Origin of the sequence: Agrobacterium tumefaciens str. B6 (assembly GCF_001541315.1) — a bacterium.
In the GTDB taxonomy this organism is placed as follows: Bacteria; Pseudomonadota; Alphaproteobacteria; order Rhizobiales; family Rhizobiaceae; genus Agrobacterium; species Agrobacterium radiobacter.
The window spans coordinates 343,871-456,493 of record NZ_LMVK01000023.1 but is presented as its reverse complement, the minus strand read 5'-3'; the positions used below and the strand labels follow the sequence as shown (position 1 = coordinate 456,493).

At 60.2% G+C, this 112,623-nt stretch carries 102 protein-coding genes, 1 tRNA gene and 1 pseudogene (1 of these 104 running past the window's edge); 54 read left to right on the top strand and 50 right to left on the bottom strand.

Annotated elements, in window-relative coordinates:
- The first annotated feature begins 85 nt into the window (after positions 1–85).
- Genes ASB65_RS18175 through ASB65_RS18165 form a run of 3 tightly spaced genes read left to right on the top strand, consistent with a single transcriptional unit; the run spans position 86 to position 4,118 of the window.
- The gene (locus tag ASB65_RS18175; RefSeq protein ID WP_060724920.1) at positions 86–1,570 is read left to right on the top strand and encodes a lipopolysaccharide biosynthesis protein; all 1,485 of its coding nucleotides are present in this window, start codon (positions 86–88) and stop codon (positions 1,568–1,570) included.
- Positions 1,558–2,895 (top strand): polysaccharide pyruvyl transferase family protein, encoded by a 1,338-nt coding sequence (locus ASB65_RS18170; RefSeq protein ID WP_060724919.1) that lies wholly within the window; start codon positions 1,558–1,560, stop codon positions 2,893–2,895. Before ASB65_RS18175 ends, ASB65_RS18170 begins: the two co-directional genes overlap by 13 nt.
- Positions 2,892–4,118 carry a glycosyltransferase family 4 protein gene (locus tag ASB65_RS18165; RefSeq protein WP_060724918.1) on the top strand — a complete coding sequence of 409 codons (1,227 nt, stop codon included), beginning with the start codon at positions 2,892–2,894 and terminating at the stop codon, positions 4,116–4,118. The genes ASB65_RS18170 and ASB65_RS18165 overlap by 4 nt, the downstream gene beginning before the upstream one ends.
- A gap of 31 nt (positions 4,119–4,149) precedes the next feature.
- Here ASB65_RS18165 and ASB65_RS18160 read toward each other — a convergent pair whose 3' ends face one another.
- The 3 genes from ASB65_RS18160 to ASB65_RS18150 all read right to left on the bottom strand — a co-directional run bounded on the left by ASB65_RS18160 (position 4,150) and on the right by ASB65_RS18150 (position 6,242).
- Entirely contained in the window at positions 4,150–4,941 is a 792-nt protein-coding gene (locus ASB65_RS18160; protein WP_003507081.1) for a metallophosphoesterase family protein, read from the bottom strand.
- A 260-nt stretch (positions 4,942–5,201) separates the two neighbouring features.
- Positions 5,202–5,807: a transglutaminase-like cysteine peptidase gene (locus ASB65_RS18155; protein WP_060724917.1), complete on the bottom strand. Its 606-nt coding sequence runs from the start codon at positions 5,805–5,807 to the stop codon at positions 5,202–5,204.
- 135 nt (positions 5,808–5,942) lie between these two features.
- A complete protein-coding gene (locus tag ASB65_RS18150) occupies positions 5,943–6,242 on the bottom strand; it encodes a hypothetical protein (RefSeq protein ID WP_060724990.1) in 300 nt (99 codons plus the stop codon).
- 346 nt (positions 6,243–6,588) lie between these two features.
- Here ASB65_RS18150 and ASB65_RS18145 point away from each other — a divergent pair, with 346 nt between their 5' ends.
- Positions 6,589–7,146, top strand: a complete 558-nt coding sequence (locus ASB65_RS18145; RefSeq protein ID WP_003507075.1) for an HNH endonuclease — start codon at positions 6,589–6,591, stop codon at positions 7,144–7,146.
- 31 nt (positions 7,147–7,177) lie between these two features.
- On the opposite strand, the gene ASB65_RS18140 is transcribed toward ASB65_RS18145, so the two are convergent.
- Together ASB65_RS18140 and ASB65_RS18135 are read right to left on the bottom strand one after the other, a co-directional pair.
- The gene (locus tag ASB65_RS18140; RefSeq protein WP_060724916.1) at positions 7,178–7,693 is read right to left on the bottom strand and encodes a disulfide bond formation protein B; all 516 of its coding nucleotides are present in this window, start codon (positions 7,691–7,693) and stop codon (positions 7,178–7,180) included.
- A gap of 267 nt (positions 7,694–7,960) precedes the next feature.
- Positions 7,961–8,045 (bottom strand) — tRNA-Leu (locus tag ASB65_RS18135).
- A gap of 296 nt (positions 8,046–8,341) precedes the next feature.
- Here ASB65_RS18135 and uppQ point away from each other — a divergent pair.
- Complete coding sequence (gene uppQ, locus ASB65_RS18130) at positions 8,342–8,983, top strand: polysaccharide biosynthesis GNAT family N-acetyltransferase UppQ (RefSeq protein ID WP_060724915.1); 642 nt, start codon at positions 8,342–8,344, stop codon at positions 8,981–8,983.
- 54 nt (positions 8,984–9,037) lie between these two features.
- On the opposite strand, the gene ASB65_RS18125 is transcribed toward uppQ, so the two are convergent.
- The 5 genes from ASB65_RS18125 to secA form a co-directional block, all read right to left on the bottom strand.
- Positions 9,038–10,309 carry a GNAT family N-acetyltransferase gene (locus ASB65_RS18125; protein WP_060724914.1) on the bottom strand — a complete coding sequence of 424 codons (1,272 nt, stop codon included), beginning with the start codon at positions 10,307–10,309 and terminating at the stop codon, positions 9,038–9,040.
- An 8-nt stretch (positions 10,310–10,317) separates the two neighbouring features.
- Positions 10,318–11,733 (bottom strand): Wzx-type polysaccharide biosynthesis protein UppV, encoded by a 1,416-nt coding sequence (gene uppV / locus ASB65_RS18120; RefSeq protein WP_060724913.1) that lies wholly within the window; start codon positions 11,731–11,733, stop codon positions 10,318–10,320.
- 57 nt (positions 11,734–11,790) lie between these two features.
- A complete protein-coding gene (gene mdoC, locus ASB65_RS18115) occupies positions 11,791–12,993 on the bottom strand; it encodes a glucans biosynthesis protein MdoC (RefSeq protein WP_080868601.1) in 1,203 nt (400 codons plus the stop codon).
- Between the two features lie 71 nt (positions 12,994–13,064).
- Positions 13,065–13,958, bottom strand: a complete 894-nt coding sequence (locus tag ASB65_RS18110) for a DMT family transporter (protein WP_003507064.1) — start codon at positions 13,956–13,958, stop codon at positions 13,065–13,067.
- Positions 13,959–14,105: 147 nt separating this feature from the next.
- The gene (secA, locus tag ASB65_RS18105) at positions 14,106–16,823 is read right to left on the bottom strand and encodes a preprotein translocase subunit SecA (RefSeq protein WP_060724912.1); all 2,718 of its coding nucleotides are present in this window, start codon (positions 16,821–16,823) and stop codon (positions 14,106–14,108) included.
- A gap of 242 nt (positions 16,824–17,065) precedes the next feature.
- Between secA and ASB65_RS18100 the strand changes: the two genes are divergently transcribed.
- The 6 genes from ASB65_RS18100 (at position 17,066) to ASB65_RS18075 (ending at position 21,346) form a co-directional block, all read left to right on the top strand.
- Complete coding sequence (locus ASB65_RS18100) at positions 17,066–17,929, top strand: peptidylprolyl isomerase (RefSeq protein ID WP_026364016.1); 864 nt, start codon at positions 17,066–17,068, stop codon at positions 17,927–17,929.
- An 88-nt stretch (positions 17,930–18,017) separates the two neighbouring features.
- Positions 18,018–19,259 (top strand): bifunctional glutamate N-acetyltransferase/amino-acid acetyltransferase ArgJ, encoded by a 1,242-nt coding sequence (argJ, locus tag ASB65_RS18095; protein WP_060724911.1) that lies wholly within the window; start codon positions 18,018–18,020, stop codon positions 19,257–19,259.
- Between the two features lie 18 nt (positions 19,260–19,277).
- Complete coding sequence (locus ASB65_RS18090) at positions 19,278–20,054, top strand: GNAT family N-acetyltransferase (RefSeq protein WP_020808897.1); 777 nt, start codon at positions 19,278–19,280, stop codon at positions 20,052–20,054.
- The gene (gene mutT, locus ASB65_RS18085) at positions 20,051–20,464 is read left to right on the top strand and encodes an 8-oxo-dGTP diphosphatase MutT (RefSeq protein WP_003507054.1); all 414 of its coding nucleotides are present in this window, start codon (positions 20,051–20,053) and stop codon (positions 20,462–20,464) included. The genes ASB65_RS18090 and mutT overlap by 4 nt, the downstream gene beginning before the upstream one ends.
- 279 nt (positions 20,465–20,743) lie before the next feature.
- Positions 20,744–21,058, top strand: coding sequence for a hypothetical protein (locus tag ASB65_RS18080; protein WP_020808898.1), 315 nt, complete (start codon positions 20,744–20,746; stop codon positions 21,056–21,058).
- A 93-nt stretch (positions 21,059–21,151) separates the two neighbouring features.
- Positions 21,152–21,346, top strand: coding sequence for a Flp family type IVb pilin (locus ASB65_RS18075; protein WP_003507050.1), 195 nt, complete (start codon positions 21,152–21,154; stop codon positions 21,344–21,346).
- Between the two features lie 10 nt (positions 21,347–21,356).
- Here ASB65_RS18075 and ASB65_RS18070 read toward each other — a convergent pair whose 3' ends face one another.
- Positions 21,357–22,238 carry a methyltransferase domain-containing protein gene (locus ASB65_RS18070; RefSeq protein ID WP_003507048.1) on the bottom strand — a complete coding sequence of 294 codons (882 nt, stop codon included), beginning with the start codon at positions 22,236–22,238 and terminating at the stop codon, positions 21,357–21,359.
- A gap of 143 nt (positions 22,239–22,381) precedes the next feature.
- On the opposite strand from ASB65_RS18070, the gene ASB65_RS18065 reads away from it, so the two are divergent.
- From ASB65_RS18065 to ASB65_RS18050, 4 genes are read left to right on the top strand one after another with little or no spacing between them, the layout of a single operon-like run.
- Positions 22,382–23,173, top strand: coding sequence for a ComF family protein (locus ASB65_RS18065; protein WP_060724910.1), 792 nt, complete (start codon positions 22,382–22,384; stop codon positions 23,171–23,173).
- Between the two features lie 60 nt (positions 23,174–23,233).
- Complete coding sequence (gene grxC, locus ASB65_RS18060) at positions 23,234–23,488, top strand: glutaredoxin 3 (protein ID WP_060724909.1); 255 nt, start codon at positions 23,234–23,236, stop codon at positions 23,486–23,488.
- Between the two features lie 30 nt (positions 23,489–23,518).
- Entirely contained in the window at positions 23,519–24,379 is an 861-nt protein-coding gene (locus tag ASB65_RS18055) for a carbon-nitrogen hydrolase family protein (protein ID WP_003507041.1), read from the top strand.
- Entirely contained in the window at positions 24,376–24,804 is a 429-nt protein-coding gene (locus ASB65_RS18050) for a DUF1178 family protein (protein ID WP_003507039.1), read from the top strand. Before ASB65_RS18055 ends, ASB65_RS18050 begins: the two co-directional genes overlap by 4 nt.
- Positions 24,805–24,842: 38 nt before the next feature.
- Here the strand turns inward: ASB65_RS18050 and ubiG are convergent, their stop codons facing one another.
- Positions 24,843–25,595, bottom strand: a complete 753-nt coding sequence (ubiG, locus tag ASB65_RS18045) for a bifunctional 2-polyprenyl-6-hydroxyphenol methylase/3-demethylubiquinol 3-O-methyltransferase UbiG (RefSeq protein ID WP_003507037.1) — start codon at positions 25,593–25,595, stop codon at positions 24,843–24,845.
- 256 nt (positions 25,596–25,851) lie between these two features.
- Here ubiG and ASB65_RS18035 point away from each other — a divergent pair, with 256 nt between their 5' ends.
- Positions 25,852–26,658, top strand: a complete 807-nt coding sequence (locus ASB65_RS18035) for an SH3 domain-containing protein (protein WP_003507035.1) — start codon at positions 25,852–25,854, stop codon at positions 26,656–26,658.
- Between the two features lie 67 nt (positions 26,659–26,725).
- On the opposite strand, the gene ASB65_RS28555 is transcribed toward ASB65_RS18035, so the two are convergent.
- On the bottom strand, positions 26,726–26,983 hold the full coding sequence (locus ASB65_RS28555; RefSeq protein WP_060724908.1) for a DUF2934 domain-containing protein: 258 nt from the start codon (positions 26,981–26,983) through the stop codon (positions 26,726–26,728).
- Between the two features lie 283 nt (positions 26,984–27,266).
- Between ASB65_RS28555 and ASB65_RS18025 the strand changes: the two genes are divergently transcribed.
- From ASB65_RS18025 to ASB65_RS18005, 5 genes are all read left to right on the top strand, one after another.
- Positions 27,267–28,337, top strand: a complete 1,071-nt coding sequence (locus ASB65_RS18025) for an enoyl-CoA hydratase/isomerase family protein (protein WP_060724907.1) — start codon at positions 27,267–27,269, stop codon at positions 28,335–28,337.
- A gap of 315 nt (positions 28,338–28,652) precedes the next feature.
- Positions 28,653–29,639 carry a thiosulfate ABC transporter substrate-binding protein CysP gene (gene cysP, locus ASB65_RS18020; RefSeq protein WP_060724906.1) on the top strand — a complete coding sequence of 329 codons (987 nt, stop codon included), beginning with the start codon at positions 28,653–28,655 and terminating at the stop codon, positions 29,637–29,639.
- A gap of 57 nt (positions 29,640–29,696) precedes the next feature.
- On the top strand, positions 29,697–30,536 hold the full coding sequence (gene cysT / locus ASB65_RS18015) for a sulfate ABC transporter permease subunit CysT (protein WP_080570316.1): 840 nt from the start codon (positions 29,697–29,699) through the stop codon (positions 30,534–30,536).
- Positions 30,537–30,539: 3 nt separating this feature from the next.
- Positions 30,540–31,427 (top strand): sulfate ABC transporter permease subunit CysW, encoded by an 888-nt coding sequence (cysW, locus tag ASB65_RS18010; RefSeq protein ID WP_060724905.1) that lies wholly within the window; start codon positions 30,540–30,542, stop codon positions 31,425–31,427.
- Positions 31,428–31,432: 5 nt separating this feature from the next.
- A complete protein-coding gene (locus ASB65_RS18005) occupies positions 31,433–32,458 on the top strand; it encodes a sulfate/molybdate ABC transporter ATP-binding protein (protein WP_060724904.1) in 1,026 nt (341 codons plus the stop codon).
- 7 nt (positions 32,459–32,465) lie between these two features.
- On the opposite strand, the gene ASB65_RS18000 is transcribed toward ASB65_RS18005, so the two are convergent.
- Positions 32,466–33,563: a DNA alkylation repair protein gene (locus ASB65_RS18000; protein ID WP_060724903.1), complete on the bottom strand. Its 1,098-nt coding sequence runs from the start codon at positions 33,561–33,563 to the stop codon at positions 32,466–32,468.
- Positions 33,564–33,713: 150 nt separating this feature from the next.
- Positions 33,714–35,150 (bottom strand): NAD-dependent succinate-semialdehyde dehydrogenase, encoded by a 1,437-nt coding sequence (locus tag ASB65_RS17995; protein WP_031233430.1) that lies wholly within the window; start codon positions 35,148–35,150, stop codon positions 33,714–33,716.
- Between the two features lie 615 nt (positions 35,151–35,765).
- On the opposite strand from ASB65_RS17995, the gene ASB65_RS17985 reads away from it, so the two are divergent.
- The 4 genes from ASB65_RS17985 (at position 35,766) to ASB65_RS17970 (ending at position 40,163) form a co-directional block, all read left to right on the top strand.
- The gene (locus ASB65_RS17985; RefSeq protein WP_060724901.1) at positions 35,766–36,272 is read left to right on the top strand and encodes a molybdopterin-dependent oxidoreductase; all 507 of its coding nucleotides are present in this window, start codon (positions 35,766–35,768) and stop codon (positions 36,270–36,272) included.
- A 21-nt stretch (positions 36,273–36,293) separates the two neighbouring features.
- Positions 36,294–38,216, top strand: coding sequence for a putative bifunctional diguanylate cyclase/phosphodiesterase (locus tag ASB65_RS17980; protein ID WP_223564893.1), 1,923 nt, complete (start codon positions 36,294–36,296; stop codon positions 38,214–38,216).
- A 161-nt stretch (positions 38,217–38,377) separates the two neighbouring features.
- Positions 38,378–39,073 carry an FkbM family methyltransferase gene (locus tag ASB65_RS17975; RefSeq protein ID WP_060724900.1) on the top strand — a complete coding sequence of 232 codons (696 nt, stop codon included), beginning with the start codon at positions 38,378–38,380 and terminating at the stop codon, positions 39,071–39,073.
- A gap of 253 nt (positions 39,074–39,326) precedes the next feature.
- On the top strand, positions 39,327–40,163 hold the full coding sequence (locus ASB65_RS17970) for an alpha/beta fold hydrolase (RefSeq protein ID WP_060724899.1): 837 nt from the start codon (positions 39,327–39,329) through the stop codon (positions 40,161–40,163).
- Between the two features lie 55 nt (positions 40,164–40,218).
- Here ASB65_RS17970 and ASB65_RS17965 read toward each other — a convergent pair whose 3' ends face one another.
- The 7 genes from ASB65_RS17965 to ASB65_RS17935 form a co-directional block, all read right to left on the bottom strand.
- Positions 40,219–41,601 carry an FGGY-family carbohydrate kinase gene (locus ASB65_RS17965; protein WP_060724898.1) on the bottom strand — a complete coding sequence of 461 codons (1,383 nt, stop codon included), beginning with the start codon at positions 41,599–41,601 and terminating at the stop codon, positions 40,219–40,221.
- The gene (gene rhaM / locus ASB65_RS17960; protein ID WP_060724897.1) at positions 41,598–41,921 is read right to left on the bottom strand and encodes an L-rhamnose mutarotase; all 324 of its coding nucleotides are present in this window, start codon (positions 41,919–41,921) and stop codon (positions 41,598–41,600) included. The genes ASB65_RS17965 and rhaM overlap by 4 nt, the downstream gene beginning before the upstream one ends.
- A gap of 3 nt (positions 41,922–41,924) precedes the next feature.
- Positions 41,925–42,935 (bottom strand): ABC transporter permease, encoded by a 1,011-nt coding sequence (locus ASB65_RS17955; protein ID WP_060724896.1) that lies wholly within the window; start codon positions 42,933–42,935, stop codon positions 41,925–41,927.
- The gene (locus ASB65_RS17950; RefSeq protein ID WP_060724988.1) at positions 42,932–43,933 is read right to left on the bottom strand and encodes an ABC transporter permease; all 1,002 of its coding nucleotides are present in this window, start codon (positions 43,931–43,933) and stop codon (positions 42,932–42,934) included. The genes ASB65_RS17955 and ASB65_RS17950 overlap by 4 nt, the downstream gene beginning before the upstream one ends.
- Before the next feature lie 13 nt (positions 43,934–43,946).
- Positions 43,947–45,482 carry a sugar ABC transporter ATP-binding protein gene (locus ASB65_RS17945; RefSeq protein WP_060724895.1) on the bottom strand — a complete coding sequence of 512 codons (1,536 nt, stop codon included), beginning with the start codon at positions 45,480–45,482 and terminating at the stop codon, positions 43,947–43,949.
- A gap of 102 nt (positions 45,483–45,584) precedes the next feature.
- Positions 45,585–46,595 carry a rhamnose ABC transporter substrate-binding protein gene (rhaS, locus tag ASB65_RS17940; protein ID WP_003507005.1) on the bottom strand — a complete coding sequence of 337 codons (1,011 nt, stop codon included), beginning with the start codon at positions 46,593–46,595 and terminating at the stop codon, positions 45,585–45,587.
- Positions 46,596–46,642: 47 nt separating this feature from the next.
- A complete protein-coding gene (locus tag ASB65_RS17935) occupies positions 46,643–47,473 on the bottom strand; it encodes a DeoR/GlpR family DNA-binding transcription regulator (RefSeq protein WP_003507004.1) in 831 nt (276 codons plus the stop codon).
- Positions 47,474–47,673: 200 nt separating this feature from the next.
- Here ASB65_RS17935 and ASB65_RS17930 point away from each other — a divergent pair, with 200 nt between their 5' ends.
- Together ASB65_RS17930 and rhaI are read left to right on the top strand one after the other, a co-directional pair.
- A complete protein-coding gene (locus ASB65_RS17930) occupies positions 47,674–49,770 on the top strand; it encodes a bifunctional rhamnulose-1-phosphate aldolase/short-chain dehydrogenase (RefSeq protein WP_060724894.1) in 2,097 nt (698 codons plus the stop codon).
- 188 nt (positions 49,771–49,958) lie between these two features.
- A complete protein-coding gene (rhaI, locus tag ASB65_RS17925) occupies positions 49,959–51,251 on the top strand; it encodes an L-rhamnose catabolism isomerase (RefSeq protein WP_060724893.1) in 1,293 nt (430 codons plus the stop codon).
- Positions 51,252–51,409: 158 nt separating this feature from the next.
- On the opposite strand, the gene panB is transcribed toward rhaI, so the two are convergent.
- The 8 genes from panB to ASB65_RS17885 form a co-directional block, all read right to left on the bottom strand.
- Positions 51,410–52,249 (bottom strand): 3-methyl-2-oxobutanoate hydroxymethyltransferase, encoded by an 840-nt coding sequence (gene panB / locus ASB65_RS17920; protein ID WP_003506997.1) that lies wholly within the window; start codon positions 52,247–52,249, stop codon positions 51,410–51,412.
- Positions 52,246–53,124, bottom strand: coding sequence for a pantoate--beta-alanine ligase (panC, locus tag ASB65_RS17915; protein ID WP_060724892.1), 879 nt, complete (start codon positions 53,122–53,124; stop codon positions 52,246–52,248). Before panC ends, panB begins: the two co-directional genes overlap by 4 nt.
- Positions 53,125–53,275: 151 nt before the next feature.
- Positions 53,276–54,046, bottom strand: coding sequence for an enoyl-CoA hydratase-related protein (locus tag ASB65_RS17910; RefSeq protein ID WP_060724891.1), 771 nt, complete (start codon positions 54,044–54,046; stop codon positions 53,276–53,278).
- A gap of 5 nt (positions 54,047–54,051) precedes the next feature.
- On the bottom strand, positions 54,052–54,963 hold the full coding sequence (locus ASB65_RS17905; RefSeq protein WP_060724890.1) for a hydroxymethylglutaryl-CoA lyase: 912 nt from the start codon (positions 54,961–54,963) through the stop codon (positions 54,052–54,054).
- Between the two features lies 1 nt (position 54,964).
- Complete coding sequence (locus ASB65_RS17900) at positions 54,965–56,956, bottom strand: acetyl/propionyl/methylcrotonyl-CoA carboxylase subunit alpha (protein WP_060724889.1); 1,992 nt, start codon at positions 56,954–56,956, stop codon at positions 54,965–54,967.
- A 7-nt stretch (positions 56,957–56,963) separates the two neighbouring features.
- Positions 56,964–58,565 carry a carboxyl transferase domain-containing protein gene (locus ASB65_RS17895; protein ID WP_060724888.1) on the bottom strand — a complete coding sequence of 534 codons (1,602 nt, stop codon included), beginning with the start codon at positions 58,563–58,565 and terminating at the stop codon, positions 56,964–56,966.
- An 8-nt stretch (positions 58,566–58,573) separates the two neighbouring features.
- The gene (locus ASB65_RS17890; RefSeq protein ID WP_031234246.1) at positions 58,574–59,746 is read right to left on the bottom strand and encodes an isovaleryl-CoA dehydrogenase; all 1,173 of its coding nucleotides are present in this window, start codon (positions 59,744–59,746) and stop codon (positions 58,574–58,576) included.
- A gap of 81 nt (positions 59,747–59,827) precedes the next feature.
- Entirely contained in the window at positions 59,828–60,301 is a 474-nt protein-coding gene (locus ASB65_RS17885) for an Lrp/AsnC family transcriptional regulator (protein WP_060724887.1), read from the bottom strand.
- A gap of 230 nt (positions 60,302–60,531) precedes the next feature.
- On the opposite strand from ASB65_RS17885, the pseudogene ASB65_RS17880 reads away from it, so the two are divergent.
- The 6 genes and pseudogenes from ASB65_RS17880 to gpmI all read left to right on the top strand — a co-directional run.
- Positions 60,532–61,644, top strand: a pseudogene (locus ASB65_RS17880) (acetyl-CoA C-acyltransferase); the annotation flags it as partial.
- Between the two features lie 15 nt (positions 61,645–61,659).
- Positions 61,660–62,787, top strand: a complete 1,128-nt coding sequence (locus ASB65_RS17875) for an acyl-CoA dehydrogenase family protein (RefSeq protein ID WP_060724987.1) — start codon at positions 61,660–61,662, stop codon at positions 62,785–62,787.
- A gap of 44 nt (positions 62,788–62,831) precedes the next feature.
- Positions 62,832–64,070, top strand: coding sequence for a 3-methyl-2-oxobutanoate dehydrogenase (2-methylpropanoyl-transferring) subunit alpha (locus ASB65_RS17870; RefSeq protein ID WP_060724886.1), 1,239 nt, complete (start codon positions 62,832–62,834; stop codon positions 64,068–64,070).
- 3 nt (positions 64,071–64,073) lie between these two features.
- Positions 64,074–65,087 carry an alpha-ketoacid dehydrogenase subunit beta gene (locus tag ASB65_RS17865; protein ID WP_060724885.1) on the top strand — a complete coding sequence of 338 codons (1,014 nt, stop codon included), beginning with the start codon at positions 64,074–64,076 and terminating at the stop codon, positions 65,085–65,087.
- Positions 65,088–65,089: 2 nt separating this feature from the next.
- Complete coding sequence (locus tag ASB65_RS17860) at positions 65,090–66,361, top strand: dihydrolipoamide acetyltransferase family protein (RefSeq protein WP_060724884.1); 1,272 nt, start codon at positions 65,090–65,092, stop codon at positions 66,359–66,361.
- A 344-nt stretch (positions 66,362–66,705) separates the two neighbouring features.
- The gene (gene gpmI / locus ASB65_RS17855; RefSeq protein ID WP_060724883.1) at positions 66,706–68,223 is read left to right on the top strand and encodes a 2,3-bisphosphoglycerate-independent phosphoglycerate mutase; all 1,518 of its coding nucleotides are present in this window, start codon (positions 66,706–66,708) and stop codon (positions 68,221–68,223) included.
- A gap of 73 nt (positions 68,224–68,296) precedes the next feature.
- Here gpmI and ASB65_RS17850 read toward each other — a convergent pair whose 3' ends face one another.
- The 7 genes from ASB65_RS17850 to ASB65_RS17820 all read right to left on the bottom strand — a co-directional run bounded on the left by ASB65_RS17850 (position 68,297) and on the right by ASB65_RS17820 (position 73,191).
- Positions 68,297–68,734 (bottom strand): YeeE/YedE family protein, encoded by a 438-nt coding sequence (locus ASB65_RS17850; RefSeq protein WP_060724882.1) that lies wholly within the window; start codon positions 68,732–68,734, stop codon positions 68,297–68,299.
- Positions 68,731–69,138, bottom strand: coding sequence for a YeeE/YedE family protein (locus ASB65_RS17845; protein ID WP_060724881.1), 408 nt, complete (start codon positions 69,136–69,138; stop codon positions 68,731–68,733). The genes ASB65_RS17850 and ASB65_RS17845 overlap by 4 nt, the downstream gene beginning before the upstream one ends.
- Entirely contained in the window at positions 69,135–69,491 is a 357-nt protein-coding gene (gene bigR / locus ASB65_RS17840) for a sulfite-sensing transcriptional repressor BigR (RefSeq protein ID WP_003506973.1), read from the bottom strand. The genes ASB65_RS17845 and bigR overlap by 4 nt, the downstream gene beginning before the upstream one ends.
- On the bottom strand, positions 69,485–70,780 hold the full coding sequence (blh, locus tag ASB65_RS17835) for a bifunctional sulfur transferase/dioxygenase Blh (protein ID WP_060724880.1): 1,296 nt from the start codon (positions 70,778–70,780) through the stop codon (positions 69,485–69,487). Before blh ends, bigR begins: the two co-directional genes overlap by 7 nt.
- 265 nt (positions 70,781–71,045) lie before the next feature.
- On the bottom strand, positions 71,046–71,531 hold the full coding sequence (locus ASB65_RS17830) for a hypothetical protein (protein ID WP_003506968.1): 486 nt from the start codon (positions 71,529–71,531) through the stop codon (positions 71,046–71,048).
- Between the two features lie 13 nt (positions 71,532–71,544).
- Complete coding sequence (locus tag ASB65_RS17825; protein WP_060724879.1) at positions 71,545–72,336, bottom strand: SDR family NAD(P)-dependent oxidoreductase; 792 nt, start codon at positions 72,334–72,336, stop codon at positions 71,545–71,547.
- A 27-nt stretch (positions 72,337–72,363) separates the two neighbouring features.
- Positions 72,364–73,191, bottom strand: coding sequence for an alpha/beta fold hydrolase (locus ASB65_RS17820; RefSeq protein ID WP_060724878.1), 828 nt, complete (start codon positions 73,189–73,191; stop codon positions 72,364–72,366).
- Between the two features lie 129 nt (positions 73,192–73,320).
- Here ASB65_RS17820 and ASB65_RS17815 point away from each other — a divergent pair, with 129 nt between their 5' ends.
- Both ASB65_RS17815 and ASB65_RS17810 read left to right on the top strand, forming a co-directional pair.
- Positions 73,321–74,307, top strand: coding sequence for a GlxA family transcriptional regulator (locus tag ASB65_RS17815; RefSeq protein ID WP_060724877.1), 987 nt, complete (start codon positions 73,321–73,323; stop codon positions 74,305–74,307).
- A 95-nt stretch (positions 74,308–74,402) separates the two neighbouring features.
- Positions 74,403–75,134, top strand: a complete 732-nt coding sequence (locus tag ASB65_RS17810) for a FadR/GntR family transcriptional regulator (protein WP_060724876.1) — start codon at positions 74,403–74,405, stop codon at positions 75,132–75,134.
- A 27-nt stretch (positions 75,135–75,161) separates the two neighbouring features.
- Here the strand turns inward: ASB65_RS17810 and ASB65_RS17805 are convergent, their stop codons facing one another.
- Complete coding sequence (locus ASB65_RS17805; protein WP_003506960.1) at positions 75,162–75,797, bottom strand: LysE family translocator; 636 nt, start codon at positions 75,795–75,797, stop codon at positions 75,162–75,164.
- A 316-nt stretch (positions 75,798–76,113) separates the two neighbouring features.
- Between ASB65_RS17805 and ASB65_RS17800 the strand changes: the two genes are divergently transcribed.
- From ASB65_RS17800 to ASB65_RS17785, 4 genes are read left to right on the top strand one after another with little or no spacing between them, the layout of a single operon-like run.
- Positions 76,114–77,136: an ABC transporter permease gene (locus tag ASB65_RS17800; protein ID WP_020813144.1), complete on the top strand. Its 1,023-nt coding sequence runs from the start codon at positions 76,114–76,116 to the stop codon at positions 77,134–77,136.
- Positions 77,136–78,023 carry an ABC transporter permease gene (locus tag ASB65_RS17795; protein WP_003506957.1) on the top strand — a complete coding sequence of 296 codons (888 nt, stop codon included), beginning with the start codon at positions 77,136–77,138 and terminating at the stop codon, positions 78,021–78,023. The genes ASB65_RS17800 and ASB65_RS17795 overlap by 1 nt, the downstream gene beginning before the upstream one ends.
- A 3-nt stretch (positions 78,024–78,026) precedes the next feature.
- Positions 78,027–78,863 carry an ABC transporter ATP-binding protein gene (locus ASB65_RS17790; protein ID WP_060724875.1) on the top strand — a complete coding sequence of 279 codons (837 nt, stop codon included), beginning with the start codon at positions 78,027–78,029 and terminating at the stop codon, positions 78,861–78,863.
- A complete protein-coding gene (locus ASB65_RS17785) occupies positions 78,863–79,621 on the top strand; it encodes an ABC transporter ATP-binding protein (protein ID WP_003506952.1) in 759 nt (252 codons plus the stop codon). Before ASB65_RS17790 ends, ASB65_RS17785 begins: the two co-directional genes overlap by 1 nt.
- Before the next feature lie 383 nt (positions 79,622–80,004).
- On the opposite strand, the gene ASB65_RS17780 is transcribed toward ASB65_RS17785, so the two are convergent.
- The 3 genes from ASB65_RS17780 to ASB65_RS17770 form a co-directional block, all read right to left on the bottom strand.
- A complete protein-coding gene (locus ASB65_RS17780; protein ID WP_020813147.1) occupies positions 80,005–81,603 on the bottom strand; it encodes an ABC transporter substrate-binding protein in 1,599 nt (532 codons plus the stop codon).
- Between the two features lie 81 nt (positions 81,604–81,684).
- On the bottom strand, positions 81,685–82,314 hold the full coding sequence (locus ASB65_RS17775; RefSeq protein WP_060724874.1) for an SGNH/GDSL hydrolase family protein: 630 nt from the start codon (positions 82,312–82,314) through the stop codon (positions 81,685–81,687).
- Between the two features lie 6 nt (positions 82,315–82,320).
- On the bottom strand, positions 82,321–83,469 hold the full coding sequence (locus tag ASB65_RS17770) for a mandelate racemase family protein (protein ID WP_060724873.1): 1,149 nt from the start codon (positions 83,467–83,469) through the stop codon (positions 82,321–82,323).
- A 433-nt stretch (positions 83,470–83,902) separates the two neighbouring features.
- Between ASB65_RS17770 and ASB65_RS17765 the strand changes: the two genes are divergently transcribed.
- Positions 83,903–84,931, top strand: coding sequence for an LLM class flavin-dependent oxidoreductase (locus tag ASB65_RS17765; RefSeq protein ID WP_060724872.1), 1,029 nt, complete (start codon positions 83,903–83,905; stop codon positions 84,929–84,931).
- An 83-nt stretch (positions 84,932–85,014) separates the two neighbouring features.
- Here the strand turns inward: ASB65_RS17765 and ASB65_RS17760 are convergent, their stop codons facing one another.
- A complete protein-coding gene (locus ASB65_RS17760) occupies positions 85,015–86,322 on the bottom strand; it encodes an NtaA/DmoA family FMN-dependent monooxygenase (RefSeq protein WP_020813150.1) in 1,308 nt (435 codons plus the stop codon).
- Positions 86,323–86,679: 357 nt separating this feature from the next.
- Here ASB65_RS17760 and ASB65_RS17755 point away from each other — a divergent pair, with 357 nt between their 5' ends.
- From ASB65_RS17755 to ASB65_RS17720, 8 genes are all read left to right on the top strand, one after another.
- Complete coding sequence (locus tag ASB65_RS17755) at positions 86,680–87,747, top strand: ABC transporter substrate-binding protein (protein ID WP_060724871.1); 1,068 nt, start codon at positions 86,680–86,682, stop codon at positions 87,745–87,747.
- A 7-nt stretch (positions 87,748–87,754) separates the two neighbouring features.
- Positions 87,755–88,651 (top strand): NmrA family NAD(P)-binding protein, encoded by an 897-nt coding sequence (locus ASB65_RS17750; protein WP_060724870.1) that lies wholly within the window; start codon positions 87,755–87,757, stop codon positions 88,649–88,651.
- Entirely contained in the window at positions 88,642–89,826 is a 1,185-nt protein-coding gene (locus ASB65_RS17745; protein ID WP_060724869.1) for an LLM class flavin-dependent oxidoreductase, read from the top strand. Before ASB65_RS17750 ends, ASB65_RS17745 begins: the two co-directional genes overlap by 10 nt.
- A gap of 91 nt (positions 89,827–89,917) precedes the next feature.
- The gene (locus ASB65_RS17740) at positions 89,918–91,126 is read left to right on the top strand and encodes a M20 aminoacylase family protein (RefSeq protein ID WP_060724868.1); all 1,209 of its coding nucleotides are present in this window, start codon (positions 89,918–89,920) and stop codon (positions 91,124–91,126) included.
- A gap of 26 nt (positions 91,127–91,152) precedes the next feature.
- Positions 91,153–92,742, top strand: a complete 1,590-nt coding sequence (locus ASB65_RS17735) for an ABC transporter substrate-binding protein (protein WP_060724867.1) — start codon at positions 91,153–91,155, stop codon at positions 92,740–92,742.
- Between the two features lie 419 nt (positions 92,743–93,161).
- Positions 93,162–93,512: a DUF3088 domain-containing protein gene (locus ASB65_RS17730; RefSeq protein ID WP_060724986.1), complete on the top strand. Its 351-nt coding sequence runs from the start codon at positions 93,162–93,164 to the stop codon at positions 93,510–93,512.
- Between the two features lie 40 nt (positions 93,513–93,552).
- Positions 93,553–95,148 (top strand): ABC transporter substrate-binding protein, encoded by a 1,596-nt coding sequence (locus ASB65_RS17725; RefSeq protein WP_060724866.1) that lies wholly within the window; start codon positions 93,553–93,555, stop codon positions 95,146–95,148.
- A gap of 45 nt (positions 95,149–95,193) precedes the next feature.
- The gene (locus tag ASB65_RS17720; RefSeq protein ID WP_060724865.1) at positions 95,194–96,546 is read left to right on the top strand and encodes an LLM class flavin-dependent oxidoreductase; all 1,353 of its coding nucleotides are present in this window, start codon (positions 95,194–95,196) and stop codon (positions 96,544–96,546) included.
- Positions 96,547–96,562: 16 nt separating this feature from the next.
- Here ASB65_RS17720 and ASB65_RS17715 read toward each other — a convergent pair whose 3' ends face one another.
- The 7 genes from ASB65_RS17715 to ASB65_RS17685 all read right to left on the bottom strand — a co-directional run bounded on the left by ASB65_RS17715 (position 96,563) and on the right by ASB65_RS17685 (position 103,845).
- Positions 96,563–97,534, bottom strand: a complete 972-nt coding sequence (locus ASB65_RS17715; protein ID WP_060724864.1) for a LysR substrate-binding domain-containing protein — start codon at positions 97,532–97,534, stop codon at positions 96,563–96,565.
- Between the two features lie 37 nt (positions 97,535–97,571).
- Positions 97,572–98,810 carry an acyl-CoA dehydrogenase family protein gene (locus tag ASB65_RS17710; RefSeq protein WP_060724863.1) on the bottom strand — a complete coding sequence of 413 codons (1,239 nt, stop codon included), beginning with the start codon at positions 98,808–98,810 and terminating at the stop codon, positions 97,572–97,574.
- 71 nt (positions 98,811–98,881) lie between these two features.
- Positions 98,882–99,937, bottom strand: a complete 1,056-nt coding sequence (locus ASB65_RS17705; protein WP_060724862.1) for an aldo/keto reductase — start codon at positions 99,935–99,937, stop codon at positions 98,882–98,884.
- 18 nt (positions 99,938–99,955) lie between these two features.
- A complete protein-coding gene (locus ASB65_RS17700) occupies positions 99,956–100,891 on the bottom strand; it encodes an ABC transporter ATP-binding protein (protein ID WP_003506918.1) in 936 nt (311 codons plus the stop codon).
- Entirely contained in the window at positions 100,869–101,867 is a 999-nt protein-coding gene (locus ASB65_RS17695) for an ABC transporter ATP-binding protein (protein WP_003506916.1), read from the bottom strand. The genes ASB65_RS17700 and ASB65_RS17695 overlap by 23 nt, the downstream gene beginning before the upstream one ends.
- The gene (locus ASB65_RS17690) at positions 101,864–102,859 is read right to left on the bottom strand and encodes an ABC transporter permease (protein WP_003506910.1); all 996 of its coding nucleotides are present in this window, start codon (positions 102,857–102,859) and stop codon (positions 101,864–101,866) included. Before ASB65_RS17690 ends, ASB65_RS17695 begins: the two co-directional genes overlap by 4 nt.
- Positions 102,856–103,845: an ABC transporter permease gene (locus ASB65_RS17685; RefSeq protein WP_060724861.1), complete on the bottom strand. Its 990-nt coding sequence runs from the start codon at positions 103,843–103,845 to the stop codon at positions 102,856–102,858. Before ASB65_RS17685 ends, ASB65_RS17690 begins: the two co-directional genes overlap by 4 nt.
- Before the next feature lie 271 nt (positions 103,846–104,116).
- Here ASB65_RS17685 and ASB65_RS17680 point away from each other — a divergent pair, with 271 nt between their 5' ends.
- The 3 genes from ASB65_RS17680 to ASB65_RS17670 all read left to right on the top strand — a co-directional run bounded on the left by ASB65_RS17680 (position 104,117) and on the right by ASB65_RS17670 (position 108,041).
- Positions 104,117–105,724 (top strand): ABC transporter substrate-binding protein, encoded by a 1,608-nt coding sequence (locus ASB65_RS17680; protein WP_060724860.1) that lies wholly within the window; start codon positions 104,117–104,119, stop codon positions 105,722–105,724.
- Positions 105,725–105,834: 110 nt separating this feature from the next.
- Entirely contained in the window at positions 105,835–106,866 is a 1,032-nt protein-coding gene (locus ASB65_RS17675) for an ABC transporter substrate-binding protein (protein WP_031233451.1), read from the top strand.
- A complete protein-coding gene (locus tag ASB65_RS17670; protein ID WP_060724859.1) occupies positions 106,863–108,041 on the top strand; it encodes an acyl-CoA dehydrogenase family protein in 1,179 nt (392 codons plus the stop codon). Before ASB65_RS17675 ends, ASB65_RS17670 begins: the two co-directional genes overlap by 4 nt.
- A 60-nt stretch (positions 108,042–108,101) precedes the next feature.
- Here the strand turns inward: ASB65_RS17670 and ASB65_RS17665 are convergent, their stop codons facing one another.
- The gene (locus ASB65_RS17665) at positions 108,102–109,172 is read right to left on the bottom strand and encodes an LLM class flavin-dependent oxidoreductase (RefSeq protein WP_060724858.1); all 1,071 of its coding nucleotides are present in this window, start codon (positions 109,170–109,172) and stop codon (positions 108,102–108,104) included.
- Between the two features lie 399 nt (positions 109,173–109,571).
- Here ASB65_RS17665 and ASB65_RS17660 point away from each other — a divergent pair, with 399 nt between their 5' ends.
- The 3 genes from ASB65_RS17660 to ASB65_RS17650 all read left to right on the top strand — a co-directional run.
- Positions 109,572–110,174, top strand: a complete 603-nt coding sequence (locus ASB65_RS17660) for an alpha/beta hydrolase (protein WP_060724857.1) — start codon at positions 109,572–109,574, stop codon at positions 110,172–110,174.
- 264 nt (positions 110,175–110,438) lie between these two features.
- Positions 110,439–111,368, top strand: a complete 930-nt coding sequence (locus ASB65_RS17655) for a sulfurtransferase (RefSeq protein WP_003506897.1) — start codon at positions 110,439–110,441, stop codon at positions 111,366–111,368.
- A 78-nt stretch (positions 111,369–111,446) separates the two neighbouring features.
- A protein-coding gene (locus ASB65_RS17650; RefSeq protein ID WP_060724856.1) for a YeeE/YedE family protein crosses the window boundary here: on the top strand, positions 111,447–112,623 show its 5' portion. It continues 5 nt past the right edge of the window; only the first 1,177 of its 1,182 coding nucleotides appear in the window; it begins with the start codon at positions 111,447–111,449; the stop codon falls past the right edge of the window.

Genomic DNA, 112,623 nt, shown 5'->3' with positions numbered 1-112,623 from the left:
TCCGCCTTCCTGGCATGGGCGTCGACTGTTTTGCGGTCGCTGCGCCCGGTGCGTTGATGCGGCCGGTTTTGCAGGTGGTGGATTGATGTCCGAGGCAACGTCAATAGGCAATGCGGCCCTGAAAGGCGTGTTCTGGTCCATCGTCCAGAACTGGGGCGGCAAGCTTTTTACCTCCATTCTCTTCATCGTCCTCGCCCGTTTCCTCAGCCCTACCGATTATGGCATGGTCGCCACCGCCGGGCTGGTGCTGATGCTGATCCAGATGCTGTCGGAATTCGGATTCGCGGATGCGATCGTGCAGAAACGCAATCTGGAGCCCAGCGACGTCAATCTGCCGTTTTATGCCTCGGTTGCGGTGGCGACATTGCTGGCCATTGCCGTCTGCGTGTTCTCTCCGGAACTGGAGCGCTGGTTCGAGGTCGAAGGGCTGGCGCCGGTCATCGTGGCGATCTGCATATTGCTGCCGCTGAACACGGCATCGATGTTTCAGGAGGTGAATTATCGCCGCGCGCTGGCTTTCAAGCCGCTGGCGATCAGAACCTTCATATCGAACATCATCGGTGGCGGCGTGGCGATTGTTTTCGCAATCATCGGCCTCGGTGTCTGGAGCCTCGTCGTTCAGACCTATGTCGCCACCATCGTCACGCTGATCTGGCTCTGGCGAAAGCCGCACTGGCTGCCGGGCGCCACCCTCAACCCCGGCACTTTCGTTGAACTGCTTCGCTTCGGTTCGTCGGCGCTCGGCCTTCGTATTGTCGATTTCGCGGCCACGCGCCTGATCGATTTCATAATTCTCGGACATTACGGGGTCGCGCTCTTCGGCCTCTACACCGTCGGCAGCAGGCTCTATCAACTTCTGATGCAATTGCTTCAGGCGGCGCTTTATGACGTTTCACTGTCGGTGCTTTCACGCATATCGCACGAGCGGGAACGAATGGCGGCGCTCTACAAGCAGTCGATCACCATGTCGGCGATCTTCTCGACACCGGTCTTCGTGCTCGCCGCGGCATTGGCGCCGGAAATCTGCAACGTGCTATTTGGTGTGCGATGGCAGGGTGCCGACGGGGTGGCGCAACCGCTGCTTCTGCTTGGCGCGCTGCAATGTGTTCAGTTTCAAAACGCGCCTTTCCTTTCAGCGCGCGGCAAACCGAACAAGGTGCTGATTGCCGGAAGCATCAAGGCGGTTTCGACGATCCTGCTGATCCTGCTGGTTCCGACCGATAGCATCAGGGAAATCGTCATTGTTTATGCCGTCGGGCAGCTGACCTCTACGCCCTTCACATTTTTCTTCATCGCCCGCGAGCTTGGCATCGGGCTGTGGCGAATATTCCTCCTGCTTCTGCCGAGCTTCGCCTCCAGCGGTTTCTGCTTCCTGCTCGTTCAATGGATGCGTCCCGAGGTCAAGCTGCTGGGCGCCGGCGATTTCATATCCGGCATCCTGCTCGGCTCCATTTTCGGCGTGGCCTATCTTCTGCTTCTGGTGCTGACCGCGCGGAACGAGGCCCGGTCCGCCATCGCGCTCGTCATGGGCAAAATCATTTCCCGAAAGGAAAGCAAATGCGCAAGCTGATAAAAAAAATACTGCCAGCACCGCTGCGCCAGAGAGCGGTGAAATATATCGAGCGGCGAAGAAGGGATATCGCGTTTCGGCAACTCTTTGACGATCTGCAGGCGTTGAAGGCGGGCATGAAACCCGCCGCTGCCGGCGACCGGTTAAGCCGGCTTTTGATCGTGGCCGGCGACCCCATCACGCTTTTTGGCTCGTTGGGCGATGATGCGATGATCACCGCGACGCTGCAACACGCGCGTGCGAGTAATCCCGATGTCGAGATAGACATCCTTGTCGATGGGATGGACTACGCCGATTCCGCTTACCAGAGGGGTTTTGTCCCCGTCGATATCTTTGGCAAGCCCGATTTCATAAAGGCCCTGGCGCAGCAGTTTGCGACAAGACAATACGATAGTGTCGTCGTTGTCGGTGCCGATGTCATGGATGGATACTACCACCCCCTGGTCAGCGCAAAACTTCTTGCGAGTGCGGATCTCGCCGCCGCTGCCGGAATAAAGAACGTCATCCTCGGCTTCAGCTTCAATGAAACGCCGCATGCCCCCTTGGCAATGTTCTATCGTTCCCTTCATCCGGAATGCGCGCTCAAGGTGCGCGACGTTATCTCGCTTGAGCGCCTACAGACCTTTGCGAAGACAAATGCGGCGCTCGTTTCCGATTCCGCGTTCAGTCTCGTTCCTTCTGAGCCTGACGAGGGCACGCGTTCATGGATCGCGCGAAAGCGGGCCGAGGGATACCGGGTCATGGGTTTCAACCTGCATCCCATGCTGTTCAAAAACGCCGACCACGCGCAGACCGAGGCGGTCATCAGGCATGCGGCGGAAGCGTTGCAATTTGCCGTCGATGCCAGGCCGGTGTGCTGGCTGCTCATCCCGCATGACTATCGCGACAATGTGGGCGATCAGGCCTATCTCAAGGCTATCGCCGAGCGTGTGCCTGCGTCCAGAACCGACAGGGTCCGTTATCTCGACGGAAAATGGTCAGCGCCCGTCTTGAAAGGCGTCGCCGGCCAGCTTGACGGCCTCGTCAGCGGCCGCATGCATCTCGCCATTGCCGCGCTGGGCAAAGGCGTTCCAGCGATATGCATCGCCTATCAGGGAAAGTTCGAAGGGCTCTATCAGCATTTCGGTCTCTCCGCTGCCGATCTGCTTTCTCCGTCTTCCTTCCTTACGCAGGATGGAATCAAAAGCGCACTGATCGAATTTATCGACCAATCTGACGAAATCCGTGAAAACGTCGGGAAAAGGCTGCCGGAAATTCTGGCGATGTCCAAGAGGAATTTTCAGTTGTTCGAGACTTTCCCGGCGCGTGCCTCCGTCCTTTCATGAAAGTCGCTTTCGTCTCGGCATTTCCGGTCGTTCCCGCCAATGAAGGTGCGCGAAGCAGAATTCTGCAGCTGACGCGCGCCGTGCGCGGCCTAGGGCACGAGGTGCATTTCATCCATGTCGATGGCACGATTGCCACCGATTTCGATCTGGCGGGGCATGAGGCTGAATTCGGACCGGATCACCTGCACCTTGTTTCCCGGCAGGGGGGTAGCCTTAGGAACCGGCTTCCCGGCGATTTTGGTTTCGAGGTTGGCTTGACGTCGTTTCGGGCCCTTCGCAAGCTCCATCGGATGCTTGGTCGCGAGCGTGGTTTTTATAACCAGCTGGATGAATTCTATTATCCGGAAATGGGTCGGCAGCTTCGCGATATTCAACGCCGGCTGGGGATCGATGCCGTCATTGTGGAATATGCGTTTCACTCAAGGGCGTTTCTGGGTTTGCCGAAGGGCGTGCTGCGTATTCTCGACACCCATGATTCCTTTGCCGACCGGCACAAGGCGTTCATCCATACCGCCAACAAATATGGATACTGGTTTTCGGTGCCGCCGGCGGTGGAATGCCGGGCATTGCGCCGTGCGGATGTGGTTGTCGCCATTCAGGAGGAAGAGGAGCACGCGTTCCGGCAGCGGCTGGGGGAAGAGCCGCCGGCTCTCGCAACCGTCAGCCATATTCTCGATCTCAATGGAAAAGTGGAAGACTTCACGCCGAGCGACTTCTTGTTTCTCGGTTCCGGTAATGACGCCAACATCATTTCCCTGAAGGGGTTTCTCCGGAACATCATGCCGCTGGTAAGGGCTGCCCGGCCGGATATACGTCTGGTGCTGGCGGGCGGTATATGTGGCAAGATTGAAGATGAAGAGGGCATTCTCAAGCTCGGCCGCGTGGATGATGTGAAGGACGCCTTCACGCGCGCGCCGCTTTCCATCAATCCCATCACGCTTGGAACAGGCATCAATATAAAATTGCTCGATGCCCTGGCTGCCGGTGTTCCCACAATCAGCACCCGCACGGGCGCAAGGGGGCTTTCGGACCGATACCGGCGCGGCGTGGTCATTGTGGACGATAATGACCACAGGGGTTTCGCCGACGCGATCCTGCAGCTCGCCTCGAGCCACGATCAGCGGCAGGAACTGGGAAACAGGGCGTTTGAGGACGCCATTGAATGGAATCGCCAGCAAATGACGACCCTTGATAATATTCTGAGCGGCAGACGAATTGGTTGAAACCGCTAGTCTTGAGGTCGCGGCAACGCGCTTAACCAATCAGGTGTAAGCCCGCATCCGAAATTCTGAGAACGGTAAGCCTGCCCGTGGTGAATGCACCCGTGTCGATGCCGATCCGCTGCGGGCCGGTTTCCGGCTCGGTTACCGGTGTATGGCCGTGGATGACGACGAGGTCCAACCCGGCCCCTTGTGAAAGGAACGGCTCCCTGATCCAGAGCATGTCCTCATCGGTCTGCGCCTCCAGCGGCAATCCCGGTCTCAAGCCGGCATGCACGAAAATATAAGACCCTATCCGGGCATAGATCGGCAGGCTGGATAAAAGCTGGCGGTGGGGCTGCGGAATTGCGCCGAGCAGGGCATCCCTGAACGGCTGCAGTCTCAAGCGCCCCTTTTGCAGGAAATAGTCTATGTCGACCCCGTAGGACAGGAGCGTCTGGCGGCCGCCAAAGTCCAGCCAGTGCATGTTCTCCTGCGGATTTTCGAGAAAATCATGGAAGAGCTGCTCATGGTTGCCGCAAAGTGCAATACGGCGCAGCGGCGTCGGCGGTGGCTTCAGCAAATGTTCAAGAACGCCACGGGAATCGCGCCCTCGATCGACATAGTCGCCGAGGAGAACGACCAGCGCGGGAGAGGGGTCGGGCCCCAGATCGGCAAGGATTTTCCGCTCCGCCTGCAAAAGCAGGTCGAGGCTGCCATGCACGTCGCCAATGGCATAGATCGGAAAGGAGGCTGGCTTGTCGCCAAGGTCGATTCTGCGCCGCCTCCGGTCGTCGCGGGAGGCTGGTTGTTTACGACCGCGAATCCAGTTGAGCACCTTGGGCATAGCTGCCGATACTGTCTCTCCTGCACAAGGTCAAGAGCGTTGAAAGAGGCTGCCGCATCACCCGCCAAAGCTGCGTTGACGCGATGCTGGGTCACCCGTCAAAACCCGCCGGACGAAGCAGTGAAAGGCGGCTTTTATAAAGCAGGATGCGTCAATCCTGCGAGGAGAGAATACCCTCTTTGATGTCCGAAAGATACGTTGCCTTAAACCGGCGGTCGGGCCTGTCGTCCGAAAGGGCGGTTTCAGCGTAAAGACATGTTCTAGAGTTTCAGCCAGACACGCGGGTCCTCGTGCGACTGGATCTTGATCCATTTCAGATCCACCGCTTTCCACGGCTTGACGACATTGGTGCGGTTATCCAGCACCAGATCGCCCTGGCTGGTGCTGACGACCAGAACGGCGTGACCTATGCCATCCGTCGTGCGGGCAGTGGCAATGCGCAGGGCGCCGGAAGGCCAGCCGGCGCGCAGGAGGCGTTGCCGCTTGGTCACCGCATAATCGTCACAGTCGCCGCTTGCCGGGTTCAGTTTCCAGTCGTCTTCGCCGTCCCCTTCACTGGCATAGATTATCGAGGTGTTGATCTCGGCGTTGATACGCTGGAGTTCCACACGCTTCTGTTTGCTCAGTTCCACCGTATCGCGGTCACCAGTCCGGATGCACTGGTCGGCGGCGCTTTCACAGAATTTGGCAAAGGCAATGGGCGCGATGGTCGGACGGCTCGTGGTCATGAAGAGGCCGGGCCGCGATGCGCCAGGCTTTTGGGCAAGGCCACCAAGCTGCACGGCCGATGCCGTTGTCGCAATGCTCGCCGCCATGCCGGCAGCGACGGCAAAAACCGTTGCCAGACGGATTGTTCTCTTCGCCATGTCCTTGCCCCTGCACAGTTGCCTTCTCTTGTGCTGGCACCATAGCGACCCATTCTTGCGGGCCGTTTAAGTCGATAGATTGCATTTTAATGAAATCTAATTTTGTTACAGCGCGTTGAAAAATTGGGTTCGCGCTCACTTGCAGCGGGCTCGACCTTCCGTGTCGACAATACAGGTCTGTTGCGGGACGGCTCGTCGGAGTTCTCGCTGTGTATCGGGTGAGGCTCTGCTTGCCGGCGGCCGGTCGTAATTCCGGTAAACTTCGAAATTGCGTCCGCCGATCGTTCCCTGCGCCCCGCCGCGGCCATCCGGCGTCACTTCGAAATTCTGATATTGCTGCGCATGGGCACCAGCGGAGAAGCCGATCGTGGCGGCCAGAACACCGGCCGCAAGCCTCCTGCGCAATGCTGCTGCTTGCTGCCTGCCCACCGTCATGGCCGTTCCTCCATGGACGAAATAATGGATGACGCCGCCGCACATTTGCCATGCCCGGCGTGCATTGCTTTTTCAGCGTCCGTCGGGGGTAATCATATCACCGATATTGCATCCGGTGTGAGAAGGATTTGTGTCTGGCAAAGGCCGAATCGCCTCCCTGCCGCATCAGCCAGCGGTGCCACGTCGCCAGAAGGCGTCACCGTGCCGCTCGATCGTCAGGAATGCGAAAAACGCCATTCTGGGGCTCAAAAATTAAGCTCTTTGCCGCTGCATTTATAGGCTTCACAATCCTGTAACAACGGACCTAATATACAAGTGCAGATGCCGAATCGCTCAGGAGAAGCCCTTGACGATTGCAGTTTCACCACAGGCCCTGCCGGCGCTCGTTCTGAACGCAGACTACAGGCCACTGAGTTATTATCCCTTGTCGTTATGGTCCTGGCAGGACGCGATCAAGGCTGTCTTTCTAGACCGTGTGAACATCATTGCAGAATATGATCACGCGGTGTCATCCCCCAGCTTTTCCATGCGGCTGCCGAGCGTCGTCAGCCTCAAGACTTACGTGCAGCCCACCCGCAACCCCGCCTTCACACGCTTCAACGTTTTCCTTCGGGACAAGTTCGAATGCCAGTATTGCGGCACGCGGGACGAATTGACCTTCGACCATGTGATTCCCCGCGCGCATGGCGGTGAAACCACCTGGCACAATGTCGTTGCGGCGTGCTCTCCCTGCAACCTTAAAAAAGGCAGCAAGCTTCCCAAGCAGGCGGGCATGTTCCCGGCGCAGAGGCCCTTCCAGCCCACGGTTCAGGATTTGCACAATAACGGGCGGCTGTTCCCGCCCAATTATCTACACGAAAGCTGGATGGACTATCTTTACTGGGATACCGAACTGCAGCCCTGATCTTTTCAGGACTGCAATGCGGCTTTTCCGCTTACCGGCTTTTCCGGCTCGCGCCAAAAAAGGCGACTGCCGCAAGTGCAACGCTTGCGATGACATTCCAGCCCGCGAAGGAAAGGCCGAGCACCCGCAAGGCCGCGTCGTTGCAGGAGGGTGCCTTGATGGCGTTCAGATTACCCAGGAGATCGCCGGCATTCGTCGTGATGGACGGCGCCCCGGTGGCGCAGGTAATCGGCCCTGCCCAGAAACCCCATTCCACGCCGGCGTGATAGACGCCGAGCCCGGCGCCGATCAGCATCGCCACGCCGATAAGGGCAAGAAGCACCCGGGTGATCTGAACCGGCAATTTGAAGACGCTGGTCGCAACGGCCAATACGCCCAGCGGAATGGCGTAATAATAGGGATCGCGCTGCAGCAGGCACAGCGCGCAGGGCGTATAACCGCCAATATGCTGGAAACCGAGGGCGGAGCCGACGGTGAAGATCATTCCCGCCGTGACGCCGAGAGCGGCGAGCGTGCGGCTATTGTCGGCGGTGGTCGCATTGGCCATGTTGTTTTCCTCAAACTTCGCGAAGAAGCAGATATCCCGGACGGGCTTTCAAAAAGGCGGGCGTGATGGCGAAATTAAGTCGTCGGTCCTCACGGGGTGTAACGGGATTCGTCTAATCCAGTCCGTCGCATCTGGCAAATGAAAGCCTGGCAATATTCGGGGGGTGCGCAAGCAAAGTTTCGTGAGCTTGCCGGCCGGCGTGAGACCGTTAAAGGGTTCACTTGGAGGCGCTGGACAAAGTGAAGGAAATCAATGCGGTTTTGGAAATGGTACCCCAAGCCGGGATCGAACCAGCACTCCTTTCGGAACCGCATTTTGAGTGCGGCGCGTCTACCAATTCCGCCATTGGGGCAACGGTGGTAATGCCACGGCGTCTATCATGGTGAGGGCCATGCGTGCAACCCCAAAGCTGACTTATCCTTTTGAATTGCGCGTGTTTGCGCGGGCGGTTTTCCGTCCTTGCCGGGGCGGCCGATCAAAATGTTACGGTCGGTGGCTGTGCCGGATCGCGACACCTGCAGTTGCGGCATTAAGGTAATATTAGGCACCTCTAATAAATTAGAATATACGCAATTACTAATTGAATTATGATGTCCGGGTGGAGTTTCCACGCGGGGCGGGAATGGCCAAACTCATAGGGAGGAAATTATGAGGGCTTTTTCTCGCAATTTATTACTGTCCGCCTGCCTGATCCTGCCGGTCCATGCCCATGCGCTGGATATCGGGATCGGCGGTGAAAATGGGGTTAATGCCAGTGTGGGTGGCAATGGCAATGGCGGGCTCGGGGTCGATGCCTCCGTTGGCGGCAGCGGTGGTGTTAACGCCAGTGCGGATGTCGGCGGCAGGAGCGGCGGCGGATTGGGCGCGGATGTCAACGCTTCGGTCGGCGGCAGCAATGGGGTCAATGCGGATGTGAATGCATCCGTCGGCGGTTCCAGCGGCGTCAATGCGGGCGTGAACGCCTCCGTTGGCGGGTCGAACGGTGTCAATGCCAATGTCGGAGCCAATGTCGGCGGCTCGAGCGGGGTGGGCGTTGATGTCGGGCTGGGCATTGGCGGCTCAAGTTCGCCGGGTAATCCGGGAAATCCTGGGAACCCGGGAAGCCCTAACAATCCCGGCACATCGGGGCCAATGACGCCTGGCGCCATGCGTCAGGTCATTCAGGCCTATAACGACATGTCGCGGACCGAGCAGATCAAGCTCGCCCGCCGTTGTGTCGATATTCTGGGCGGCGGATACGATGCGGCTCTGACGCAATTGTGCAAGATGATCCGGACGGCTTCGCGCTGAAGCGGGCTTTACCCGCATCATAAACTCCGAAGGGCGCCGCCGGCGTCCTTCGGATCAATTGCCCTTGCGTCCGAAGGACAGGATCTTCTGCCGCAGGCTGCGGGCGAGGTTGCGGGTGTTGCGGTACATGTCCACCTGCGTGGAAACCTGCCGCACGTCGCGGTCGCTGTTCTGGGCAAGCCCCACCACCAGCGTGCCCATTTCCTGGCGCTCCTGCCAGAAGCGGCTCATGATCGGATGATCGGGCACGGCGCAGCTGTCGCTGCGCAGGATATTGGCGTCATCCAGATGCCAGTCGGTCAGTTTCTGCACCAGCAGCTTGCCGGGAGAAAATTGCGCATAGCTCTCGTCGAAAGCGGTTTTCCACGTATAGGCCTCACCGGCCGTGATGAAGACGACCATGGAGGCGATGGCGTTGCCATTGAGATCGATGGTGTGGATACGCACCGCATCGGCTTCTGCCAGATTGGTGATCGCCTCGCGGGCAAAGGCGGCGCGATAACGGTCGTTGACCAGCGCGGTGCGCTTGCGGCCTTTCCAGCCACTCGCCTCCAGCGCCAGAAATTCCTCCATGCGATAGCGCACGTCCTTCGGCTGCCGGGTAACGGTGTAGGCGAGGGAACCGAGTTTTTCGAGCTGGCGCCACTGCCTGTTCATTTCACGCAGATGGTGCGGCGCAAGGGCGTTTTGCAGATATGCCCTGCCATCAAGCAGGCTTTCCAGCATCGGCCGGTGATAATTGCCCGTCGTCGTCACCGGCAGGTTGCGGCTGAGCGCGATGGCTTTGAACATGCGGGCAAAAGGCCCTTCCAGCCGAACATCCGGCAGCACCAGAACGTTGGGCAGCCGCATGTTGCGGTCGGAAAGGGCATCGAAAAGATTGTCGAGGGTTTCGGCGGCCCCTTCGGTATCAACCAGCGGCGTGCCAAGCGGCCCGAACGGATTGGCCCAGACGCGAATGATGGAAGGGCCGATGGAAAAGCCGGGCTTTTCCACGGTGAAAGGCATCAGGAAGCGCATGCGGCTTCTGGCGCCGTTCTCGTCGCGAATAAGCGCAAAGCGCACGGATTTGTCCTCGATTCGCGGCATGGCGGGTGCGAGAAGCCGTCCGGTGAAGAAGACATTCGCCTCCATCACGCGGTTGGACAGAAAGTCGAGTTCTTCCTGCATGTCGTAACCGAGCTGACCCGGATAGATGCAGAATTCCCGGCCATCGCGCCCCACGCGTCGGCTGCTGTCGGCTACGGGACGGTCACGCTCCGCAGACGCCATCAGTGCGGCGATGCGCGGGTCCTGAAAATCAGGATTCTTTGGATCGCTGGACATGCTTATCGTTACACCGCCTTCCCAGTGTTTTGGCCCGCCCGGGGATCGTTGAAGGCAAAAAGGACGATCCCGAGTGTGCGGCGAATGGCAATATGCAATAGCACAGCTTCTATGCACATGGCTATCGCCACCGCTGCCGCGGCCCCTGCCAGACCATAGACCGGAATGAGCGCCATGTTGAGTGCAATGTTGCAACCAAAGATAATAATATAAAGCACGACGCACAATTTTTGTTTGCCGGCCATATTCAGCAATGTTTCTCCCGGACCGATCAGCGCTTTGGCGAGGAAACCGGCGAAAAGGAAAAACATCAGCTCGTAACCCTGAACGAAGCCGGGACCGAACAGTGATAGCAGGAACGGGCCGGCCAGAAGCACCACGCTGCCGACGGCAAGCGACGGCCAGAAGGCCCAGCGCGCGGCCTGGCTGGCGAAACCGGCGAGCCCCTGCCTGTCATTGGCAGACATGAGGGCGGCCAGACGCGGGGCGGCGGCTGCCTGCACGGAGAAAAACACGAATTGCATCAGCACGATGGTCTTTGCCGCGGCGAAATAAATGCCCACCTGATCCGGCGGCAGATAAAGCCCGACAATCACCACATCGGAATTGGTCATCAAAAACCCGATGCCGTCGATCAGGAACATCGGAAAGGCGAACCTTATCCAGTGGCGGAAATGAACCCTGCGGGCTGTGCTGCGGAAATGCCGGTTGAGCCGGCGGTCCATGAAGACGAAATGGAAAAGCGTGGTGACATAGGTGGCAAGAAGGGCCGTGAGCATGGCCGTCGTCGCGGTTTTTTCCGCTCCGAAACCGATTGCCACCAGCATGAACAGCAGGATCAGCACCGGGCGGATAATATAGGTGGGGCTGAGAGCGGAAACCGCCCAGCCATTGGCGCGCGCGGTGCCGTTCAGCACATCGCCCAGCGCCACCATCGGCAGGGTGAAAAGCGCCAGCGAAACGGGAATGAGATAATAGGAGGCGATGCGCTCGCCGAAGAAATACAGGAAAACGAAACCGAAAATCGCAAGAGCGCTGGCCGAAAACATGGCGAAGACGCGCGCCGTCGAGGTCAGTCCCATGATCTTGTCATGGGCATCCTCCAGACGGTAGCCGGGTAAAAACCTGATGACGGTGGTGTGAAAGCCGAGACAGGAGAGGTTGCCGAACAGGATCACCAGGACCCAGACAAAGGCGAACAGGCCATATTCGAACTCCCCCATCAGGCGGGCAAGGATGATCTGGGAAATGAAGGCGATGCCGGCGCTGACGATGCGCACCGCAAACGCAACCAGCGCCATGCGCTGCGCGCGGGAAACCTCATCTCCGCCGGAAAGAAGGACGGCGACTTTCGCTACCAGCGGCGAAAGCTTCGCGCGCAGGCCTGCGGGTAAGGCTTTTTCCGCCGTGTTGAGGATAGCCATGATCCACACGCCATCATTTCCAGTTGAATAGGCAAGCCGATTATACGCGCTTCATCCTTAACGAAGGGTTTGGGAGGCGCCGGCCTGTGTGCCAATATCCTCCACCGTCTTCGGCCCGCGGATGCCATTGAACAGGAAAAGGGCGAGTGGGCTGAGGCGTATCGCCTGATGCAGCATATAGGCCACCACCGTGGTGGCCACGACGATGATGGCGAATTCCACGATTGGCGGCAGCGCAATCAGGATGAAGAGCGTTCCGAAGGCGTAAATCAATGGATGGTGAAACAGGTAGATGGTGAAGGATGCATCCGTCATGCGTCTGGCAAAGCGGTTTGGCCGATCGAAATAACGGCAGGCAAGGTCGATCAACAGACGGCTCGTGGCCACCGCCGCAATTGCCGAAACCAGCACCAGCAGGGCCGAATTCGAAAGGGGATTTTGCAGCCGCAGGCTCACCGAGGTTGCGATGGCGCCCGCCGCGACGATGCCGGTGAGAAGTCCCGTCTGGCGAAAGCGGTGAAAGAGGGCGCGATCACGGTGCAGCAGGGCCCCGACAAGGAAAAATGGCAGGTAGCGCGCATAGGGGTCGGAAGCGCGCTCATAGAGAAGAAAGAGTCTGCTTCCGTTCTTTGCCGCAAGCAGGCCGGATCCGTAGATCATCAATTCCCACAGGATAGGCGCAGTGCAGAGTGCTGCGAAAAACAGTGTGGCATGTCGCTGCCGCAGGCTGTCGAACCAGTCTTTCGCATGTGCCAATGGCTGATGTTCCGTAAGAAACAGCAGGCTGGCAAGTAGAATGGAATAAACGATAAGGGCCGGCAGGAACCACAGATGCATGATCCACTGTTCGCTCGGACGCAGCAGGCCGGGCAGGCTCTCCAGTAGCCGGTCGGCCGGGATCTCGCCCTTGGCGACGCCGGCCAGTTGCAGCAGGAAAAGCTGCAATGGCCCGAGCAGAAGGACCGCCACAATAAAGGGCACGCCGAGGCGCAGGAAACGCTGCCTGAGCCAGCGCATCTTGCCCTTCTTGCCGATGACCATGGTGGAGAAATATCCGGCCACCACAAAAAAAGCCGGCATGCGGAAGGTGGAGAGCACGGCGCCAAGCGCGCTCAGAAGCGGGCTGGTGTCAAAATCCTTGATGTCCCATGGTAACGCATGGCTGTAGATGAGGGAGGCGTGATAGGGAATGCCAAGCAGCATGAGGAGAGCCCTGAGCGGGTCCCAATAATGCTCGTAGTCTGACTTGCCCGGTTGCATTTTTCCCCCGTGCCGCAAACGCGATCAGCAATGACCAGCACGACTATTGGTGGAAAACGCTAATAAACTCTTCACGCACCGGAAGGGGTGGGTGGAGCCTTTTTCTTGGGCATAAGGTCAAGGACCAGCGCACAGCCCAAAATGATGATGCCGGCGCCGAAAAGCTGGGGAAGCGAAAGCGGTTCATCCAGCACCAAAGCACCGACGAGAACCGCCACGACGGTGACGGCGAATTCAACGCTGATCGCCTTGGTCGCACCGATCGAGGAGACCAGCTTGAAATAGGTGATGTAGGTAAGGCCGCTCATGACCACCGCCTGTATCAAAAGATAACCGTAATCGATGAGATCAGGTGTTCTCGGCAATGGGACCATCAAGAGAAGCGGCAGGGTCATCAGGCCGCCTGTCAGGAATGAGCCTATGGTGATTTCCCAGGAACCCACGCCCTTCAGGTGGCGGCTGGCAAAATTGCTGCCATAGGCCGCGCAGATGCAGGCGGCGACAGCAGCGGCGCAGCCGATGATGAAGGTGGTTGTAACGGGAACGGCGGGGAAACCGACAAGCAGGACGATGCCGGCAAAACCGATAACGAGACCGGCAATGCCCTGGCGCGTCAGACGCTCAATACCCCATAGCTGAGAGATGAGCATGGAAAAAAGCGGAATGGTCGCCACCAATATGGCAGCCATGGCGGTGCCGATCTGCGGTGTGGCGTAGGACAGGCCGATCAGTTGCCCCGCGACCGTTGTCGCACCGACGACGGTAAAGGCGCGCCAGCCGGCCGAGAATGTCAGCTTTCGACGGACCGTCCGCGCAATGAGAAAGAGGGCGGCAGCGGTCATGAGCGAACGAAGCGTGACGGCGCCGATCCAGCCGAAGGCAGCTACGACTTGTAAAAGCAGCAGAAAAGAGACTCCCCACGCGAGCGCGAGAAAAATATAGGCGGCGAGATCGCGAGGGGCCATGGAAGCAGTTTCCAGAAAATGATCAGGCTCCCTTATGGAAAGCGCCGAGACCAGTCAACAGTCGGCTCACCCGCAATGACCCGGCCCAAACAAAATCGCCCGTAACGCGGGTTACGGGCGATTGATTTCAGACTGATAACAAGCGCCTTACGCCTGTTCGTAAACGCCGTGGCAGTGCTTGTATTTCTTGCCGGAGCCGCAGGGGCACATTTCGTTGCGGCCGATACGGCCCCAGGTGGTGGGGTTGTTCGGATCGCGTTCCTCGGCCGGCACGAAATTGACGGGCGTGGGCTGCATGCCCTGCGCCATTTCATCTTCGCCCGTATTGGGGTCGAGATGATGCGCGGTCATTTCCGGCAGTTCCGGCTGCTGCGGTTCCTGCTGCACCAGTTCCACACGCATCAGCTGGGCGGTAACGGCCTCGCGCAGATTGGCGAGCAGCGCCTGAAACAGTTCAAAGGCTTCCGCCTTGTATTCCTGCAGCGGATCGCGCTGGGCATAACCGCGGAAACCGACGACGGAGCGGAGGTGATCGAGATTGACGATATGTTCGCGCCACAGATGGTCGATCGTCTGGAGAATGACCGAACGTTCGACATAGGTCATGATCTCGGGGCCGAAACGTTCCGCGCGCTCGGCGGCGTATTTGTCGGCGGCCTCGGTGACGCGCTCAAGAATATCGTCCTCGGCGATGCCCTCTTCCTTGGCCCAGTCCTCTACCGGCAGGTCGAGGTTCAGGAACTGGGCGATGCCGGCCTTGAGGCCCGCAATATCCCACTGTTCGGCATAGGCATTTTCCGGAACATGCTTGGTGACGAGCATTTCGATGACTTCGTGGCGCATGTCGGCTGCGGTTTCGCCGATATTGTCGGCTTCCATCAGCTCGAGACGCTGGTCGAAGATCACCTTGCGCTGGTCGTTCAGCACATCGTCATATTTCAGAAGGTTCTTGCGGGTCTCGAAGTTGCGGGCTTCGACCTTCTTCTGGGCGCGTTCCAGCGCCTTGTTGATCCACGGATGGACGATTGCTTCGCCTTCCTTCAGGCCGAGCTTCTGCAACATGCTGTCCATGCGCTCGGAACCGAAGATGCGCATCAGGTCGTCCTGGAGCGACAGGTAGAATTTCGAACGGCCGGGGTCGCCCTGACGGCCGGAACGACCACGCAGCTGGTTGTCGATACGGCGGCTTTCATGGCGTTCGGTGGCGATGACGTAAAGACCGCCGGCGGCGAGCGCCTTTTCCTTCAGCACCTTGATCTCGGCGCGGATGGCCTCTTCCTTGGCGTCAAGCTCCGGACCCGGCTCCATGCCTTCCAGCTCGCGCTCCAGACGCATCTCGACGTTGCCGCCGAGCTGGATGTCGGTACCGCGGCCGGCCATGTTGGTGGCGATGGTGACGGCGCCGGGAACACCGGCCTGCGAAACGATATAGGCTTCCTGCTCGTGGTAACGGGCGTTCAGAACCTGGAAGTCGGAGAAACCGGACTGGCGCAGCATATGCGCAAGAAGCTCGGACTTTTCGATGGAGGTCGTGCCCACCAGAACCGGCTGGCCGCGTTCATGCGCCGCCTTGATCTCGGTGATGATCGCCTGGAACTTCTCCTCGCCGGTGCGGTAAACCTCGTCATCCTCGTCGATACGCTGGATCGGCAGGTTGGTCGGCACCTCGATGACGTCGAGGCCGTAGATGTTGCCGAATTCTTCCGCTTCCGTCGAGGCCGTACCGGTCATGCCGGCCAGCTTTTCATACATGCGGAAGTAGTTCTGGAAGGTGACGGAGGAAAGCGTCTGGTTTTCCGGCTGGATCTGCACCTTTTCCTTGGCTTCGAGAGCCTGATGCTGACCTTCGGAATAACGGCGGCCCGGCATCATGCGGCCGGTAAACTCGTCGATGATGACGATCTCGTCGTTGCGGACGATGTAGTCCTTGTCGCGGGTGAAGAGCTTGTGGGCCTTCAGCGCATTGTTGATGTGATGGACGATGGCGACGTTTTCGACGTCGTAAAGCGATTCGCCCTTCAGGAGACCCGCCTGCCGCAGCAGGTTTTCGAGCTTTTCGGTGCCTTCTTCGGAGAAGTTGGCCGAGCGCTGTTTCTCATCGATTTCGTAATCTTCTGGTGCCAGCAGCGGAATGAAGGCGTCGATGGTGTTGTAGAGATCGGAACGGTCGTCCAGCGGGCCGGAAATGATGAGCGGCGTGCGCGCCTCGTCGACCAGGATCGAGTCGACTTCGTCGACGATCGCGTAGTTGTGGCCGCGCTGCACCATCTGCGCGCGGTCATATTTCATGTTGTCGCGCAGATAATCGAAGCCGAGTTCGTTGTTCGTCGCGTAGGTGATGTCGCAGGCATAGGCCTCGCGGCGCTGGTCGTCGTCCAGCCCGTGAACAATGACGCCGGTGGTGAGGCCGAGGAAGCGGTAAAGCCTGCTCATGGTGGCGGCGTCGCGCTGGGCAAGATAGTCGTTGACGGTAACGACATGCACACCCTTGCCGGCGAGCGCGTTGAGGTAGACCGCAAGCGTTGCCACCAGCGTCTTGCCTTCACCCGTCTTCATTTCGGCGATGGCGCCGCCGTGCAGGATCATACCGCCCGTCAGCTGCACGTCGAAGGGACGCATGTGGAGAACACGGCGCGATGCTTCGCGGGCCACGGCAAAAGCCGGGATCAGCAGGTCGTCCAGCGACTTGCCGTCTGCCAGCTGCTGGCGGAACTCGGCGGTCTTGGCCGCCAGCGCTTCGTCGGAGAGCGCCTTGGTGGCCTCTTCCAGCGCATTGATGGCTGCGATCTTGCTTTTATAGGAGCGGACGCGGCGATCATTTGCCGAACCGAACAACTTGCGGGCTATACCGCCGAGACTGACCATCTTACTGGCCCTTTCTGAAATTCCGTTTTGCCGGGCGCTTTTCTCCGTCACGCTGTTTTCAGCACAAATGACGGACTTCGCCCTTCAACGTATCTGGACGCGAGGTTGCGTGACAGATAAGAGGGGGGGCAAATGATGTCAACGGTTCTGCCCGTTACAGAATGGCCACAATCCGGTGTTTGGAAGTTTTTTCAGAGCCGGAAACCATGTCTGGAGCCGGCATTGTCCCCGAAAGGTTCAAAATGTTGCGCTATAATAAAATTGCGGCTGCGGTGATTGTGGCCACGCTCGGCCTCCAGCTTCCGGCTTTCGCACAGGAAGACAAGGTTGTCGCCAAGGTTGGCGATCTGGAAATCCACCAGTCCGAACTCGACCTCGCCATGAGCAACCTCGATCCGCAGCTCGCGCAGCTTCCCGACGAGCAGAAGAAGGTCGCAGCTCTTTCCGGCGCGATCGACGTCAAGCTTCTGGTAAAGAACGCCAGCGCCGAAGGTCTGGAAAAGACTGAAGATTTCAAGAAGCGCATGGAATTCATCCAGGACCGTGAGCTGCATAACGCCTATTTCCGCAAGCATGTGGTCGAGGCCGTCACCAATGACGAGGTGAAGGCGCGCTACGACAAGGAAGTCGCAGCCCTGCCGCAGGAAGAAGAAATCAAGGCCGCGCACATTCTCGTCGCCAGCGAGGACGAAGCGAAAGACATCATCAAGCAGCTTGATTCGGGCAAGGATTTCGCCGCGCTCGCCAAGGAAAAGTCGACCGATTCCAACAAGGATGACGGCGGCGATCTCGGCTGGTTCGGCAAGGGCCGCATGGTTCCGGAATTCGAAGAAGCTGCTTTTGGCCTCGAAAAGGGCGCCTACACCAAGACCCCGGTGAAGACGCAGTTCGGCTTCCACGTCATCAAGCTGGAAGACAAGCGCATCGCCCCGCCGCCGGCTTTCGAGCAGGTCGAGCCGCAGGTTCGTCAGCTTGTCATGCGTGACAAGTACGTTGCCCTCATCGAGAAGGCAAAGGCTGACCAGAAGATCGAAATCATGGATGAGACGCTGAAGAAGGGCTACGACGAAGCCTCGAAGGAACAGCAGGCTCAGCCGCAGCAGTAAAAAATTCAGGTTACGGGGCGGCTATGGGCCGCCCCGTTTCATCTCAGGCATTCCCAGATCCTCCTTTCCAGAATTTCAGGCGCTTCCCATGTCCGTTGCCGTTTCCCCGCTCGCTCCGAAATCCTATCCCGACATGCCCGCGCTGCGCGGTGTTCGCATGGCGACGGCCGCCGCCGGCATCAAATACAAGAACCGCACGGATGTTCTGCTGATGGTGTTCGACACGCCTGCAAGTGTCGCCGGCGTCTTCACCAAGTCAAAATGCCCGTCTGCCCCGGTTGATTTCTGCCGCACCAATCTCGGCGGCGGCGTGGCGCGTGCCGTGGTGGTCAATTCCGGTAACGCCAATGCCTTTACGGGCGTCAAGGGCAAGGCGGCCACCGAGCTGACGGCGAAATCCGCCGCCGCTGCCGTCGGTTGCTCCGAAAACGAGGTATTTCTGGCGTCGACCGGCGTGATCGGCGAGCCGCTGGACGCCACCAAATTCGCCGGTGTTCTGGGCGATATGAACGGTATGGCCGAAGCCGATTTCTGGCAGGAAGCCGCCAAGGCGATCATGACGACCGATACCTATCCCAAGGTTTCGACCCGCACTGCCGAAATCGGCGGCGTCATCGTTACCATCAACGGTATCGCCAAGGGTGCCGGCATGATCGCGCCCGACATGGCGACGATGCTCTCCTTCGTGGTGACGGATGCGGACATTGAGCCGGCAGCCCTGCAGGCGCTGCTTTCGGCCGGTGTCGGCCCGACCTTCAATTCCGTGACGGTCGACAGCGACACCTCCACCTCCGACACGCTGATGCTGTTTGCCACGGGTGCGGCAGCTGAAGACGGCCAGGTGAAGGTGACGAGCGCCGACGACGAGCGCCTTGCCGGCTTCCGCGTCGCTCTCAACGATCTCCTCAAGGATCTGGCCCTGCAGGTTGTTCGCGACGGCGAAGGCGCGCGCAAGATGGTGGAAGTCACTGTCACTGGCGCGGAAAACGATGCCGCCGCCAAGAAGATCGCCCTTTCCATCGCCAATTCGCCGCTGGTGAAGACCGCGGTTGCCGGCGAAGACGCCAATTGGGGCCGTGTCGTCATGGCCGTCGGCAAATCCGGCGAAATGGCAGACCGCGACCGTCTCGCGATCTGGTTCGGCGGCGTGCGCGTGGCCGTGAATGGTGAGCGCGATCCGGATTATTCGGAAGCGGAGACGACCGCGGTGATGCGTCTCGAAGACATTCCGGTGAAGGTGGATATTGGTCTCGGTCAGGGCAAGGCCACCGTCTGGACCTGTGATCTCACCAAGGAATATGTTGCGATCAACGGCGACTACCGGAGCTGACCGTTGGAGCCGAAGAGAATGCAGGACAACAAGGCCGTCAATCTGCCGCTGGTTCGCCGTCTGGAAGCCGTCAGCTTCCGGGCATGGCCTGCCTCGTCGGTGATTTATGACGGCAGCTGGCAAATCCGCCTCACAGGCTCGCATCCCTCCAAGCGGATCAACTGCGTGGTGCCGCTCGACCCTTCCGACTACGGAAACAGCGCCGTGCGGCTGGAAAAGGCACGCAAGCGCTTCGAGGATTTCGGCCGTCCGCTGGTGGTGCGTGAAACGACGCTGATGCCGCCGCAACTCAAGGACTTTCTGGTCAAGGACGGCTGGTCCATGGTCGAAGAGGTCAGGGTCATGACGGCTGATCTTACCGGCATGGAACTGCCGGAAACGCTGGTCAGCCTGCCGAGCCACGATATCGGCCGTTTTGTCGAGGCGAGCATCAAGGTCAGCGATAGCGACCCGGCCCAGCGATCAGCGATCGCAGAAATCGTTAGTTCGATCAAGCCGACGCTCGGCCTGTTCATCAACGAGGAAGTTGAAGGCAGCCCGCTTGCGACTGTGATCTGCGTGCAGGATAACGATCTTGCCGGCATCCTGTCGCTCGACGTTGACAAGTCGCAGCGCCAGAAGGGCCTCGGTACGCAGATTCTGGCGTCGGCGCTGCGTTGGGCACGGATCAGCGGTGCCAAAAGCGCCTGGTTGCAGGTCGTCTCGACAAATGTGCCCGCAATCGCGCTTTATGAAAAATTCGGTTTCACCGATGCCTACCTCTATCGCTACTGGCGCAAGGTTGACGAAAAATGAGCGAAGCGGGCAAGAAGATTCTGCTGGTCGCCGCCTGTGCGCTCCTCGATCGGGATGGGCGCATCCTTCTGGCGCAGCGTCCTGAAGGCAAGTCGCTTGCTGGCCTGTGGGAGTTTCCGGGCGGCAAGGTGGAGCACGGTGAGACGCCCGAGGAAACCCTTGTTCGCGAGCTGGACGAAGAACTGGGCATCAAGACCAAGGTCGCCTGCCTTGCACCGCTGACTTTCGCCAGCCACACCTATGAGACCTTTCACCTCCTGATGCCGCTTTACGTGTGCCGCCGTTATGAGGGCATTGCGCATGGCCGGGAAGGGCAGGCGCTGAAATGGGTAAAGCCGCAGGCTCTGCGCGATTACCCCATGCCGCCGGCCGATGAGCCGCTCATCCCTTTCCTGCAGGATCTGCTGTAAGCTGGCGGCGTGGCGTTTGCGCGCGATCGGGTAAAGATCAGCCTGTCGAGTAACGTAGTTGTCGAGTGCGAGGCTGTCTCGCCTCAATATGACGTCATCCTCGGGCCTGTCCCGAGGATCTATCCGCCCTTGTAAGGTCATCCCGTCACAGCTTCGTGAAAATGCCCTGTTGCCAGCGCTTTGCCGTACCAAAACGGGGCTGTGTTAAGAGATCGTTCAGCACCCTCTGGCAGATTGTTAAGCTAAAGAAGCGGTAAACTGCGCGAGACGAGGTTGGTCATGAACGAGGATTTCTGGAAGACGGTGGAAGGTCGTCATTTGTATTCCAACAAATCCCGTCGCACCGGCGTGCTCAATGTGGCGCTGCTTTTTGGCACGGCGGTTATCGCCCTTTCCCTGATCATCACCCCCATGCTTGCCGGAAAATCTTCCACGCGCGTGGCGCAGTTTCCCGAAAATTACGACATGATCAGCACGGGCTCCATCAAGAAGACCGATGTCGGCAAGACCTATTCCATTCGTCGCAGCATCACCCAGCCGATGCCGGAGATGCCCTGCGTGGTCACGGGTTACAGCAACGAGAGCGGTTGCTGATCGTTTACCATCAACGGTAACGGATTTCTCACATCGCCGACCTAGGATAGTGTTGATTTCAACAGGGCAGATGCCGGTTGTCGGAACGCACCGGTGGATGGGGAATATCCTGTGCTGCATTTTTTTATCAATTTTTGCAAAAACGAAGACGGTGCGACAGCCGTTGAATACGGCTTGATCGTGGGGCTGCTCTCCGCCGCCCTCATCGCTGGCGCAGGCAACATCAGCAGCAATATCAATGCCGTGTTTCAGTTCATCGTAGATACTTTTGCCCAGTCGAACCTGTAGGGCTGATCGCTCAGGACAGCTTCACCTCTGTTGTCTTCAAGGCATCGGCAAGCCGCACCTTGGCGGAGCCGGGCTTTAGCGGTTTCTGCTGGCTTTCGTGCGGGGCCCAGCCTGATACGTAAATAATGGAAAATGTCGCCCTTATCCGCCCGTCAGGATCTGAATAGCGCTCGGCGTAAAGCTCCGCTGCGCGCAGGAAAAAGGCGCGGTTGAGCGGTTTTCTGCTGCGGCTTGCCAGCGGGTTGGCCATGCCCATGGCGCGCAGGTCCCGCATCAGCGGAAAAATAGAATCGTAACGAACCGTGTAGCTTTCCGCATCGGTAACGGGAAGCGCAAACCCGGCGCGCTGCAAAAGCGCGCCGACATCGCGCACATCGGCGAAGGGAATGACACGCGGACTTGCGCCCCCGGTCAGTTCGGCCTCTGCGGTCAGCAGCACATCGCGCAGTTCCTGCAGGGTGCCGCTGCCGGGAATGGCGCCGAGAAACAGGCCGTCCGGTTTTAATGCCCGCCGGATCTGGATCAGCGCACCGGGGGTGTCGTTGGTCAGATGCAGGGCAAGTGGTGAGACGATGAGATTGGCGGAGGCCTCCTCAAGCGGCAGATGCTCCATGGAAGCGGCCTCGGGAATATTTGCATCCGTCGCAAAAGAACTCTCGGTTTCGATACGGCGAATGGTATCGACCTTGCCGGTCTCCGCCAGGCGTCGGGCGGTGACGCCGGTTCCGCCATGAAGTTCGATCGCGGTCTCGAACTGGCGCTCGACGATGGCGAGCCTGTCGGCCAGCTCTTCGGCCGCCATATCGAGAAGAAACAGGGCCTTGTCATCGCGTCTGGCCCACGCCCGGTGACGGTTTTGTTCGATCAGGGCCTGGTCAAAGAGAATATCCATCGTCTTGCCTGCTCGGCCTCAAACGCCTTCGGGATCGGCGGGCCGTATCGTTACTGTCATGCCGCTGCGGGCATCGTTCTCCCGGTGACGGGACGGAACTATCGCTCTCGCAAAGGCACCCGTTCAGCGGTAAAGTCAACCTCATGGGTGCTGGTGAAAGTCTGTTTTCGGCGTTGCTATCGAAGTCCGCGACCGTGCCGGCGGCAGCGGGAGACATGTGGCGCGCGCTCTTCCGTATGGTCTACCCGCCAACCTGCGCGGGCTGCACCCGTATGACCAGCGGCGAGGGCGCCTTATGCGCGGATTGCTGGCGGGATGTGGGCTTTATCGATCGCCCCTTTTGCGAGGTTCTGGGCATTCCCTTCGCGCGGGATCACGGAGACGGTTTTGTGAGCGCGCGGGCCATTGCCGAACCGCCGCCCTTTGACCGGCTGCGTGCCGTCGCAAGCCATGAGGGAACCGCCCGCAAGCTCGTGCACCGGCTGAAATATCAGGACCGGACCGATCTCGCCCGACTGATGGCGCTGTGGATGCTGAGGGCAAGTGACGGAACGGTGGGTGACTGTGATTGCATCGTGCCCGTTCCGTTGCATCGTCACCGTTTCCTGCGCCGCCGTTTCAATCAATCCGCCGAGCTGGCACGGCATCTAGCCAAGGCCGCCGGCAAGCCCGTGCTTGCCGGCACGCTGTTGCGCGTGAAGCCGACCGAGCGGCAGGGGGGGCTTTCGGCACTTGCCCGACAGGACAATGTGCGCGGCGCTTTCGCGCTCGCGCCCGGCCGGGAAACCGATGTCCATGGCAAGCGCGTGGTGCTGGTGGATGATGTCTATACGACAGGTGCGACGGTGGGTGCGGCAAGCCGTGCCCTGCGCAAGGCCAGTGCCGTGGATGTGACGGTTTTGACCTTTGCAATGGCCATTTCCGGCCCTATATGAAACCTGAATGACATGACTTTATCGTGCGTTTTACCGCACGTTTGCGAGGGCTTTGAAAACATGGCACCGGTAACGATCTATACGCGGGATTTTTGTGGTTATTGCGCGCGCGCCAAGGCGCTGCTGGACAGCAAGGGCGTGGATTACGCCGAATATAACGCTACGACGACGCCCGAATACCGGCAGGAAATGATCGAGAAATCAGGTGGTACAACGTTCCCGCAAATCTTCATCAATGGCGAGCATGTGGGCGGTTGTGATGATCTGCACGCGCTGGAGCGCGCCGGCAAACTGGACGTGCTGCTGGCCGCCTGATCGGCCCGATTTGCGGGCATGGAGGATATGATGAGTTTCAAGGCTGCCGCCATTCAGATGCGTTCCGGCGTCGACCCGGCAAAAAACGCCGCCGATATGGAACGGTTGGTGCGGGCGGCTGCAGCCGAGGGCGCCGTTTATGTGCAGACCCCGGAAATGACGGGCGCCATCCAGAAGGACAGGCAGGCGTTGCGTGCGCAATTGCAGGATGACGATGGCGATATCATCGTTGCGACGGCCGCGCGTCTCGCCCGCGAACTCGGCATTCATGTCCATGTCGGCTCGACCGCGATTGCCCGGCCGGATGGCAAGATCGCCAATCGCGGTTTTCTCTTCGCGCCGGATGGTTCGCGCATCTGCAGCTATGACAAGATCCATATGTTCGATGTCGATCTCGACAATGGTGAAAGCTGGCGCGAAAGCGCTGCTTATCAACCCGGCGAGGTGGCGCGTATCGCTGAACTTCCGCTGGCGAAATTCGGCTTTGCGATTTGTTACGACGTCCGTTTTCCGCAGCTTTTTCGCGCTGAAGCACTGGCCGGTGCAGAGGTTCTGACGGTTCCGGCGGCTTTCACCCGGCAGACGGGGGAGGCGCATTGGGAGATCCTGCTGCGCGCCCGCGCCATTGAAAATGGCGCTTTTGTCATTGCTGCCGCGCAGGCCGGCGTGCATGAGGACGGGCGCGAGACCTTTGGCCATTCCATCATCATCGATCCCTGGGGCAAGGTTCTGGCCATTGCCGGCGGCGCTGGAGAAGAGATAATCATCGCCGAGATCGACACGTCGCTGGTCGCGGCTGCGCGTGGCAAGATTCCCAATCTGCGCAATGCTCGCGAGTTCGGACTGGACACCGTCATTCCCCTGAAACCTGCCGGAGGTGAAGCGGCGTGATCCGTTATGCGCTGGCCTGTGAAAAGGGCCATGAGTTTGAAGGCTGGTTTGCCGGTAGCGACGATTTCGACAATCAGTTGCAGCGCGGTTTCCTGTCCTGCCCGGTCTGCAATTCCGTGCAGGTCTCCAAGCTATTGATGGCGCCCTCGGTCTCCACCGCCCGCAAGAAAGACGAACGCCAGACGCTCGCCATGGATACGGCCAGGAAAGAGGCGATGGCGAAAATCCGCGAGGCTGTCGCCAATATCCGCGCCAATGCCGAGGATGTCGGCGATAAATTTCCCGAAGAGGCGCGCAAGATCCATTATGGCGAAGCGGATGAGCGCGGCATCATCGGCAATGCCTCTGCGCAGGAAGCCAAGGCCCTGCTGGATGAGGGTATAGAGATCGCGCCGCTGCCGGTCTTGCCTGATGACGTCAACTGAATTTCTTTAGAACGACATCACTCACATAGCGCCCCGCGTTAGCCTTGCGCCGGTCTTTTCGCCAGCATCATGTAGTTGACCTCCATGTCAGGTGAAAGATTCCAGCGGTCCTGCAGCACGTTGTAGAACACGCCGGTGCGGTGGATGATATCCATACCGCTTGCCACCAGCGGCCTCTCGAGCTCTTCCGGGCGAACCAGCTTTTCATATTGGTGCGTGCCGCGCGGCAGCCAGCGCAGCACGTTTTCGGCGGCGAAGATTGCCAGTGCCCGGGCTTTGAGCGTGCGGTTGATGGTGGCGGCGAACATCAGGCCCCCGGGTCGCACCATTTTTGCGCAGGTGGTGACGAAGAGATCGACATTGGCCACATGCTCGACCACCTCCATGTTGAGGATGACGTCGAAGGTCTCGCCAGCTTCCTGCAACTGTTCGGCGGTCACTGCGCGGTAGTCAACGCTGACCCCGCTTTCGCGGGCGTGGGTGGAAGCGATGCCGATATTTTTTTCCGAGGGATCGGCGCCCACCACATCCGCGCCCATGCGCGCAACGGGTTCGGAGAGAAGGCCGCCGCCGCAGCCAATATCCAGTATGCGCAGCCCTTCCAGCGGGCGGTGCGCCTTCGGGTCGCGGCCGAAATTGTCGCAGATCCGGTTGCGGATATATTCGAGCCGCACCGGATTGAACTTGTGCAACGGGCGGAACTTGCCGGTCGGGCTCCACCATTCCGCAGCCATCGCGGAGAAGCGATCCACTTCGCTCTGGTCGACGGTCGTCTGTGCGGTTTCGCTCATGGTTCTGCTCCATATTGCTGTTGCATTGAAGTCGGATGATTGCCCCCCGAAGTCAAGACCGGCGGTCCATTCCGGCGGCAATTTGTCGGGCGCTCATTGCCGCAGGTGGAACTGATGAGGCGTCTCATTTGTTTCATGCTGCGTTCATGCAGCAACGCGTATTTTCCGATCGTGGCAGTATGCGGAACGCATACTCGTCCATCGAAGTGGTGGATGCCGACAAGGGCAAAGCGGGCCTTTGCTTGAGGAGAAAGAAGTGAAGAAAAAACTGTTTGGCGCAATTGCGCTGGTGGCCATGCTCGCCGCGCCGGCACTTGCCGAAGCTGCGACGCGCGGTTTCGCCACCGCGAATGTGAATATGCGCTCCGGCCCGAGCACGGCCTATCCGGCTGTTGTGGTGATCCCGAATGGCGCGCCGCTCACCGTCCATGGCTGCCTTTCGGACACGCCCTGGTGCGATGTCGCGTTTGTGGGTGGTCGCGGCTGGGTAGCCGGGCGTTACATCGCCACGACCTACCGGCAGAACCGGGTCTATGTCGAACCGCGTTATTACCGCGATCTCGGCGTGCCGGTTATCACCTTCGAAGTCGGCCGTTATTGGGACCGCTATTATCGCGACCGCGACTTCTACCGCGAGCGTGACCGCTGGCGTCGTCCGCCGCCATCAGGCGGTTACTGGAACGCCCCGCCGCCGAGTGCCGGATGGGATCGCCCGCGTCCGCGTGACGAGTGGCGTGACGGACGCCGGGATGACTGGCGTGATGGTCGTCGTGACGAGTGGCGCGATCCCCGTCAGGGTGGCGGTCCGAATGACGGACGCTGGGAACGTCGTTATGGCGACTGGAACCAGGGCGACAGAAATCAGGACAGGCCCCGTCGCGATGACGATCGCCGGCGCTTCGAAGATGAGAACCGGGATCGCAATCGCGATCGCCAGCCAAATCAGAATGAGGGCCGGCTTCCTGCCGAGCGTCGCCAGTGGGATGACCCGCGCCGTGCGCCTGCGTCGGAAAACCTCCGGGATGGCTGCCGGGTCGGTGATCCGGGTTGTGACCCGCGCTAAACAGACAAAGCCCGGCGAATTTCGTCGGGCTTTTTCATTGGTGGCTTCAGCTTAACGGCACGAGCCCCTATTTCGTGGCAGCAGCCTTGCGGGCACGGCTCTTGGGTTTCGCCGGGGTTTCTGCATCCGGTGCGGCATCGGCAGCCGCGACCTTGGGAGCGGCCTTCCTGCGCGTTGCGGGTTTTGTCGCTTCCGATGTCTTCAGCAGCGAAAATTCATGTCTGGCCTGTTCCCAGTGGTGCGCGTCGCGCCCAGTGGGATGGCCTTCCTTTTCCCAGAGTGTATATGCCCGTTTGCTGATCCATTCGTGTTCCGAAACCTGCATGCTCGTCTCCCGTTGCTGTTTACAGCGCCTTTGAGAAGGCGACATTCCGCTTGGTCCGGCACACGCTCGACAGGAATCAATGCCGGCATTTCCAGAGCCCATTACATGCCATGATTTTCCGGGCGTCAAGCAAACATGCTGCATTGCAAAAACGGATTTCTGGCATTTTGTCCCCGTTAAAGCGGTTTGGGCGAAAGACGTTCCTACAAGGGAAGATCAACGTTGCGTGATCGGCCCAAGGTCGCCAAGATGACCGGATGAATGGGCAGCGGAGGAGGCGGTCTTGGAACAGACAACGGAAGCGGATGCGCAGGTCATCGTCAAGAAGCGCGGAGGGGCTGGCATCATTCGCCTCAACCGCCCGAAGGCGATCAACAGCCTGACGTTGCCGATGGTTCGCGGCCTGTTTCAGGCGCTTCAGCGTTTCGAGGAGGATGCCGGTGTTGCCTGCGTGGTGTTGACCGGGGAAGGCGACAGGGGGCTTTGCGCCGGGGGCGATGTTCGTATCATTCATGATCTCGGCAAGGCCGGCGACCCGCAGATGCTTGATTTCTGGCGGGAAGAATTTCCGCTCAACTATCGCATCGCCCGCTTCAGCAAGCCCTATATTGCCCTGATGGACGGCATCGTCATGGGCGGCGGCGTCGGTATTTCAGCCCATGGCAGCCACCGCATCGTCACGGAACGCACAAAACTCGCCATGCCGGAAACAGGCATCGGTTATTTCCCTGACGTTGGCGGCTCCTGGCTCCTGCCACGAGCGCCGGGCGAATGCGGCACCTGGCTGGGGCTGACGGGCAACGCGGTTACGGCCGCTGATGCCATCTACGCCGGCTTTGCCGATTATATTGTTCCTTCGGACCGTCTCGACGGTCTGGTCCAGAACCTGTCGCAAGCGGCGGATATAGACAGCATCGAGACGGCGATCATGGCGCAGGCGGTTGAGGCCGATGAAGGCGTTTTATCCATAAATCGGGATATTATCGACGCGACATTCCGCTTCGACACGGTTGAGGAGATTTTCGCCGCGCTTTCGGCGCGCCAAGATGCGTTTTCGCGCGAGACCCTTGAGGTCCTGCAAAAGCGCTCTCCCACCAGTCTGAAACTGACCCTGAAGCTGCTGCGCCTCGGTCGGGAAAGTGCGAGCCTCATCGAATGCCTGGAGCGGGAATTTGCCGCCGGCACGGAGATATTGCGCCAGCACGATTTTTACGAAGGCGTGCGTGCGGCCCTTATCGACAAGGACCGCAATCCCCGCTGGCAACCGGCGCGGCTGGAAGAGGTGCGGGAGGAGAATCTGGCGCCCTATTTTGCCGGGCATTCCGGCAATCTGTTTCCCGATCATCGCCTTTAGATCAGTGGAGACCGCGCCTGTTGCCTGGAGACTGGCGAATCTCCGCCCTCATTCCTGTGACAAGCACAAGGACGAGGGCTACGCTCAATGCGAATACATGTTTCGGGCGTAATGAATTTCATGGTTCTCTCCGAGATTTTGGGAAGGGTGACGCAAAAGAAATTCGGCTTCTTGCCCTATATGAAATCATCACCTTTTGAGTGCTTATTCTTTGGGTGAAATTTCCAATCCATGCCCCTGCAAGGCACAGTTGTTTCTCGCGGGCGTTGCCGCCGCCCGCTATGTTGAACACCATTCGAATTGCCGGGGGTATTCATGAAACGTCTTCTCATTATCGGTACTGCGTTTGCCGCTCTTTTTGCAGGTGCGGCGCAGGCGCAGTCTCCGACCACCATCCTCAACGCATCCTACGATGTCGCCCGCGAAGTTTTTGCGGCCGAGAACGAGGCGTTTATCAAGCAGCATCCGGGCGTAACCGTCGATCAGTCGCATGCCGGCACCTCCAAGCAGGCGCGCGCCATTGTCGAGGGTCTTGAAGCCGATGTCGTCACCTTTAACCAGGTGACCGATGTCGATTTTCTGGTGAAGCAGGGCTTCGTTTCCGCCGACTGGAAGAAGGATTTTGCGAACGACGCATCGCCGTTCTATTCCTTCCCATCCTTCCTCGTGCGCGCCGGCAATCCCAAGGGTATCAAGGACTGGGACGACCTTGCCCGTGATGATGTGAAGATCGTTTTCCCCAATCCGAAGACCTCGGGTAACGCCCGTTACACCTATCTCGCCGCCACGGCTTACGCCAAGGAGAAATTCAGCGGCGACGAGAAGAAGGTCCAGGAATTCGTCAAGAAAATCTTCGACAATACGCCGGTTTTCGACACCGGAGGCCGCGCCGCCACCACCACTTTCGTGGAACGCGAGATCGGCGACGTGCTGATCACCTTCGAAGCCGAGACCCGCGGCATCGCCAAGCAATATGGCGCCGACAAGGTGGAAGGCGTTGTGCCCTCCGTCAGCCTGCTCGCCGAATTCCCGGTGGCCGTGGTGGACAAGGTGGTCGACAAGCGCGGCTCGCGTGATCTGGCGAAGAGCTATCTCGACTTCCTCTATACCGAGGAAGGCCAGCGCATCGCCGCCGAATTTGGCCACCGCGTTCACAATGAAAAGGTCGTTGGCGAGTTCAAGGATAAGTTCCCGGCCATTCGCCTCGTCAACGTCGATGATGTCTTCGGCGGCTGGGACAAAATTCAGAAAGAGCATTTTGCATCCGGCGCGACGCTTGATACGCTTTACGGCAGCCGTTAATCACAACGACAAAGAACAGATAGAAGACCCGGCGGGAAACTGCCGGGTCGCTTTTTGATGAATTGGGGGCGGGGTTTGAAACGGAATGTTCTGCCGGGGCTGAAATTGTCCCTTGGCGTTACCCTGACTTACGTCGCCATCATCGTGCTTCTGCCGCTCTCGGCGCTGGTGTTCAAGGCGGCAAGCCTAGGCCCTGCCGAATATTGGTCGATCATCTCTTCTCCGCGCGCCGTCGCCAGCTATCGTGTTACCGTGCTCTGTGCGCTGGCCGCCACGCTGTTCAACGTCATTTTCGGGGTGGCGCTTGCCTGGGTGCTGACACGTTACCGCTTTCCCGGCTGGCGCATCGTGGACGCCATCGTCGATCTGCCTTTTGCGCTTCCGACCGCCGTTGCCGGCATTGCGCTGACGACGCTTTTTGCGGGCAATGGTTGGTTCGGCTCGGTGCTTTCCCAATTCGGCATCAAGGTGGCCTACACGCCGCTTGGCATCATGGTGGCGATGGCCTTTACCAGCCTGCCCTTCATCGTTCGCACCGTGCAGCCGGTTCTGGAAGACCTCGATCCGGCGCTGGAAGAAGCGGCGCAATCGCTCGGTGGTTCCGATCTCGAAATTTTCCGCAAGATCATCCTGCCGCTCCTGACGCCGGCGTTGCTCGCCGGTCTGTCGCTGTCCTTCGCCCGCAGCCTCGGCGAATTCGGGGCGATCATCTTCATCGCCGGCAACCAGCCGTTTTCGACTGAGATCACCGCGCTGCTGATCTTCATCCGGCTGGAGGAATATGATTATCAGGCGGCGGCCGCCATCGCCTCCGTGCTGCTCATCACCGCCTTCGTGATGCTGGCGGTGACCAATTACCTGCAGGCGCGCGCGCTTCGTTACACGGTGAGGGGCTGAGACATGAGTGCCGTTTCTTCACACCGCAAGCCGCCACGGGTTGGCGACGCGCCTCTTGTTCGCCGCAGCCTGATTGCCTTCGTGCTTGTTATCGGTGCCTTGCTGGTCTTAGCGCCGCTTGTCATCATCGGCGTCGAAGCCTTTTCGCAGGGCTGGAAGGTCTATTCCGCCACCATCACCCATCCCGATACCCGCCACGCCATCATGCTGACGGTACTGACGGCGCTGATCGCCGTGCCTGTTAATACCGCCTTCGGTGTGGCCGCCGCATGGGCGATCACCAAGTTCGATTTCCCGGGCCGGCGCTTCCTGCTGGTGCTGATCGAAATACCCTTTTCCATTTCGCCGATCGTCGCCGGCGTCTCCTATCTCTTCGTTTACGGCCTTCAGGGGTTGTTCGGCCCGTTCCTCGATGCGCATGATATCAAGATACTCTTCGCGCTTCCCGGCATCGTCATCGCCTCGATGTTCGTGACTGCGCCTTTCGTGGCGCGTGAACTGATCCCGCTGATGCAGGCGCAGGGTCGCGATCTCGAGGAGGCGGCGACCTCGCTTGGCGCATCCGGCTGGCGTACCTTCTTTTCGGTGACCTTGCCGAACATCAAATGGGCGCTGCTTTATGGTGTCGTGCTCTGCAATGCCCGCGTGATGGGCGAATTCGGCGCGGTATCGGTCGTATCGGGCAATATTCGCGGCCAGACCAATACGCTGCCGCTGCATATCGAGCTGCTTTACCACGATTACCAGACGGCCGGCGCCTTCGCGTCCGCCTCCATCCTTGCCTTGCTCGCCGTCGTCACCATCATTGCCAAGGTGGCGCTGGAAGGGCGCGGCGCCGGACGCGGCGCCAAGAAGACCAACGGCGATGCCGCCATCGCCACGGAGACCTGATTCCCATGAAAATCCGCCTCGAAAATGTGGTGAAGACCTTCGATACCTTCCGCGCCGTGCGCGATGTTTCGCTGGATATCGAAAGCGGCGAGCTTCTGGCGCTGCTCGGTCCCTCAGGCTCCGGCAAGACGACGATTTTGCGCATGGTCGCCGGTCTCGAATATAGCGATGGCGGCCGTATCTTTTTCGGCGACGAGGACGCCACCAATATTCCGGTGCGTGACCGCGGCGTCGGTTTCGTGTTTCAGCATTATGCGCTTTTCCCGCATATGACTCTGCATCAAAACATCGCTTTCGGCATGAAGGTCTCGAAGGTGAAGCGGGACAAGACGGCGATCGACGCCCGCGTCGGGGAGCTTTTGCGGCTGGTGAAGCTTGATGGTCTGGGCGACCGTTTCCCGGCGCAGATTTCCGGCGGGCAGCGGCAGCGCGTGGCGCTGGCGCGTGCGCTTTCGGTCGATCCCAAGGTGCTGCTGCTCGATGAGCCTTTCGGAGCGCTGGACGCCAATGTGCGCCGCGATCTTCGCCGCTGGCTGCGCGAGATTCACGATTCGCTCGGCATCACCACGATTTTCGTGACGCATGACCAGGAAGAGGCGCTCGATCTTGCCGATCGTGTTGTCATCCTCAATCAGGGCGAAATCGTACAGGAGGGCACGCCGAAGGAGGTCTGCCGCCAGCCGAACAGCGCCTTTGTCATGCGCTTTCTGGGTGATGCCAACCGGGTCTCCGGCGTGGCGCGCGGCGGCAAGGTTTATGTCGGTGACAATGAGCTGCCTTTCTCCTATGCGCAGGGCGATGGCGTCGTGGATATCTATGCCCGCCCCGGCGATCTCGAATGGGAAGATCTGCATGAGGGCATTCCCGCCTCGGTGGCGCGGGTTCTCGACCGGGCGGGTGAACGCCGGGTAATCGCCAGCACCGATGGCGGCGACATCCTGGAATTTGACGTGCCGCCGGAAAACGATGTCGCTGCCGGTGACCGCGGTTCCGTCATCATCCGCCGGGCGAAAATTTTCCCGGCGGCGTGAGCCGTTGTCAGCCCAGAAGTTCGAAGGCGCTTTCTGCCACAAGCTTGCCGTTGATCATCAGGTCAACCCTGTGAAGGCCGGGGTAGTGTTTGCGGGTGGTGAAATCACGTATGGCGCGGCTGATCGACAGCGCGCATGTCTCACCGGGCTGAAGCTCGATTTCTTTCCACTTGAAGACTTTCGCCGAGGCGTCGCCGCTCTTCTTCACGTAGTGCACGGCGTAGTCGATCACCAGTTTCTGCGGGCGTTTCGCCGTCGAGGTGAAAGAGGCTGAAATCCGCACAGGGTTGCCGAGAGCCACCTTGTCCGGCGTAACCTGAAATGCCGCAAGTGCAATTTCCGCTTCCTCATGCGCGCCAAGATGGGCAAGCGCGGCGGCGTCGCCCTTCTTGATCAACGTGCGCAGGGCTTGGCGTGTAATCCAGCGCGTATGCGGGTTTTCCTTCGGCCATGCATCGATGAGCGCCAGCACGAAAGCGGGATTGTCCTTGGTGATGTCGTTCAGATGATTGGCGACGGATTTGCGCACATAAAGCGCCTCATCAGCTTTCATGGCCTCGAGGATACCAGTGACCGGGGATGGATCGTCGATCAGGGGTTTGAGCTGGAATGACCATGGCAGGCGCGGCCGGCAGCCCTCGCTCGCCAGCCGCCGCACATGTTCGTTTTCATGTCGTGACCATGTCTCCATCACGGCAAGGGTACGGGCCATATCCCTTTGCAGGAAATGACGGATGGCGAATTCCGAGGAGCCGAAACGGGTGAAATAATGCAGCGCTGCCATGGAAAGATCGAAATCATCGAGGCCGTAGAGCGCCACATATTCCGGCAGCGAAATGGAGGCAAAACCGTTGCCGATGCCCGGCGCTGCGGCGGTCAGGATTTCGATGTTGCGGGCATAGTCGCCGGGAAGTGTCGCATGCAGGCTCGGCGCCCCCTGCCGCATGCGCTGCATGATGCCCAAGGCCTCGAGGTTTTCGGTGGCGAGCGCCATGAAGGCTGAGATGTCAAACTGCGGATGAACGGCCCTGGTCTGATCGGCGATATGCCGCAGTTTCTCGCGGTTGAAGATTTCCTTCAATGCAGGTGCCGCCGTGTCGCTCATATTGCCCTCAAGGTTCACTTTTTGTTCTTTTAGGGCAGGATGAGGCCGGAGGCAAGGGCTGAGCAACTTTCGAAGAGTGCTGACGGACCGAGTGGGTGCCGCTTACTTCTTCTCCCCGACGGGGAGAAGAAGTTTCGTGACAAACTAACTTCAGCTCATCTGGCTGACGAATTTGGTCTCCAGATAGGCCTGAACCGCTTCCGAGCCGCCTTCCGTGCCATAACCGGAATCCTTGATGCCGCCGAAGGGGACTTCGGGAAGCGCAAGGCCATTATGGTTGATGGTCAGCATGCCGGCCTCTACCTGCTGGCCAAGTGCGTGCGCGGTCTTGACCGAACCGGTAAAGGCGTAGGATGCAAGGCCGAAGGGCAGGCGGTTCGCTTCGGTGATGGCGTCATCGAAGCTCGAGAAGCGGTTGATGATCGCGACCGGGCCGAAGGGCTCGTCATTCATGATCTTGGCGGTGGTGGGCACATTGGCGAGAACCGTCGGCTCGAAGAAATTGCCCTTGTTGCCGATGCGACGGCCGCCGGTCTTCAATTCTGCGCCATGGGAAACGGCGTCGTTGATGAGGCCTTCCAGTGCCGGAATGCGGCGCTCATTGGCGAGCGGGCCCATGATGACGCCATCTTCGAGACCGTTGCCGACCTTGATGGCCTTCGTCGCTTCCACGAAACCTTCAAGGAAGCGATCGGCCACGCCGTCCTGCACGAGGAAGCGGGTGGGGGCGACGCAGACCTGACCGGCATTGCGGAACTTGGCAAGCGAGGTCACTTCGATCGCCTTGTCGATATCGGCATCGTCAAAGATCATGACAGGCGCGTGGCCGCCCAGTTCCATCGTGGCGCGCTTCATGTGCTTGCCCGCAAGTGCGGCCAGATGTTTGCCGATGGGCGTGGAACCGGTGAAGGAAATCTTGCGGATGACCGGATGCGGGATCAGATATTCCGAAATTTCGGATGGAACACCGTAAACGAGACCGATGACGCCGGCAGGCACGCCCGCATCCACGAAGGCGCGAATGAGTTCGGCCGGCGATGCCGGGGTTTCCTCGGGCGCCTTGACGATGATGGAGCAGCCGGTGGCGAGCGCTGCGGAAAGCTTGCGGACGATCTGGTTGATCGGGAAGTTCCACGGCGTGAACGCCGCCACAGGGCCGACCGGCAGTTTGATGGCAAGCTGCGAAACACCGCTCGCGCGGGCCGGAATGACCTGGCCATAGGTGCGGCGTGCTTCTTCCGCGAACCAGTCGATGGTATCAGCGGCACCCATGATTTCGGTGCCCGACTGCGCCAGCGGCTTACCCTGCTCGCGGGTCATGATATAGGCGATCTTGTCCTTGCGCTCGCGCAGGATATCGGCCGCCTTGCGCATGATCTTCGAGCGCTCGAAGGGGGAGGTGTCGCGCCACAGCTTGAAACCGCGCTCGGCGGCGGCAAGCGCCAGATCGAGGTCTTCCTTCTCGGCGTGCGCGATCGCGCCGATGATCTCGTCGGTTGCCGGATCGGACACGGCGATCGTCTTGCCGGAAACGGCGTCTCGCCATTCGCCATCAATGAGAAGTTTGATGTCGGGATAGGTGTGCATAGGGGCTACCTTCATGATGCGGCCGATACGGCGAATGCCGTCCGGCCCGGAGACGTGAACAGAATTGTCCTGGCCGGACGAACCGGCATCGCGGCTTTCGCTGCGCGGAACATGTGTCTGGATATTTCCGACAAGAGGCTTCTGGAATTGCCGGAAACGGAAACGACAGCCTTTATATTAAGTTCCGGGCGGTATGTTTCAACCATGCGCTCCGGCAATCGTCATGATTTTTCTATGATGCGGAATTTGTCATTCGTCATTTCAATCCGGCGCGGAGATGGGGCGTCGCCTGCCCGGCCGCCTCACGCGAATCAGATGAACCTGTGCGGCGACGGCGAGGCTCTCGCCACAATTCGGCCTTTGTCGCACCTGACGAATTATCGGGAGGGGTCTCCGGGGCTTGCCGCCTGCGTCATAACAGGGCGTCGAGTGTAAAAAACTACAATAAGACGGAAAAATTATCCAAAGGGTTTACTCAAAACCTAGAGAAAATACGGATAAAATCTCAGTGAGGATATAACATCAGTTCCTGATATATATTGCTAACGTCGGTTCCCTTGACCTTCAAAGGTTGGTGAAAACCCTCGACCTGAACGTTATCGATGGAGAAAAAGTATGAGTTTCGCCCGGGTACTTCTCAGTGCGTTCTTGTCGCTTGCGTGGCTTTCCTGTGCCGAAGCCGGGGAAATTGCCAAACCGCAGGGAAAGCCGATATTAACCATATCCGGAAACATCAGTAATACGAATGCCGATGGCGCCGCGGTATTTGATCGTGACATGCTGGAAGCGCTCGGCATGGAAAGGGTGGAGACGACGACGCCCTGGCATGACGGCCGTGTCCGTTTCGATGGTGTCTCGCTGGCGAAACTGATGGATGTCGTCGGTGCAAAGGGCACCAGCGTCACGGCGGTCGCTCTCAACGATTATGTCAGCACGATACCTATTGAAGATTTTAAGAAATTTAACGTTATCCTGGCGATCAAGCTGGATGGCAATTACATGACAGTTCGCGAAAAAGGCCCGTTGTTCGTCATCTATCCCTATGACAGCGACCCGGAGCTGCAGAAGCAGACCTATTATTCGCGGTCCGCATGGCAAGTTGCCAAACTGATAGTGGAATAAAGGTGCCGTTTGCGAAAACTTGTGGCGGTGATCATCTGTTGCTTCGTCCTGGCAACGGGCTATATCGCTTTCGTCATTGCCGAGCGGCAGACCGCTCTGCAGAAATTCGCCCGCTACAATGATTCCTGGGCCGTCAGCCAGACCGTAGCCGAATATCTGCGCCTCCAGAACAAGCTGGCCGTCTTTGCGCTCAATCCCGGCAAGATCGACCGGGACGAGTTGCAACTGCGTCTGGACATCATGCTGAGCCGCCTTGAGCTTCTGAAGCAGGGCAATCTGGGCGCCTTCATCGACGAAAAGCAGCAGTGGCGGGATCTAGTGACCCGTCTTGATGCCGTTCTGGCCCGTCTGGAGCAGCAGGTGAACAACCTTAATCCGGCCGATGTGCCGGATCTGCTTTCGGCAATGAGCGCACTTGACGCGCCGATGACGACGCTGGCCTCGTCTTCCGTCGCTTATGACGTCAATCTCATCGATACGGCCCATGAGGATGTGCGCAAGCTGCATATCGTTTACACCGCGCTGGCAGGCGGCCTCATCCTGTGCGGTATAGCACTTGTCATATTGCTGCTTCGCCAGAACGACCTCCTGAACCGCGCGCAGAAAAGCATGCGCGGCCTGACGGACGATCTACGTGCCGCCACGCTGGAATTGCAGGCGAAAAATGTCCGGCTCGAGCATGATGCCTATCACGATGCGCTGACGGGCCTGCCGAACCGCGCGCTGTTCCGGCAGGAATTGATCGAGAGATTGCGCCGATCCTTCGGCGGTACGGGAACGACGGCCATCCTTCTCCTCGATCTCGACGGCTTCAAGGACGTGAACGACACGCTCGGCCACGATGCGGGCGATGCGCTGCTTCAGGCCGTGGCGCAGCGCCTTTCGGCCATCGGCGGCGATTATGACATGGTCTGCCGTCTGGGCGGCGACGAATTCGCCGTCGTCTCCGACGATCTGAACGAGGACGCCGCCCGCCGCCTTGCCACCAAGCTCATCGACCAGATCAGCCGCACTTACCAGCTGGGTGAGCAGGAGGTCAAAATTGGCACCTGCATCGGCATCGCCATTTCGCACGGCGCCGTCGATGCGGATGAATTGTTCAAGCGTGCCGACTTGGCGCTTTATGAGGCCAAGGCTATCGGCCCCGGCCGGGCGAGCGTTTTCAAGGTCCGCATGCAGAAACAGCTGACCGAGAAGAAATCCTTCGAGGCCGATCTGCAGACCGCGTTGCAGAACGACGAGATGGAAGTCTATTACCAGCCGCAGGTGGCGACGCAGACCCGCAAGCTCTGCGGCTTCGAGGCGCTGCTGCGCTGGAAACATCCGGTGCGGGGCGATGTGCCGCCCAGCGTTTTCATTCCCGTGGCGGAAAGAACCGGTCTCATCCATTCGCTCGGAAAATGGGTGATGGAGACCGCCTGCCGCGAGGCGATGGGCTGGGACGAGGACATGAAGGTAGCCGTCAATCTGTCGCCGGTTCAGTTCCACAGCACCAGTCTCATCCAGAACGTCATGGGCGCGCTTGAGAAAAGCGGGCTGGAGCCGAGCCGGCTCGAGCTTGAAATCACCGAATCGATCCTGCTCAACAAGAGCGACCAGACGATCAATACGCTGTCGCGGCTGAAGGCCGTCGGCATCAAGATCGCCATGGATGATTTTGGCACCGGCTATTCATCGCTCGCCAACTTGCGCGGCGTACCCTTCGACAAGATCAAGATCGACCGCTCGTTCCTGCGCGATATCACCAGCGACCGCGATGCGCTGGCGATCGTGGAATTCGTGGTCGGTGTCGGTCGCAGTCTGCGGATGACGACGATTGCCGAAGGTATCGAGACGGAAGAGCAATATGAATGCGTCAGGCGTCTGGGATGCGATCAGGTTCAGGGATATCTGATCAGCAGGCCATTGCCGGCCAAGGAGCTGGTGGCCTGGAGTTCCGTCTGAGACGGGGCCTGTTTGACGGCGGCCGTATCTTGAATTTTTACCAAGTCATATTGTTGCTTGCGAAAACCGATACCGGTTGCCGCAACGATGCTGTAGAGCATTCCCGGTCGATATGGGATCATTCCGACGAAGCGGCCGGGTTTTGCGAAAAGGCTTGAGACATGGAAATACTGGACGTGCATGGAGTTGCCCTGCCTCTTTCTCCCGATGAGGTGTCGCCCGTCATCTGGCAGGCGCTGACCGACGGCAGCTACGAGGCGAAAGAGGCCCGCAGCGTCCTGAAAGCCATCAAGCCCGGCGATCGTGTGCTGGAGCTGGGCTCCGGTATCGGGATCATCACGTCGATCATTGCTGGCATTGAGGACGTTTCCGTCTGGGCTTTCGAGGCCAACCCTTCCACGGCGGCGCTGGCAGAGCGGGTGATCAAGGCGAATTGCCGCGGCAATGTCGTGTTTTCGCAGGGACTTCTTACCGCCGACGAGCCGAGCTCCTATTCTTTTTATGTTCGCAAGGATCTCTGGATGTCGTCCATGGACGAAAACCAGGGCCCCTATGAAAAGCGCATCGAAATCTCCTCCGCCAATATCGATGAATTTATCGCCAGCCGGGGCATTACCGCGCTTGTCATGGATATCGAGGGCGCGGAACGCGACCTGCTTGGCAGGGCCGATCTGACCGGCGTGGAGCGGATATTCGTGGAGCTGCATGACCATCTTTACGGTCTCGCCGGGGTTCGCGATATCATGCAGGCCCTGACCGCCAAGGGATATGCCTATGATCCGCGCGGTTCACGCGGGCCCTGCGTCCTGTTCTCGAAGGACGAGAGCCCCAGAGAGTACGATCCCGAGGTTGACTGAGGCCGAGGGGCGTGTCGAATTCAAGGAACCGTCCGCCTGTCATCTCGTTCTTACCCGTGCATGAGGGCGTGGAGCGGGTCGACGCGTGTGCCGGAATGGTATGCGGTTCGAAAAGATAATTTCATAAACAGCAATTCATTCTCAATTATTGTTGCAATTGTCGCAACCGTTATCCTGCGTCATCATCCCTCCATCAAACCGGCGCACAACAGGCTGCACCAGAGATGCCAACGCAACCGAAGGAGAAACGATCATGGGCTTTGTTAAGACGACAGACGGAACCGAAATCTTCTACAAGGACTGGGGCCCGAAGGACGCTCAGCCGATCATGTTCCACCATGGCTGGCCGCTCAGCTCCGATGACTGGGATGCGCAGATGTTGTTCTTCGTTTCCAAGGGTTTTCGCGTCGTCGCCCATGACCGCCGTGGTCATGGCCGTTCCGCCCAGGTTGCCGACGGTCACGATATGGACCACTACGCCGCCGACGCCTTTGCCGTCGTCGAAGCTCTCGATCTGAAGAATGCTGTCCATATCGGCCACTCCACCGGCGGCGGCGAAGTTGCCCGTTATGTCGCCAAACATGGCGAACCCGCCGGCCGTGTCGCCAAGGCGGTTCTCGTTTCCGCCGTGCCGCCGCCGATGCTGAAGGCCGAGGCCAATCCGGAAGGCCTGCCGATGGAGGTTTTTGACGGCTTCCGCTCGTCGCTCGCCGCAAACCGCGCGCAGTTCTTCCGCGATGTGCCAGCCGGCCCGTTCTACGGCTTCAACCGCGATGGTGCGACCGTTCATGAAGGCGTTATCCAGAACTGGTGGCGTCAGGGCATGATGGGCGGCGCAAAGGCCCATTACGATGGCATCAAGGCCTTCTCGGAGACCGACCAGACCGAAGACCTGAAGAATATCAGCGTTCCGACGCTGGTGCTGCATGGCGAAGACGACCAGATCGTGCCGATTGCCGACTCTGCACTGAAGGCCGTGAAGCTCCTGAAGAACGGCACGCTGAAGACCTATCCCGGTTTCTCGCACGGCATGCTCACCGTCAACGCCGATGTGCTGAACGCCGATCTCCTGGCCTTCATCGAGGGCTGATCCTTCTGCAAAATCATAATGCGGCCGATCATTCGGCCGCATTTTTTGTTTCGCATCAGGCCAGACGGCCTCGCCAGGCATCGCGGTAAGAAGTGAGGCCGGGAATATCGTGCGGCGTGAAATGGCGCTCGCGACCAGAAAGCGGTTTGATGCCGGTGAGCAGGGCCGCGCCTGCGCTGGTGCCGGTAGACCCTTCGACTGCCGTTACTTCCGTCTCTGCAAAGCCGGCCAGCGCCTTCAGATAAAAGGCGTTGCTGGCGAAGGGGCCTTCCACAAGGATTGGACCTTTCCGCCCGATGAGCGAAAGGCTGAATTCCGTCATCAGGGCAAGATAAAGCGACGTCGCCGCGTGCCGTTCCGCAGCCGTGGCATTTTTATCGCCGATCCAGCGCGCCGCCTTGTCGGGAAATGGACCGGAGCCGCTGACGACGCTCGGCAGCAGCATCATGCCTCTGGCAACCACGCCGCTGAGCGCCGCGTCTATCGCTTCGTCTTCCGCTGCCCCGAATTGTTGCGCGAGCATTTCATATTCCCTGCCGCCCATGAAGCGGGAGGAGGGAACGGGACGGCCGAAAGCATCGACATTCAGGAGCGTGTCACGGGTGGGATCGAGCGCACCCGCCGCGCCGCCAATGGCGAAATTCACCACCCAGGTGCCGGTGGAGACGACCGAAAAATCACCGTCCCGGCGCAGAAGATGCGGCAGGAGCGACGCGTTGGAATCGTGGATGCCACAATAGACCGGCATATGCGGCGAAAGGCCGGTTTCCATTGCCAGCGATGGGCGGATTGTTCCCAGCACATCAAAAGCGGAGCGAACCGGCGCCATCAGCTGCTCGATGCCGAGACGCGCGACGAGCGAGGAGAAACTCTTCCGCCGCGGGTTCCAGAGATCCGTATGGCAGCCGAGCGAAGTCGTTTCCGTGGCCTGAACGCCGGTCAGCCGCCCCGCCCAATATTGCGCATAGGTGACGATACTTTGCACTCTGGAGAAATCGTCCGGAAAGGCCTCTTTCTGGAAATGGATTTGTGCGCCAAGGTTCAGCCCGGCGGGAAGCTGCGGTGGGCCGGTCTCGGCAAAATCGGGCCTGATGCCACGATAGGCTTCCTGAATGGCCGCGGGGTAGCTGTGTTCATAATCTAGCACGGGCATGGCGAGATCGCCGTTCCCATCGAGAAGCGCTGCCGAAGCGCCATGGGTGGTGATGGAAATCGCATCGAAACCGTGCTGCTGGCCGAACCGCTGAAGGGCGGAGAGAATGAAGCGCCAGAGCATTTCCACATCGTAATGCGGATAAATTCCATCGCGAAGGACAGGGTTCGCCTGTTTCTCGGCAGCAATCTCCTCTCCGCTGCCGGTGTCGATGACGACGACCTTGGCATTGGTCTTGCCGATATCGATGACCGCGACACGGGCCGGTTTGATGCTGTCGGTCATGGCAGATGGAACACCGTCACCAGATCTTTCGCAATGGGCGAATTGTCCGGATTACTCTCCATGATGTCAGCCATATGCGCCCACCACTTCTTCATCACGGGATGGTCGGGCAGTGCCGCCATGCCGTGGTTCTTCGGCCGCGTCAGCACGCCGAAAAGGATGTTGGTTTCCGGGTCGAGATGGATGGAATAATCGCTGACGCCCGCCTCATGCAGCAGCGCCACCAGTTCCGGCCATATCTCGTCATGGCGCTTTTTATATTCGGCCTCTTTTCCGGCAAAGAGTTTCATCCTGAAGGCGTGTTTTTCGAATTCCGGCATGGCTCAGCCTCTCATGGCCCGAAGGCGGCGCACAACGATGGGGATGGCGATGGTGATGATCAAAAGCAGGCCGACGAAGATCGACATGACGATACCAGGCACATTGAGCAACCCAAGCCCAAAGGTGACGAGTCCCATGACGAAGGCCGCGATGACCACACCTGCGATGGTGCCGGAACCGCCGAGAATGGAAACGCCGCCCAGCACCACCATCGTCACCACCTCAAGCTCCCACCCTTGAGCGATCGACGGGCGGGTGGAGCCGAGGCGCGAGGTGAGGCAGACGGCGGCGATGCCGCTCATTAGGCCGGTGAGCAGGAACAGGATGAACTTCACGCGTTCAACGGGAATGCCGGAGAAACGGGCGGCGAACGGGTTGTTGCCGATCACATAGACCTGCCGGCCGAAATTGGTGGCGTGCAGCAGGATGGCGAAGAGGATTGCCATGACGATGAACAGCACGAATTCGAAGGAAATGACGGAGATGACGTAACCCTGACCGAAATAGGCGAAATCGGCCGGGTATTTGCCATAGGCCTGATCGCCCAGCACTATGTAGGAAATGCCGCGAAACAGGCTCATTGTGCCGATGGTGACGACAATGGACGGCAGTTTCAGCCCTGCGACCAGAAAACCGTTAAATGCCCCGCATAAAAGCCCGGTGCCGATGCCGATGGCGACGAGGCCCGGCGTGCCGATGCCCATCTGCACCGCAGCGCCCATGGCGGTGGAGGCGAGCGCAATGATGGCGGCGACGGAAAGATCGATTTCGCCGGCGGTGATCAGCAGCGCCATCGCAAAGGCGATAATCGCCTTTTCGGTGAAATTGAAGGTCGCGTCCGACAGGTTCCAGGCATTGAGGAAATAGGGCGAGGCCAGCGAATTCGCGATAAAGATGAGGATCGCAACGCCAAGCAGCAGCACTTCCCAACTGGCCATGATGCGGCGTAGTGGCGTGCCGAGCTTGTCTGGAATGATGCGCGCGTTCTGCGTCGGTTGAGATGGCGTGCTCATGCTGCAGCCTCCTGGGCCTGATCGGCTGCGGCGCGGTCACGCAGGATGATGCGGCCTTTTCTGGCTTCGGCGCGGGCGTTGAAGACGACGGCGAGCACGATCACTACGCCGGAAATCGCCATCTGCGCGAAGGGCGAGATGCCGATGACGGGCAGGGCATTCTTGATGACGCCGAGGAACAGCGCGCCGAGCACTGCACCTGCCACCGAGCCGATGCCGCCGGCAATCGAGATGCCGCCGATCACATTCGCCGCCACGCTGTCCAGCTCGAAACCGGCGGCGATGTCGACATAGGCAACCGCATAACGCGATACCCAGAGATAGCTGGCGAGGCCGGCAAGTGCGCCTGACAGCACGAAGGCGAAGAAGCGCGTGCGGCCCACATCGACGCCCGCATAGACGGCCGCGCTCGGATTACCGCCCGACGCATAGGCCGAGCGGCCAAAGGAGGTGCGGCTGAGCACCAGCCAGGCGCCAGCGATGATGAGGATCGCCACCCAGGAAAGGATAGGCATGCCGAGGATCATGGTGCGCGGCACATTGAGGAAGGTCGGCGAAAGCTGGTGCGCATTCACCCAGCCGCCGCCTGACAGCACGAATGCCATGCCGCGATAGATGGTAAGCGTGCCGAGCGTAACGACGATGGGCGGAATGCCGAGCCACCAGACCAGTACGCCGTTAAGCGAACCGAGAAAAGCGCCGATGCCGCCCGCCATGACGATGAGAAGCGGCAGCGGAATGCCCGGAAAGGCGGCATGGGTCATCGCCACCGCCATGCCGGTAAAGGCGAGATTGGCGGCAACGGAGAGATCGATGGATTTGGTGAGAATGACCGCCATCTGGCCCAGCGCCAGAATGATAAGGATGGAAGTATCGTTGAAGATATTGACGAGATTGGCCGGCCGGCCGAAACCGGGCGCGCGCAGCGCAAAACCGGCGATCATGATGAGGATGATACCCGCCAGCAGCCATTCGCGATTTTTGAGTAGACGTTGCATGGTTTTGCCCCTCTCAGGCATTGCCGGTGGCGGCGCGCACCAGCTTTTCCGGAGAAAAATCGGCGCGTTCGAACTGGCCCGCCATCAGGCCTTCGCGCATCACGATGGCGCGGTCGGACATGCCGAGGATTTCGGGAAGTTCGGATGAAATCATGATGATGGAGAGCCCCTCGGCGGCAAGCTCGCTGATGAAGCCATGCACGGCGGCTTTGGAGCCGATGTCGATGCCCTTGGTGGGTTCATCGAGAATGATGACCTTGGGCTGGGTGGCGAGCCATTTGCCGATCACCACCTTCTGCTGGTTGCCGCCCGAAAGCGTGCCGACGGGCACCGAGAGGGCGGCGGCGCGCAGATCGAGCCGCGAGGCATATTTGCGCGCCAGCGCGAATTCATTGGCCGCGGCCAGAAATCCCTTGCGCGAGGTTCGCGTGAGGGAGGGCAACGACATGTTCTGGTAAATCGGCATTTCGAGCGCGAGACCGTGGCGGCCGCGCTCTTCCGGCACATAAACGATACCGGCGCGGATCGCATCCTCCGGTGAGCGGATCGCAATCGGCTGGCCCTCCAGTGTCACCTGTCCCGAAGCGGGGCGGGTAATGCCGAAAAGCGACTGGCAAAGTTCGGAGCGCCCGGCGCCGATCAGCCCGTAAAGGCCGAGAATCTCGCCCTTGCGCAACTCGAGCGAAATATCGCGGAACTCCGTCTGATGGGAATAATCGCGCACCGAAAGAACTGTCGGACCAAGGGTGACAGCCTGCTTGGGAAAAGCGTTCGTCACGTCGCGGCCGACCATCAGCCGTACGATTTCGTCCTGCGGTGTGGCCGCAAGATTGCCCGCACCGACCATCCTGCCGTCGCGGAACACGGCATAGTTTTCTGCAATTTCATAGACTTCATCAAACTTGTGGCTGATGAAGAGGATGGCCTTGCCCTGCCGTTTCAGGTTTTCAACGATGCGGAAGAGATCGTCGATTTCCTTGCGGGAAAGAGCAGCCGTCGGTTCGTCCATGATGACGATGCGCGCCTCGACCGACAGCGCGCGGGCGATGGCGACGAGATGGCGCTGGGCAATGGACAAGTCCTTCAGCCGGATCGTCGGATCGATGGTGCTTTCGAGTTGTTCCAGCAGAACCTTTGCACGGGCATTGATGGTCTTCCAGTCAATGAGGCCGAAACGACCCTTTGGCGCATGGCCGAGAAAGATGTTCTCACCCACGGAAAGCTCATCAAAAAGAACGGTTTCCTGATGAATGGCGGTCACGCCGGCATCGATGGCGTCCTGCGCGCTGTGAAAATGGACAGGCTGGCGATCTAGGAGGATTTCGCCCTCGTTGGGGCGATAGATGCCGGTGAGGATTTTGACGAGCGTGGATTTTCCCGCACCGTTCTCGCCGATCAGCGCGGTGACTTTGCCGGGATAAAGCGCGATATCGACGCCATCCAGGGCTTTGACGCCGGGGAATATCTGGCTGATGCCGCGCATTTCCAGAATGGGCGTTGAATTTGAAGCCTCGACGACATCTAAAATTTTCGTTTCGATACGCATCATCCGTCTTACCGGTCAGTTTTGATTGAAGCGGTGAGGGGCACCCCCCTCTGCCCTGCCGGGCAGAGGGGGGTGCCCTCCGCTCGCCGTCAGCTGCTACTCAGGTCAAAAAATCTTCGAGAACTGATCGATATTCTTCGCGTCATAAACGAAGGGATCGGCCATTGCAGCTTCGCTGTTTTCGCCAACCTTGATCTTGCCCATGCGGCCAGCTTCGATTTCCGAGCCCGGCTTGCCGTCTGCCTCGCCCTTCACAAGGCGATAGGCGATCTGGGTGGCGGAATAACCGAGGTCGATCGGGTTCCAGATGGCGAATTCCTTGGTTGCGCCCGATTTGATGGCGCCGGCCATCTCGGACGGCAGGCCAAGGCCGGTCACAAACACCTGGCCGATCTTGCCCGCATCCTTCACGGCCTGCGAGGCGGCGAGAACGCCAACCGTCGTCGGTGCGACGATGACCTTCACATTCGGCTGCGAGGAAAGCAGGCCCTGCGCTTCGCGGTAGCTCTTGTCGGCAAGGTCGTCACCGTAAACTGTCGTGACGAGGTTGAGGCCGGGGAAATCCTTCAGCTGCTTTTTCATCTCGTCGATCCAGATATTCTGGTTCGTGGAGGTGGTGGTGGCCGAAAGAATGGCGAAATCGCCCTTGCCGCCTTCCAAATGTGATGCGGCAAGCTGCAGGCACATCTTGCCGATCAGTGCGTTGGACGAGGGGTTGAGCTGGAGAATGCGGCCTTCAGGTGCTACGCCGGAATCCCAGGAAATGACCTTGATGCCGCGCTGCGCCGCCTTTTTCAGCGCCGGAACCACGGCGTCGGGGTCATTGGCGGAAATGGCGATGGCGTCGACACCCTGCGCGATCAGCGAATTGATGACTTCGATCTGGCCTTCCGCCGTGGTGCTGGTCGGGCCGGTATAGATGATCTCGACGCCGCCGAGGTCTTTTGCGGCCTCCTGCGCGCCCTTGTTGGCGGCTTCGAAAAAGCCGTTGCCGAGCGATTTGACCACCAGTGCGATCTTCACATCGGCTGCCTGGGCAACGCCGCCCAGTCCAGCGACGGAGAGCGCCGCGCTGAGCGCCAGAGCGCTCGTCAATGTTCTGCGTGTAAGTTTCATGTCCCTTTTCCTCCCGTTTTGAACCTTTTTCCTCCCTCCGGTGCTCCTCAGGCGACCGAAGAAGAATCCTCTTCATCCGATGGGGTGGCTGTCTTGCCATCCTTCACCGCGCCGGCGATCAGCAATTCGACGCCGGCATCTTCCACCATCCTCGCCGCCTCATCGGAAATCCCGTCATCGGTAATGATGGTCGAGACGTTTTCGAGCGGACATAAAATGAGGCTGGATCGTTTTCTGAATTTCGAAGAATCGACCATCACGATCAGTTCTTCCGCCTGCCGCATCAGCTTCTGCTCGCTCTGGATGACCAGTGCGTCGGATTCCATGATGCCGAGCGCACCCACGCCCTGCGCACCGAGAAAAATGCGTCGTGCATAAAAATTGCGGATCGCATCATTCTCGAAAGGCGACAGGATGAGGCTCTGGTCGCGATAGATCGCGCCGCCCGGCACACTGACATTGCATTTGGAATGCTTGACCAGATGTTCCGCAATCGCGAAGGAATTGGTCATCACCTGCAGACGGCGCGCCGCCATGTAATGCACCATCTGGAATGTCGTCGTGCCGCCATTCAGGATGATCGCATCGCCATCATTGCAGAGATCAACCGCCTTGCGCGCAATTGCGCGTTTTTTGTCGATGTTGACCGATTCGGACACACGGAACGGCCTTGCCGCGAGATTGCCGAGCTGCGGCGGATGTACCGCTTCGGCTCCACCACGCACGCGGCGCAACTTGCCCTGAACGTGCAGCGACGCGATATCCCTGCGGATCGTCGCTTCCGACGCATCCGTCAGTTCGGCAATATCCTGCACCGTCACGACAGCTTTTTCCTGTGTGGCGCTCAAGATGATGCGATGGCGTTCGCGTTCGTGCATGGGGTCCTCCTGATCGTGATTATTCGCAATCTCTTTACGTTGTCAATCAAGAACGATCAAATTAATCAATATCGCGCTGCAACATGAAAATTTATGATCGTTTTTGATTGACATTGTGCTTTTGGATGCGCGATATCTGCCATCAAAGGAGGCGGGCCGGTATCGGCTCCGCGAATGCAGACAGATATTGGGAGGAAGACATGACGGGAAAACCCCGCCTTCTCGAAAGCCGTTGGGACGATGCTTACGCCAAGACGCTCGATGAGCCGGGCAAGCTGCTTTATCGCTCCAATCTGCTGGGTGCGGACAAGCGCATCACCAATTACGGTGGCGGCAACACATCCGCGAAGGTGCTCGAAACCGATCCGCTGACCGGCGAAGAGGTCCGCGTCATGTGGGTGAAAGGCTCCGGCGGCGATGTCGGCACCATCAAGCTCGATGGTTTTGCGACGCTTTATCTCGACAAGCTGGAAGCGCTGAAGGGCATTTACAAGGGTGTGGAGGACGAAGATCGCATGGTCGGCTTCCTGCCGCATTGCACCTTCAACCTCAATCCGCGCGCGGCCTCCATCGATACGCCGCTGCACGGTTTCGTACCTTATGATCATGTCGACCACATGCACCCCGATGCGATCATCGCGATTGCCGCCTCCAAAAACTCGAAAGAGCTGACGCAGCAGATCTTCGGCGATGACATTGGCTGGCTTCCCTGGCGCCGTCCGGGCTTTCAGCTCGGCCTCGACCTTGAGGCTTTCGTAAAAGCCAATCCCAAGGCCAAGGGCGTCGTGCTGGAAAGCCATGGCCTGTTCACCTGGGATAATGACGCCAAGGCGTGTTACGAACTGACGCTCGCCATCATCAACAAGGCGATCGAATGGTTTACGGCGCAGACCGAAGGCAAGCCGATTTTCGGCGGTGCTGTGGCGAAAAGTCTGCCCGTTGCCGAGCGCCGCGCCATCGCTGCCCGACTAATGCCGGAAATCCGTGGCCGCATCGGCCGCGAGGAGCGCAAGCTCGGCCATTTCGACGATCAGGATCCGGTTCTCGAATTCGTCAATTCCAAGGATTTGAAGCCGCTCGGCGCGCTCGGCACCTCCTGCCCTGACCATTTCCTGCGCACGAAAATCCGCCCGCTGATCCTCGATCTCGATACCGCACATCCTGATGTGGACGCGTTGATGGCGGGTCTCGACGAGGCGCTGGAGGCTTACCGCGCCGATTATACGCGCTACTACGACGCCTGCCGCCACGACAATTCACCTGATATGCGCGACCCGAACCCGGTGATTTTCCTGATCCCCGGTGTCGGCATGCTGTCGTTCGCCAAGGACAAGGCGACGGCCCGTATCGCCGGCGAATTCTACGTCAACGCCATCAACGTCATGCGCGGTGCTTCCACCGTGTCCGACTATCAGGGCCTTCCCGAGCAGGAAGCCTTTGATATCGAATATTGGCTGTTGGAAGAGGCAAAGCTGCAGCGCATGCCGAAGCCGAAGAGCCTTGCCGGTCGCGTGGCTTTTGTCACCGGTGGCGCCGGCGGCATCGGCCGTGCAACCGCCGAACGCCTGGCGGGCGAGGGCGCCTGCGTGGTGCTCGCCGATATTGACGAAGCGGCGCTGGATGCGGCCAAGGGCGATTTCGCCAAGCGTTACAGCACTGACGCGGTGCGTACCGTCAAGCTTGACGTGACGAAGGAAGATGCCGTGATTTCCGCCTTCGCGGAAGCGAGCGTGGAATTCGGCGGCGTGGATATTCTCGTCTCCAATGCCGGCATTGCCTCTTCCGCTCCGGTGGAAGACACGACGCTTGCCATGTGGAACAAGAATATCGACATTCTCGCCACGGGCTATTTCCTCGTTTCGCGCGAAGCATTCCGCCTGCTGCGGCGTCAGAACCTCGGCGGCAACGTGGTTTTCGTTGCGTCCAAGAACGGCCTTGCATCCTCGCCCAATGCTTCCGCTTATTGCACGGCGAAGGCTGCGGAAATTCATCTCGCCCGTTGCCTCGCGCTGGAAGGGGCGGAAGCGGGCATTCGTGTCAACACCGTCAATCCCGATGCCGTGTTGCGCGGTTCGAAGATCTGGAATGGCGAGTGGCGCGAGCAGCGCGCGGCCTCGTCCAAGATCGAGGTGACCGATCTGGAGGAGCATTACCGCAAGCGCTCGATGCTGAAGCTCAATGTGTTCCCGGAAGACATCGCCGAAGCGATCTACTTCCTGGCGTCCGATGCTTCCGCCAAGTCGACCGGCAACATCATCAATGTCGATGCCGGCAACGCGCAGAGTTTTACGCGGTAGGACGTTCGGCACGTTCTCACTTCCGTCATTCCGGCCTTGAGCCGGAATCCAGCCAGCCCAAGTCCTTGGGCTGAAAAGACTCTCTCCGCCGCACAGACGTGCGTCGGCTGGATTCCGGCTCAAGGCCGGAATGACGGAGGTGAGCGCGATGAACTAGCATGCACTGGACCGATTCCCGGGAGGAAGAGATGACCGAGACGAAAATCGCCGCCGACATCATCGCGGCCGAAAACGAAAAACGCGCTGGCGCGCTGAAGGACGATTATCAGGCGCTTGGCAACCAGCTGGCCCGTCGCAATATCGATATCGACGCAGTCACGGCCAAGGTCGCGGAGTTTTTCGTCGCCGTGCCGTCCTGGGGCGTTGGCACCGGCGGCACCCGCTTTGCCCGTTTTCCCGGCGCGGGCGAGCCGCGCGGTATTTTCGACAAGCTGGATGATTGCGCTGTCATCAACCAGTTGACACGGGCGACGCCGAACGTCTCCCTTCACATTCCGTGGGACAAACAGGACCCGAAGCGTTTGAAGGCCCATGCCGCGGGGCTGGGTCTCGGCTTCGATGCCATGAATTCCAACACGTTTTCGGACGCGCCGGGTCAGAGCCATTCCTACAAATATGGTTCGCTCAGCCACACGGATGCCGCGACGCGCCGGCAGGCCGTCGAGCACAACATCGAATGTATCGAGATCGGCAAGGCCATCGGCTCGAAGGCGCTGACGGTTTGGGTGGGCGACGGCTCCAATTTCCCGGGCCAGAGCAACTTCACCAGGAGTTTCGAGCGCTATCTTGCCGCCATGGCCGATATCTACAAGGCGCTGCCGGATGACTGGCGTATCTTTTCCGAACACAAGATGTATGAGCCGGCTTTCTATTCCACTGTCGTGCAGGACTGGGGCACCAATTACCTCATTGCCAATACGCTCGGCGAAAAGGCCTTCTGCCTCGTTGATCTCGGCCACCATGCGCCGAACACCAATATCGAGATGATCGTCGCCCGGCTCATCCAGTTCGGCAAGCTCGGTGGTTTCCACTTCAACGATAGCAAATACGGCGATGACGATCTGGATGCCGGCTCAATCGAGCCATATCGCCTGTTCCTCGTTTTCAACGAACTGGTGGATGCCGAATATCGCGGCGTGAAGGGTTTCCATCCCGCCCATATGATCGACCAGTCGCACAATGTGACGGACCCGATAGAAAGCCTGATTTCCAGCGCCAACGAAATCCGCCGCGCTTACGCGCAGGCGCTGCTGGTGGATCGCGCGGCTCTCGACGGCTATCAGCAGGATAATGATGCGCTGATGGCATCAGATATGCTGAAAAGGGCTTACCGTACCGATGTGGAGCCGATCCTCGCCCAGGCCCGGCAGCTGGCGGGCGGCGCTATCGATCCGGTGGCGACCTATCGGGCGAGTGGTTATCGCAAGCAGGTTGCGGCGGAGCGCCCGGCTTCGGTTGGCGGTAGTGGCGGGATTGTGTAGTCGTTCGCTTTGCTGGATGCAAAGCCTGCGATCAGGCCGAATATACCGCTGAGAGCTGACAGCGTCGCCTCAACCTCTCCTCCGTCATCCTCGGGCTTGACCCGAGGATGACACCGAGTTTTAGTCAGGGCGTTGTCCAGCAAGTCAGTCCGGATCCTTCAATCGCGCGAAGGCGATTGCCTGCGAACCTGAAACGTATGCTCCGGCCCCGGAAACGCCCCGGAGCGCACCTCATCTGCATAACTTGCCGCCGCTTCCGAAACGGTCGAACCTAAATCGGCGAAACGCTTGACGAATTTCGGTTTGAAGTCAGTGAAAAGGCCGAGCATGTCGTCGGAAACGAGCACCTGCCCGTCGCAGGCCGGAGATGCGCCGATGCCGACCGTCGGCGCGGCGAGTTTTTCGGTCAGTTCCCGGGCCAGCGGCTCGACGGTGCCTTCCACGACGATGGCGAAGGCGCCGGCCTGATCGACTGCAATCGCGTCACGCCAGATTTTCTGCGTTTCCGCGTCCGAATGTCCGAGCGAGCGGAAGCCGCCGGCGGTGTGCACCAGCTGTGGCATCAGCCCGACATGGCCGAAGACGGGAATGCCGCGCGCCACCAGAAAGGCGATGGTCTCCGCCATCTCCTCGCCGCCCTCCAGCTTAACGCCGTCGCAGCCGGTTTCCTGCATCAGCCGCACGGCGTTGCGGAACGCCTGTTCCTTGGATTCCTGATAGGTTCCGAAGGGAAGATCGACGATGACGCAGGCATGTTCGACGCCACGCATGACGGCGCGGCCGTGGGCGATCATCATGTCCAGCGTGACGCCGACCGTCGTGTCCATGCCGTAAAGCACCATGCCGAGGGAATCGCCGACCAGCAGCAGATCGCAATGCGGATCGAGCAGGCGGGCAATCGGCGTCGTATAGGCGGTCAGGCAGACGATGCGCGCCTCGCCTTTCATCTGCCGGATGGAGGCTGTTGTCAGCCGCTTGTGTTTTCCATGGGCGCTCATTGGGCAGCCTCCCGTTGATCGATCTTGACGCGCCCGATGACGCGGTTGTCGAGGAGCCGTGTACTTCCGACCCTGACGAACAGCGCCACCAGCACCGGCCCCGCCTGCAATGAAGCAATGGGGGCGAGCGTATCGGGATCGCGCACGGCGACGACTTCCGGTGAGGCCAGCGGCTCGGCTGCGATGAGTTTTTCTATGGCTGCCTCGAATGCGGCTGGGTCGTCGAAGCCTTCAGCATAAAGCCGTTCAGCTTCGTCCAGCGCGCGCGGCACGATCACGGCGGCGGCGCGTTCTGCGGGGTTTAGATAAACGTTACGCGAGGAGCAGGCGAGCCCATCCGCCTCGCGCACGGTGGCGACGGGCACGACCCTGACCGGCTGGGCGAGGTCCTCGACCATGCGGCGGATCAGTGTCACCTGCTGATAGTCCTTCTCACCGAAATAGGCGGCATCCGGCTGGACGAGGTTAAAAAGCTTGGTCACGACGGTCGTGACGCCGGCGAAATGCCCCGGCCGCACCGCGCCTTCCAGTTGGCTACCCAGTTCGGGCACATCCACGACGGTCTGCATCGGGCGCGGATACATCTCGGAGACTTCGGGCGCGAAAAGAATGTCGACATCAGCCTCTTCCAGCAATGCGCTGTCGCGGGCGAGATCGCGCGGGTAACGGGCCAGATCCTCATTCGCGCCGAATTGAAGCGGGTTGACGAAGATCGAAACCACTGTCACGCCGTTTTCCGCTTTGGCTTGGGCAACGAGCGTCAGATGACCGATATGGAGAAAGCCCATGGTCGGCACGAAGCCGATGGTTTTGCCCGCACGGCGAAAGGCAGCGGTGGCATCCCGCAATTCGGCGACGGTTTTTACAAGCTGCATGGGTCTCCTCCGGCTCCCCCAATCGCGGTCCGGCGAAAGGTGCTGGATAGAACGCGATTTGCCCAACGGGGTCAACGCACGCATTGGGATTATATCGATTGACCCCAGGACGACTTTCGAAAAAATCTGTCCTCGGGCAGCGCGGCGGCGATCACTCCACCCAGTGCGGCTTCCTTTTTTCGACAAAGGCCAATCGCCCCTCCCGCGCCTCGTTGCTGCCGCTGATCGTGGCAATGACGCTTTCGGCAAAGGCAAGCCGCTCGGCGGACGACATATCGCGCATCTTCAGCAATGCCGCCTTTCCGGCCGCGATCGCGCCCGGCGCATTCTGCCGCAGCCGGGCGAGAACATCCACAACCACGCCGTCGAGTTCGGCCGACGGGACGGCCCGAGTGACGAGGCCAAGACGCTCCGCGTCAGCAGCGCTGATCGCGACGCCGAGATAGGCCATTTCCTGAAGCTGGCCCAGTGGCACCTTCGCCAGCAGCTTTGCCGCCACCATGGCCGGGAAAAGCCCGACGCGCACTTCCGGCAAACCGAATTCGGCATGAGCGGCGGCATAGGCAAGATCACAGGCGGCGACGAGGCCAAGCCCGCCAGCCAGAACTCGGCCATTGATGCGGGCCATGACGATCTTGTCGCAGCCCTCGATGGCGCGCATCACATCGGCAATGGGGTTCGTTCCATCAGGCGAGAGGAACATGCCGCCGGCGCTTTCCTTGAGGTCTGCCCCTGAGCAGAAACTGCGGTCTCCCGCGGCCGTTATCACCACGGCGCGCAGGCCACCATCACTCGATGCCGCGCGGATGGCCTTCGCCAGGGCGTCCGTCATCGCAGCATTCAACGCGTTGTGCACCTCCTGCCGGTTGAGTGTCAGCCAGAGAACGTCCTTGCGCCTTTCGCTCAGCAGTTCATCCGCCATGCGCGTTACCCTTCCTGTCTTGCCGCAAGCAGCGCCCTGCCGGCGCGGGCTGCATTCGGTCTGCCGAGATGCCGGCTGATCCAGTCGCCGGTTTTAGCCACTGCCATCAGGTCGATACCGGTTTTAATGCCAAGCCCCTGCAACAGATAGACGACGTCTTCGGTGGCGACGTTGCCGCTGGCACCCGGCGCGAAGGGGCAGCCGCCCAGCCCGGCGACGGAACTGTCGAAGACGGAGATACCTTCATCCAGCGAGGCCAACACATTGGCGACGCCCTGGCCATAGGTATCGTGAAAATGCATGGCGATTTTTTTGCGCGGAATGTTGGCCGACACCCGTTCGATGATTTTGCGAATATGCGCGGCCGTGCCGATGCCGATCGTATCGCCGAGCGAGATTTCGTAACAGCCAAGCGCGATAAGCGCCTCGGCCATCGCCGCCACCTCATCGGGCGCGACCGCGCCGTCATAGGGGCAGCCGGCAATGCAGGAAACGTAACCGCGTATGCGGATGTTTCGCCCGCCCGCCGCCTCCGCAACATGGCGCAGGCGCTCGAGGCTTTCGGCGCGCGAGCAGCCTATATTGTGCTGGCTAAAGCCTTCGGAGGCGGACACAAAAACGGCGATTTCCGTCACGCCGGCTTCAATGGCGGCCTCGAAACCTTTCATATTGGGAACGAGCACCGGATAGGCGGTGCCGGATCGTCGTTTGAGGCCCTGAAATACCTCCTTCGAGTCAGCCATTTGCGGCACTTTTTTGGGCGAGACGAAAGCGCCCGCTTCCACCGCAGTCAATCCGGCTGCGGCCAGCCGCTCGATCAGCTCGATCTTGATGGCGGTTGGAACCTCGGCGCTTTCGTTCTGCAGGCCATCGCGCGCGCCCACTTCGACGATTTTTACCGTTCGGGGCCAGCTCATGTCATGCTCCCTCCGGTTCGAAATCCACCAGCACCGCACCGGCCGCGACCATATCGCCCTCGACGCAATTGATGGCCGTGACCGTACCTTTCGCCGGTGCACGGATCGTGTGCTCCATTTTCATCGCCTCCATCACCACTAGCGCCTCGCCGGCTTCAACCGCAGCACCGTTCCGGCTCAGCAAAGCACGGATAACGCCAGGCATGGGTGCTTCCAGACCACCGGTATGGGTGGAGGAATCCTCGATATCGACGGGATCAGGCTGGGCGATGCGATAATGTTCGCCATCCAGGAAAAGCGCGCAACTGCCGCCTTCTGCAAAAAAATGGCCCTGCCGTTTCCTGTCTTCCGCGGTTGCACGGAATTTGCCGTCGTCCGAGAGGCTGCCATGGGCGCTGATCGTCCGTCCGTCGATGGCAAGCGAAAAACCGTCCGCCTCATGCGTGACGCCGACGTTAAGCGGCTGGTTCTCAAAGGTGAAATACAGCGTTTCCCGCGACGGCGCGTTGAGGCGGAAGGCGGCTGCCGTGTTCCACGGGCTATAGGGATCGGCCTCTGAACCTGACTTTCCGTTTTTCTGCCGCGAGAGCAGCAGGCCCAGCGCGGCCATCGCTATCTCGTTCCCATCCTTCGGGGCCGGGGCAAAAAGCACGACATCGTTGCGGGCTATGAAGCCCGTATCGAGTTCGGCTTTTGCGAAGGCCTCCAGTCCCGCAAGCCGGGTCAGAAAGGCGGCATTGCTGGCGACGCCACAGATCGCCAGATTTTCCAGCGCCAACCGCAGACGCCGCACCGCCGATGGGCGATCACGATCCCAGACGATCAGCTTGGCGATCATCGGATCGTAATGCACGGTAATGGCGTCGCCGGCGCGGATGCCGCTGTCTATCCTGACGTGAGGGCCTTGATCGGGAAAAATGAGTTGGCTGATCGTGCCGATCGACGGCAGGAAATCGTGCGCCGGGTCTTCGGCATAAATCCGGGCCTCGATGGCGTGACCGTTTATGTCGAGATCGGCCCAGTCCTGCGGCAGTGCCTCACCATCCGCAACACGGAGCTGCCATTCGACCAGATCCAGGCCGGTAATATATTCCGTCACCGGATGTTCGACCTGAAGCCTTGTATTCATTTCCATGAAATAGAACTCGCCGGAAGGGTCGAGCAGGAATTCCACCGTTCCCGCGCCGCGATAGTCGATGGCGCGGGCGGCGGCGACCGCCGCTTCATACATGCGTTGCCTGAGCGCATCGGGCAAGCCGGGGGCGGGGGCTTCCTCTATGACCTTCTGGTGCCTGCGCTGGATCGAGCAATCGCGCTCGAAAAGTGAGAAACAATTACCGTGGCCATCGGCAAAGACCTGCACTTCCACATGTCGCGGCCGCTCCAGATATTTTTCGATCAGCATGCGGTCATTGCCGAAGGCGGCCAGCGCCTCGCGTTTTGCGCCGGCAAGTTCCGCCGCAAATTCGCGTTTCTTCCGCACGATGCGCATGCCCTTGCCGCCGCCGCCGGCCGAGGCCTTGAGCAGAACGGGATAACCTATGGCGTCCGCTTCACTGCGAAGCCGCTCTTCCGCCTGATCCTCACCGTGAAAGCCGGGAACGACGGGAACGCCCGCCTTCGCCATCAGCGCTTTCGCCTCGCTTTTCCCGCCCATGGCGCGGATCGCTGCCGCCGGCGGGCCAATGAAAACAAGACCGGCGGCGGCACAGGCTTCGGCGAAACCGGCATTTTCCGAGAGGAAACCATAACCCGGATGGACCGCTTCCGCGCCGGTCGCTTTTGCGGCGGCGATGATTTTTTCGCCGTCGAGATAGGAGGCACGTGCGGGCGCGGGGCCAATGGCGATTGCCTCGTCGGCCAGTGCCACATGCATGGCGTCACGGTCGGCATCCGAATAGACGGCAACGGTGCGTATGCCCATCTTGGCGGCGGTGCGGATGATGCGGCAGGCGATTTCGCCCCTGTTGGCGATCAGTATTTTCGAGAACATCGTCGCCTCACATCCTGAATATGCCGAAACGGGTGGGTTCTATCGGTGCGTTGAGCGCGGCGGAGAGACCGAGGCCAAGCACGAGGCGGGTATCCCTGGGATCGATGATGCCGTCATCCCACAGCCTCGCGCTGGCATAATAGGGATGTCCTTCCCGCTCGTATTTTTCCCGGATCGGTTGCTTGAACGCCTCTTCGCCTTCCTTCGACCAGTGGCGGCCATCGGCCTCGATACCATCGCGGCGGATTTGTGCCAGAACAGAGGCCGCCTGTTCGCCGCCCATGACCGAAATGCGGGCGGTGGGCCACCCCCACAAAAAGCGGGGCGAATGGGCGCGCCCGCCCATGCCGTAATTGCCCGCACCGAAGGAGCCGCCGATGATGACGGTGAATTTCGGCACTTGGGCAGAGGCTACGGCGGTGACAAGCTTTGCGCCATCCTTGGCGATGCCGCCCGCCTCATAAGCCTTGCCGACCATGAAGCCGGTGATGTTCTGCAGGAAGACCAGCGGAATGCCGCGCTGGCAGCAGAGTTCGATGAAATGCGCGCCCTTCAGCGCCGATTCCGAAAACAGAATGCCGTTATTGGCGATGATGCCGACGGGATAGCCGTGGATATGGGCGAAGCCGCAGACCAGCGTCGTGCCGTAAAGCGCCTTGAACTCATCGAATTCGGAACCATCCACCAGACGCGCGATGATCTCACGCACCTCGAAAGGCTTGCGTGTATCGGCGGGAACGATGCCGTAAAGTTCGTCCGCCGGATAAAGCGGCTCCGCCGGCGGGCGGATATCCAGTTCCACCTGTTTGCGGCGGTTGAGCGTGGAGACGATCCGCCGGGTCAGCGCCAGCGCGTGGCGGTCGTCGTGGGCGTAATGATCGGTGACGCCGGATTGCCGCGAATGCACATCCGCGCCGCCCAGTTCCTCCGCGCTCACCACTTCGCCTGTGGCGGCCTTCACCAGCGGCGGGCCGCCGAGAAAGATCGTGCCCTGATTTTTGACGATCACGGACTGGTCGCTCATGGCGGGTACATAGGCCCCGCCCGCGGTGCAACTGCCCATCACCACTGCAATCTGGGCAATGCCTTCTGCAGACATATTGGCCTGATTGTAAAAGATGCGGCCGAAATGATCACGGTCGGGAAACACCTCGTCCTGATTTGGAAGGTTCGCGCCGCCGGAATCCACCAGGTAGATACAGGGCAGTCGGTTCTCAGTGGCGATCTCCTGCGCGCGCAGATGTTTCTTCACGGTCAGCGGATAATAGGTGCCGCCTTTCACCGTCGCATCATTGGCGACGATCACGCATTCACGGCCTGACACCCGGCCGATGCCGGTGACGATGCCGGCGGCGGGAACGGGTTCGTCATAGACCTCGTAAGCGGCGAATTGCGAGAATTCGAGAAACGGGCTGCCGGGATCGAGAAGCGCCTCGATCCGGTCGCGCGCCAGCAATTTGCCACGGGACAGATGCCGTTCGCGGGCCTTGTCGCCGCCACCCCGCGTGATTTTTTCGACGTGCTGCCTCAGGTCGTCCACCAGGCCAGACATGAACGTGGTATTGGCGGTGAAGGTGGGATCGCGGTTCAGACTGGATGTAAGCTTCATCGCGTTCCTCACCCGTTGCCTTTGACCAGTTCGCGGCCGATCAGCATCCGGCGGATTTCGCTGGTGCCCGCGCCGATTTCATAAAGCTTGGCGTCGCGCAGCAGCCGTCCGGCCGGGCTTTCATTGACGTAGCCGGAACCGCCGAGAAGCTGGATCGCATCCAGCGCCACCTGCGTCGCCCGCTCGGCAGCAAAAAGAATCGCGCCTGCCGCATCCTGCCGCGTGATGCGGCCATTGTCGCAGGCGCGTGCCACGGCATAGACATAGGCGCGGGAGGCGTTCATGGCCGAATAGATATCGGCGAGCTTTCCCTGCACCAGCTGGAATTCGCCGATCGGCTTGCCGAATTGCTTGCGCTCGCGCGCATAGGGCAGCACCAGATCGATGGCCGCCTGCATGATGCCGACGGGGCCTGCGGCCAGCACGGCGCGCTCGTAATCCAGCCCGCTCATCAGCACCGTCACGCCGTCGTTGAGACGCCCGAGGATATTTTCCTCCGGCACCTCGCAATCCTCGAAAACCAGTTCGGAGGTTGGCGAGCCGCGCATGCCGAGCTTGTCGAGTTTTTGTGCGGGGCGAAACCCCTTGAAGCCTTTCTCGATCAGAAAGGCCGTGATGCCGCGCGGGCCGGCGGACATGTCCGTCTTGGCATAAACCACCAGCGTATCCGCCTCGTGGCCATTGGTGATCCACATCTTCGTGCCGTTCAGCACATAATGGTCACCCTTGTGCTCCGCCTTCAACCGCATCGAGACGACATCTGACCCGGCTTCCGTTTCGCTCATGGCAAGCGAACCGACATGCTCGCCGGAAACCAGCTTCGGCAGATATCTGCGCTTCTGATCTTCCGTTCCCCAGCGATGAATCTGGTTGATGCAGAGGTTGGAATGGGCGCCATAGGAAAGGCCGATGGAAGCGGAAGCCCGGCTTATCTCCTCCATCGCCACGCAATGGGCGAGATAACCCATGTCAGCACCGCCGTACTCTTCCGAAACGGTGATGCCGTGCAGGCCGAGTTCGCCCATCTGCGGCCAGAGCTTGCGCGGAAACTGATCGTCGCGATCGATCTCGGCGGCGAGCGGGGCTATTTTATCGTCGGCGAATGCTCTTGCGCTGTCGCGCAGCGCTGCGATTTCCGGGCCGAGATCGGCATCGAAAATAGCGGCGAGGTTCAAACTCATCGCGTCTCCTCCTCCGGACGGCCGTTTGTCTCCGTCCCTCTCGTCAGCGGCCAGCACCTCCTCCGTGCTGGCAACTCTCATTTATGGCGCGTCACCTCCGGTGAAGGCGGCTGAACGGCGCACGAATGTCTTGATGGCGAAATTGGACTGGATGCGCGACACGCCGGGAACCGTGGTCAGGAAATCCAGAAGCTGCTGATAATGCGGCAAATCCCGCACCATGGCATGAATGAGATAATCGGAACTGCCGCTGGTCTGGTAACCGCCCACCACTTCCGGAATGGAGGCGACGTGGTGTTCGAAGGTCGTCAATGCTTCCTTGATCTGCCGCTCGAGCGTGACGGAAATGAAGACACCCATATTGCCGAGCAGGCGGTTCTCATCGAACACGGCGGGATAACCGCGAAGGAAGCCTTCCCCTTCCAGCTTGCGGACACGGCGCAGCGTCGGCGTGAAGGAAAGGCCGATCCGGGCCGCCAGATCGCGCCAGCTCACCCGCCCGTCATCGCCGAGCACATGCAGAATCTTCTGGTCGAAACTGTCGAGCTCAATCATGGATCATTTGCTCTATGATATGACTATTTGTTGGATCAAAGATATCGCCAATCAAAAAACTGTCAATCAAAATAGCTTTGAAATGAATTCGAGATAGTGATAGCGTTCACGTCAGTCGAGGTCTGGAGGAGATCACGATGACGGTCGTTCTCTTGGTGGGAGGATGGCCTAGGGAGGTGAATTTGGCTGTGCATGACCCTGTCGTTATCGTCGGGGCCGCCCGTACTGCTATGGGTGGGTTCCAGGGCGAATTCAAATCGGTGGCTGCGCCCGATCTCGGGGCGGCGGCGATCCGCGCGGCCGTCGAACGGGCCGTAATTTCACCCGCTGATATCGACGATGTGCTGATGGGCTGCGTGCTCTCGGCCGGGCAGGGGCAGGCTCCAGCGAGACAGGCGGCCATTGCCGCCGGCATTCCCAACTCGATTGGCGCGACGACCATCAACAAGATGTGCGGCTCAGGCATGAAGGCGATCATGCTGGCGCATGACCAGCTTGCGGCGGGAAGCTCTTCCGTCGTGCTTGCGGGTGGCATGGAGAGCATGAGCAACGCGCCCTATTTGCTGGACCGCGCCCGCAATGGTTATCGTCTCGGCCACGGCAAGCTCACCGATCACATGTTTCTCGACGGCCTTGAAGACGCCTATGACAAGGGCAGGCTGATGGGGACTTTCGCGGAAGATTGCGCGCAAGATTATCAGTTCACGCGCGCCATGCAGGATGATTACGCGTTGGCTTCACTGGAACGCGCCCGACGCGCTATCGCGGAAGGGGCTTTCGAGGCGGAAATCACTTCTGTCGGCGATGTTGCCGTAGACGAACAGCCGGGGAAGGCCCGCCCGGAAAAAATCCCGCAACTGAAGCCCGCCTTTCGCGATGGTGGAACGGTGACGGCGGCCAATTCCAGTTCCATTTCCGATGGCGCGGCCGCTCTTGTTCTGATGCGCAGATCGGAAGCGGAAAGGCGGGGCCTTTTGCCGCTGGCGACCATTATCGGCCAGACCTCCCATGCGGATGCGCCTGCAAAATTTCCGACGGCTCCTATCGGCGCGATGAAAAAGCTGTTCGAAAAAACCGGCTGGGCGGCGAAGGATGTCGATCTGTTCGAAATCAACGAGGCCTTCGCGGTCGTCGCGATGGCGGCGATGCGCGATCTCGAGCTGCCGCATGAGAAGGTGAATGTGCATGGCGGTGCCTGTGCGCTCGGCCATCCCATCGGGGCTTCCGGTGCACGCATCGTCGTCACCCTGCTTGCGGCCTTGCAGCGTCACGGGTTGAAGCGCGGCGTTGCCGCCGTCTGCATCGGCGGCGGCGAAGCGACGGCGCCCGCGGCTGAACTACACGGAGGGGAGGCGGCGATGATCCTGAACGAAGCCCAGCAGCAGATCAGGGACATGGCCCGCGATTTCGCCCGCGAGCGGCTCGCCCCCGGGGCCGCCGCGCGCGACCGGGAAAGCCGGTTCCCGAAAGATGAGCTGAAAGAGATGGGCGAACTCGGCTTTCTCGGAATGCTGGTCTCTGAAGACTATGGCGGCTCGGGAACCGGTGCCGTCGCTTATGCCTTGGCGCTGGAGGAGATCGCCGCCGGTGACGGCGCCTGGTCCACCATCATGAGCGTCCACAATTCGGTCGGCTGCGTGCCGATTCTGAAATTCGGCACGGAAGACCAGAAGCAGCGTTTCCTGCCCAAGCTCGCCTCCGGCGAATGGATCGGCGGTTTTTCGCTGGCCGAACCGCAGGCCGGTTCCGGCGCTTCCCATCTTAAGACCCGCGCCCGGCGCGACGGCGACCGTTATATTCTCGACGGCGCGAAACAGTTCATCACGTCAGGCAAGAATGGCGATGTCGTTATCGTTTTTGCCGTCACCGACGCAGCGGTGGGCAAGAAGGGCATCAGCGCCTTCATCGTGCCGACCGATACGCCGGGTTACGAGGTCATCAGGGTCGAGGAAAAACTCGGCCTGCATTCGTCCGATACCTGCCAGATCGCCTTCACCGACATGGCGGTTCCAGCCGAATTGCGGCTCGGTGAAGAGGGGCAGGGGTATCGCATCGCGCTCGCCAATCTGGAAGGCGGCCGCATCGGTATCGCCGCGCAGGCGGTCGGCATGGCGCAGGCCGCTTTCGAGGCGGCGCGGGACTATGCCCGCGAACGCAAGGCTTTCGGACAGGCTATCATCGAGCATCAGGCGGTGGCGTTTCGGCTTGCGGATATGGCGACGCGCCTAACGGCGGCGCGGCCACTGGGGCTGCATGCGGCGGCGCTGAAGGAGGCGAGGGAACCCTGTCTTTCGGAAGCTTCGATGGCCAAGCTTTTCGCCTCCGAAATGGCCGAGCGTGTCTGCTCGGACGCCATCCAGATTCACGGCGGTTACGGCTACATGGCGGATTATCCGGTGGAGCGGATCTATCGCGATGTGCGCATCTGCCAGATTTACGAGGGGACGAGCGATGTCCAGCGGATGGTGATCGCCAGGAACCTTTGAGAGTTGTTTCGCGGTCTGGAGGAGACCGCGACGGGAGGAGTCGAATGGATATAACCGAAACGCCACATCTCAGCCTGCATGTTCCCGAACCTGCGGTACGACCCGGCGACCAGCCGGATTTCTCCAATGTGAAAATACCCAAGGCCGGCTCCGTGCCACGCCCGGAGGTGGATGCCGCCCCTGAAAGCATGCGCGATCTCGCCTATTCGATCATCCGTGTCCTCAATCATCAGGGTGAGGCCGTCGGGCCGTGGGCCGGGCTGCTCTCGGACGAGGAATTGCTGGTGGGCCTCAAAAACATGATGCGGCTGCGGGCTTTCGATGCCCGCATGCTGATGGCGCAGCGGCAGGGCAAGACGTCCTTCTACATGCAGCATCTGGGCGAAGAGGCTGTCAGTTGCGCTTTCCGCAAGGCGCTTTCCAAAGGCGACATGAATTTCCCGACCTACCGGCAGGCAGGCCTGCTGATCGCCGATGACTATCCGCTCGTCACCATGATGAACCAGATTTACTCCAACGAGCTCGACCCGCTGCACGGGCGGCAATTGCCGGTTCTCTATTCCTCAAAGGAACACGGCTTCTTCACCGTGTCCGGCAATCTTGCCACACAATATGTGCAGGCGGTCGGCTGGGCGATGGCCTCGGCCATCAAGGGCGATACGAAAATCGCGGCCGCCTGGATCGGCGACGGTTCGACGGCGGAGTCGGATTTTCACTCGGCAATGGTCTTTGCCTCCACCTATAAGGCGCCGGTCATCCTCAACATCGTCAATAACCAATGGGCGATTTCCACCTTTCAGGGCATTGCGCGCGGCGGTTCTGGCACCTTTGCGGCGCGCGGGCTGGGTTTCGGCATTCCCGCACTCCGGGTCGATGGCAATGATTATCTCGCCGTTTATGCCGTTGCGCGCTGGGCCGTGGAACGGGCGCGCCGCAACCTCGGTCCGACGCTGATCGAATATGTCACCTATCGTGTCGGCGCCCATTCCACCTCGGATGATCCGAGCGCTTATCGCCCCAAGACGGAGTCCGAGGCGTGGCCCCTGGGCGACCCGGTTCTGAGGCTCAAGAAACATCTCGTCCTGCGCGGCGTCTGGTCGGATGAACGGCACCGGCAGGCGGAGGCGGAAATCGCCGATGAGGTGCTGGAAGCCCAGCGCGAGGCGGAAAGCCACGGCACGCTGCATGAGGGCGGCAAACCGCCGAAAAAAGATATTTTCGAGGGCGTCTACGCCGAGATGCCGCCGCATCTCGCCCGCCAGCGCCAGAAGGCAGGGTGGTGAGACATGACAAGAATGACGATGATCGAAGCCGTCCGCAGCGCCATGGATGTGTCCATGGAGCGCAGCGACGACGTGGTGGTTTTCGGTGAGGATGTGGGCTATTTCGGCGGGGTCTTCCGCGCCACGCAGGGGCTACAGGGAAAATACGGCAAGACCCGCTGTTTCGATGCGCCGATCAGCGAATCCGGCATTGTCGGCACGGCGATCGGCATGGCTGCTTATGGTCTGCGCCCTTGCGTCGAAATCCAGTGCGCCGATTCCATGTCCCCCGCCTATGACCAGATCACCCAGGAAGCGGCGCGTATCCGTTATCGCTCCAACGGCGATTTCACCTGCCCGATTGTTCTCAGAATGCCGACGGGCGGCGGCATTTTTGGCGGGCAGACGCACAGCCAGAGCCCCGAGGCGCTCTTCACCCATGTCTGTGGGCTGAAGGTGGTGGTCCCTTCCAATCCCTATGACGCCAAGGGGCTGCTGATCGCATCCATCGAAGACCCCGACCCCGTGATGTTTCTGGAGCCGAAGCGGCTTTATAATGGCCCCTTCGACGGGCACCATGACCGGCCGGTAACGCCCTGGTCCAAACACGAGATGGGCGAGGTGCCGGAAGGTCACTACACCATTCCCATCGGCAAAGCCGAAATCCGCCGCCCCGGAAATGGTGTCACCGTCATCGCTTATGGCACCATGGTGCATGTGGCGCTGGCGGCGGCGGAAGAGACGGGTGTGGATGCCGAGATTATCGACCTTCGCAGCCTCTTGCCGCTCGATCTCGATACCATCGTGAAATCGGTTTCGAAGACCGGCCGCTGCGTCATGGTGCATGAGGCAACGCTGACCTCCGGCTTCGGAGCGGAAGTCGTATCGCTGGTGCAGGAACATTGTTTTTATCATCTCGAGGCCCCCGTCGTCCGCGTCGCCGGCTGGGATACGCCTTATCCCCATGCGCAGGAATGGGACTATTTTCCGGGACCTGCCCGCGTCGGGCGAGCCCTTGTCGAAGTCATGGAGGCCTGATTATGGCGGAATTTATTCTCACTATGCCTGATGTCGGTGAAGGTGTGGCGGAAGCCGAACTGGTGGAATGGAACGTCAAACCGGGTGATCTCGTCCATGAGGACATGGTGCTGGCCGCGGTGATGACGGACAAGGCGACGGTTGAAATTCCTTCGCCCGTGGCGGGCGTGGTCACTTGGCTTGCCGTGACGGTTGGAAACACCGTGCCGGTGAAGGCGCCGCTCCTGCGCATTGAAACCGATGTCGCAGCCGTCGCGCCCAATGGCAGCATGCCGGAAGCGGAAGCACCCATCCAGATGACGGAAGCGCCTGCCGATATGACAGACACGCCGCCACCCGTTGAAACCCAGCCGACGGCACGAGAGCCCGAGGAGGCGCCACCGGCGCCCGCAGCCGAACTGCACCATAAACCGCTGGCATCCCCCGCCGTCCGCCAGCGCGCCGACGATCTCGATATCGATCTCGCACAGGTCAAGGGAACGGGCCCGGATGGGCATATTACCCATGCCGATCTCGACGGGTTTTTAACCGTGCGGGGGCGGCCTGAACGCCCCGAGCCGATAGCGCCCCACGATAGCGCCGTCGAGGAGGTGAAGGTGACCGGGCTCAGGCGCAAGATTGCCGAGAAGATGGTGCTTTCCGCCTCCCGAATTCCCCACATCACCTATGTCGAGGAAGTCGACGTGACCGATCTGGAGGATTTGCGGGCGACCATGAACGGCAACCGCCGTTCCGGGCAACCGAAGCTGACGATCCTGCCGTTTCTGATGCGCGCGCTGGTGAAAGCCGTTGCGGATCATCCCGGCATGAATGCCACATTTGATGACGAAAAAGGGGTCGTCAGCCACTATGAAGCCGTTCATATCGGCATCGCCACGCAGACGCCGTCGGGCCTGACGGTCCCGGTCGTGCGTCACACGGAAACGCTCGGCCTCTGGGAATGCGCAGAGGAAGTCGCGCGCGTTGCAGAAGCCGCCCGCACCGGCACGGCGCATCGGGAAGAACTGATGGGCTCCACCATCACCATCAGTTCGTTGGGAGCCCTGGGCGGCGTCGTTTCGACGCCCCTCATCAATCACCCCGAAGTGGCGATCATCGGCGTCAACAAGATCATGACGCGGCCAGTCTGGGATGGAATTCGCTTTGTGCCGCGCAAGATGATGAACCTGTCTTCCAGCTTCGATCACCGTGTCGTCGACGGCTGGGACGCGGCGGTCTTCATCCAGGCCGTCAAGGCACTGCTGGAGAAGCCCGCGCTGATTTTCATCGAGTGAAGGAGACCGGCGACCACTCCGCCACGCGCTTCTCATCCCTGTGCTCGTCACAGGGATCCTTCCAGCCCAGGCCCTTGGGTTGAAAGGGGTCTCTCCGCCGCGCAGACACGCGTCGGCTGGATTTCTGTGACGAGCACAGGAATGAGGGGGTGAGTTTTTAAGCCGCCGTTTTCGACCTTCACGGAACTGTTTCGCTGTCGGTATAGGCTTGCGTTCGTCATCTTCGGGTATAGAAGAGAAGAACGAGAAGCATGTTTTCTCACCATGATCATAGTGGCGGAAGAGGGCGCTCCGGTGCCCGGCGGTCCGCCCTCCGCCGGCAACCGAACGAAGAAGGTCCTCCCATGCAAACTCCCAGACCCGTTGTCCTGACTATTCTCGATGGCTGGGGGCTGAGTGAGGATACATCCAGCAATGCGCCTGTTCTGGCGAACACGCCGACCATGGACCGGCTTTTTGCCACCTGCCCGAATGCGACGCTGACCACCTTCGGCCCGAATGTCGGCCTGCCCACCGGGCAGATGGGCAATTCTGAAGTGGGCCACACCAATATCGGCGCGGGCCGCATCGTTGCCATGGATCTCGGCCAGATCGATCTGGCGATCGAGGATGGCAGCTTTTTCCGCAATGCGGCGATGCTTGATTTCGCAGCCAGGGTAAAAGCCGCGGGCGGTGTGGCGCATCTGATGTGCGTGGTTTCCGATGGCGGCGTCCATGGCCATATCCTTCACGGCCAGGCGGCGGTGAGGTTGATGATCAGCCACGGCCTGAAGGTCGTGGTGCATGCCATCACCGATGGCCGCGACGTCGCGCCGCAATCGGCTGAAGATTTTGTGGCGGCGCTGGGAGCGAGCCTGCCGCCAGGGGCCAGCCTCGGCACGGTAATCGGCCGGTATTATGCGATGGATCGCGACAATCGCTGGGAGCGCGTCGAGAAAGCCTATGACGCCATGGTTCTGGCGAAAGGCGAACACGCGCGGGATGCGGTGAGCGCCGTTGCCCAGAGCTACAAAAACAATGTCACCGACGAATTCATCCTGCCGACTGTGATCGATGGTTATGAAGGTTTCAAGGCTGGCGACGGCCTGTTTTGCCTGAATTTCCGCGCCGACCGTGCGCGTGAAATCCTGCTTGCCATTGGTGCCAATGATTTCGACGGTTTTCCGCGCGAAAAGCCCGTGCTTTCGGCGCTGCTCGGTATGGTCGAATATTCCACCCGCCACAGCCATTTCATGACGACGGCCTACCCCAAGCGCGATATCGTCAATACGCTCGGCGCCTGGGTGGCAAAACAGGGGCTCACGCAGTTTCGCCTCGCCGAGACGGAAAAATATCCGCATGTCACCTTCTTCCTGAATGGCGGCAAGGAAGAGCCGGAAGTCGGCGAAGACCGCTTCATGCCGAAATCGCCGAAGGTTGCGACCTACGACCTGCAGCCTGAGATGAGCGCGCCCGAGGTGACGGAGAAATTCGTCGAGGCGATCGGCAAGGGTTACGATCTTATCGTTACCAATTACGCCAACCCTGACATGGTCGGCCATACCGGCGATCTGCAGGCTGCAATCAAGGCCTGCGAAGCCGTGGATCGCGGACTTGGTGCGGTCGTTGCCGCGCTCGAAAAAGTGGGTGGCGCGATGCTTGTCATTGCCGACCACGGCAATTGCGAAACCATGGTCGACCCGGTGACCGGCGGCCCGCATACGGCCCACACCACCAATCCGGTGCCGGTGATCCTTTTTGGCGGGCCGGAAGGTGCAAAGCTGCATGCCGGTATTCTCGCCGATGTCGCGCCCACCTTGCTGCAATTGATGAATGTGGCGCTGCCGCCGGAAATGACGGGCAAGAGCCTGATCGACCTCTAATCAAACGAGTCGCGCGGGAGCGTTCCAGCCCCGCGCGACTGCCCGTTTCCCGCGTTCGGGACGAGCGTCTTTGCTATGGCTGTTTTGCGTAGAGACGGTCGTGGACCAGCATGCCGGCAATCATGGCGCAGACGAAAAGAACGACCGGCATCAGCCCGAGGGCGAGAGCCGATAGTGCCGGGCCGGGGCAGAAACCGGCAAGCCCCCAACCGATGCCGAAAATGGCCGAGCCTGTTATGAGCGGCCGGTCGATGCGGGTTTTTGCGGGCAGGTTGAAATCCTCAGTGAGGACGGGCCTGGCAAGACGTCGGCTGAGCAGCACACCCGGCGCGGCGACCATCACAGCACCGCCGAGAACGAATATCAGGCTCGGGTCCCAATGGCCGCTTGCCACGTCGAGAAAGCCGGAAACACGGGCGGGATCGACCATGCCTGACAGCGAGAGGCCGAAGCCGAACAGCGCTCCTGCGGCCAATGCCAGGGCAACACGGGCCACGGCCGGATTTTTCATGACAGGGCTCCTGCTATCGTAGCGGCACAGATGCCTGATATCAGGAAGGTTACGGTCGCGGCGATGGAGCGCCGGGAAAATCGCGCCAGTCCCATGATGCCGTGGCCGGACGTGCAGCCGGAGCCCATGCGTGTGCCAAAACCCACCAGCAGGCCGGCAATGAGGATGAGCGGCCATGGTGCAACGAGGGTGATGGCAGGCAGCCGGCCGAATGCCGCGGCATAGATATAAGGTCCGGCCAGCAAGCCGGTGACGAAGGTGAGATCGGCAAGACGCCGCTCCTTGCCGAGCATTTTGCCCATGATCCCGCTGATGCCGGCAATACGGCCGTTAAAAAGAAACAGCATAATACTGGCAAGACCGAGCAACATGCCGCCGAAAAGAGAGGGCCAGTAGGGGCTCACAGGGTCTCCTCCTCCGGCGCGCAGAATATGGTGTAAAGGGCCTCGATCAGTTGCGCTGCTTTCGCTTCGCTCAGTTGGTAGAAGATTTGCTTGGCGTCGCGCCGGGTTTCGACCACGCCGGCTTCCCGCAGCACGCCCAGCTGCTGGGAAAGCGTCGGCTGGCGGATATCCAGCTTGACCTCCAGTTCGCCGACGGAAAATTCCCCCTGCGCCAGCGTGCAGGCGAGCATCAACCGCGCCGGGTGGGCAAGTGTTTTCAGAAGCAGCGCGACCTCGACAGCCCTCTCCTCCATGGCGGGAAGGGGAATTTCAGCAATGTGCGGAGTCTTTTCCAGCGCGTTTTCCTTTACCATGTGCTGCCCTCCAGCACGTCGAGCGGGAATTTCAGATAACGTTTGCCATTCGCTTCCGGCTCCGGCAGGCGGCCGCCGCGAATATTGACCTGCAGGGCGTGCAGAATGAGCTTTGGCATCGGCAATGTGCGATCCCGTGTTTCCCTGAGGCGGATGAAGCCCTCCTCCGTCATGCCGGCCAGATGCGGATTGCTGCGCTTCTGTTCGCCGACCGTGCTTTCCCATTTCGGAGCGCGGCCACCGGGCTGATAGTCATGGCCGGTGAAAATCCGTGTTTCGTCGGGAAGGGCGAGAATATCCTGAATAGACGCCCAGAGTTCTCTGGCGCTGCCGCCCGGAAAATCGGCGCGCGCAGTGCCTGAATCGGGCATGAAAAGCGTATCGTGCACAAAGGCGGCATCTCCCACCACATAGGTCACGGAGGCCAGCGTATGCCCGGGTGAAAACAGCACGCGCGCTTCCAGGGAGCCGATATCGAACCTGTCGCCCGCCTCGAACAGCCGGTCCCATTGCGAGCCGTCGGTTTCGAGATCCGGCCAGTTATATTTCTCCTGCCAGAGCCTCTGTACGCCGGTAACTTTCGCGCCGATCGCCGTCTGCGCACCGGTCTTCTGCTTCAGGTAATGGGCGGCGGAAAAATGGTCGGCATGGGGATGGGTATCGAGAATCCATTCCACCGACAGGCCCTGGCTCGCCACATAATCCAGAATGGCGTCGGCATTCATGGTTCCGGTTGCACCGGACTTCTCATCGAAATCATAGACCGGGTCGATAATGGCGCAGCGCTTGGTCGCAGGATCGGAAACGACATATTGCACGCTCCATGTGCGCGGATCGAAGAAGGCCTTGACGTGTGGAACCGCCGCCGCGCGTCGCTCCAGCCAGCGGGTGGCGCCGGAAAGGTCAAAGCCATGCGCCTTGCCGAAAGCCGCGATGTCGGCCCACTCGATGCGCCCATCCAGCGCTTCGCCGAGAACATGAAGCGTGAGTGCGCGCGTGCCGCCCTTGCAATGGGCAAAAACGGGGCCGTCCGCTTCCGCCATTTTCTGCTGGAAGGCGCGGATATCGGCTTCGGTGATGGCAGGGCCGCTGACCGGGATGAAGCCATATTCCATGCCTGCCGCGCTGGCGGCGCTTTTTTCCTGCACATTGCCTGGCTGACCGGGCTCTTCACCATCAGGCCGGGCATTGATGATGCTTTTATAGCCCTGGGCGGAGAGCGATTGGAAATCGGCGATCATCGGCTGGCCCGCAACGGTCAGACGCTCGTTGATCTTCACGGCATTCATCGGCATCTCCTGTTGTAATAAATTAATATATATTATTATATAATGTATATTGTTTGTTTGCAAGAGGCGAAAAGCGTCTTCGTTCCGGATATCTCCCGCTGGATTTCAGGAGAGATTCGGGAGGAAACCCTAGAGACGGGATTTCTTCGTTTTGTGACGGATGAGCGGAGATTGCCTGTATTCGGCATGCAAAAACATGCCTAGTGCCTGAAAGCACTCAGGCACAAGGCATTTCCCCGGAAGCCGGTTCGAACTTCGGCTCGTTTCAGACGGCGAGCCTGCGGCGTGTCGCTTTCCAGCCGAGACAGATGGCTGCAACAAGCAGAACCGTCTGGGCGACTACAAAGGGCGGTTCATTGCCGTTCGGTGCCAGGTTGTTGAGTGTTTCGACCTTGAGAAAGGCCTGAACGATCAACACAAACATATTGAGATAAAGGCTGATCGTGGCGGTGATCGTATAAATAATGCGCGCCCTGCCATTCAGACCGTATCCGTAAAGCGCAACCAGTGCGATTGCCAGAACGAGGGTCGAGATGATGCCGACGCCGAGTGCCGGTGTGAAATTTCCGATTGGAAACAGAAAGCCAGTGAGTGTGGTGGCGAGCGTGGTGACGAGGAAAAGCGCCATCATGCGCGGCATCCACCGCCCTGCCGCATAAGCGGGCAGGGCGATCAGTCCGGTTACGATGCCAATGAGGCTCAGGGCAACGTGCAATGTCGTGAATTGGGGAATGGTCAGTCCGAGGATCATGATGCGTCTCCCTCTATTCGGTTTGAGTTGCACGATACCGGCTGGCGGCAAGTGCATGCGACAGATTGGGCCTCAATGCTGCGCGGGCTGCAAGGAAATTTTCGAAATCGGCCGCATCCGGCAGCGAAGGAATGGTCAGGGTCTCGCCAAGATCGAGACCGGCAAGGGCCGCATCCACCATCTCGTAAACATCCATGACCATGGCGGCCGGAATGGCCTCGAGCCGCTCCTCTTCCCAGATCGCCGTGCGGGTAATACCCGGCAGGACACCCTGAACCCGCACGCCGGACGGGGAAAGCTGCGCCTGCAGCGCTTCGGTGAAGGCGAGCACAAAGGCCTTGGTTGCCGGATAGACGGCGGTAAATGCCGCCGGCATCAGGGCCGTTACCGATGTGATGTTGATGATCGTGCCTTTGCCATCGGCGGCAAGCCGCGGCGCGATCGCCGCTGCAAGCCGGGTGACGGCAAGGATATTGAGGTTGATCATCGTCGTGACATAGGCCGGGTCAAGCGCCGTGATCGCGCCTTCACCGGCAATACCGGCATTGTTGACGAGGCCTGTGATCCGCCGGTCGTCGCGCAGTCGCGCCTCGACCTTTTCGAGGTCTTCCGCCCTTGAAAGATCGGCGGAGAGAACCTCGACGGCGATATGGTGATCCTTCTCCAGCTGGGTTGCCAGTGCCTTCAGCTTTTCAGCACGCCGCGCCACGAGGATAAGATCGTGGCCGCGTTTTGCCAGACGTTCGGCATAAACCGCGCCGATGCCGTCGGACGCGCCGGTGATGAGAAATGTATTCTGTGTCATGTCCCGTGTCTCCTGTGTCCGGTTGTTTCAGGCGTTGATGAAGGCGAGGAGGTCGGCGTTGAAGCGGTCCTGATGGGTCTGCGTCAGGCCATGGTCGGCGCCTTCGTAGATTTTGAGGACCGCGTGTTTGACGATCTTGACCGTGGAGAGTGCCGAAGCGCCGACCGGCACGATCTGGTCGTCATCACCGTGCAGAACCAGCGTGGGTTTGTCGAAGGCCTTCAGATCCTGGTGGAAATCGCTTTCCGAGAAAGCGCGAATGCTGTCGAGCTGACCCTTGAGCCCGCCCATCATGCCCTGACGCCAGAATTCGTCGCGGATGCCTTGCGAAATCACGGCGCCTTCGCGGTTGTAACCGTAGAAGGGAATGGTCAAATCCTTGAAGAACTGGCTGCGATTGTCGTAGGTGCCCTTGCGGATGCCGTCGAAAACATCGATCGGCAGGCCGATGACATTGCTTTCCGTCTTCAGCATCAGCGGCGGCACCGCGCCGATGAGGGCGATCTTGGCGACGCGGGCCGTACCATGGCGACCGATATAGCGTGTGACCTCGCCGCCGCCGGTGGAATGGCCGACCAGAATGATGTCGTGAAGATCGAGCTGTTCGATCAGTTCGGCCAGATCGTCGGCATATTGATCCATGTTATTGTTATCCCAGACCTGGTCGGAGCGGCCGTGGCTGCGGCGGTCATGGGCGATGGTGCGGAAACCCTGATTGGCAAAGAACACCATCTGCGCATCCCACGTATCGGCGCTGAGCGGCCAGCCGTGGGAGAAGATGATGGGCTGGCCGTCTTTGCGACCCCAGTCCTTGTAGAAGATGTGCGTTCCGTCTCTGGTGGTGATCGTTGTCATGGCTCTCTCTCCTGTTGCAGGGAGCTTGCTTGCGTCCCGTGGGAATAGAGATACTCTGGAGACAGCCGGGGCTGGATTGGCGCTTCTGACAGAAAGCGAGCCGAAACTGACAAAACGGGGTGTGGGCGCATGGCGGGTGTAACGGGAAGCGCGCTGGAAGTCGGTCTGGTCCTCTATCGGGACTGTCAGATCGCCATGGTGCACGGCATCACCGATCTTTTTGCCATCGCATCGGTATTTTCCCAGGATCGCGGCGGACCGAAATTGCGGGTCAGCCACTGGAGCATGGGTGAGGGCGGTGAATTTTCCCGCTGTCACGACACTCATTCCGGGCACTCAGGACATCCCGACATTTTCGTTGTACCCGGCCGGTTGACGGGGCCTGCTGAAATCGAGGAAGCCGAGCCTTACGCCCGCTGGCTGCTTGATCGGCATGCGCAGGGGGCGACGCTCGCCGCCAGTTGCGGCGGCTCCTTCATGATTGCAGCCACGGGCCTCCTGTCCGGCCGCCCGGCCACCACCCACTGGCTGTTTGCCGAGCGTTTCCGCGAGCGTTTTCCCGATATCCGGCTGGAGATAGACAAGATCGTCATCGAGGATGGCGATATCATCACGGCTGGCGGGCTGATGGCGTGGACCGATCTTGGCCTGCGCATCGTCGACCGGCTGCTCGGACCTTCGGTGATGATCGAGACCGGCAAGTTCCTGCTGATCGACCCCTCGGGGCGTGAACAACGCCATTATAGCAGTTTCGCCCCAAGGCTGACGCATGGCGACGAGCCGATCCTGAAGGTGCAGCACTGGCTGCAGGCCCGTGCCGGGCGGGCGACGAGCGTTACCGACATGGCCGGCCATGCCGGGCTGGAGGAGCGGACCTTCCTGCGCCGCTTCAAGGCGGCGACAGGCATGAAGCCGATTGAATATGCCCAGCATCGGGGGGTGGGCAAGGCGCGGGAATTGCTGGATTCCACCCGCCGTTCGGTCGATCAGATCGCATGGTCGGTGGGTTATGAGGATGCCGCCGCCTTCCGCCGGGTGTTCCACCGCATTCTCGGCCTCTCACCGGGTGAATATAGAAGCCGCTTTTCCAGCAGTTCGGCCATGGCTGCGGCGTGAGGGCGGCCAACAGTCGCGGTGTGCGGAGGTCCGGCCCTTGCAATGTCGCGGGTGTTTGCTAACATGCCAGACAAGTTTAAAACAGGTGGGCCGGAATGGACGTTGAGAGCAGCGCGAAGCAGGGGGTATCGCTCGCGGCGAAAATCAGTTCGGCATTGCGGCGGGATCTGGCGGGAGGCGTTTTCCGCCCCGGTGATCGTCTTCCGAGCGAAAGCGCCCTGACGCGGGAATATTCCGTCAGCCGCACGGTGGTGCGCGAAGCCATCGCCATTCTGCGCGCCGATGGTCTCGTTGAAGCCCGCAAGGGCGCAGGCGTTTTTGCCGTCGAAGTAAAGCCGGCCAAGGAACTGCCTTTTAACGATCTGGCCGTGGGGCGAATTTCCTCGGTGATCGAATTGCTGGAATTGCGCACCGTTTTCGAGGTCGAATCCGCCGGGCTTGCGGCATCGCGCCGTTCCGCCGTGCAGGTGGAGGCGATTGTGGATGCGCACCGGCGCGTCGGCGACTGTCTTGCCGCCGGGCTGCCGACGCGGGATGCTGATTTCGAGTTCCATCTGGCAATTGCGCAGGCGACGCAAAACAGGCGGTTTCCCGAGTTTCTTCAGCTCATTCGCTCCGGCATCATTCCCCGCGGCGAATTGCAGGGGGCAGCGCCCGGGTCGCGTCCGAAGGACTACAACCTGCATCTCCAGGAGGAGCATGCGAGGATTGTCGATGCCATCATCGAAGGTGATGCCGATGCCGCCCGTCAACATATGGCGGCGCATCTGCGCGGCAGTCTTGAGCGCTACAAGGTGCTTCTGCGCTCACGCACTGCCGCTGAATGAGCCGGAAATGGCCTAGAGGTCAGTGGGTTACGCAGTCGCCCGCCGATAGAAGGCCAGGGAGGCGGCAAGCGTCAGAAGCGCGCCGCCGCAAATCCGGTCGAGCCACAGGGCTCCGGTTTTCCGCAACAGCCGGACGGCCTGCGAGCCGAGCAGGGCATATCCGAACATCACGATGAAATCGATGCCGGCGAAGATCAGCGCAAGCGCCGCATATTGCTGGATCTGCGGCGCGGCGGGATCGATGAATTGCGGCAGGAAAGCGGAAAAGAACAGATATCCCTTGGGGTTGGTGACCGCCACGAGAAAGCTCTTGAGGAAAATCGAGCGGGCGGAAGCGACCCCGTTGGCCTCTGCGGATTGAAGAGCACCATCGAGCGTGCCTCTTGAGCGCAAAAGCATGATGCCGAGGAAGGCTAGATAACAGACGCCCACCCATTTGACGACGCTGAACCAGAATTCGGAGGCGGCGAGCAAGGCACCCAATCCTAGTGCTACTGCGCCGATCAGGACGAAATCCGAGAGGACAGCGCCAGCCATGCCGATCATGGCGCGGCGTACTCCGAATCTTGAGCCATTTGCAAGCGCGAGCAAGACGGTAGGGCCGGGCGTGGCAATGCCGATAAAGGCGACCACTGCAAATGCCAGAAGTGTCACGTCAGCCATATTTTCCTCCCCCTGTCGGCACGGATGTCATCGGTGCCACCGCCCGCCCAGCTAGCCTCCGCGCATTCCGCGAAGTCGGAGAATACAGGCTTTTACGGGTGCCGCAACACAAGTGCTTTTTCCCAAAGCAACACGAAAGCCGGATGATTTCAGCATGAGATTCCTCCTCGAGGCACGCCTTTCAGAGCCCTCGGCGATGCGGATTTCACAGTCACGCGCTTGACAGCTCTCAACACCTGTGACAACTTGCGAATAGTTGTCAGACAGGATTGCGCCTTGGTCACTTGCGCAATCGATCTCTGGCAAGGGAGGAATCATGTCAAAAAGACGCCTTTCGCTTTATGGCCTGTCCGGCCAGATCGGAAGTATTGCCGTTACGCTGCTTGGATTGCTGCTACTGACCTTTTTTATCGGTCGCCTGATGCCGGCCGATCCAGTGCGGGCCATCGTTGGCGAGGATGCGACGCGCGAAACCTATGAACAGGTCTATCATGCGCTCGGTTTCGACCGTCCGCTGTGGCAGCAGTTCATCTATTATCTAGGTGATGTCTTCAGCGGCGATTTTGGAACCTCGATCCGCACCGGTCGTCCGGTCATCGAGGATATCATCAGGGTCATGCCGGCGACGATGGAGCTTGCGACCTTTGCGATCCTGATCGGTGCCGGCCTTGGCATTCCCATGGGTGTTTATGCCGCGGTCAATAAAGACCGCTGGCAGGATCATCTGGTACGTGTGCTCAGCCTGTTCGGCCATTCCATGCCGATCTTCTGGACCGGCATGATCGCGCTGATCGTTTTTTACGCCCATCTCGGCCTTGTCGGCGGCGGTGGCCGCATGGACCAGTTCTATATCGGACTGGTTGAGGAGCGGACGGGCTTTCTGCTGATAGACAGCCTGCTTGCGGGCGATATGGAGGTTTTCTGGTCGGCCATCAACCACCTGATCCTTCCCGCCGCTTTGCTCGGTTATTCCTCCTCGGCCTATATCACCCGCATGACGCGCAGCTTCATGCTGGACCAGCTGGGCCAGGAATATGTGACGACAGCGCGCGTCAAAGGTCTGTCGCAGCGGCAGACGGTGTGGCTGCATGCCTTTGGCAATATCCGGGTGCAGCTCGTCACCATCATCGCCCTTGCCTATGGTTCGCTGCTGGAAGGCGCGGTTCTCATTGAGACCGTCTTCGCCTGGCCGGGTTTCGGGCAATATCTCACCAGCAATCTTATCATCGGCGACATGAATGCCGTGATGACCTGCGTGCTTATCGTCGGCGTCATCTTCATCGGGCTCAACCTCCTGTCCGACATTCTCTACCGCTTTTTCGATCCGAGGACCCGCTGATGACGGCCCGTGCAGAAACTTCCTCTCGCCTTCCCGTGCCCTTGAACGCGCTGAAGAACATCGTTGTTTTCCTGCTGAAAAGCCCGACATCGGCTTTCGGTCTGGCCGTCCTGCTGCTTCTCGTCATCGCCGCTGTTTTCGCGCCCTGGCTTGCGACGCATGACCCCTACGCGCAGGATCTCGCCAATACGCTGCAGGCGCCCGGCAACGGCCATGTCTTCGGCACGGATGAGCTGGGGCGCGACATCTATAGCCGCCTTCTCTGGGGCGCGCGCATCACGCTCACCATCATCTCGCTGGTATCGATCATTGTTGGTCCCGTCGGCCTTCTGGTCGGCACGGCCTCCGGTTATCTCGGGGGCAAGTTCGACACGGTGATGATGCGCATCACGGATATCTTCCTGTCGTTCCCGAGCCTCATCCTGTCGCTTGCCTTCGTCGCAGCGCTCGGGCCGAGCCTCAACAATGCGATCATTGCCATCGCGCTCACCTCATGGCCGCCGATTGCGCGCCTTGCGCGCGCCGAGGCCATGACCTTCCGCAAGGCGGATTATATTGCCGCTGCGCGGCTTCAGGGCGCGTCGCCTCTGCGCATCATCGTCAAGTCGATCATGCCCATGTGTCTGCCCTCGGTCCTCATCCGCCTGACGCTGAACATGGCGACCGTCATTCTCACCGCCGCCGGCCTCGGCTTTCTCGGTCTCGGCGCGCAGCCGCCGTTGCCGGAATGGGGGGCGATGATCGCCACCGGCCGCCGTTACATGCTGGATAGCTGGTGGCTGGTGACCTTCCCCGGCGTTGCGATCCTGTCCGTCAGCCTCGCCTTCAACCTTCTGGGAGACGGCCTGCGGGATGCGCTCGACCCGAAGCAGATGAACCGGAGATAGGTCATGGAAAAGCCAATTCTTGACGTCGAAAATCTCCGCATCCGTTATGGCGGCTCACCCACCGAGGCGGTGCGGGGCATTTCCTTCACCCTTGGCCGGGAACGGCTTGGTATCGTCGGTGAAAGCGGCTCGGGCAAATCCACCGTCGGCCGCGCCTTGCTGCGCCTTTTGCCATCGGCGACGATCACCGCCGACAGGCTGGATTTCGATGGCCTCGATCTTCTCTCGCTCGATGAGAAAGAGATGCTGAAGGTTCGCGGCCGGCGCATGTCGATGATCCTTCAGGATCCGAAATTCTCTCTCAATCCCATCCGTCGGGTCGGCGATCAGGTAACGGAAACCTATCTGCGCCACTTCAAGGCTTCGAAACAGGAAGCCCGGGAAAAGGCGCTGGCCATGCTCGATGCGGTGAAAATCCGCGATGCCGCCCGCGTTTACGAGCAATATCCGCATGAAATCTCCGGCGGCATGGGCCAGCGCGTCATGATCGCCATGATGCTGCTTGCCGATCCCGATCTCGTCATTGCCGATGAGCCGACGTCGGCGCTTGACGTGACGGTGCGGCTGCAGGTGCTGAATATTCTCGACGGTCTCGTGCGCGATCGCGGCATCGGCCTCATCATGATCAGCCACGACCTCAATCTCGTGCGCAATTTCTGCGACCGGGTGCTCATCATGTATTCCGGCCGGGTGGTGGAAACGCTGGCCGCGCGCGATCTCGATCGGGCGCAGCATCCCTATACGCGCGGCCTGCTGGCGGCGCAGCCGCGCATTGGCGGTACGCGTGCGCCGCTTGCGGTGCTGGACCGTCGCCCCGAATGGCTGGAGGAGAACGTATAATGGCCGTTTCCGTCGAAACCCGCGATCTCTCCATCACTTTCGGCAGCGGCCACACGGCGCTGAAAGTGCTGCCTTCCGTATCCTTCCGCGTCGAGCCGGGCGAGTGCTTCGGGCTGGTCGGCGAAAGCGGTTCGGGCAAATCCACCGTGCTTCGCTGCGTCTCCATGCTCAACGATTTCTGGACCGGCGATATCCTTATCGACGGCAGATCGGTGCGCGACATGCCGCTGATCGAGCGGTGCCGCATGCTGCAGATGGTGTTTCAGGACCCCTATGGTTCCCTGCATCCCCGCCAGTCGGTGCGCACCGTGCTTTCGGAATCGCTTGCGATCCACAAGCTTGGCGACCGCGAAGAGCGCATGCGCAAGGTCATCACCGATGTCGGCCTGCCCGTATCGTTTCTGGATCGTTTCCCGCACCAGCTTTCCGGCGGCCAGCGGCAGCGCGTGGCGATTGCGCGGGCGCTGATTCTCGAGCCGTCGCTGTTACTGCTCGATGAGCCGACGTCTGCGCTCGATGTCTCGGTGCAGGCGGAAATCCTCAACCTGCTGCAGCGGCTGCGCGAAGAGCGCGGCTTTACCTATATCATGGTGACCCATGACCTCGCCGTCGTCGATCACATGTGCGACCGGTTCGCGGTGATGCTGCGCGGCGAAATCACCGAAATCCTGCCGCGCGAGGCCATCGCCGACAATCGCGCGACGCATCCCTATGCGCGTGAATTGATCGGCGCTTCGCTGGAATATGAAGGCGCGTGACGGCTCCAAGAACGTGACCGTCCTCCTCCGGGGCGTCACGGATAATAACATCCTCCTTCCTTGCCCGGCCTCCCCGCCGGGCATTTTTTTGGAGGTAGCTAGGCGGGATGGCGGGCCGCCAACTGCGCCTAGGCTGCTGACATAGTGCGAGACCGGCCTTTCCGTCATGCCGGACTTGATCCGGCATCCAGCCACGGCGCGTCCGCGCCGTGAACGGACTCTCTCGCGATCAAGGACTTGATCGCACTAGACCCCGGATCTAGTCCGGGGTGACGGAGTGCGGAGGCTTCGCTTGCGCCTAACACATTGGGTGAGTGGGGCTTTGTTACAGCAAAAAGGCGCGGGGTTAGCCGCGCCTTTTTATTCGCAGATAGGACGGCCGATTACCGCTCCTTGCTCACCTCTTCAAACCGCGAAAGCCAGGGGCTGACGATCATGCCCTTGATGTCGCTGCGGAAGGCGGCGGTGTCGATGACTTCGGAGAAGGGCTGGATCGACATGACAGTCTCGTCCATATAGCCCTGCAGGTCCTCATAAAGCTTCGTCTGTTTTGCCACATCGCGCTCGACCAGCGCTTCCTCGATCATCTTGTTCAGTTTCTCATCGAAGAAACTGGTGCGCCAGCTCTGGTAATTGGTGAGCTTGGCATCGTCGGCATTGTTGGGGTTATAGGCGATCGAGCGCAGGTTGTTGTCCGGATGCGGCTGCTGGCCGCCGCCGCCGCGCCCGAGCAGCAGTTCGAAATTCCGTTCGCGCATTGCACCGTAAATCTGGTCGCCCGAGCCGCTGATCAATTCAGCCTGAATGCCGGCCTGGGCAAGCGTGTTCTGGATCGCCGTTGCCGCCTTCATGAAGGGATCTTCCGAAAGAACGCGCAGCGTGGTTTTGAAACCATTGGGATAACCAGCCTCGGCCAGAAGCGCCTTGGCTTTTTCGACATCGAGCTTGTAGCCCTGATCGGGCAGCGCGCCCATGACACCGGTGCTGAGGGAGCGCTGATGCAGCTTGCCGTAATAGGGCATGACCGCCTTGTCGAGGCCGTCGTAATCGATCAGGTAACGCAGGGCCTCGCGCACCTTCTTGTTCGCGAATTTCTCATCCTTCATCGAAACGCTGAGGTAATAAAAACCGGAGCCGGGCGTGGATTCGATGGTGACGGCCTTGTCGGCCTCAAGCGATTTCAGGTCCGGGGCCTGCAGGGAGTAGGCAACGTCGATATCGCCCTTTTCCAACATCAGGCGCTGCGACTGCGATTCCGGCAGATGGCGCATGAGGATGCGTTTCATCTTGGCCTTCTCACCCCAATAATCGTCGTTGCGGGTGAGGATGATATATTCGTTGGACTTCCATTGGGTGAGCTTGAAGGGACCGGAACCGGCGGAATTCAGCGTCAGCCATGCGCCGCCGAGATCGCCGTCCTTTTCATTGGCAAGCGCCGTCTGGCTGTCGATGATCGAGCCCGGACCATTCTGTGCAAGAATCATCAGCAGCAGATTGGGATCATCGGGCTTTGGAATATTGAGCACGAAGGTCTGGTCGTTTTCGGCAACGAAGAGCTTGTCGGCCTCTTCCAGCTTGAAACCGCGCGTTTTGAGGAAAGACGATTGCGCCAGATTGCGGGCGAGCAGCCGCTTCAGGCTCCACGCTACATCCTTTGCCGTCACGGCGTTGCCGGAGGCGAATTTCGCATCGCGGCGCAGATGGAAACGGATGGATTTGCGATCTTCGGCAATTTCAAAGCGTTCGGCAAGGCGTGGCTGGACGCTGCGATCTTTCGGTGAAAGTACCACCAGCGTGTCATAAACGTTGTTCAGAACCTGCACGGTCTCGCGGCCGGTAATGGCGGCGGGATCAAGGGTCAGGATGTTGCTCATGGTCGTGGCGACGATGAGCTGGTCTTTCGGCGTTTCGGCGAAAACACTGAGCGGCATCGCGCCGATCAGCAAGGCGCCAAGCGCTGCGGTTGCAAGAAAATGTTTCATTTTTCCTCCCAATACGGCCGGTTCATACGGCCTTTCCACGTTTTGATCCACGCGCCTGGTTCCTCCACAGGTGTCGCATGATCAGCCAAGAATCTCTCTGACCGGGTCTGCGAGCGCTCGCCCGATTGCGGCCGTTGCCGGCGCATCCAGATGCACGCCATCCACCGGTGAGGCGCTGGCGACCGATCCGGCATCGAAGAAGTGATGCCCCAGTTCGGCGGCGAGTTTGCGGTAAAGCGGCGCAAGCCGTAGCGATTGCGCGATATCCCGCCCGCCGGCCGGCTCTTCGCCAGGACCTGCAACGCAGGGCGGCGGGGCGACGATCAGCAGTTTCGGCACTGCCTCGCGCGGTTTGTAGATGAAGGTCTCGACGATCTGCGCCAGTCGCCGCATACCGGCAACCGCCGCTTCCGCGCGTCCGCCATGCACCGGTTTGATGTCGTTGGTGCCGAGCATGATGATGACGAGATCGAGCGGCATATGGCACGACAGCGCGACTTCAAGCGCCCGCGCGCCATTGCGGCAGGTGGGGCCGGTATGATCGTCATAACAGGTGGTGCGCCCGCCAAGGCCCTCGGGGTGAACCTTCGCCTTTCCCGCGAGCTCTGCCTCCAGTACCTCCGGCCAGCGGTGTTCGGCCGGGTGCCGGAGGCCCGTTGCCGGGTCTGCGCCCCAGGTGAGGCTGTCTCCGAAGGCGAGCACGGTTTTCATCGCCCGTTACCTCACCCGGTTGTTGTCGATGAAGGTAAAATCGATGTCCTCGCCAAGGCCCGGCCGATCAGGGACATGCACGAAGCCGTCGCGATCCATCGGGTCGGACAGCGACTTCAGATAGTCGTGGCCGTCATCATATTCGAGGAAGGGGTGCAGCAGGCCGCGCTCGTACCAGCGGCAATTCTTGGTGGCGGCGACAACGTGCAGGTTCATGGCCGTGTTGCCATGCACTTCGCATTCCATGCCGAAAGCCTCGGCCAGATGCATGGTCTTGAGCGCCGGGGTGATGCCGCCGACATCGTTGACGCCGGTGCGCAGAATATCGCAGGCACCGGCCTTGATCCATTCGGCGCGATGCCAGTGCTTGCCGGCTGCACTTTCCGGGCCGACGACGGGGATATCGAGATTGTCGGAAAGCCACTTGTAGGAGGACAGCGACTGCTCATCCATAGGCTCTTCGATCCAGTCGAAATCGAGTTTTTCGAGGCCTCGGCCGAGCGCCAGCGCATCGGTGCGGGAATACCAGTGAAAGGCGTCGATCATCAGGCGGATATCGGGCCCGACCGCTTCGCGCACGGCCGCGCAGGCCTTGAGGTCCATCTTCACATCCGGCGCCCAGCTGACGGGCGGCATCCAGGTGTGCAGCTTGATGCCCTTGTACCCGCGCTTCACCAGCGTTTCGGCAAACCGGCCGTAGTCTTCAGGCGTTGCAAGGCCGCCTTCCAGCTCGTCCCCGCACATGATCGAGCCATAGGCGAGGACCTTGTCGCGATAACCGCCGATCAACTTGTATACAGGTTGTCCGAGGCTGCGGCCGGCAAGGTCCCAGAGCGCGCAGTCCACCACCGCCAGCGTGCGGTCCGTTAGCTGCGCCGCCGAGCCGCGTTGCCAGTGAGCAAGGTCCTGCCAAAGGCGTTCCCGGTCGCGATAATCCTCGCCGATCAGCACCTTCTTGACGAATTTTTCGATGACATGTGGGCGAACGATCTCCGGCGCGGTGAAGGAATGACCTTCCTGACCATCTTCCGTGCGGATGGTCAGCATGGCCTGTTCCACCTGATGCGCCGGACCCGGATGCGCGTGACCGGCACTGTCCGAGTGGCGACGGGTCGTCGTGCGGAAAACACGGACCTCGACGTCGGTGATGATCATAATTCCTCCCTCATGCAGGTATGGCAGCGTTTGCAGCTGCTGCAATGTCATACATGTATGCGCTATTTGTCAACATGTATGATAATCTGTATTACATGTTGGCGCAGGAAATCAAGGCTATTTGCGCATGGTGTTGCACAGGTCTTCGGTGTGAGAGGGCGGTGCGGGAGATTTTATCTCTTCGCAGAAGAAAATCTGACGGGACGCGTGGGCGCGGCCTATGCCCACCGAATTAATCCATAATTTTAGTAGACTATTGAATCGCGCAATGATCTTTCAACAATTACCGGGACTATAAACGAACATGCCGTGCCAGCCGTGCCTGTCATCATGCATTCTGCGTGAGCATGCGCCGCATTGAACGGCTGTCCCGCAACAAGGATGGCTGCATCTGCGCCGCTGAGCTTCAACACTCGTTTCCGGATGCACAACCATGCCCCTTTCCCATATCTCCCACTTCGCTTTTCTCGTTCCCGGCAATTATCAGGACGACGATCCGGCGCAGGGGCTGGAAGAAACCCTGCAGCTTTTCGAGGCCGGGGAGGCGCTGGGGTATCACAGCGCCTGGGTTCGCCAGCGCCACCTGGAACGGGGCGTTTCCTCGGCGGCCACTTTTCTTGCAGCGGCATCGCAGCGCACTAAGCGGATCGGATTAGGCACCGCCGTCATTCAGCTTGGTTACGAAAATCCCTTCAGGCTGGCGGAAGATCTGGCCACCGTGGATGTGTTGTCGCGTGGGCGGCTGAATGTCGGGGTTTCCGTGGGCGCGCCGCCTTTCGCCCATCTCATTTCGGATTATGTCGATACGGTTCCCGATGCGGATTACAGCCATGCCCGCGCCGAAAAGCTGGCGAGGGCTCTGAGATCGGAACCGCTGTCCAGCGAGACGGAAGCGGGCAATGCGGCCGGTGCGCAGGTGCCGCGCCTGCGGCCCGTCGCCGAAGGGTTGTCGGATCGGTTATGGTATGGCGGCGGATCTCAGAATTCCGCCCGCTGGGCGGGCAAGGCAGGGTTCAATCTTCTGACGGGCAATATCGTCAGCGGTGAAAATACCGATGATTTTCTGATTGCGCAGGCTGCTCTCGTTGCCCGCTTCCGGCAGGAATGGGCGCATGAGCGTCAACCGCGTGTTGCTCTCGGGCGCGTGATCCTGCCGACGGATAGCGCCAGCCCCGCGACCCGCCGCCGTTACGAGGAATTCGCCGCCGAGCGCGACAAGCGTACGACCACGGCGCATGGCGCGCGCCGCACGCTTTTCCTGCCCGATATCGTTGGGACGACGGACGAAATTCTGGAGAAACTGTCGCGCGATCCCGTTCTGCCGCTCGTCTCGGAGTTCCGTCTTGAACTACCCTATGAGTTCCAGCCGGAAGATTATCGCCAGATCGTCACGGATTTCGCTTCCGTCCTGCCGCAGCTTTCCGGCGGGCGGCCCGTTTTGAAAGTGGTGACCGGCCAATAATATTTCCCGTTCCCGCCACTCCCGCTTCCAGCGGGAAGCGGCGATAGATGGACGTGTGGCGCTTTACCTGCGCCACATCCTATTCAGTCGGGATAGGGCAGGCCATAGCGGTCGCGTATTGTCGCGCCTTCGTATTCGCGCGGGTAAACACCGCGATCCTGCAGCACTGGCACGACCTTTTCGACAAATTCAGCAATATCGTCTGGCGCGCGCGGCGGCTGCAGGGTGTAGCCGTCCACCGTGCCATCCTGCCAGAGATCGATAATGCCATCCGCCACATCTTCTGGCGTGCCGAGTAGCAACCGGTGGTGTCCCTCCGAACGGCGTACGGCCTCGCGGGCTGTGAGCTTTTCGTGGGTCAAAAGGTCGGAAAGGCCAAGCCCCATGCCCACCGCCCACTGCCGGTTCTGGTCCGGGATGAAACGCTCTGCATCGAGCTTTGCATCGGGATCAAAATCGCGGGGATCAATGCCGTTTTCCCTGGCGAAACGCGCCAGCAGCCCGTCTTCCGAACCGGCTCCACTGTATAGCTCGTGTTTGCGCAACGCTTCCTCCCGGGTCTCGCCGAGAATGACAACGAGGCCGGGAACGATGCGGATGCCGGAGGGATCGCGGCCGAGGGAGGCAGCGCGGTCGCGGACCTTTTTGCCGAAGGCCTGGCCCGCCGGCCGGGACAATATGTTGCAATAGATGATCTCGCCATGGCGTGCGGCGAGATCGATGCCACCTTCGGAGGCGCCGGCCTGCGCGATGACGGGATGCCCCTGTGGTCCGCGCGGAACATTGAGCGGCCCTTTTACATGGAAATATTGCCCCTCGTGATCGATGGTTTCGGCCGTCGCCGCATCCCAGAAACGCTCTTCTGGCACCTCGCCTTCGCGGCGCGGATCCCAACTCGACCAGAGTTTTTTCGCGACATCGAGAAATTCGGTGGCCTTGGCATATCTCTCGTTGCGCGGCGGCAGCGGGTCGTTGCCGAAATTGGCGGCGACATTGGGATTGAAGGAGGAGACGATATTGACGATCAGCCGTCCGCCGGTGACGAGATCGATGGATTGGGTCCGTCTGGCAAAGTTATAGGGCGAGTTATAGGTGGAGGATATCGTTGCCACAAAGCCGATATCCGGCACCTGCGCGGCAAGTGATGTGGAGAGAATGAGCGGATCGATGGTGTGAAACGGCCGGCTTGCCGGGTCGGTCAGCAATGCGGGATGGTCGGAAAGGAAAACGGCGTCAAAACGGCCCTTGTGGGCCAGTTCCGTCAGCCGCCGGTAATATCCGATCTCGTTGATGTCGTGCCGATCTCCGCTCCGGTATTTCCAGGCGTTGGCGAGGTATCCGGTCGTGTTGATGCCGACATTGAGATTGAGCCGGCGTTTGGTCTTGCTCATGCTTTTACTTTTTCTTCTCGGTCTGCTGGGATTTCCGGCCTTGGCCGGTGCAATTGCATGAAAGCGTAACAGCCGGGGTTCGGGCCGCGAGTTAAAAATCCTTGCTGCTCGGAGAAGAAAAACTTTCATCAGTAGCGGCAGCCAAGCTGCAGTGGACTTAAAGAGCGGATAGAGTCCGGGCGATAATCCGACCCGAAATCCGGCCGCCATCGAAAGGATATTCCGTCATCCCGGTGAAGACGTGACAAGATGGAAACGAATTTCCTCAATCGCACCTGAAATAGTACACTTTATCTATAGAAAATATTTCATGACGTGTAGCGTGCCGTTCAGATCGCAATTTCGAGGACGAACGCCATGGCTGATGCCGCCCTTCGCCAGGTAACCCAACCCGTAACCGTGTGGTATACACGCTGCCCGGCGCCCACCCCGCTTTCCATCGCGGCGCAACTCGGCTGGATTGAGGAAAGTTTCGCCACCCATGGCATCTCCGTTTCCTCCATTCGTGATGCGGCCGACCCGGCCATTCGCCAGAGCCATTTCGACCATCGTCTGGACTGGTCCTTCCGTCAGGGCGGCAATATCCCGCCGATCTGGGCGAAATCCGGTGGCCGGAAAACCCGGCTGGTGGGGCTGACGAGAACCGATGAGTTCCAGGCCGTCATTGCCTTGCCCGCAAGCGGGATAAGCAAGGGCAGCGACCTGAAGGGGCGGCGCATCGGTTTGCCGAAGCGCCCGAACGAAACCATCGATTTCCAGCGCGCCACATCGCTCAAGGGCATCGTGTCGGCGCTGACGGTCTCGGGTCTCTCCGTCGCGGAGGTCGAGCTTGTCGATCTCACGGCTAAAGAACCGGTGTTGCTCGGCCCAGCGGATGAGCGGTTTCACGGTCTGCGCCGGCGGCTTCCCTATGGCGAAGAAATTGCAGCGCTGCACCGGGGCCAGATCGACGCGTTTTTCGTCAAGGGAGCGGAAGGCGTCACCGTCGCCAATCTCATCGGCGCGCAGGTCGTGGTGTCGACGGGGTTTCACCCCGATCCGAAAATCCGCATCAACAACGGCACCCCGCGTCCCTTAACGGTGGACGCCACCTTTGCCGATGAGCGGCCCGATCTGGTGGCGGAACTGGTGGCTACGGTTCAGCGTGTCGCCCAATGGGCAAATCACAATCCGGCCGAAGCCGTGCGTTTCATCGCCCGCGAGATCGGCGTCAGCGAGGAGGCGGTTCTGGCTGCGAATGGGGCGGATGTGCATCGCAATCTGAGGCTCGATCTCGATCCGACCGAGCTGGATGCGCTCAGCCACTTCAAGGATTTCCTGCTGGAATGGAAATTCATCCCCGAAGATTTCGACGTGCAGGAATGGGCTGATCCACGCGCCCTTTCTTTACTGCAAGACGCCACGCAACACAGCGCCGGAAAGTGAGGGAGCCATGGCATCCACCATTCTTGTGACAGGTGCAACCGGCAAGCTCGGGCAACGGGTCGTCAGCCGTCTTTTGCAAAATCACGCAGAGGTTCGCGTGCTGACCCGCCGGCGAGAAGATGCGCTGAAGCTCTGGGGCGACAGGGTCGATATTTCGGAAGGCAATTTTTCCGATCCTGCCAGCCTGAAAGAAGCTGCGCGGGGAATAGACCGGTTGTTCCTGCTTTCCCCCATCGGAGAGACGCTGGCGGCGGACCAGAAGGCGGTCATCGATGCCGCTCTTTCCGCCGGTGTGTCGCGGATCGTGAAAATATCCGGTTCCGACTGGACCATTAAAAATGCCGCACGCTCCATTTCGGGGGCGGCCCATGCAGAGGTGGAACAGCATCTGGCCGCAAGCGGCATCGCGCATGCGGTGCTGCGGCCGAACGCCTGGATGCAGGTTGCGCTGGAGCCCGTTGTCGCCGCGCTGCGCAAGGGGGAGGATGTGCCCGCCCGCTTTGGCGATGCGGCCGTCTCCTTCATTGATGCCGATGATATTGCCGATGTCGCCGTTCACGCCCTGACATCAAGCGCGCCGGTTTCCGGTACTTTTGTGCTGACTGGCGGCGAAGCCCTGACGGCGCTGGAAATCGCCCGCATCGCGGCGCGTATCCTGCATCGCCCTGTCGGGATTTCCCATCATGCCGCCCCGGCCCTTCCGCCCCATCTCGGTGCGTTTGAACAGACGGCGATCGGTGAATTCGGAGAACTCATCCGCGAAGGTCTCGCGGCATCTGTCACCGATACCACCCATCAGATTACGGGCCAACTGCCCCGTGGCGTCGAAGATTATCTGCGCGCCCGGCTGGCGGCGACCGCCCCGCAGGGCGAAAATTCCGAGGGAGAAAAGACATGGCGCTGACTGTTCCATTGCCCGAAGGTCCCGAGCTGAAAAGTCTTGAACTGAAAAGCCCGGCCGATTTCGAGGACAGCCCGCTCAGCCGCGCGGTAAAGCAGCCGCTGATGCTGGGCCTGTTCCTCAATCTGCAGGACATCAATTTTTCCAGCCTGCCGACCAGCAACAGCTGGACCTTCGATTACAACGTCGAACTGGTGAAGCGTGCGGAAGAGCTTGGTTTCGAGATTGCTTTCAGCCGAACGCAATGGCTGCCCAAGGGTGGTTATGACGGCGAATCCTCGCTCGACAGCTTCATTGCGCTCGGCGCCATGGCGGCGGTCACGAAGAGCATTTTGCTGATCTCCACCATCCATGTGCTCTATGGGCCTCTGCATCCGCTGCATCTCGCCAAATATGGCGCGACGCTGGATCACATTGCTAGAGGACGATGGGGCATCAACATCGTCACCGGCCACCGCGCCGTTGAGCATGAAATGTTCGGCTGGCAGCGCATCGACCATGACAAGCGTTACGATATGGCCGGAGAATTGTTCGATGTGCTTCATCGCCTGTGGGGCGAAACCGAAAACTTCTCCTATGAAGGCAAGCTCAATCCCTGGGCGATCAACAATGGCTGGATCACGCCGAAGCCCGCCTTCGGCCGCCCGTCGCTGGTGACGGCGACCGGTTCGCCCGCCGGTATCGATTTCGCCGCCCGTCATTCCGATCTGGTTTTCGTCACCTCGCCAGGTGGTGCGCATATAGACAGTGCGCTCGAAACGCTTCCCGATCATGTCGCCACCGTCAAGAACCGCGCCAAAGCCTATGGCCGGCAGGTGAAGACGATCATCAATCCGATCATCGTCAGCCGCGACACCGAGAAGGAAGCGATAGCCTATGCCGATGCCATCGAGGCCGGAAAACCGCAGCCCGGCACCCGCGCCTTCGCCACCAATAATTATGATAGCGACGCGCATGCCTGGCGCGGACGCGGCGATGCGCGCCACAAGCAGGGGCGCAATCTCGGCGGTAATATCGAAATCATCGGTTCGCCCGAGCAGGTGGTCGAGCAGCTTGTCGGTCTTAAAAAGGCAGGGATCGACGGCGTTCAGCTCAATTTCTACGATTTCCGCGAAGACCTCGACTATTTCGCCGAGCGCATTCTGCCCTTGATGAAGGAGGCTGGCCTGAGGCTCTGACGTCTTTCCAGCCCTGATTTTCCATATCCGAAGCCAACCCTTCGCAATCGCCCGATTGCGAAAACGATATTTTTTGCCCTGAGGAGATACCGTGAATATCGCCGTCGATCCCATCAAAACGCCTGCTCCTAAAATCCTTGATCGGATCGGGACCTATGTTCCCGAACTTGTCTCCATCCGCCACGATCTGCACCAGCATCCCGAAATCGGTTTCGAGGAGGTGCGCACGTCCGGCATCGTCGCTGAAAAGCTCGCTTCCTGGGGCATCGAGGTCTATCGCGGTTATGGCAAGACCGGCGTGGTCGGTGTGCTGCGCGGCCGTCATGCGGGCAACCGCTCCATCGGGCTCCGCGCGGATATGGATGCCCTGCCGATGCCGGAGGAAACCGGTCTGCCCTATGCGTCCGTCTATCCCGGAAAGTTCCACGGCTGCGGGCATGATGTGCACACCACCATCCTGCTCGGCACCGCCCGCTATCTGGCGGAAACCCGGGATTTTGCCGGTACGGTGGTGTTCATTTTCCAGCCGGCCGAGGAAGGGCTGGGCGGCGCACGCGCCATGATTGCCGACGGGCTGTTCAAGGATTTTCCCGTTGACGAGATTTACGGGCTGCACAATTCCACCCATGCCGCGCCCAATCACCTGAAGGTTTCGCCGGGCACCATTCTGGCAGGAGCGGATTTCTTCGATATCCGGTTGAAGGGCAGGGGCGCTCACGCGGCACATCCCGATGTCTCTCGCGATCCGGTGCCGGCGACGGGTGAGCTTATCCAGGCGCTGCAGACCATTGTCAGCCGAAATGTGTCGCCGACCGATCCCGCCGTGTTGTCGATCACGCGTATCGAGGCGGGATCAGCCTATAACGTCATTCCCGAAACGGCCGCGATTGCCGGGACTGTGCGGGCCTTCTCCGACAGCGTGCGCGAAACCATAAGGCAGCGCATCCGCACCATCTCGGATCACGTTGCTGCCGCCCATGGCCCCACCGCCGAGGTGGATATTCGCGACATATTCTCGGTCCTGACCAATGATGATGCATCGGTGGATATCGTCGCTGGCGTGGCGCGCGAGGTTTTGGGAGACGAGCGCGTTTCCACGGAGCCTGGCCGCTTCATGGGCAGCGAGGATTTCGCCGATCTCCTGAAACACGCACCCGGCGCATTTTTCACCCTCGGTCATTCCGGCACCGTGCCCGCCCATAATCCCGGTTTCATCGTTGACGACGACATCCTGCCCGTCGGCGCCACCTTGTTTGCCCGGCTGGTGGAGACCCGGCTGAAGGCTGCCTGTAAATTTTAAAAACAAGTCTGCAAGAGGAAACATCCATGGATATTACAAGACGTAAGACATTGCTTCTGAGTGCTGCCCTTGCCGGGGCCATGCTGCTGCCGTCCTTGCCGGTGCTGGCGGCGGAAACGCCGAAGAAAGGCGGGATCGTTACCCTTGCGGGCCTTGGCGAGCCGACGACGCTGGTGCCGCTTTCCGATTCCAACACACGAACCCGTGCCATCTCCACGAAAATCCTCGAAGGACTGGTACGGTTCGACAGCGAGTTCAAACCGCATCCGGTTCTGGCCGAAAGCTGGGAAACATCAGCCGATGGGCTGCGCTACACTTTCAAGCTGCGCAAGGGCGTCAAATGGCATGATGGCAAGGATTTCACGTCGCAGGACGTCAAATTTTCCCTGCTGGCCTTCAAGAAGGTTGGCCCGCGCGGACGCATCACCTTTGCCAATGTTGCCGATATCGAAACGCCCGATCCACTGACGGCCGTGGTGGTGCTTTCCAAACCCGCACCCTATCTCTTGAGGGCGCTGACGGGCGGCGAAACGCCCATTCTGCCGGCTCATGCCTATACCTCGGAAAAATACAATGAGAGCCCGAACGGCAACGCGCCTGTCGGCACCGGCCCCTTCGTGTTTGAGGAATGGAAACGCGGCAGCTATGTGAAGCTGAAGAAGAACCCGAATTACTGGCAGGCCGATCTGCCCTATCTCGACGGTTTCGTGGCGCGCTTCGTCGCCGATGCGGCCTCCACCACCATTTCGGTCGAAACCGGTGAGGCGGATTACACCGCCGATGTCTCCTACAGCGATCTGGAGCGGTTGCGGCAGAATCCGAAACTTGCGGTGGAGGTCTATACCGACGCCTATCTCAACAACGCCGCCATATTCGAGTTCAATCTGGAGAACCCGATCCTCGCGAAGAAGGAAGTCCGGCAGGCACTGGCCCATGCCGTTGATCGCGATTTCATCAACGATGCCATCTTTTTCGGTACGGCCAAACCAGCCGGTTCAAACATCCCGGCGGTCTTCACTGCCTATAATGACGAAAAGCCCTTCACCTATCCCTTTGATCTCGCCAAAGCGAATGAGTTGCTGGACAAGGCCGGTTATCCGAAGGGCGCGGATGGCACCCGCTTTTCGCTGCGGCTTGCCTTCCTGCCGTCAGACGTCTTCCGCAAGACCTCCGAATATCTGCGTTCATCCTTCGGCAAACTGGGCGTGAAGGTGGATATCGTCGAAGGCGATCTCGCCACCTTCATCAAGCGCGTTTATACGGAGCGCGGTTTTGACCTGACGGTGAACGGCATCAGCCGGCTGTTCGATCCGACGGCGGGCGTGCAGCGCCTCTACTGGTCCGACGGCATCAAGAACCCCGCTCCCTATGTCAACGCCGCCCACTACAACAACCCCAAGGTGGATGATCTCTTCCGTGCCGCTGCCATCGAGGTGGATGAAACGAAGCGGGCCGGGCAGTTCCACGACATCCAGAAAATCACCGGGGACGATCTGCCAAATTTCTCGATCGTCGCCCTGCCGACAGTCATTTTACGCAACACCAGTCTGCAGTCCCTCGTGACGACCATCGACATCGCCTATGGGGATCTGGCGACGGCCTGGAAGAAGGAGTGAGCGTTTTCATCCAAACTCCGTCACCCCGGACTGGATCCGGGATCCAGCGCACTCAAGTCCTTGATCGCGAGAGAGTTTCTTAACGGCACAGATGCGCCGTGGCTGGATGCCGGGTCAAGCCCGGCATGACGGAAGAGGGGGTCTGCGATCATCAACATTAACCCGGCAATTCTGCCGGGTTTTTTATTGTCGAAATTCGCCCTCCATCCTTTTTGCGCCTTCGCGCGGCACGCCCGTTTTCGAGAAAAACTTTGCGCATGAAACATGTCGGCCGAAACGGCGATGTCACCAGTGGAAATTTCGAAAAAATAAGTTTCATCAATAATTTAGCGCAAAGGAATTCTTCGTTTCAAAGCAAGAATTGCTTTCTGGACCCACGCTTTGGCCGCCTGCACTGTGCGCTGGAAATCTCACCGCAAATGATGGATGCCATGGCCAAGGATACGCTTTTTTTGATCGCCCCCGGTTTTGAGGACCCAAAGCACCCCGGTGTCCGCTTCGTCTGCCCGCATTGTAACCAGATCGAAGGCCTGCTTGCCGCCTTTCCGGATCTTGCCGCCGGCATCGATATTCACCGAGTCGGTTTTCAGCGCCCGCGCGAGGCGGTCATCGCCGCCGTGGGGGAGGAAAACCAGTCGCTGCCGCTGCTCATCTTTGCTGGCGATGCACCCGGTGACGCGACCACAAGGGGCGACACGCACTTCATTCAGGACACCAAACGTATTTTGCAAATCCTCGCCGAGCGCCACGGGTTCCCGCAGCTGCATTAAGCTGCCGCACCTCGCATATCGGATTTTTTCGGAGACAGACATGACCTTTTCCCGACGCCAGTTTCATAAAATTGCACTTGCCGCCGGCGCATTCGTGGCGCTTCCGGGCGGTTCTTTTGCCGCCGCCGAAGAGCCGGTTTCGGGCGGCACACTCAAGATTGTTTATTTTCCCGAGCCGACCCAGCTTGTGGCCATCAATACGAGCGCGGGCGGCCCGCAATTCATCGGCTCGAAGATCTATGACGGGCTTCTGACCTATGACTACGAGCTTTCGCCCAAGCCGAGCCTTGCCAGGGAATGGAGCGTTTCGGCCGACGGGCTGGAATATGTCTTTCACCTGCAGCCAAAGGCGAAATTCCATGATGGCAAACCGGTGACATCGGCGGATGTGGCATTTTCCATCCTGCGGCTGAAGGAGGCCCATCCGCGTGGCCGGGCGACTTTCGCAAATGTCGAGAGCGTCGATACCTCCGATCCGCTTGTTGCGAAGGTGAAACTTTCCAAGCCGGCGCCGGGTCTGATCACGGCGCTCGCCTCCTCGGAATCGCCTGTTGTGCCGAAGCACATCTTCGAGACCTTCAAACCGACTGATAATCCGAAGCCGGCGCAAATCATCGGCAGCGGTCCCTTCGTGCTGAAGGAATGGGTGCCGGGCAGCCATATTCTGCTGGAGAAAAATGCCGATTACTGGGATACGCCGCGCCCTTATCTCGACCGCGTCATCATCCGCCTCATCAATGATGCGGGCGCGCGCGCGGCGGCGCTGGAAACCGGGGAAGGCGACATTGGCCCCAACCCGGTGGCTCTTGCCGATCTGGAACGGCTGAAATCCATCCCGACGCTGAAAGTGGATGACCGCATCTATGCCTATGCCGGCCAGCAGAACCAGCTGGTGATCAATCTTGAGAACGAATATCTGAAGGAATTGAAGGTCAGGCAGGCGATTGCCCATGCCATTGATGTTCCGGCGCTCATCGATACCGTGCTTTACGGTTATGCCGTGCCGTCGCCGACGCCGATCAGCCCCGGCCTTGCGAAGTTCCACAATCCCGATATCGGTTTTGCCAAATTCGATATCGCGCTGGCGGAAAAACTGCTGGATGAGGCAGGCTTTCCGCGCAAGGACGGCGGCAAGCGCTTCAAGCTCAGGGTCACCACCAACCCGTTCAATCCGCAGACCTATTCGGATTTCATCGCGCAGGCGCTGTCGAAGATTGGCATCGAGGCGGATATCCAGAAGTTCGATTTCGGCACCTATGTGAAGGTCGTTTATACCGACCGCGCCTGGGATCTTTCGGTGGAATCCCTCTCCAATACCTTCGATCCGACGGCCGGCGTGCAGCGTGTCTACTGGAGCAAGAATTTCAAGATCGGCCTGCCGTTCTCGAATGCCAGCCATTACGCCAATCCGGAAGTCGACCGATTGCTGGAAGCGGCGGCGGTGGATCCTGACATCGAGAAGCGCGCCGCCTTCTTCAAGGAATTTCAGGCCGTTGTCGCCAAGGATCTTCCCGTCATCAATCTGGTCTCACCCATCCAGCCGGTCGTCGGCAGCGTTCGCATCAAGGATTATGCGACCGGGGCGGAGGGGCTGAGCGGCAATCTCGCCAAGGCCTGGGTGACGAAGGAGGCGTGAGCCTCCTCACCTTTCGGTTCGTAGAGCGAAGAAGAGGTCATTTCCATGAGCAGAAAATCCGAAAAGCTGGTTCTCAATGCGTTCATCTATCCGGGCGGACATCATGAGGCGGCCTGGCGGCATCCGGACTCGGAGCCCCACCGCGTCACCGACATAAAGCTCTATCAGGATATTGCCCGCAAGGCCGAGGCAGCAAAGCTGGACGCCATCTTCTTTGCCGATGCGCCGGTGCTGGACGCCAATATCCGCTATGCCGCCCGCCACCGGCTGGAGCCTATCACCATGCTTTCGGCTCTCGCCGCCGTCACGGAAAAAATCGGCTTCATCGCCACGGCGTCCACTACCTATTATGAGCCGTATAATCTCGCCCGGCTGTTCGCTTCGGTCGATCATATCAGCGGCGGCCGCGTGGGCTGGAACATCGTGACGACTTCGGCCGATGCTGCGGCCGGTAACTTTAACCTCCAGAAGCACCCGCCGCATGCCGATCGATACCGTCAGGCCATTGAATTTGTCGACGTGGTAACGAAGCTCTGGGATAGCTGGGAAGATGACGCCATCGTCGCAGACAAGGAGAGCGGTCTGTTTGCCGAGACCGACCGCATCCATCCCGCCAATCACGACGGCGAATTTTACCGGGTGCGCGGCGCGCTGAACGTGCCCCGTTCACCGCAGGGACGGCCGGTTTACGTGCAGGCCGGCTCTTCGGAGGAAGGGCGCGGCTTTGCCGCCCATTATGCCGAAGCGATCTTTACCGCGCATCAGACTCTGGAGAGTGCGCGGTCTTTTTACTCCGATATCAAGCGGCGGGTTGCAGCCACCGGGCGTAACCCCGCCCATGTGAAAATCCTGCCGGGCATCAGCCCCTTCATCGCCTCCACGGAAGAGGAGGCGCGCAAGCTGGAGGCTTCGTTCAACGATCTCATCCAGCCGGCCTTTTCGCTCAAGCAATTGCAGCGCATCACCGGCATCGATCTCTCATCCGCCGATCTCGACAAGCCTTTGCCGAAAGAGGCAGTCGAGGCGACGCGGGCGCAGGCGGATAGCAGCCGCCATCAACTGGTTCTCGACGTCATCGACAGGGAGAACCCGACGATCCGGCAATTGCTGCACCGGCTTGCCGGCGGACGGGGGCACAAGGTGATTTCCGGAACGCCGGAACAGGTGGCGGATTGGATAGAAACCTGGTTCCGTGAGGGCGCGGCCGACGGCTTCAACATCATGCCGCCCTGGCTGAACGGCGGGGTCGATATCTTCGTGGACGAGGTGGTTCCGATCCTGAAACGGCGTGGTCTGTTCCGCGAGGAATATGAGGGTGATACGCTGCGTGACCACTATGGCCTGCCCCGACCGGAGAACATTTACGCGGCCAGAGAGTTGCAAAGGGAACGCGCCTGAGGTGGGACGGGCGTGTTCAGGCGGCGGCCTCAAGAGAGCGCATATCCTCGCGCAACAAAGCGAGTAGAGATGCAACCTCCGGCAGCCGCCGCCTGTCAGGACTGGTCAACAGGTGATAACGGCTGGCGGTCGGCTGCGGCGCGCCGAAGGGGGCGATCAGGCGCCCGGTTTTCAGGTCTTCGGAAATCAGCGAGTGACGCACAAGACCGATGCCGTGGCCGGATGAGATCGCTTCTATCAGTGCGGTCTGGCGTGAAAAACGGGGACCCGTCGCCGAAATCCGGAGTGGAATGCGGCAGGCGCGAAGCCAGTTTGCCCATTCGAATGCCGGGTCCAGACCATTGCCGCGCAGCATCGCAAAGCCGAGATCCCGCAATCGCTCCGGTTCGCCTGCAAGCCCATGGCGGGCTGCGAAGTCCGGAGCACAGACGGCGCTGACCGGGTCGGTGAAAAGTGGCTCATGGATGAAACCCGGAATTTGCGCAGAAGTAGCGACGATCGCGCAATCGGCGTCGAAATGGGTGAGGTCGATGGTTTCACCATCAAGGGATTCGATGGAAAGCTCGACGTCTCCCAGCGCCGGAACGATACTTCCCAGCCGCGGTGCCAGCCAGCGGGCGGCAAAGCAGCCCTCGGCCAGAACCTTCAGCTGCGGTCTGGCGTTCGAAACCATCAGGTCGGAAAGGCTGCCGATCATGGTCTCGAAGGCATCCGCAAGGCCGGGATAAAGTGCGCTGCCGGCATCGGTCAGCAGCAACTCTCCGCGCTGGCGGCTGAAAAGCGGCTGGCCGAGATGGGTTTCGAGAATGCGGACCTGCTGGCCGATGGCAGCGGTTGATACATGCAGTTCCTCCGCCGCCCGCGAGAAGCTGGCGTGGCGGGCGGCCACGACAAAGGCGCGCAAGGCCGTCAGCGGCGGCAGCCGGGAAAGTGTCGGCAGGCGAAAAGCCGTCCGGCTCCCGGCGGGAGCGACAAACTCCGTTCTCATTGCTGTTTCTCCTTTGCCGCCTGGACCTCCGGCATGGTCAGAATACCCGGCCTTCCCTAAGGTGCGTCGTGGTGCCGTTGAGGTAATAATCACCGATGACACGCGCCTTGTGGGCAAGCGGGTTGTGGTTGTAGACGGTGCGGATGTTGCGCCAGTGGCGATCGAAATTCCGATCGCTTGACGTCGCCGAGCCGCCGCCAAGTTCGTAGAGATTGGTGGCGACCGTCAGCGAAAGCTGCGAGGCGATGATCTGGGTGCGGGCGGTGGCGAGCGAGCCTTCCAGCAGGGCTGCCTCTATGGCCTCTTCGTCGCCGGTGGCAAACGCGATGGCGCTGCGGTCGAGCGTTCTGGCCGCTTCACGTATCAGGGTCTTGACGGCGAAAGCGCCGGCGCTGATTTCCCCGAGCATCTTCTGCACGAAGGGATCCTGATTGGCTGTTTCCGCGCTGCTGTGGAGCGTGGTGCGCGCCTGCCGCAAGACATAATCGACGCCGTCCTTGAGCGCGCCCTGAACGGCGCCGGCGGCGGAGGCGGCAAGGTGCAGCTGCCGCATGGCCGAGCTGTGGCGGCCGATCTGGCTGCCGAGCTTGCGGGTCGTCAGCTCATGCGGCAGCACTTCGACATTTTCCAGCAGGACGCCGCCGCTTGCCGTCATGCGCTGGCCCATGCTGTCCCAGTCGTCGAGAATGGTGATGCCGGCGCGATCGAGCGGAATGAGCACGCCGATCGGCTGGCCGTCGTCACCGATGGCGCTGAAGGTGCCGAAATCGGCAAAGGCCGTGCCGGTCGCATACCATTTGCGGCCGTTAAGGCGATAACGCTCACCATCGGCGCTGAGACGCGTGGTGATTTCGCCGGGGCGCTTGGTGCCCTGTTCGGTGCTGGCGCCCGCGAAGAGCTTGCCGGCGAGGACATGTTCGAGATGCCGCCGGTCCTCCAGTTCGATGGGGGAGAGAGCGAGGTTCTCGGTGAAATTGAAATGGCTGCGAAGTGCGTGCGGAATATTGCTGTCGGCTTCGCCAAGGATCATCAGCACCTCGATGTAGTCCGAAATCGAGCCGCCCGGGCCGCCCTTGGCTTCGGGAACGCGCAGCGTGCCGATCTTCGCCTCCTTGATAAGGGCGAAGATGTCGAAGGGAAGTTCCCGCTGGCGTTCGCGACGGGCGGCATCCTTTGCCGCAATAGCCGCAATGTCCTTTGCCCGGGCCAGAATCTCGTCCCGGCTCGGCACGCCGGCATTGTCGGTGGTGGTTGTCTGCAGTTTCGGATTGGACATTGCGGTTTTCCCTGAGCGGATGTGAAGGCCTGCGGCGCGGTCGCGCCGCAGGCATTTGTACTTCTGGACGATCAGGCGACCGCGCGCGGCTTGAGCGCCGGGCGGTGTGCCGGTTCGAGATTGCGCGGCACGCGGCCTTCGACGGGGTGGCTCGGATCGTTGAAGCCCGGCGTCGAGGGATGGCCTGTCGTGACGAGGCTATCGATAAGCGCCTCATCTTCCGCATCGATCTTCACATCGAGCGCACGGACGTAACCGTCCCAATGCTCCTCGGTGCGCGGGCCGGTGATCGCGGCGGTGACGAACTTGTTGTTCAGCACCCAGGCGAGCGCAAAATCCGCCGCCGAAACGCCCTTCGATGCGGCATGGGCCGCGACCTTCTGGGCGATTTCGACCGATTCCGGACGCCATTCCGTTTCCAGAACACGCTTGTCGCCACGGCCGACGCGGGTATCGGCGCCCGGCTGTTCGCCCGGCTGATATTTGCCTGTCAGCACGCCGCGTGCGAGCGGTGAATAGGACACCACGCCAAGGCCATAATGGTTGGCGGCCGGCAGCTGTTCGGCTTCCGCCGTGCGGTTGACGATATTGTAGAGCGGCTGGCTGGCAACGGGCCGGTCGATGCCGAGCTGGTCGGCCAGATGCGAAATTTCAGCGATGCGCCAGCCGCGGAAATTCGACACGCCGAAGTAACGCAGCTTGCCTGCATGGATGAGATCGGCGATGGCGCGCACCGGCTCTTCCAGCGGCGCATCGAAGACGGCGCGGTGGAAATAGAGGATATCGATATAGTCGGTGTTGAGACGGCGCAGCGAATTCTCGACGGTCTCGATCACCCACTTCCGGGAATGCCCACCGAGGTTGGGGCCCTTGGTGTGGGAATTGACGAATTTCGTTGCCAGAACCCAGTGATCGCGATTGGCCTTGATGCCGCGGCCGACGACTTCTTCCGACTTGCCGTCGTGATAGACATCAGCTGTGTCGATGAAGTTGATGCCCTGCTCGCGTGCCTTGTCGATGATGCGGAAGGCCACGTCATCCGGCGTCGGGCCTCCGAACATCATCGTGCCGAGGCTCAGCGGTGAAACTTTCAGCGCGCTGCGTCCGAGATAGCGATAGTCGACCATTATGGTTGCTCCTTCAGTTTATTGGGCATGGTGGCAGGCCACGGCGTGGTTCTTGCCGAAGAGGGTGTAATCCGGCGCTTTTTCGCGACAGAGATCGGTGGCGAGCGGGCAGCGGGTGTGAAACCGGCAGCCGGATGGCGGATCGTGCGGGCTCGGCAGATCGCCGGAAATGGGGGCTGCCTGCTTGCGGCGCGCGGGATCGGGAACGGCTGCGAGAAGCGCGCGGGTATAGGGGTGTTTGGGTGAGGCCCAGAGTTCCGATGTCGGTGCGCTTTCCACGATCTTGCCGAGATACATGACCAGCACCCGATCGGAGAAATAACGCACCACGGACAGATCGTGGGAAACGAAGAGATAGGAGAGCGAAAGCCGCTTCTTCATCTCCACCAGAAGGTTGAGAATCTGCGCCTGTATCGAAAGATCGAGCGCCGAGACAGGCTCGTCGCAGACGACCAGTTCCGGTTCCAGAACCAGCGCGCGGGCAATGCCGATGCGCTGGCGCTGGCCGCCGGAAAATTCATGCGGATAACGGTCGAGCGAATCCGCTGGCAGACCGACCTGCGTGACGATGGCTTCGACGATCTCCCGCTGGCGCGCCCGGTCGCCGATGCCATGCACCTTCAGCGGCCCGGTCAGGATGGTACGCACCGTCTGGCGCGGGTTGAGCGAGGCGAAGGGGTCCTGAAAGATCATCTGGATGCGGCGACGGATGCCGCGCAGTTCGGACGATGTCATTGCCGTGACGTCGGCGCCCTTGAAGGTGATCCGGCCGGAAGACGGCTCGACCAGACGCATCAGCGACTTGCCGAGCGAGGATTTGCCGCAGCCGGATTCACCCACGAGCGCCACGGTCTCGCCCGCTTCGATATCGAGCGAGACGTCATCGACAGCACGCACGGTGCCGCGCCCTCCCGAATAGTGGGTGGACAGGCTATGCACTGACAAGAGCGCCATCGGGTACCTCCTGGGATGTGGGAGCAACGAAGGGGCAGGCAGCGTAACGGCCTTCCGAAACCTGCCTCAGCGGCGGTACGAATTGCCCGCAAAAGCCGCGGGCGCTCGGACAGCGCGGTCGGAAGGCGCAGCCGCGTTCCCCCGTGGCGGAAACGATGGAGCCTGGAATTTCAATGAGCGGCCCATCGCGATAATGCTGGCCGTCTTCCGCGCGCGGCGAGGCGGCAAGCAGGCCGCGCGTATAGGGATGGTAGGGATTGGAGAAAACCGGTTCCGGCAATCCCTCTTCCACCTTGCGGCCGGCATACATGACCATCACCCGGTCCGCCCATTGCGCCACGATGCCGAGATCGTGGGTGATGAGAATGACGGCCATGTTGAGATCGCGGCGCAGATTGTCGAGCAGTTGCAGGATTTGCGCCTGTATCGTCACGTCGAGCGCCGTCGTTGCCTCGTCGGCGATCAGCAGTTTCGGATTGCAGGCGACGCCGATGGCGATCATGACACGCTGGCGCATGCCGCCGGAAAGCTGGTGCGGATAATCATCCACACGGCGGCGGGCATCGGGAATATTGACCAGTTCCAGAAGCTCGATGGCGCGTTTGCGCGCCTGGTGCCGGTCGATCTTTTCGTGGATGCGCAGTACCTCGATGATCTGCTCGCCGACCGTCAAAACCGGGTTCAGTGAGGTCATCGGCTCCTGAAAGATCATGCCGATATCGCGGCCGCGAATGCCGCGCCATTGCCGCTCGGAAAGCGGTAGCAGCTCGCGGCCTTCGAGCAGAACCCGCCCGCCGGTCTTGGCGTGTGATGGCAGGAGGCCGATCAGGCCGAGCGCTGTCAGGGATTTACCGGAGCCGCTTTCGCCGACGATTGCCAGCATCTCGCCCGGGCTGACATCGAAACTGACGCCTTTGACAGGCTGGGCCGAGCCGAAGCTGACGGACAGATCATGGACTTCAATCAGTTTGCTCATCGGCGTTCCTCCGAAAAGCGGGGGTTGAGCGCATCGTTGAGACCGTCGCTGATGAGGTTCAGCGAAATGACGGTGAAGACGATGGCAAGGCCGGGAAGGGCGGTCAGGTACCAGGCGGTGCGGATGACATCGCGGCCGGACCCGATCATCGATCCCCAGGAGACGCGGTTGGGATCGCCAAGCCCCATGAAGGAAAGGGCTGCTTCCATGAGGATTGCACCCGCCACCATGACGGAGGAAGTGACGATAATAGGCGGCAGCGCGTTGGGCAGGATTTCCTGAAAGACGATCCGCGCATGGCCGTAACCGAGGCTGCGGGCGGCGAGCACATAGTCCTTTTCGCGGATGGCGCGGAATTCCGCGCGGGTAAGGCGTGCCACCAGCGGCCATGTGATGATGCCGATAGCCGATGTGACCGTGGTGACGGAGGGCTGGGCGATGGCGACGAGCACGACGAGCAGCACGAAGTTCGGCAGGGTCTGGAAGATTTCGATCAGCTTCACGAGAATATCGTCGATGACGCCACCGAAATAACCGGCGAAGGCGCCGACGGCGATGCCGATGGTGAGCCCGATCAGCGTCGCCACGACGCCGACGGTGAGCGAGATACGCGCGCCATGCACGATCCCGGCCAGAACATCCCGGCCCATGGAATCGGTGCCGAGCGGATAGGCGGCATTCTGGCCGGGCCAGAGGAACGGGCGGGCCACCATTTCCAAGGGATCACCGGGATAGATCAAGGGGGCGATCAGTGCGGTGATGATGACGGTGGCGAGAAACAGCAGGCCGACGATGGCGTTGGGATTGGTGAGGAAAATCTTCAGTTCCCGCCGCAGGCCGCGCCGCGGCACGGAGACGGAGCGGGCCGAAAGCGCATCCGGTGCGTGGATATAGGGCCAGACCTTTTCTTCCGGCTTTTTCGGTTTGGGATTGGTCTCTTCAGTGCCGAGTTCGGCCGTGTCGAGAACCGCTGACGTATGGGAGGAATTCATCGGCTTTCTCCGATGCGGGGATCAAGCCATGCCTGCAACAGGTCCACGGCCGCATTGACGATGATGACGACGAGGGAAGAGAGGAGCAGAATGCCGAGCAGCACGCTGAAATCGCGCGCCATGACGGCTTCGAAAGCTAGACGGCCAAGGCCGGGCCAGCTGAAGACGGTTTCAACCACGACAGCGCCGCCGAGCAGGCCGCCAATGTGCATGCCGGCCATGGTGGTGATGGGGATGAGCGCGTTGCGCAGGATATGGCGTGTGGTGAGCCTGATCGGCGAAACGCCCTTGGCGCGGGCCGTGCGCACATAATCCTGCGACTTCACTTCCAGCATCGCCGCGCGGGTGAGGCGGGCATAGATCGCCAGAAAATAAAGCGCCAGCGAAAGGGCGGGAAGAACGATGTAACGTAACCGGTCCAGCAGGGCGGAAAAGCCGGTGAGGCTGCTGCCGATGGTGCTGTCGCCGCCCGAGGGAAGCCAGCCGAGCTTCACCGAAAAGGTCAGGATCAGCATCAGGCCGATCCAGAAGCCCGGCACGGAATAAAAGATCAGCGAGCCGATGGAAATGATCCGGTCCGGCAGCTTGCCTGAGAAAAGCGCCATGATGGAGCCGAGGAACACGCCGACGAAAATTGCTATGCCAAGCGCTGCTCCCATCAACGCAAGCGTGCCGGGCAGTCGCTGGCCGATGAGAGCAGCAACCGGCATACCGTAACGGGGCGAAAAGCCGAGGCTGAACTGCGCGAGATTGCCGAGATAATTCATCAGCTGGTGCAGAACCGGCAGGTCCAGTCCGAAACGATTGCGGATTTCCGCCATGGTCTCGACCGTCGCCGAACCCGCTTCCGCGGCCAGCACATCGGCGGCATCGCCCGGCGCCAGCTGCAGCAGGAAAAAGTTCAGGATGACGATACCGAGAACCGTCGGAATGGCCTGAATGGCCACCCGCCTCGCCTGCGATAAAATCCTTTTCGAATTCGACATCGGCTCCAGTCCGTAAGCGTGAAATCAGGAAATCGGCCCCGCTGGGGCGTTGGTATTAGTTGACTAATTTTATGGAATTTGTCAAAGAGTAATAGAATTATTTTCTGAAATTTACGAAAATAAGCGCAATAAAGAAAAGATAATTCCTATTTATGAGAACGACTGGTTCTTCATGCCAAGCTCGCTCTCGTCTGCGGAACAAACTTCTTCCTAAGCGCAACTGTTGAGTTTTGCCGGTTTTTCGCCGGTTCAATCAAGGAGAGGGTATCGCATGACTGTTTTCAACCAGACGACGCGGCGTGGATTTCTGCTGGCGTCGGTGGCGCTTGGCATGGTGTCGTTGCCGGGGCTGAAGCTAGAGGCTGCAGAGCCGGCCCGTGGCGGTACGGCCACGCTGCTGATCTCGTCAGAGCCGCCGGTGCTGACGACGATCGCGCACACGGCCTATAATTCCGTCTATATATCGCCCAAGGTCACCGAAGGGCTGCTGACCTATGGTTTCGATCTCAATCCCAAACCGCTGCTGGCCAAATCATGGGACGTGAGCGCAGATGGCCTTCGTTATACCTTCAAGCTGAGGCCCGGCGTGAAATGGCATGACGGCAAGCCCTTCACTTCCGCCGATGTGGCATTCTCCATAAACACCATCAAGGAAGTGCATCCGCGCGGCCGCAATACATTCCTGAACCTCACTGCTGTCGAGACGCCGGACGAGCTGACGGCGGTTCTGGTTCTTTCCAAACCCGCGCCCTATCTGATCACGGCGCTTGCCGCCGCTGAAACGCCAATCGTGCCGAAACATCTTTATGAGGGTACGAAGGTTACCGAAAATCCGGTCAATCTCGCGCCCGTCGGCACCGGACCCTTCAAGTTCAAGGAGTGGGTGCGCGGCAGCCATATCGTTTTCGAGCGCAATGCTGACTATTGGGATGCGCCGCGTCCCTATCTCGACAAGCTCATCGTCCGCTTCATTCCTGACGCTTCTGCCCGCGCGATTGCCATAGAAACCGGCGAGATCGATCTCGCCCCCAGCACGCCGGTCGCCTATAGCGATCTCGACCGGCTGAAGGAACTGCCGAGCCTCGGCTTCGAGACCAATGGCTATCAATATACCAACTCGATCAGCCGCGTGGAATTCAACCTCGAAAAGGACGTGTTCAAGGACGTGCGCGTTCGCCGCGCCTTCGCGCATGTGATTGACCGCAACGTCATCTTCAACACGGTCAATTACGGTTATGGCGCGACGATCACCGGCCCGATCAATCCGAAGCTGACGAAATGGTTCGTGGATGATCTGAAGACCTATCCGATCGATCTTAAGGCGGCGGAAGCGCTGCTGGATGAGGCCGGATACAAGCGCGGCGCGGATGGCATCCGTTTCAAGCTCAATCTGGATTACGTGCCGAGCACCGAAGCCTATCCGCGTGGTGCGGACTATATTCGCCAGGCGCTGGCGAAGGTCGGCGTGGATGTGACGGTGCGGACGCAGGATTTCGCCACCTATACCAAACGCATCTACACGGATCGCGATTTCGATTTTGCCTATGAGGGCATGAGCAATCTCTTCGATCCGACCGTCGGCGTGCAGCGGCTTTACTGGTCCAAGAACTTCAAGAAGGGCGTACCCTTCTCCAATGGCGCGGCTTACAGCAATCCCAAGGTGGATGCGCTTCTCGAAGCCGCCGCCATCGAGATTGATCCGGACAAGCGCGTCGCGCAATGGAAGGAAATCCAGCAGATCCTGGTTGAAGACGTGCCGGCCATCGACATCGTCGCGGCACCTGAGATTACCATCTTCAACAAGCGCATTTCCGATCACACCATCGGCGCAGAAGGCGTGGCGGGAAGCCTCGCTTTCGCGCATATCGCCGCATCCTGATCGTCTCGCCAAACCCGGCTCGCCCTTTGGTGCGGGCCGGGATGTCCCTTCAGTCGACAGGCGCCGCAGCATCGCTTTCCGGTGCCATCGTTTTCATCGAGGCCAAAGCCATGAGCACGACACTTTCTGAAATCTGGTACACACGCTGCCCGGTGCCCACCCCCGTAGGGCTGGCGGCACAGCTCGGCTATCTTTCACAGACCTTCGAGGAGGTCGGCATAGCGCTGAAATCCATCATCGATTCGCCTGACCGCTCCGTTCGCCAGAGCCATTTCAACCACACGCTGGAATGGTCGTTCCGCCACGGCGGCAATGTACCTCCCATCCGCGCCCGCTCGGAAGGGCGCAATACGCGTCTCATCGGTGTTACCTGGACGGATGAGTTTCAGGCAATCATCACCCTGCCGGAAACCGGTATCCGTTCGCTTGCCGATCTCGTCGGCCGTCGTTTCGGTGTGCCGCGCCGGCCGGAAGGCATCGTTGATTTCATGCGCGCGACGGCGTTGAAGGGCATCGTCTCGGCGCTTTCGCTGGAAGGGCTGAAGGTCGAGGATGTCGAGCTCAAGGATATTGTCATCAAGGATTCAGTGCTGGCCTCGCAAGAAGGGCCGTCGCTGTTCGGCCTGAAGCGCCGGCAATCCTTCGGCGAGGAAATCATCGCGCTGCTGCGTGGCGAGGTCGATGCGATTTTCGTCAAGGGAACGGCCGGCATTGCCGCCGCCAACCTGATCGGTGCCGTGCAGGTGGTGGAGTTCGGTTTTCATGCCGATCCGAAAATACGCATCAATTCCGGTTCACCCCGGGTGCTGACGGTCGACGGGCGGCTTGCCGATGAGCGCCCCGATCTGGTGGAGCGGCTGGTTGACGCCATCGCCAGGGCCTCTCTCTGGGCGGAGCAACATCCGGAAGAAACGCGCCGTTTCATCGCGCGCGAGGCCGGCGCGACGGAGGAACAGGTTCTGGCTGCCAACGGAGCTGAGGTTCACCGTCATCTTGGTCTCGGCCTCGATGCCGATCTTGTTGGCGCCGTCGGCCATTACAAGGACTTCCTGCACCAATGGGGCTTCCTTGAAAACGACTTCGATCTCGGCGACTGGATTGACGATCGTTTCGTCACGGCAAATGAAAGGGCGGTGGCATGAGCGTTGCACTTTCCGCCGTCCCAAACGCGCTGGCGCAGCGACCCGATCCCGTCGCCATCGCAACCGCGCTGGCCGGGGATTTCAGCCTGACGGCTGCGGACCACGACAAGAGCGGCGAATTCGCCGCCGGTAATTTCGAGGCGCTTTTCAAATCAGGCCTGCTTGGTCTCGTCACGGCTGAAAAGGATGGCGGCTGGGGCGAGGGTATGGAAACGGCCCATGCCGTCATTACGGCCATCGCCAAGGGCGATCCGTCGACCGCTCTCATTCTCGCTATGCACTACAGCGTTCATGCCGCGATCCGGCGTGGCAAGTGGCCGGCAGCACTTGCTGCAAAGGTACTGGCCGCCAATAGCACGGAGCCGGCGCTTTTGAACAATGCGCAGGCGGAGCCGGGTGTCGGTTCGCCGGCCCATGGCGGCCTGCCGGAAACGACGGCGCGGATCGAGGGCGATGTCTGGGTGGTCAATGGCCGCAAAAGCTTCGTCACCGGCCTGCCGGGTCTGAAATGGGCGATCGTGCTTGCCGTGACGACGGAAGAGACGCCGCGCCTCGTCCAGCTTCTGGTGCCGCTCGATGCGGCTGGTATCGCCGAGGAAAAAGCGTGGGAAGCGACCGGCATGTACGCCACCGCCAGCCATGATCTGGTGCTGGAAGAGGTGAAGGTGCCGCTTGCTGACGTCGTTGCCGAACAGCCGGCGGATGAGCCGCTGCGGCGCGATGAGGCAGATGGTTATAATTTCTTCGTGCTGCTGGCTTCCGTCTACCACGGTGTCGCGCTTTCGGCGCGGGACGATCTGTTGAGCCATCTGAACGGCCATGTTCCGGCAAGCCTTGGCGCACCCCTGTCCTCCATTCCTCGGATTCAGGAAGGTCTCGGCCAGATCGAGGTGCTGCTGGCGGCGAACCGGCGCCTCCTTCTCTCCGTCGCCCGCGACGTCGATGCGGGGGAGAGGGTGGGAACCGATGCGCTCGCCGTTCGCCATGTGGTGATCGACAATGCGGTGGCGGTGACGGATCTGGCGCTGGAGCTTGGCGGCAATCGCGGCCTGCGCCGGGACTACAACCTTGAACGCCATCACCGCGATGCCATCACGGCAAGGGCACATGCGCCGCAGAGCCATATGATCCGTACGATTCTTGGCCGTCAGAGCATCAAGGCGGTGGGTGGCTGATCAATGAAGCAACGGGGCGGCCTTGTCTGGGGCGGGCCGCCCATGTTCAAACCACGCCAATCAATCCCGCAGCAGCGGCAGCAAGCTGTCGCCCTGCCTTTCGATTTCCTTGAGATAGGGCGTGTCGGAAAGCACGAAATGGGTGATGCCCAGCGCGCGGTATTTACGCAGTGACGCGGCGACATCCTCCGCCGAACCGACAAGCCAGGTGGTTCCCGCCCCGCCGCCGCCGAATTTGCCCGGCGCGGTATAAAGATTGTCGTCCAGCACGTCGCTTTGACGGTGCAAATCCAGCAGGCGGCGCTGGCCGACAGCTACGGCCTGAAGGTGGTCGTTCCAGCGTACGCCACTGTTTGCGGCCATCTCGGCAACTTTCGCTTCCGCATCGCGCCAAGCCTCGGCCGTGGTTGCGCGCACCAGCGTGGTGATCCGCAGGCCGAATTGCAGCGGCGGCAGATCGCGGCCGAGCTTTTCACTGAAGTGCCTGAGCCGCTCTATCCGTTCGCGCACGCCGGCGAGCGGTTCTCCCCAGAAAAGCTGCACATCGGCCTCGGTTGCGGCAACCTGCTCGGCTGCTTCGGAAGCGCCGCCGAAATAGAGTTTGGGAGGCGGCCGGCCTTCGCGTGCGGGGATACGTGGTGAGACGGTGGAGTTCGTCACCCGGAAATGGTCGCCATTAACCGTGTCGTTTTCCCCGGCCCAGAGCCGCCGTACCAGCCGCATGAATTCTTTCGTGCGCGCATAACGCTGCGCCTGATCACCTTCTTCGTCGCCATAGGCGGCAAGCTCATCCCTGCCGGAGACGATGTTGACCCGCACCCGGCCGGCGGAAAGCTGATCGAGGGTGGCAGCGGCCGATGCGAGGTTGGCCGGCTTCCAGTAGCCGGGACGGATGGCGATCAGCGGCTCGAAGGTGGTGGGGCGCGCCGCAGGCGCCGCCGCCGCCGTAAATGTATCCGGACGTCCCCAGCCGGTGCCGATCAGCGCGCCTTTCCAGCCATGGGTTTCAAGCGCCCTGGCATGGCTCGTCAATGTATCGAGACTGTTGTGGTTTTCGCTGACGGCGTCGCCCCGGTGGCCGGGTTTGACGTCATTGGGGATGTACCAGAGAAATTCGCTCGTGCTGCTCACATTATCCGCCTGAATTTTCGTTTTATGTTGCGGTGGAATGGCCCTGCCGACGCTTTGCCTTCACCACTTGGGGCTCGCGGAGGCGCAAGCCTCCGCTGGTGCGAGAATGGCAAAGCGGCGGCGGCCCGGCGAAGCAGCGACGTTTCTTTTGTCATCCGACAGAGGAAAAGCTTTCCGTCTGGAAAGATTATATTGCACATATTTTCTATATAAAAAATTTGAGGAAATGATTCCCTGCGATCGACATTATCTCCGTCGGGGAGAAAGCATTTTCTGCGCTACCGAAATTGTCTGGATCGATTTTTCTCGTGCGTCCGAAAGGTGAGCAAGGCAATAGTCGACTGGAATCGCGAAATTCACCATGCTTGCCACACACCGCCCACAACTCACGGAGCAGGCATGTGTACCACCTTGATTGTCCCTGGCCTGAATGGTTCGGATGAAGGACATTGGCAACGGCACTGGTTGCTGGATGATCCCGAAGCGCAACTGGTCGATCAGGACAATTGGCAATGCCCGGTTCTCGATGACTGGCTTGACCGTCTCGAGGCAGCGCTGGCGACAGTCGACAGCGCTTATATCGTCGCCCACAGCCTCGGTTGCCTGCTGGTGGCGAATATGGGGTCTCGACCCTCTGCCGCCAAAATCAAGGGCGCGCTTCTGGTCGCACCCGCCCATCTCGACCGCGTAGAGGCGATGCATCCCTGCATCGTCAGGTTCGGTGCCTTTCCGCAGCAGCCGCTTGCTTTCCCCAGCCTCGTCGTGGGCAGCATGAACGATCCCTATATGGATTCCGAAGAGCTCTCGCGCAGTGCGAGCCTGTGGGGGAGTGGCCTCATCAATCTCGGTCCCGTCGGACATATCAATATTGCCAGCGGTTACGGACGATGGCCTGAGGGTTATGCTCTTTTCGAGCGGTTGAAGGCAGATGGCGCACCTTCAAAGGCGGTGGCGGGATCGAGACTGCGCAGACTGACTGCCCTGGGCGACGCGCATTTTTAGAGAAAGATCGGGTTTTTCCAGCCTTCCTTGCTAAACGGGATGGATAGCGGTCGGTTTATCGCTCTTTTCGATTTTTGGCATCATTTACAACCTTTGGAAGTTTTATTGGCAATTTTTACGGACGGAATTTTGAATTTCTCCTGAAGATTGTTTTTGAGTGGTCGCATTTATTTTCTACAGAAAATATAGAAAAGCGTTTCTTCGCTCCGGACGGTTTTGTCGTCACCTTTCATTGGTCATCAAATCAGGGAAAGGGGTAAGGAAATGTCCAGAATCAAGCTTGTAACGTCGGCTCTCGGCGGATTGTTTTTGTCGGCGATATCGTTGGCCACGGCTGGAGCATCGGAAGCGCTGGTCACGGCCGACTGGCTGAAGGAGAATCTCGACAATCCGAAAGTGCGGGTCTTTGAAGTCAGCGTCGATACGGGCGTCTATGAGCGCGGGCATATTCCGGGCGCAGTGAACCTCAACTGGCATACGGATCTCGTTGACAAGGAAAAACGCGACATTGCCGCGCGTGAGAATTTCCAGTCCCTGCTGCAGAAAGCCGGCGTGGGTGACGATACGACGATCGTTTTATATGGCGACAACAACAACTGGTTTGCCGCCTGGGGTGCGTGGATTTTCGAAACCTACGGTCTTGGCGACCGCGTAAAGCTGCTGGATGGTGGCCGCAAGCTTTGGGAGGCGCAGGGCCTGCCTTTCGACACATCCGCACCGGCAACGGCCGAAACGAAACTGAAACTCGCCGAGCCCGACACCTCGGTCCGGGCGCGCTTTGTCGACGTCGTTGCGGTGGCTGAGGGCAAGCACAACATCAAGCTGGTGGATATCCGCTCGGCGGATGAATATTCCGGCAAGATTTTCGCGCCGGATGGCGTCAAGGAGCTGTCCGTCCGTGCCGGTCACATCCCCGGCGCCGTCAATGTTCCGTGGGGCACAATCGTCAACAAGGATGGAACCTTCAAAGCGGCAGAAGAGATCAAGGCGATCTATGCCGAGAAGGGCATCGACGGCTCGGCGCCCATCATCACCTATTGCCGCATCGGCGAGCGCTCCAGCCACACCTGGTTCGCGCTGAAGAAGATACTCGGTTACGACGTCCGCAATTATGACGGTTCCTGGACCGAGTACGGAAATGCGGTCGGTGTTCCCATCAGCAATCCGACGGGAACGGTCTGGACGGGCAAATAAGCCTCCACCGCCTTCATCATGGGGCCGGTGCGTCGGATGGCGCACCGGCATTTATTCTTCCGACATCGCCGGTATTCCATGCATTCGACCCTTTCCCGCCTCGCGGCGCTTGCCATTTTATGCGCCCTGACGGTCGCTGTTTATCAATTGGGGCTGCTTGAGAATGGCAGGCCGCTTGCATTTTCCCTTCTGGCCGGCACCGCTTTCGGCATCGTGATGCAGCGCGGACGGTTCTGCTTTCTCTGCAATTTCCGCGATTTCATCGACGGCAGGCGTTCGGACGGTGTTGTGGCCATTCTTGTGGCATTGCTGGCGGGCGTGGTGTTTTACCAGGTCGTCACCGCGGCGTGGATGCCGGTGCCGCAACCCGGCCGCCTGCCGCCCAATGCGCATATCGGCCCCGTCGGCTGGATTCTGGCGTTGGCTGCGAGCGTCTTCGGTTTGGGCGCAGCGCTTTCCGGCTCCTGCCTGTCCGGGCATTTTTACCGGCTGGGCGAGGGGGCTTTCGGTTCCGTGCTTGCCATAGCCGGAGCGGGGCTTGGTTTCCTGCTGGCATTTCTCAGCTGGAATTTTCTCTATACGGTCAGCATTTTTGACGATCTGCCCATCTGGTTGCCGCATCATCTTGGATACGGCCCGGCGCTGCTGGTTGCCTGCACTGTGTTGGTCATTCTGATCCTACTCGTTCTGTTTTTCGATAAAACCGAGCCCGCTTCATCGACTGCCGCCACGGCAAGCCGGCTGCAGCAGGCGCTCCGAAGCATTTTCGTCGAACGCTGGCCGCCCGCCATAACCGGCGTTCTTGTCGCGGCCATCAGCGCCTTTTCCTATTTCCGTGTCGCACCGCTCGGAGTGACGGCCGAACTCGGCAGCATCGTCAGAACGACGGGGGCTGCGGCGGGCTGGGTGCCGGAAACGCTTGCGGGACTAGACACGGTGCGGGGATGCATCAGCGCCGTTAAAACAACGATCCTGTCGCCGAACGGTGTTTTCGTCCTGGGACTGATGTTTGCGAGTCTGGCGTCCGCGCTTTCAGCGGGGAAATTTCAGCCCGCATGGCCTTCCGCCGGTGGGTTGGCGACACGGTTTGCCGGTGGCGTGCTGATGGGCTGGGGTGGCATGACCGCGCTTGGCTGCACCATTGGCGTGCTTTTGTCAGGCATCCATGCGGGCGCGCTTTCCGGCTGGGTATTTCTCGTTTTTTGCGGTTTGGGTGCATTTGCCGGCCTTTTTCTCAAGCGCCGGTTTGCCTTGC

What these genes read in the sequence shown, in the direction of transcription:
- ASB65_RS17715 (WP_060724864.1), bottom strand. Translation starts at nt 97,534, where the DNA reads ATGAGAACGGAGTTTGTCGCTCCCGCCGGGAGCCGGACGGCTTTTCGC.
- ASB65_RS17805 (WP_003506960.1), bottom strand. Translation starts at nt 75,797, where the DNA reads ATGGCTGACGTGACACTTCTGGCATTTGCAGTGGTCGCCTTTATCGGC.
- ASB65_RS17850 (WP_060724882.1), bottom strand. Translation starts at nt 68,734, where the DNA reads ATGAAAAATCCGGCCGTGGCCCGTGTTGCCCTGGCATTGGCCGCAGGA.
- ASB65_RS17905 (WP_060724890.1), bottom strand. Translation starts at nt 54,963, where the DNA reads ATGAGCTGGCCCCGAACGGTAAAAATCGTCGAAGTGGGCGCGCGCGAT.
- ASB65_RS18155 (WP_060724917.1), bottom strand. Translation starts at nt 5,807, where the DNA reads ATGGCGAAGAGAACAATCCGTCTGGCAACGGTTTTTGCCGTCGCTGCC.
- ASB65_RS17825 (WP_060724879.1), bottom strand. Translation starts at nt 72,336, where the DNA reads ATGACACAGAATACATTTCTCATCACCGGCGCGTCCGACGGCATCGGC.
- ASB65_RS17720 (WP_060724865.1), top strand. Translation starts at nt 95,194, where the DNA reads ATGAGCAGAAAATCCGAAAAGCTGGTTCTCAATGCGTTCATCTATCCG.
- rhaM (WP_060724897.1), bottom strand. Translation starts at nt 41,921, where the DNA reads ATGCCGGAATTCGAAAAACACGCCTTCAGGATGAAACTCTTTGCCGGA.
- panC (WP_060724892.1), bottom strand. Translation starts at nt 53,124, where the DNA reads ATGCAGCTTGTAAAAACCGTCGCCGAATTGCGGGATGCCACCGCTGCC.
- ASB65_RS17800 (WP_020813144.1), top strand. Translation starts at nt 76,114, where the DNA reads ATGTCAAAAAGACGCCTTTCGCTTTATGGCCTGTCCGGCCAGATCGGA.
- ASB65_RS17830 (WP_003506968.1), bottom strand. Translation starts at nt 71,531, where the DNA reads ATGATCCTCGGACTGACCATTCCCCAATTCACGACATTGCACGTTGCC.
- ASB65_RS17975 (WP_060724900.1), top strand. Translation starts at nt 38,378, where the DNA reads ATGGAAATACTGGACGTGCATGGAGTTGCCCTGCCTCTTTCTCCCGAT.
- ASB65_RS17890 (WP_031234246.1), bottom strand. Translation starts at nt 59,746, where the DNA reads ATGAGTTTGAACCTCGCCGCTATTTTCGATGCCGATCTCGGCCCGGAA.
- cysP (WP_060724906.1), top strand. Translation starts at nt 28,653, where the DNA reads ATGAAACGTCTTCTCATTATCGGTACTGCGTTTGCCGCTCTTTTTGCA.
- panB (WP_003506997.1), bottom strand. Translation starts at nt 52,249, where the DNA reads ATGAGCGCCCATGGAAAACACAAGCGGCTGACAACAGCCTCCATCCGG.
- ASB65_RS17780 (WP_020813147.1), bottom strand. Translation starts at nt 81,603, where the DNA reads ATGAAACATTTTCTTGCAACCGCAGCGCTTGGCGCCTTGCTGATCGGC.
- ASB65_RS17965 (WP_060724898.1), bottom strand. Translation starts at nt 41,601, where the DNA reads ATGACCGACAGCATCAAACCGGCCCGTGTCGCGGTCATCGATATCGGC.
- gpmI (WP_060724883.1), top strand. Translation starts at nt 66,706, where the DNA reads ATGCAAACTCCCAGACCCGTTGTCCTGACTATTCTCGATGGCTGGGGG.
- uppV (WP_060724913.1), bottom strand. Translation starts at nt 11,733, where the DNA reads ATGGCTATCCTCAACACGGCGGAAAAAGCCTTACCCGCAGGCCTGCGC.
- ASB65_RS18110 (WP_003507064.1), bottom strand. Translation starts at nt 13,958, where the DNA reads ATGGCCCCTCGCGATCTCGCCGCCTATATTTTTCTCGCGCTCGCGTGG.
- ASB65_RS18175 (WP_060724920.1), top strand. Translation starts at nt 86, where the DNA reads ATGTCCGAGGCAACGTCAATAGGCAATGCGGCCCTGAAAGGCGTGTTC.
- bigR (WP_003506973.1), bottom strand. Translation starts at nt 69,491, where the DNA reads ATGGTAAAGGAAAACGCGCTGGAAAAGACTCCGCACATTGCTGAAATT.
- ASB65_RS17900 (WP_060724889.1), bottom strand. Translation starts at nt 56,956, where the DNA reads ATGTTCTCGAAAATACTGATCGCCAACAGGGGCGAAATCGCCTGCCGC.
- ASB65_RS28555 (WP_060724908.1), bottom strand. Translation starts at nt 26,983, where the DNA reads ATGCAGGTTTCGGAACACGAATGGATCAGCAAACGGGCATATACACTC.
- grxC (WP_060724909.1), top strand. Translation starts at nt 23,234, where the DNA reads ATGGCACCGGTAACGATCTATACGCGGGATTTTTGTGGTTATTGCGCG.
- ASB65_RS17950 (WP_060724988.1), bottom strand. Translation starts at nt 43,933, where the DNA reads ATGCAACGTCTACTCAAAAATCGCGAATGGCTGCTGGCGGGTATCATC.
- ASB65_RS17790 (WP_060724875.1), top strand. Translation starts at nt 78,027, where the DNA reads ATGGAAAAGCCAATTCTTGACGTCGAAAATCTCCGCATCCGTTATGGC.
- secA (WP_060724912.1), bottom strand. Translation starts at nt 16,823, where the DNA reads ATGGTCAGTCTCGGCGGTATAGCCCGCAAGTTGTTCGGTTCGGCAAAT.
- ASB65_RS17895 (WP_060724888.1), bottom strand. Translation starts at nt 58,565, where the DNA reads ATGAAGCTTACATCCAGTCTGAACCGCGATCCCACCTTCACCGCCAAT.
- ASB65_RS18165 (WP_060724918.1), top strand. Translation starts at nt 2,892, where the DNA reads ATGAAAGTCGCTTTCGTCTCGGCATTTCCGGTCGTTCCCGCCAATGAA.
- ASB65_RS17870 (WP_060724886.1), top strand. Translation starts at nt 62,832, where the DNA reads ATGGATATAACCGAAACGCCACATCTCAGCCTGCATGTTCCCGAACCT.
- ASB65_RS17985 (WP_060724901.1), top strand. Translation starts at nt 35,766, where the DNA reads ATGAGTTTCGCCCGGGTACTTCTCAGTGCGTTCTTGTCGCTTGCGTGG.
- ASB65_RS17995 (WP_031233430.1), bottom strand. Translation starts at nt 35,150, where the DNA reads ATGCACACCTATCCCGACATCAAACTTCTCATTGATGGCGAATGGCGA.
- ASB65_RS17930 (WP_060724894.1), top strand. Translation starts at nt 47,674, where the DNA reads ATGACGGGAAAACCCCGCCTTCTCGAAAGCCGTTGGGACGATGCTTAC.
- ASB65_RS17735 (WP_060724867.1), top strand. Translation starts at nt 91,153, where the DNA reads ATGGATATTACAAGACGTAAGACATTGCTTCTGAGTGCTGCCCTTGCC.
- ASB65_RS17955 (WP_060724896.1), bottom strand. Translation starts at nt 42,935, where the DNA reads ATGAGCACGCCATCTCAACCGACGCAGAACGCGCGCATCATTCCAGAC.
- ASB65_RS18160 (WP_003507081.1), bottom strand. Translation starts at nt 4,941, where the DNA reads ATGCCCAAGGTGCTCAACTGGATTCGCGGTCGTAAACAACCAGCCTCC.
- ASB65_RS17785 (WP_003506952.1), top strand. Translation starts at nt 78,863, where the DNA reads ATGGCCGTTTCCGTCGAAACCCGCGATCTCTCCATCACTTTCGGCAGC.
- ASB65_RS17685 (WP_060724861.1), bottom strand. Translation starts at nt 103,845, where the DNA reads ATGTCGAATTCGAAAAGGATTTTATCGCAGGCGAGGCGGGTGGCCATT.
- ASB65_RS17765 (WP_060724872.1), top strand. Translation starts at nt 83,903, where the DNA reads ATGCCCCTTTCCCATATCTCCCACTTCGCTTTTCTCGTTCCCGGCAAT.
- ASB65_RS18070 (WP_003507048.1), bottom strand. Translation starts at nt 22,238, where the DNA reads ATGGATATTCTCTTTGACCAGGCCCTGATCGAACAAAACCGTCACCGG.
- ASB65_RS17910 (WP_060724891.1), bottom strand. Translation starts at nt 54,046, where the DNA reads ATGGCGGATGAACTGCTGAGCGAAAGGCGCAAGGACGTTCTCTGGCTG.
- ASB65_RS17820 (WP_060724878.1), bottom strand. Translation starts at nt 73,191, where the DNA reads ATGACAACGATCACCACCAGAGACGGAACGCACATCTTCTACAAGGAC.
- argJ (WP_060724911.1), top strand. Translation starts at nt 18,018, where the DNA reads ATGTCCGTTGCCGTTTCCCCGCTCGCTCCGAAATCCTATCCCGACATG.
- ASB65_RS17860 (WP_060724884.1), top strand. Translation starts at nt 65,090, where the DNA reads ATGGCGGAATTTATTCTCACTATGCCTGATGTCGGTGAAGGTGTGGCG.
- ASB65_RS18000 (WP_060724903.1), bottom strand. Translation starts at nt 33,563, where the DNA reads ATGAGCGACACGGCGGCACCTGCATTGAAGGAAATCTTCAACCGCGAG.
- ASB65_RS17745 (WP_060724869.1), top strand. Translation starts at nt 88,642, where the DNA reads ATGGCGCTGACTGTTCCATTGCCCGAAGGTCCCGAGCTGAAAAGTCTT.
- ASB65_RS17760 (WP_020813150.1), bottom strand. Translation starts at nt 86,322, where the DNA reads ATGAGCAAGACCAAACGCCGGCTCAATCTCAATGTCGGCATCAACACG.
- cysT (WP_080570316.1), top strand. Translation starts at nt 29,697, where the DNA reads ATGAATTGGGGGCGGGGTTTGAAACGGAATGTTCTGCCGGGGCTGAAA.
- ASB65_RS18055 (WP_003507041.1), top strand. Translation starts at nt 23,519, where the DNA reads ATGAGTTTCAAGGCTGCCGCCATTCAGATGCGTTCCGGCGTCGACCCG.
- ASB65_RS17700 (WP_003506918.1), bottom strand. Translation starts at nt 100,891, where the DNA reads ATGGCGCTCTTGTCAGTGCATAGCCTGTCCACCCACTATTCGGGAGGG.
- ASB65_RS18170 (WP_060724919.1), top strand. Translation starts at nt 1,558, where the DNA reads ATGCGCAAGCTGATAAAAAAAATACTGCCAGCACCGCTGCGCCAGAGA.
- ASB65_RS17775 (WP_060724874.1), bottom strand. Translation starts at nt 82,314, where the DNA reads ATGAAAACCGTGCTCGCCTTCGGAGACAGCCTCACCTGGGGCGCAGAC.
- ASB65_RS17725 (WP_060724866.1), top strand. Translation starts at nt 93,553, where the DNA reads ATGACCTTTTCCCGACGCCAGTTTCATAAAATTGCACTTGCCGCCGGC.
- ASB65_RS18100 (WP_026364016.1), top strand. Translation starts at nt 17,066, where the DNA reads ATGTTGCGCTATAATAAAATTGCGGCTGCGGTGATTGTGGCCACGCTC.
- rhaS (WP_003507005.1), bottom strand. Translation starts at nt 46,595, where the DNA reads ATGAAACTTACACGCAGAACATTGACGAGCGCTCTGGCGCTCAGCGCG.
- ASB65_RS17670 (WP_060724859.1), top strand. Translation starts at nt 106,863, where the DNA reads ATGAGCGTTGCACTTTCCGCCGTCCCAAACGCGCTGGCGCAGCGACCC.
- blh (WP_060724880.1), bottom strand. Translation starts at nt 70,780, where the DNA reads ATGAATGCCGTGAAGATCAACGAGCGTCTGACCGTTGCGGGCCAGCCG.
- ASB65_RS17675 (WP_031233451.1), top strand. Translation starts at nt 105,835, where the DNA reads ATGAGCACGACACTTTCTGAAATCTGGTACACACGCTGCCCGGTGCCC.
- ASB65_RS18090 (WP_020808897.1), top strand. Translation starts at nt 19,278, where the DNA reads ATGCAGGACAACAAGGCCGTCAATCTGCCGCTGGTTCGCCGTCTGGAA.
- ASB65_RS17945 (WP_060724895.1), bottom strand. Translation starts at nt 45,482, where the DNA reads ATGATGCGTATCGAAACGAAAATTTTAGATGTCGTCGAGGCTTCAAAT.
- ASB65_RS17795 (WP_003506957.1), top strand. Translation starts at nt 77,136, where the DNA reads ATGACGGCCCGTGCAGAAACTTCCTCTCGCCTTCCCGTGCCCTTGAAC.
- ASB65_RS17690 (WP_003506910.1), bottom strand. Translation starts at nt 102,859, where the DNA reads ATGAATTCCTCCCATACGTCAGCGGTTCTCGACACGGCCGAACTCGGC.
- ubiG (WP_003507037.1), bottom strand. Translation starts at nt 25,595, where the DNA reads ATGAGCGAAACCGCACAGACGACCGTCGACCAGAGCGAAGTGGATCGC.
- ASB65_RS17755 (WP_060724871.1), top strand. Translation starts at nt 86,680, where the DNA reads ATGGCTGATGCCGCCCTTCGCCAGGTAACCCAACCCGTAACCGTGTGG.
- ASB65_RS17695 (WP_003506916.1), bottom strand. Translation starts at nt 101,867, where the DNA reads ATGAGCAAACTGATTGAAGTCCATGATCTGTCCGTCAGCTTCGGCTCG.
- ASB65_RS17680 (WP_060724860.1), top strand. Translation starts at nt 104,117, where the DNA reads ATGACTGTTTTCAACCAGACGACGCGGCGTGGATTTCTGCTGGCGTCG.
- ASB65_RS18125 (WP_060724914.1), bottom strand. Translation starts at nt 10,309, where the DNA reads ATGTCCAGCGATCCAAAGAATCCTGATTTTCAGGACCCGCGCATCGCC.
- ASB65_RS18150 (WP_060724990.1), bottom strand. Translation starts at nt 6,242, where the DNA reads ATGACGGTGGGCAGGCAGCAAGCAGCAGCATTGCGCAGGAGGCTTGCG.
- mutT (WP_003507054.1), top strand. Translation starts at nt 20,051, where the DNA reads ATGAGCGAAGCGGGCAAGAAGATTCTGCTGGTCGCCGCCTGTGCGCTC.
- ASB65_RS17710 (WP_060724863.1), bottom strand. Translation starts at nt 98,810, where the DNA reads ATGTCCAATCCGAAACTGCAGACAACCACCACCGACAATGCCGGCGTG.
- ASB65_RS17815 (WP_060724877.1), top strand. Translation starts at nt 73,321, where the DNA reads ATGGCGGGTGTAACGGGAAGCGCGCTGGAAGTCGGTCTGGTCCTCTAT.
- ASB65_RS17770 (WP_060724873.1), bottom strand. Translation starts at nt 83,469, where the DNA reads ATGATCATCACCGACGTCGAGGTCCGTGTTTTCCGCACGACGACCCGT.
- ASB65_RS18065 (WP_060724910.1), top strand. Translation starts at nt 22,382, where the DNA reads ATGGGTGCTGGTGAAAGTCTGTTTTCGGCGTTGCTATCGAAGTCCGCG.
- ASB65_RS17875 (WP_060724987.1), top strand. Translation starts at nt 61,660, where the DNA reads ATGATCCTGAACGAAGCCCAGCAGCAGATCAGGGACATGGCCCGCGAT.
- ASB65_RS17810 (WP_060724876.1), top strand. Translation starts at nt 74,403, where the DNA reads ATGGACGTTGAGAGCAGCGCGAAGCAGGGGGTATCGCTCGCGGCGAAA.
- ASB65_RS17655 (WP_003506897.1), top strand. Translation starts at nt 110,439, where the DNA reads ATGTCCAGAATCAAGCTTGTAACGTCGGCTCTCGGCGGATTGTTTTTG.
- rhaI (WP_060724893.1), top strand. Translation starts at nt 49,959, where the DNA reads ATGACCGAGACGAAAATCGCCGCCGACATCATCGCGGCCGAAAACGAA.
- ASB65_RS17705 (WP_060724862.1), bottom strand. Translation starts at nt 99,937, where the DNA reads ATGGTCGACTATCGCTATCTCGGACGCAGCGCGCTGAAAGTTTCACCG.
- uppQ (WP_060724915.1), top strand. Translation starts at nt 8,342, where the DNA reads ATGAGGGCTTTTTCTCGCAATTTATTACTGTCCGCCTGCCTGATCCTG.
- ASB65_RS18005 (WP_060724904.1), top strand. Translation starts at nt 31,433, where the DNA reads ATGAAAATCCGCCTCGAAAATGTGGTGAAGACCTTCGATACCTTCCGC.
- mdoC (WP_080868601.1), bottom strand. Translation starts at nt 12,993, where the DNA reads ATGCAACCGGGCAAGTCAGACTACGAGCATTATTGGGACCCGCTCAGG.
- ASB65_RS17935 (WP_003507004.1), bottom strand. Translation starts at nt 47,473, where the DNA reads ATGCACGAACGCGAACGCCATCGCATCATCTTGAGCGCCACACAGGAA.
- cysW (WP_060724905.1), top strand. Translation starts at nt 30,540, where the DNA reads ATGAGTGCCGTTTCTTCACACCGCAAGCCGCCACGGGTTGGCGACGCG.
- ASB65_RS17970 (WP_060724899.1), top strand. Translation starts at nt 39,327, where the DNA reads ATGGGCTTTGTTAAGACGACAGACGGAACCGAAATCTTCTACAAGGAC.
- ASB65_RS17865 (WP_060724885.1), top strand. Translation starts at nt 64,074, where the DNA reads ATGACAAGAATGACGATGATCGAAGCCGTCCGCAGCGCCATGGATGTG.
- ASB65_RS18140 (WP_060724916.1), bottom strand. Translation starts at nt 7,693, where the DNA reads ATGGCCAATGCGACCACCGCCGACAATAGCCGCACGCTCGCCGCTCTC.
- ASB65_RS17660 (WP_060724857.1), top strand. Translation starts at nt 109,572, where the DNA reads ATGTGTACCACCTTGATTGTCCCTGGCCTGAATGGTTCGGATGAAGGA.
- ASB65_RS17885 (WP_060724887.1), bottom strand. Translation starts at nt 60,301, where the DNA reads ATGATTGAGCTCGACAGTTTCGACCAGAAGATTCTGCATGTGCTCGGC.
- ASB65_RS18080 (WP_020808898.1), top strand. Translation starts at nt 20,744, where the DNA reads ATGAACGAGGATTTCTGGAAGACGGTGGAAGGTCGTCATTTGTATTCC.
- ASB65_RS17750 (WP_060724870.1), top strand. Translation starts at nt 87,755, where the DNA reads ATGGCATCCACCATTCTTGTGACAGGTGCAACCGGCAAGCTCGGGCAA.
- ASB65_RS17730 (WP_060724986.1), top strand. Translation starts at nt 93,162, where the DNA reads ATGATGGATGCCATGGCCAAGGATACGCTTTTTTTGATCGCCCCCGGT.